Raw genomic sequence first — 95,131 nt, 5'->3', positions numbered from 1 at the left:
AAATAAAGGGTTACATCTGAGGTATCAGGCTAACAGCCTTAAGTCACGACGGGTTATATCTTATCTGACATTAGCGGAGAATATCTTGCGACACTCTCCGCTAATTTTAACGCGAACAGCACTGGATGCAGTTCTTAATCACCTCGCCAAAACCTACCGAAGTATGGTGTTGGTTTATTAGCGCTGAATTAGTGGGGATCCCTCAGCGCTCTGGCGGGGTTTTTTACTTTCAGGGGGCATAAATGTCACTGATTAGCAGTGCTCTTTCAAATTTGTTGGGGTCAAGCGGTGATAGCTGGCAATGGTCAGAACACTTGCACCCAGCATCATTCCGAGGTGTGCCCTTTGCGGTAATGACTGCCGAGGGCGTGTTTGGTCGCCGCCAGGCTATTCATGAATATCCGTATCGAGACACCGCCTGGGTCGAAGATTTGGGTCGCGCCACTCGTCGCCTGACCATCCGTGGCTTTCTTATTCAGAGTAGTGGTCTTTATAACGCTCCGGATGTCATGACCCAGCGTGACTCTTTGATCGCCGCTTGTGAAATGCCTGATGCCGGAACGTTAGTGCATCCCACTCTAGGGGAAATGACGGTAAGCATCCCCGAAAGCGGTCTTCGTCTGAACGAGGGGGCAGAGTCGGGACGTGTTTTTGAATTCACACTGACCATCATTGAGTCTGGCTTACGGGTTTTTTCTGTCACAAGTTCGGCAGATGCGGTTTCGTCGATTCAGTCGTCATGGTTTGGTCTGGCCACAAAAAACGTTGCTACGTTTATTGCTACGGTTAAAGGGGAGATCCGTTCCGTTACTCAGATGATTAAAACGTTGAAAAGCACGGCGGCATTCTGGGCCAATATGGTGAGTTCCACGACCAGCGAAGCGACGAATCTTGGGAATGTGCTCCGTTCAACTCTCGGACGTGATCGCTATGGCCGCTTTAACCACGGCACAGTTGGCGGGAGCGTCTCAGGGGCCACGGCATCGGTTAGCACACAGAGTGATACAACGGACCTTGCCGCACTGGTGGGCCAAAGAATGGCGGTTTCAGTCGAGGGACGCGCATCTGTCATTGCTGCTACAAATGCATTAGTTGCGGCAACTACTGTTGAGGGGCATGCAAACGCGGCGTTAGCCGTGGTTAACGCCATATTATCCAGCGGCGCAAGCACACTGGACGTGATCCGTATGATGCAAGAATTAACGGTCATTAATGATGACACTTTTCGGCCCGTAGCCGGCGACCGCAATATTGCCGCCGCCAGTTATCAACTCATTGTTGTGTTATGCGCCGGCGCGCTGGTTTTTGCTGCCTCTCAATATCAACCAGAAAGTTATGACGATGCGGTCGATATACTGACGCGGGTTTGTGATGTAGTTGATAGTGCGGCTCTTTCTGCCGCTGATAGCGGCAATGATGAGGTGTACCAGGCATTAACAGAGTTACGGGGTTCTATTGTTACTTTGTTACAACAGACGGGGGCGAACTTATCCCGCGTCGGGGTCGTCAGCTTTAACAGGTCATTACCTGCGCTTAATCTGGCTAATCGAATTTATCAGGATGCGCGTCGCGGCGATGCCCTGGTGAAAATGGCAAAACCAGTTCATCCGGCATTTATGCCCATTCGATTTAAGGCGTTGAACTCATGAGTGATGATTTGACGCTGCGTATTAACAATAAACTGATTTCCGGCTGGGACAATATCCGTGTCACTCGCAGCATTGAGCGGTTGCCCAGTGATTTCAGTCTGTCTTTGATGGATATGTATCCGGGCAGTGACAATCAGCAGTGGGTCAATCCGGGCGACCCTTGTGTGGTTAATCTGGGTGATGACGTTGTTCTAACCGGATATATCGACCGCTGGGCACCGATGATCAGCCGTAATCGCCGCGAAGTCAGGGCGACGGGGCGGAGCAAGTGCCAGGACTTGGTTGATTGCTCCGCCGAGTGGCCAAACAATGTTATCAGCCAATCGACCGCGCTACAGATAGCCCAACGGTTGGCGCAGCCCTACGGCATTACTGTTTCTACTGATATCACTGAGTTGGATATTGTCCCTCAATTCACATTGAATTGGGGTGAATCATCTCAGGAAATTATTGACCGGATCACGCGCTGGGCGGCGCTACTGTATTACGACCAGCCGGATGGAAACTTATATCTGACCCGCGTGGGAACGCGCAAAGCCGCCAGCGGCGTGGCACAAGGCATCAATATAGAAGACGCCGCTTATAACTCGGGAATGGATCAGCGATTTTCTGATTACATTGGCGTTTCGATGTCTGTTAGTCAGCTTCAGGAACAAGTACAGGACGCCGGATATGGATCTGTTACGTTGGCCCGGAGTCGCGACCCAGAAGCCGCCAAAATGCGTTATCGCAACCGCATTATCATTGTTGAAAGCACCATGAAAGCGCTAAAACTGGCACAGCAGTGCATCGACTGGGAAATGAACCGCCGGTTCGGGCGTTCAAAAGAACTGCTGGTCACGGTCGATAGTTGGCGTGATAAAGACGGGAAACTATGGGAACCCAATACGTTGATCCCGATTGATTTGCCTATTTTTGGTCTAAAAGATGAACTCTGGCTGTTGTCAGAAGTGACGTATCTCAAAGACGACCACGGCACCGCCGCCCAAATGGTTCTCATGCCTCCCGAAGCCTTTACCGTTCAACCGTATCAGTTTTATTCCAATCTTATGGAGATGAATCAGTGATGAGTGAATTGGGGCAACTGGCCAAGTTATACCGGCAAATAAAAATGATGATCGGGGTGGGGCGGGTGACAGGCAGTAATGATGGTGGTTCAGTTCAAACCATTCAATATCAAACTCCGCTGGAAGTTCGTGATGACACCCCGAGACTGGCCGAGTTCGGTTTTTCGTCCGGGTTACCCGCTGGCACTGATGTGGTGATTGGTTTTCTGGGCGGCGACCGGTCAAGCGCGGTCATTATTGGCTCAAACCATCAGTCATTCCGTCATGTCGGGCTAAATTCGGGTGAGACGGTGATTTACTCGCAGTGGGGACAATACATCAAGCTAACGGAAACCGGCATTATTATTGAAGCCAATGGCCAGCCGGTCACGGTCAATAATGCCACAGAGGTGACGGTTAACGCCGCAGTAAAAGTACGGCTAAATACGCCGTTACTGGAGGTCAGCGGCGATATCGTTGATAACGCGGGCAGCAATAGCACCACACTGAAAAACTTGCGTGAAGCTTATAACGCCCATAATCATCAGCTTAAAAATGTGCAGGGTGGTAGCGCGACATTAACCAGTGAAGTGACGGGTAAGGTGGTGAAATGACGACCGATATTAAAACCGTTTGGGAGGTTGATAAATTACTGGGCGACTGGCAAACCGGCGGCGGTGGGCTACTTGATGGCAATGATTTAGAAACCGCTATTTTGATTAGTTTATTCACTGACCGGCTGGCCCGCTCTGATGATGCCATTGATAGTGATGACCGCCGGGGCTGGTGGGGTGATACCGGATCGGAATATCCGATCGGTAGCCGGTTGTGGTTGCTTCGCCGGGAAAAACTCACGACGAAAGTTGCGTTAAAGGCTGAAGACTATGCCGCTGAAGCGTTAGCCTGGTTAATTAATGATGGTGTAGTGACTGCCATCAGTGCCAATGCTCAGATAATTTACCCTAACCGCCTCAATCTGCTCATCAGTTACCAACAACCGGCCAAAACACAGGCTTCTGTTAAATTTTCATGGGTATGGGAGGCTTAATTCATGCCATTTAATCGACCCACATTAAGCGAATTGCGACAGCGTAATCTCTCGTATATCCAGTCAGAACTGAAAACGGGCGGTAATCTATTACGGTTTTCAAATATCGGGGTGATCAGTGATGCTGATGCCGGTATGGCGCATTTGCATTACGGCTATCTGGATTATATTGCTCAGCAAGCCACCCCTTATAATGCCACTGATGAATATCTTGCCGCGTGGGCCGCGTTGAAAGATGTGTTTCGCAAGCCAGCCAATCCCGCCACCTGTCCTACCGTCGAATTTAGTGGCACTACAGGTCGTGTGATTGCCGCTGGGAGCCTTTTAAATCGGGCCGATGGTTATCAATATCGCCTCGATCATGAGGTCACTCTGGGCGCTGGTGGTCCCGCCACTGGCTCAATCACGGCGGTTCTGCCAAGCGTATTGGATGACACCACAGGGGGCGGTATTGCGGGGAATGCCGATGCAGGAACGTCTCTGACATTGGATGTAGCCATTGATGGGGTTGTGTCGATGGCCACCGCAATAGTTAAGATATCTGGCGGTGCTGATATTGAATCTGAAGATGCTTTTCGTTCTCGCATGCTGCTGGCTTATCAAAATACTCCGCAAGGTGGCAATGATACCGATTATCGCGGTTGGGCCTTGTCAGTCCCCGGCATTACTCGCGTGTGGGTAAAGCGCCGTTTACAGGGGGTGGGCACGGTCGGTATTTATATCATGTGCGATGGCAATAATTCCGGGGGTTTTCCGGTTGGGACAGACGGAATCTCTCAGTTTGAAGAATGGGGCGCGGTGAAAGCGACCGGCGACCAGGGGCGAGTGGCTGATTTTGTTTATCCCTTACAACCCATTATCGCCATTATCTATGTCTGTGCGCCCGTTGCCGCGCCGGTCAATTTTGTTATCAGCGGTATTTCTACGGCGAACAGCGAAACAACAGCGGCAATAAATGCCGCAATCGATGAGGTGTTTTTTACTGAGGGTGAGCCTGGCGGCAAAATCTTACTGTCATCACTGCTGCTGGCCATCGGAGATGTTGCCAATACCAGTGGTTTTATTCTGACGTCTCCCACAACAAATATTCAGCTTGAAACCGGAAAATTACCTATCCGGGGATCGGTGACCTACTTATGAGTCGATATTCTGTTAATGAATATACTGCTGCTCTTCAATCACTGATGCCGGGGGGTTTAGTTTGGCCCAAAATATCAAGTGGGGTTCAAACCAGCACGTTACGGGCATTGGCAAGGTCTTATCAGCGCAGTGATGAGGATGCCCGTGATCTGCTCGATGCGGCTTTTCCCTCAACAGCGACCGCAATGTTACTCGAGTGGGAGGCAACGCTTGGGTTACCTGATCTCTGTGCTATCGGTGAAATCGACAGCATGATCCAGCGCCAGCGGGCAGTGGTTTCAAAATTGTTTGGCATTGGTGGACAGTCTGTTGACTATTTTATACGAGTGGCGGCTGCTCTGGGTTATACCATCTCAATAACTCAATACCGGCAAGCTTGTACGGGCATGGCGGTTTGTGGTGACGCTATAAACGGTGAGGAATGGCCTTTTACCTGGCTGATTACTTCCCCCGAAACCACCATTAATTATGCGCAGAGTGGCTTAACTTATTGCCGCGACCCGCTGAGGACATGGGGTAATAAACAACTTGAATGCCGATTAACAGTATTAAACCCATCTCATACCATTCTTAAATTCGGCTACGTTAGTTAGTTAATAACCCTTTAATCATTTTTAAGCGCCTCACCGGCGAGGATTTTCTATGCAAAAAATTGGAAGTATTCCCAATACACGCGCCGACAGTAACGGTGAGTTTACCGACGGTAATGTCGCAGGTGGTGTGCCGCCGACAATATTACCGGCCGAATGGTTTAATACTATTCAGCGTGAGTTAATTAATATTTTGGTTGCCGCAGGCATTACACCTGATAGTGAGAAGTTCGATCAGGTAGCAAAGGCGATATCGACATTGGTCGATAAAGGCGAGTTTCTAAAGATAAAAAACAATCTGAGTGAAATCAAAGCCGCCGGGCCAAGCGCAGTAGCAGCTGCAATTGCCAACCTCGGGTTAACAGATACCGCCGCCACTGCTGCTGGTGCGCTACAGAAAACGGAAAATCTAAATGATGTTGCGAATAAAACAACAGCGTTAACAAATCTTGGGGCGTTACCGGCAAATGGCACCGCCGCTGCTGCGACAAAGCTTGCTACACCACGCACTATTGCGGGTAAGTCATTTGACGGCACAGCAAACATATCTATTGGGGCGGGGGATGTTGGAGCATTGCCGTCTAATGGCACCGCTGTTTCTGCAACAAAGCTGGCTAATGCGCGAATGATAGCGGGTAAGTCATTCGATGGAACCGCGAATATATCAATTGGCGCGACGGATGTTGGGGCGCTGCCAACCTCGGGCGGAACACTGACCAATGCGCTCAGTATTAATACGGGCGGGCGAGGTTTGGCACTGATAGCACCAGATGACAGCGAAACGCTTTATATACAAGGCATTTCTGGAGTGTCGCCAACAATCCCTCGATGGTATCTAGGAAACGCGCTTAGTGATAATTCAAGAGTAGACCTTAATAACTATAAAACGGGAGTTAGCTTTCAGCTCGGTGATGATGCTTATATTACAAAATCACTCAGAGTTAATGGGTCAGTAACGCCCAGCGATTACGCAAATTTTGACGCCAGATATTCTAAATTTGGCGTCAGTCAGGCATGGACAGATGTCCTGTCTGGTCGCGTGTCCGGCACTTGGTACACGAACAATACCGGTAAGCCGATCATGATATCTGTCACAACAGACTACGGGCCAAATTCAGCGTTAAATTGTCAGACTGGGTCTGCTGGCACAATTGCTTATCCACGCGGTGGGGGTTCTGAGTACATACAGCACAATGCAACATTTATCGTTGTGCCGGGCGATACATACCGTGTCACTGCTGCCGGAACCATTGGGATTTGGAAGGAGCTGAGATAATGAAATACTACAAAGACCGGAAAAATGATGTGTACGCGTATGAAGATGATTGCGCAGATGAGTTTATTAAAAAGGGCCTGACATCTATTACAGAAGAAGAGGCGATGCTGATTACCAACCCACCGCCAACGCCCGAGGAGCTTATTTTGTTGGCTCAGCATAAAAAGGCAGAGCTTATTGCACATGCATCTGAGGTCATTGATCCGATGCGTGATGCAAAAGACGGTGGTTATATTGATGATGAAGATATTCCGCGGTTAACTGCGTGGCAAAAATATCGTTATGAGCTGACTAAAGTTGATGCTTCAAAACCTGAGTGGCCTGAACCACCGCATGAGTAAAATACAGACCGGGCTTAATTGCCCGGTCTATTCTCATCGTTCTTGAGCTAAAACGTCGCTAATCGTGCTAAGTTGGGTGAAATTCAGATGGGAGCTGCTATGAGCACAAAAGATTCAGACTCGCTATATAACGAAATGTGCCGAGTAGTAGGAAAGGTGGTGCTTGAGATGCGTGATCTTGGTCAGGAGCCAAAGCATGTGGTCATTGCGGGAGTATTGAGGACATCATTAGCTAATAAAAAGATAAAGCGCTCAGAGATTACAGAAGAGGCGATGAAGGCTGTGGTGGAAGCATTGGCTAGGAAGTAATAAAACCCGGCAGCGGGGCCGGGTTAGGTATTATTTTTTAGGCCTAGACCAAGGAAGTTCAATTGATTTTATTGAAGTATGTTTTAGAGTTGATTCAACAGTTAACTTCGTGGCTATTGATACGAAATTATCGAAGAACCAAGAATTTTTAGAGCACTCATCCTCAGTCATGTCTCTATCTGATTCAAAGTCAAAATACAACCGAAGGGCTATTTTAACTTTGAATGCCAAATCGTCTTCATCTTCCCCGTCTTCACTGTAGCCATTTATTGAGGGCGCTGCTTCTATTATAATTTCCCTGTTACCATCATCATCTGCATCTTGCAGTAACTTATAATGGTCGAATAAAACCCTAAACTTCCCACCCTCAGCATCTTTATACTCATTATATTCTGATGAGGTAACCTCGAAGCCTTTGAATATGATTTTATCAAGCATTAGTGATGCGTCCCTTTTTCTACTGTGCCAACCCATTTGGCTGATTCACTTGATCTTTTAACATAGCCAAATGCATCTCTAGACTCTTCAGAGCGTCGCTCAATATGAAAATGAAATTCTTTCTTACCAACCAACTTCTCTTCTATTGAGTTTTTAACTATTTCATTCAGCGAAATACCCGCATCTTTAGCCGCTAGATATGCTTTTTTATGAAGATCTTCACCAATTCTTATATTAAAAGAACCACTCATTGGCTTTTCTGGGGTTTTTCCCACAATAGCGCAAGTTTCAATGTAATCATCCACAGCCTCCTCAAAAGCAGATTTCAACCCAGGCAAATCAGCAGCTTCATATGTTACTAAGTCATTGATACATTCAATCTTTCCATAAAGAACCATATCTTCAATGGAAAATTCAACGCTACCATAGAATCCTTTATATTTCAGCATGTTACTCATGAGCTTCTAACTCTTCTAGCAAAATTTTAACTTCTTTGAGGACATAGGCCTTCACAATGTTACCTGGATGTGGACAGTGAAGAGCCACTATGCGTTTATTTTCATTTATAAATTTTCTTTTTGAACCAGAGCCATTTAGTGTGCTGAACCCATACTGTTTCATTAGGGTGACTAACTCATCCCACGTAAAGTCTTTAGGTAGAGAGAAAAGCCTATCCCTAAGTTTTTTGCTCCTACTCATGCAAAGTATATCCTTCAGACACAGTATAGCAACTGGAAAACAGGTGCAATATGTTAAACATTTTATATACGACGATCAAATTTATTTATCGCTGTATATAACTATTTGTATTAAATTAATTATTTACTTACTTTTACCCACCCCTCTATGGGCTAGCAGTGTGCTAGCTGAAATATAAAGTCATATCGCCAATCTTCACACCATCACCAAATAACGCGATGGTAAATACCACCATCCCTGAAAGAGCAGCAATTGCGGCTAATGTTAATATTATGGGAACTATATACTCTTTCATTACCACTCCGAGATCCTTGTTAGGGTAGGGCTAGATCTGGGTCAGGCGAACAATTAAATATTCCGGATACAACCCCTTAATTTTCCTTAAGCATCATAGATCGAATAAGTTGTAACATAAATACTGGGGATATATCAGGGGAGTATAGCCGGTATGTCACCGGCCAGATGGGAGATCACGGCTGAAACCAATCGTCAGCGCTTTCCCACGTTTCTTGCAAAATCTCTTCCACTGTCTTTTTATCCTCGCTAGCCCCGCCAAGAACTGTTAGTCCATCGGCACCCGCAAATCTGACTTTCACATCGACATCGCCAAACTTCCTACTGAGTCGTTTATCCAGTTCTTCCGTTAGAGCATCAGAGTACCCAACGGGGAATTTTTTAATATTCAGCTTATCTATGGTCACTTCAACACGTAGCATATTTTTTTCCTCAGCTGTGATAGCGGGTTTTGGTATTAACATCCTCAATACCAGACTCGATATAGTCCACTCGCTTCTGTAGTTCTCTAATCAGCTTTTTGGCGGCATCCAAACGAATCATGACTTGTTGGTCTGGGTAATGCTCTGGTTCAATCTGTCTGAATCCGGTGAGAGTATCAGTGAATGACGAACGCATGATAATGAACTCACCAAAGGCGCTGTGAGCTGTATCAAAAGAAGTCAGCTCCCGCATCCCGGTAAACTCATCTTTATGATTTATTGCCATGGTATCACCTCGCTATTTTACTGTTTAAATGTACAGTAAAATGAAAAGAGAATTCAATCTGTTTTTACGGACACCGATCGATAAGATACTAAATATTTACTTCTTCACTTCAATCCCCATCCTTTTATAATGATTTGCACTGGTGGATACACTCAAACTCTAGCAGTGAAAAATAAACCGGATAACCAACCGGATAAAAAGTATAATTTATAATTATAAATAACATAAAATTCAATAGGTTGATTATATATATGGCTATTCTGAGCGAGTATGAGTGGCAGGCCATCATTCTGAGCCTGAAGGTGTCTGGTGTTGCCGTGGTGTTCAGTTTGCCATTAGGTATTTTAATGGCATGGATTTTAGTGCGCTGCCGCTTTCCCGGTAAGTCCTTGTTAGACAGCGTGATTCACTTGCCACTGGTGCTACCGCCAGTGGTGATTGGTTATTTGCTGTTGATAAGCATGGGTCGGCGCGGTTTTATTGGCGAATGGCTCTATAGCTGGTTTGGCATCAATTTCAGTTTCAGTTGGCGCGGTGCGGCGTTGGCCTCGGCGGTGGTCGCTTTCCCGTTGATGGTCAGGGCCATCCGACTGGCGCTGGAAGCGGTCGATACCCGCCTGGAGCTGGCTGCACGTACCCTCGGGGCAAATCCGTGGCGGGTGTTTTTCACCATTACACTGCCGCTATCTTTACCGGGCGTCATTGCTGGCACAGTATTGTCTTTTGCCCGTTCACTGGGGGAGTTTGGCGCGACCATCACCTTTGTTTCCAATATCCCCGGCGAAACCCGCACCATTCCATTGGCAATGTACACCTTAATTGAAACACCCGGTGCTGAAGCTGCGGCTGCGCGGCTGTGTATTATCGCCATTATTCTGTCGCTGGTTTCTCTGTTGCTGTCGGAATGGTTGGCTCGTTGGGGTAAAAAACGCATGGGGGCACCATGCTAGAACTGGATTTCACTCAACAATTGGGTGATTTGAATCTGCAAGTTTCCACTAATTTACCGGCGCAAGGGATTACGGCTATTTTTGGTTTGTCGGGAGCCGGCAAAACCTCATTGATCAATGTGATTGGCGGTCTAACCCGCCCGCAGCAAGGCAAAGTTGTGCTCAATGGCCGGGTATTAGTGGATACAGAACAGCGGATTTATCTGCCGCCGGAAAAACGCCGTGTGGGGTATGTCTTTCAGGATGCCCGCTTATTCCCCCATTATCGCGTGATGGGCAATTTGCAATACGGCATGAGCCCGTCCATGCGCGGGCAGTTTGATACCATTGTCGGTTTGCTGGGGATCGAGGCGTTATTAGGCCGCTTCCCACTCACCCTGTCTGGTGGCGAAAAACAGCGGGTGGCCATTGGCCGTGCATTACTGACCGCCCCTGAGCTACTGCTGATGGATGAACCCTTGGCTTCGCTGGATTTGCCGCGTAAACGTGAGCTATTGCCGTATTTGGAGCGCTTGGCGCAAGACGTCAATACGCCGATATTGTATGTCAGCCATAGTATGGATGAGATTTTGCGTCTGGCGGATCAAGTGGTGGTGATGGATGCCGGTAAAGTTCGGGCGGTAGGTGGATTGGAGGAAGTGTGGGCCAGTAGCGCACTGCGCCCATGGCTGCAACGGGAAGAGCCGAGCAGCATATTGCGGGTGAGTGTCATTGGTCATCATGACCGCTATGCAATGACGGCATTGGCATTAGGCGACCAGCGGTTGTGGGTCGGCAAGCTGGAGGCGCAAGAGGGCGACTCAATGCGTATCCGGATTAATGCGGCCGATGTTTCATTAGTCTTGCAGCCACCGCAAAACAGCAGTATTCGTAATATCTTGCCGGTAAAAATAGCCGAGTGTCTTGAAGTTGATGGGCAGATTGATGTCAAACTGGCCGTTAGCGACCAATGGTTATGGGCCAGAATTACACCATGGGCGCGGGATGAGCTGGGGCTGAAGCCCGGTCAGTGGGTTTACGCACAGATAAAAAGTGTGTCGTTTAATCGCAAAAATTAAGCTCAACATACTGATAATGAAAGAAATAAAAAAGCGCCCATCATCAAGGCGCTTTTTTAGTCTTTAGACTTAATGATTAAGCCAATACATGCTGGCGGATAACGGCAGCAATACCCGGCTGTTCGTTATCGGCAATCACCAAATCAGCCCGTTGTTTGATGGCATCGGCGCTATTGCCCATCGCCACACCCAAACCGGCGGTCTCAAGCATGCTTAAATCATTAAAGTTATCGCCAAAAGCCACCACATCTTTCATGCTCAAACCTTGAGATTCAACCCATTGTTGCAGGCGCATCCCTTTGCTATTACCGGCTTGCGCAATATCCACCTGGTCATGCCACGACCATTCACACGCCAGCCCCATGTCATTTTCTACTTTGTTGGCGAATGCTTTTAATTGCTCAATATCGGCATGGGAAGTGGCAAATTTCCAGATAGCATTGGCGCTATGGGCAGCATCTAATAAGCTCTCGACATGCAGCAGTGTTGGGCGCTGGGCAACCGGCAATGACTCGGCCCAACTCAGGGAACGAACCACATGCCCGCTGGTTTGCTGATAGAGCATAGCGTCATCGACATACATCAACCCGTGGATATCACTTTGTTCCAGCAATTGTAATACCTGAACCGCCTGCTGGGGTTGTAATGGATTGGAATCCAAAACTTTTTTGGCTTTATAATCATAAATATAGGTGCCATTACAGCAAATTGCGGGGGTGTCTAGTGCTAAAGCCTGATAAAACGGGTGAATCGCCACATGATGGCGGCCAGTGACCACCACCACTTTCACACCTTCAGCCCGTGCTTGGGCCAGTGCGGATAAAGATTCTGGCAAAATGCGTTTCTTGCTGTCGAGAAGTGTTCCATCCAGATCCAATGCAATAATACGGTATGTCATGGCAGTCCCGGTTTTATTAAAAAGTATATAAATAATATGTTTGGATAGTATTTTCTGATGGTACACCGGATAGCAGGCTGATTAAACCTGGCTTGGGAGTGGGGGGCATAATCGGTTAAAAATAAGCGGGATAAGTTTTGAGCCGCGCGACGGCGGACTGTTGTATTATCTAGGATATAAATAATATGTTAATAGCATTGCCCAACAGGTTCGACTAAGGAGTAAAGATGAAGCAAGTGGTTTACGTGGCAAGCCCAGACAGTCAGCAGATTCATGTCTGGCAATTAGATTCCTCCGGTGCACTCACTTTACTGCAAACGGTGGAAGTACCGGGCCAGGTGCAGCCGATGACAATCAACCCCAACCAGCGCCATCTGTATGTTGGAGTTCGCCCTGACTTTGGTATTGTTAGCTACAATATTGGCGACGATGGCACCTTGACCGCCGCCGGTATGGCGCCACTGCCGGGCAGCCCAACTCATATTGGTACGGATTTACAAGGCCGTTTCTTGTTCTCTGCTTCTTACAGTTTCAACTGTGTCAGTATCAGCCCCATTGATGAGCATGGTGTGGTACAGGCACCCATTCAGCAGCTTGATGACTTACCTGCGCCGCACTCGGCAAATATTGACCCGACCAATCAAATCCTGCTGGTGCCTTGTCTGAAAGAAGACAAAGTGCGTTTATTTGATTTGAGTGCTGCGGGCAAATTGACACCACACGCACAGGCGAGTGTGACAGTTACCGCTGGTGCTGGCCCGCGTCACATGGCTTTCCACCCTAATCAGCAGGTGGCTTATTGTGTGAATGAGCTGAATAGCTCGGTTGATGTATACCAAATAAGTAATAACGGACAAGAATATAAGATTATTCAAACACTGGATGCCATGCCGGTTGGTTTTAGTGATACCCGTTGGGCAGCTGATATTCATATCACGCCAAATGGCCGTCATTTGTATATTAGTGACCGTACCGCCAGTTTGTTGGGGATTTTCAGTGTTTCTGAAGATGGGCGAGAAATTGCCTTGGTCGGGCATCATCCGACTGAAGCACAGCCGCGCGGTTTCAATATTGACCACAGCGGCCAGTTCTTGATCTCTTCTGGTCAGAAATCTGATCATATTGCCGTGTATCGTATTGACCAGAACAGCGGCGAGCTGACCACGCTAAATCGCTATCCGGTCGGGAAAGGCCCGATGTGGGTCAGTATTTTGGCGAAATAGGCTATTTTACTTGCCATTTTGAATTTGGGCAGTGCTCGTAATCCTCACGTACTTTTTGTACGCTCCGGTTACTGTGCGCTGTCCGCATCCAAACTGACTGCGACAATGACGCCAATAAGGCCATTTTTCTAATTGGCACTGTCCACCGCAGAAGCCACTGCATCAGTCAGTTGAGATAATGCCTCCGACGAAATAATATAAGGCGGCATCAGGTAAATCAGCTTGCCAAAGGGCCGGATCCACACGCCGTGTTTGACAAAGCCGCGTTGTAGGTGGGCGACGTTAACCGGTTGTTTCATTTCCACTACCCCGATGGCCCCTAATACCCGCACATCAGCCACTGTTTTATGCTCTGCTAATGGTGAAAGTGCTTGTTTCAATTGTATTTCTATGGCGGAAACTTGCTGTTGCCAGTGATTTTCAGCCAATAAATTCAAACTAGCCGAGGCCACCGCGCAAGCCAGCGGGTTTGCCATAAATGTCGGCCCATGCATAAAGCACCCGGCATCACCATTACTGATGGTTTCTGCCACTTTACGGGTGGTTAGTGTGGCCGATAAAGTCAAATATCCGCCTGTAAGCGCCTTACCCAGACAGAGAATGTCCGGCACGATTTGTGCGTGTTCACAGGCAAAAAGCTTACCGGTGCGGCCAAAACCGGTGGCGATTTCATCAGCAATTAACAAAATTTTATGCTGATCGCACAATGCTCTCACTTCGCGCAGGTAGCTGGGGTGGTAAATCCGCATCCCGCCCGCGCCTTGCACTATTGGCTCTAAAATCACCGCCGCAATCTCACCAGAGTGTTTTGCTATCATCGCAGCAAAATCCGTGATGTCTTCTGGGTTCCACTCCTCATCAAAGCGGCATTGTGGCGCGGTCGCGAACAGATTTTCAGCTAAATAACCTTGATATAAACTGTGCATGGAATTCTGCGGGTCACACACTGACATCGCGCCGAAAGTATCGCCATGATAACCATGGCGTAGGGTCAAAATCCGCTGCCGCCGCTCCCCTTTTGCTTGCCAGTATTGCAATGCCATTTTCAGGGCAACCTCGACCGCCACCGAACCCGAATCGGCCAAAAACACACATTCCAGCGCCGATGGTGTCATGGCGACCAGTTGTTGGCAGAGTTTCACTGCTGGTGGATGGGTGATACCGCCAAACATCACATGCGACATTTTATCCAACTGTTGGTGTGCCGCCTGATTCAGTGCCGGGTGGTTGTATCCATGAATAGCTGCCCACCATGACGACATACCATCAATCAGCCGCCGACCATCAGCCAGTTGTAGCTCAACGCCCTCAGCCGCCACCACTGGATAGCAAGGGAGCGGGTCGGTCATTGAGGTGTAGGGGTGCCAAATATGGCGTTGGTCAAAAGCCAGGTCAGAAGGTGTCATGAGGATTTGTTGTAAACCAAATTGATGTAAGAATGGTTGACAGTATATCGAGTTTATTTACACTGACGACACTTTTTTCTCTTCCTTAGAGAGGCCGTAATGGCAAATTATATTCGCTGGACAGTCGGGCAAGCCCAAGCCCTGTTTGAAAAACCTTTGTTGGATTTATTGTTTGAAGCACAGCAAATTCATCGTCAGCATTTTGATCCGCGCCAGGTTCAGGTCAGTACCTTGTTGTCGATTAAAACCGGTGCTTGCCCGGAAGATTGCAAATATTGCCCACAAAGTTCGCGCTACAAAACCGGGCTGGAAAGTGAGCGATTAATGCAGGTCGAGCAAGTGCTGGAGTCCGCAAAAAAAGCCAAAGCTGCTGGTTCAACCCGTTTCTGTATGGGGGCGGCCTGGAAAAATCCACATGAGCGCGATATGCCTTATTTGGAAAAAATGGTCGAAGGTGTTAAGGCGATGGGGATGGAAACCTGTATGACTCTGGGTTCTTTGGACAAGCAGCAAGCCCATCGGCTGGCCAATGCCGGGCTGGATTATTACAATCACAATCTGGATACCTCGCCGGAATTCTACGGCAGCATTATCACCACCCGCAGTTATCAGGAGCGGCTCGATACTCTTAGTGAAGTGCGCGATGCCGGCATCAAGGTTTGCTCCGGCGGGATTGTCGGGCTGGGGGAAACGGTGCGTGACCGGGCAGGGCTGTTAGTGCAACTGGCGAATTTGCCGAAACCGCCGGAAAGTGTGCCGATCAACATGCTGGTCAAAGTGAAAGGCACGCCAATGGAAAACAACGAAGATGTGGATGCGTTCGACTTCATTCGCACTATCGCGATTGCCCGCATCATGATGCCCACCTCCTATGTGCGGCTCTCTGCTGGTCGTGAGCAGATGAATGAGCAGACCCAGGCCATGTGCTTTATGGCGGGTGCTAACTCCATTTTCTACGGCTGCAAACTACTCACCACACCGAACCCGGAAGAAGATAAAGATTTGCAGTTATTCCGTAAGTTGGGGCTAAACCCACAGCAGACGGCAACTCATCACGGCGATCGTGAGCAGCAGCAGGCCTTGACCGAGCAATTGTTATCAGATAAATCATTGCACGGCGACTCATCGCCCGAAGACTCAGTTCAATTTTATAACGCGGCTGTCTGATGAGCTGGCAGGACAAAATAGAGCAGGGTTTGCAGCAACGGCGCGATGCAGCCGCTTATCGCAGTCGCCAAATGAATGACGGCGCTAATGGGCGCTGGTTGCAGACCGGCGCACGGCAATATCTTAACTTTTCCAGTAATGATTATTTGGGATTGAGTCAGGATGCCGCGGTGATTGCGGCCTGGCAGCAAGGGGCGCAGCGCTATGGCGTGGGTAGCGGTGGCTCCGGCCATGTGACGGGCTACAGCTTGCCTCATGCCCAATTGGAACAGCAATTGGCTGACTGGCTGGGTTACCCGCGCGCGTTGTTATTTATCTCCGGTTATGCGGCTAATCAGGCGGTATTGGCGGCGATAACTGCCGCCGATGACCGAATTTTGGCGGATAAACTCAGTCACGCCTCTTTGCTGGAGGCCGCTGCACACTCGCCAGCTCAACTGCGGCGTTTTGCTCATAATCACCCCGATTCCCTGCAAAAACTGCTCAATAAGCCGTGTTCAGGGCAAACTTTGGTGGTGACGGAAGGCGTTTTTAGCATGGATGGCGACAGCGCGCCATTGGCGGCTATACACCAACACACTGCGGCGGCAGGGGGCTGGTTATTAGTGGATGATGCCCACGGTATCGGCGTGCGGGGTGACGCGGGGCGGGGCAGTTGCCAGTTACAAGGGGTGAAACCCGAGCTATTGGTGGTCACTTTTGGCAAGGCGTTTGGGTTAAGCGGCGCGGCAGTATTGTGTCAGGAACCTGTCGCCGAATATTTGCTGCAATATGCGCGTCACCTGATTTACAGCACCGCAATGCCGCCAGCACAGGCCTGTGCGTTACAAGCCGCATTACTGCGTATTCAGCAAGGTGATGATTTGCGGCAACAGCTTCAGCTGCGTATTGCGCAATTTCGCCACGGTGCGGCAAATTTACCGCTGCCATTAGGGGCATCTGAAACTGCCATCCAGCCGCTCTTGGTGGGCGATAATCAGCAGACCCTGGCATTGGCGGAACAGCTACGCGCAGCGGGGTTGTGGGTCACGGCTATTCGCCCGCCGACAGTTCCCCCTGGTGGTGCCCGATTGCGCATTACCCTGAGTGCGGCTCATCAAAGTGAAGATATCGACCAGCTGCTGGAGGTGCTATATGGCGTTTGCCACTGAGAATGCACCGCCCGTATGGGGTAAGAAGCGGGCAGTGAATCAGCCGACAGTGAATAAATCAAAAGTGAATAAACCGGCGATTGCCGCAGCTTTTAGTCGGGCGGCTGGCAGCTACGACACCGCTGCCGATTTACAGCGGGAAACCGGCCATACCTTGCTGGCCCTCGGCGCGCAGCATCCGGGGCAAAGGGTATTGGATGCGGGCTGCGGCACCGGGCATTTTTCTCGCCTGTGGCGCGAGCGCGGTAAGCGGGTTATTGCATTGGATTTGGCGGCTGGGATGCTGGAGCACGCCCGCCAACACCAGGCCGCCGATGACTATCTTCTCGCCGATATTGAAAATATTCCGCTAGCAGATCAATCAGTTGATATCAGTTTTAGCAACTTGGCGGTGCAGTGGTGTGCCGATTTACCGGTGGCGCTGGCTGAACTTTATCGGGTTACACGCCGTGGGGGAATCATTCTGTTTTCAACACTGGCGAGTGGCTCGCTTGATGAGTTGGGGCGGGCATGGCAACAGGTTGATGGCAAGCGGCATGTGAATGATTTCCTGCCATTTCAACATATTAGTGCGGCTTGCCAAGATTACCGACACACTCTGACACCGCAGTTATATCAGCAACAATTTCCGAATGTCATTGCGCTTATGCGTTCGCTACAGGGCATTGGTGCCACACATGTGCATCAGGGGCGTGAGGCTGGGTTGAGTGGCCGCCAACGCCTAATGGCCTTAGAGTGCGCTTATAACAGGCAATCCAGTTATTTCCCGCTGAGTTACCATTTAGTTTATGGGGTTATTTATCGTGACTAAACGTTGGTTTATCACCGGCACAGATACTGATGTCGGTAAGACAGTTGCCAGCTGTGCATTATTACAAGCTGCTGCACTTGAGGGATATCGCACTGCCGGTTATAAACCGGTGGCCTCGGGCAGCCAGATGACGGCTGATGGTTTGCGTAACAGTGATGCGCTGGCATTACAGGCCAACAGCACTCAAGTATTGTCTTATGCACAGGTGAACCCGCTGACATTGCTGGAGGCGACCTCGCCACATATTGCCAGTGTAAGTGAAGGGCAAGAGATTCATTTGTCTGTGTTATCTGAAGGGTTGCGCCAGCTTGAGCAATCCGCTGACTGGATACTGGTCGAGGGGGCGGGTGGCTGGTTTACGCCACTTTCTTCACAAGCCACTTTTGCTGATTGGGTGCAACAAGAACAATTGCCGGTGATTATGGTTGTTGGGATAAAATTGGGGTGCATTAATCATGCATTGTTGACCGCTTTGGCTATTAAGCAGGCGGGGCTGAGTCTGGTGGGCTGGGTCGCTAATGAAGTGATCCCCGCGGGGCGGCGACAAGCTGAATACATGGCAACACTGACACAGATGATCAGCGCCCCCTTATTGGGCGTGATTCCTCATTTGGATGATCTGGCTGATAATCCTGCGACGACGCGCTCTGATCTGGGTGACTATCTGGATTTAAGTTTGCTGGCTGTGGCGCGGTAAATACGCATTTTTAGTTAGTTGGTATTGAAAAGGGCTAATACCGGTTATTAGCCCACTTTTTCTTTTGGCACCAATATGCTGCTGACGGAGCTTGCCTGCGCCATATCAACTGGCTAAATGCTCAATAATCATATTTTCATCCAACTGATCTAATGTCCCTTGTGCCACATTTCTGCCGTCCGCCATCAGACAGAATCTATCCGCAACATGTTGAATAAACGGCAATCTATGCTCGACTAACAATACTGTCATGCCAAAGCTGCTGCTGAGTTGGTGCAATATATTACTGATTTCTTCACGTAATGGCGGCAATACACCACTGCCCGGCTCATCAAGGATAAGCAACTCCGGCTCGGTCACCAGTGCACGAGCAATAGCCAACTGCTGCTGCTGATTGCGGCTCAGTTCGCCACCCCGCAGACTGCGTTTATCATATAGCTGGGGAAACAACTCAAAAACCCAGCCCGGAATATGGCGCGATGGATGGCGGCCAGCCAACACGGCTATCAACATATTCTCCTCGACACTCATTTGGGAAAATATCTGTTGCCCTTGAGGAACATAGCCGATACCCAGCGCGGTGCGCTCCTCGACAGGATGCTGTAGCAAATTCTGTGGTGGTTCATGGTTAGGCTGCCAGGTCATGGTGCCACTTTTAATTGGCAGATGGCCCATGATGCAATTAATTAACGTGGTTTTCCCTACGCCGTTGCGGCCAATTAGGCAGGTACATTGGCCGCGAGGAATCTCCAGATTGATATCCCAAAGGATATGATTCTGCCCATAGTATTGATTTACAGCGGTTAAACTCAGCATCAGTGCTTCTCCTTAGTCAGTCTCAGTTGTTCACAGGTATCCCGGTGTTCTGTAACGGCTAGTGAGGATTAACCAGCAAATCTGCATACTGGGTAGCGGCAGCACAGCATAAAAACCATCTTTTTGACGAGTGGTTGTGAGTATCTCTCTATCAAGATCAAGCAACTCTTGGGCCAAGTTGCGCTGAAGCGAGCTAAAATATGTATGTTAATGGGCTGTAAATAGTTTTGGCGCGCGAAGATATACTCAAATAGCCCAAACCGTGGGAGGGATCGGAGGGGAGTGGCATTTTTTTGCACTTAAGCAGTGCTATCAAGCATAACATGGTGCAAAAAATATAGTCACGCAGGTGATTGTTAAGTTTGTACACGTAGAATGCTGAAATTATAGAATTAGCAAATAGATTTATTAGCACTAATTGAAATATGCGGTGAAATAAATATGTAAAAAAAACACTAAAAAAGCCAGTTTGTCACAATTAAATCGCTAAGCTTTGCTTTTCGCCAACACGCGGCCCTTATGGGCTTGAATGAGTTATCCACCATTCCTGTGGATAACCTTGTGCATTAGCCATAGAAAACTGATGGCAAGCGAGAGCGGACGCGGCTTACGCTCATGTTGTCCGGATTCTCGGCTTTTTGGTAATTTATTTAAATTTCAATTGGTTAATTAAAATCAAGCACTCAAAAATATAACTAATACATATGGATGAACTTTAATCAATTGACTATCAATAATGTATTTATGTGAACGGCTGGGGATAAAATACGTTTAGGGTGCAAATGTTAGCAACATGTCACTGTAACAATGCAAAGGATATCGCATTGAGAGCTATTTCGGCATTTTGCTGCTTGAAGCTGGTTTTATATCCAGTATCATAGCAGTGGAAAAAATCTATGGGGCTTTCATAATTAGCCTCCTGACAGTGTGTATTTCTCCGGCGGGTAGCAAATTCATGAGTAAATTATTCAAACTACATTCTGAGTTTAAGCCAGCGGGTGATCAGCCTGAGGCCATCCGTAAACTGGAGGAGGGGTTGGAAAATGGTCTGGCCCATCAGACGCTGTTGGGGGTGACGGGGTCGGGCAAAACCTTTACGGTTGCCAATGTTATTGCTGATTTGAATCGGCCCACTATGGTATTAGCGCCCAACAAAACCTTGGCGGCACAGCTTTATGGCGAGATGAAAGAGTTTTTCCCCGATAATGCGGTGGAATATTTCGTCTCCTACTATGACTATTATCAGCCCGAAGCCTATGTCCCAAGCTCTGATACCTTTATTGAGAAAGATGCCTCGGTAAACGAGCATATTGAGCAAATGCGGCTGTCAGCGACTAAAGCCCTGCTGGAGCGACGCGATGTGGTGGTGGTGGCCTCGGTCTCCGCCATTTATGGTTTGGGTGATCCCGACTTATACCTGAAAATGATGCTGCATTTAACCAAGGGCATGATAATTGATCAGCGCGCAATTTTACGGCGCTTGTCAGAATTGCAATATAGCCGCAATGACCAAGTGTTTCAGCGCGGCACTTTCCGGGTGCGTGGCGAGGTTATTGACATCTTCCCAGCGGAATCTGATGAGTGGGCGGTGCGGGTTGAATTATTTGATGAAGAAGTTGAGCGACTGTCCATTTTTGATCCGCTCACCGGCCAACTACAGCATGAAGTTCCCCGTTTTACTGTCTATCCTAAAACGCACTACGTTACCCCGAGGGAGCGTATTTTACAGGCGATGGAAGACATCAAAATTGAGCTAGCTGAGCGGCGTCAGGTGTTATTAGCCAACAATAAATTGGTTGAAGAACAGCGGATTACACAGCGAACTCAGTTTGATCTCGAAATGATGAATGAACTGGGCTACTGCTCCGGCATTGAAAACTATTCCCGCTATCTTTCTGGTCGTGGCCCGGGTGAAGCGCCGCCAACCCTCTTTGATTACCTCCCGGCGGATGGTTTGCTGATTGTGGATGAATCCCACGTTACCATCCCGCAAATCGGCGGCATGTACAAAGGTGACCGTTCGCGGAAAGAAACCTTGGTGGAATATGGCTTCCGGCTGCCATCGGCGCTGGATAACCGCCCAATGCGCTTTGAAGAGTTTGAGGCGCTGGCGCCGCAAACCATTTATGTCTCTGCCACTCCCGGCAAATACGAACTGGAGAAATCCGGTGGCGATATTATTGAACAGGTGGTGCGCCCAACCGGCTTGCTCGATCCATTGATTGAAGTGCGCCCGGTGGCAACACAAGTGGATGATTTGCTGTCAGAGATCCGCATCCGCGCGGCGATTAATGAGCGGGTACTGGTGACCACGCTGACTAAGCGGATGGCCGAAGACTTAACGGAGTATCTGGTAGAACATGGTGCGCGGGTGCGTTACTTGCATTCGGATATTGACACCGTTGAGCGCGTAGAGATTATTCGCGATTTGCGTCTGGGCGAGTTTGATGTGCTGGTGGGGATCAACTTACTGCGAGAAGGGCTGGATATGCCGGAGGTTTCTCTTGTCGCTATCCTTGATGCTGATAAAGAGGGGTTCCTGCGCTCCGAGCGCTCCTTAATCCAGACCATTGGCCGTGCAGCACGTAACCTCAATGGTAAAGCAATTCTTTATGGTGACAGAATTACGGCCTCGATGGAAAAAGCCATTGGTGAAACGCAGCGCCGCCGGGCTAAGCAGCAAACTTACAATGAAGAGCGCGGCATTATTCCACAGGGACTTAACAAGAAGGTCGGCGATATTTTGCAATTGGGCCAACCTTCACTGCGCGGTAAAGGGAAAGGGCGGGGCGGTAAAGTGGCTGATACCCACGATTACCAATCTCTGGCACCGAAAGCGCTTGACCAAAAAATCCGGGAGTTGGAAGCGAAAATGTACACACACGCGCAAAATCTGGAGTTCGAACAGGCGGCAGAATTACGCGATCAAGTACACCAGTTGCGCCAGCAATTCATCGCTATATCTTAATATCTTGCGGCATACCTCGATTCCTCGTAAGGTGTGCCGCTAAATTTAGGGTTAATAGATAAATAAACAGGGCAAATGATGAGCGACCATGTATCAAAAGATCCGTTACACGGCATTACCCTTGAACAACTGTTGACCAAACTGGTCGAGCACTATGGCTGGGAAGAGTTAGCACACCGCATTCGGATCAACTGTTTCATCAGCTCACCGAGTATTAAATCTAGTTTGAAGTTTTTGCGGCGAACTCCGTGGGCGCGCACTAAAGTGGAAGAGCTATATATCCACATGAATGATACTGCGGCTTTGGAAGAAAAATTTCGTCACTCACAGGACTAGCCCACTGACACAGAATTAGCCCCACCCAATTGCTGTAAGGTGGTTTCTAGTGCTTGGCGCAGTAGCTCCCGATCATGACGATAAGGGATATCTTTGGCTTCCAAGGGCTGTTGTACAATGATTCTGTCCCTAACGCCATTGATATCAATGCGTGGGCTGACAATTGCGGCATCAATGATTTTTCTGCCAATCTTACTTTCCATTATTGTCAGCTTTTCGTGCAAAGACAACTCAGCGGCGGCAACACTTAGCTCGCGCCCCAGATTGCCAATATAAATCATACTGGCAGAGCTGCGCCGTAGAGCTTGAGTGAGATCATCGAGCAATAACAGTGGCATTAAGCTCGTCAAAAAACTGCCCGGCCCGATTAAGATAACATCCGCCTGGCTGATAGCTTCAATTGCTTCCTTCGTCGCATGGACATGGGGTGATAGCAGCAAATCTTTCGGCATATGTGCAAGTTGGTCAATGTTGACTTCACCGTAAATCGGGTGCCCTTCAGCATCGATGGCCATCAAGTCGACGGGCTGTTCTGACATTGGGATCAACCAGGCATCGATTTTCAGCAAGCTACGCACCAGATTAATGGCTTCAAGAGGGCGGATACTAAGATGGTCCAGCGATTTGAGCATTAAATTGCCCAGATTATGGCCCGCTAGCTCACCATTGCCAGTAAAACGGTATTCGAACATTGCGGAAGCTACACTGGGTTCAGTGATCAATTGATTCAGGCAATTACGAGTATCCCCCCAGGCAATTCCACCCTCGGATCGGCGTATGCGGCCGGTCGAACCCCCATTATCAGTGGTGGTAACAATACCGGTCAGGCGTGAACCTAAAGAAGAAAGAGCTGACATCACCCGCCCCAGCCCATGGCCTCCACCTAATGCAACTACCCGGTCGAGATCCGCTAATGTGCGATTTCGCATATTTTTCCTGCCTAAATATTGTAATAAGCATAGCTAATGGGGAAATTGCTGCATAAGTTAACGGATTTGCTGCCAAAACGCGATAAAAGCCATGGTTTTCGTGATTTTAAACAAAGTATTAGCTTCGGAATAAAATAAGCTCAATAACCTTGGGTTTTGTATTGTAAGTCGTTGTATATAAAAATATATAACGTAAAACAGCGATTGGCTATCTTGCCGTTTTAGCGTTAGAATCTGTAAAGAAAGTAAGGTTTTTAGCCGCTAGCCGCTGTAACGAATTTTGCTTTTTAACCATGGTTCAGTTAGCTGTGAGCAAGCAGCACCTGAGCGCAAACTCCTAGCCTTGGTGTCTACGTTGTTGCTTTTATGGACAATATGATGCTCTGGCCGTGGCTTTATGCCACCAGGGTGCGAGGTAGAAATGCCTGCATCTCCCGTATTTGGAAAGGTGTTATGGTACAACTTACAGACGCATTTGCGCGCAAATTCTATTATTTGCGCCTATCGATTACTGATGTGTGCAATTTTCGCTGCACATATTGCCTGCCCGATGGCTATCGCCCGGACGGATTAAAAAGTTTCCTGAGCCTTGACGAAATAAGTCGCGTCAGCCGTGCATTTGCCATGCTAGGAACTGAAAAGATCCGTTTAACCGGCGGCGAGCCGTCCATGCGCCGCGATTTCACCGATATTATCGCCACCATTCGTCAAAATTCCGCAATCCGCACTTTGGCGGTGACCACCAATGGTTATCGTTTAGCGCGTGATGCCACTCAGTGGCGCGAGGCGGGGTTGACGGCGATTAATGTCAGTGTTGATAGCCTCGACCCTCGGCAATTTCATGCCATCACCGGGCAAGATAAATTCCATCAAGTGATGCAAGGTATTGATGCGGCTTTTGATGCGGGTTTTGAGAAAGTCAAAATCAATGCGGTGTTGATGCGGGATGTTAATGACAAGAATCTTGGGGCATTCCTTAACTGGATAAAATCTCGCCCCATTCAACTGCGATTTATTGAATTGATGGAGACCGGTGAGGGCGGCAATGTGTTCCGCAAACACCATGTTTCCGGTGATGTCATTCGTCAGCAATTACTCCTGCAAGGCTGGCAACAGCAAGAACGTGCGCGCAGTGATGGCCCAGCTCAAGTCTTCCATCATCCGGACTACTTAGGGGAGATTGGGCTTATCATGCCGTATGAGAAAGACTTCTGTGCCAGTTGCAACCGTCTGCGTGTTTCTGCACTGGGAAACCTGCATTTATGCTTATTTGGCGAGCAGGGTATTTCGCTGCGTGATTTGCTAGGCAGTGATGACCAGCAATATGAATTAATGGCGCGCATTCAAAGTGCATTGCAAACCAAGAAGCAAACTCATTTCTTGCATCAAGGGAATAGCGGCATTACGCAAAATTTATCATTTATTGGTGGCTGATCGGCTGCAACATTAAGAACAGAGGTTATATATGACCCAATTGACTCACATTAATGCCGCCGGCGAAGCCCATATGGTGGATGTCTCTGCCAAAGCGGAAACTGTGCGTGAAGCACGTGCGGAAGCTTTTGTTGAAATGCATGCCGCGACATTGGCGATGATTATTGATGGTAGCCATCATAAAGGTGATGTGTTTGCCACCGCACGGATCGCCGGTATTCAAGCCGCAAAAAAAACGTGGGAATTGATTCCCCTGTGCCACCCACTATTGCTGACCAAAGTCGAAGTTCAGTTGGAAGCACAGCCGGAACACAATCGGGTTCGCATTGAGTCCTGCTGCCGCCTGACGGGTAAAACTGGGGTGGAAATGGAAGCTTTGACAGCGGCATCCGTCGCAGCACTGACCATTTACGACATGTGTAAAGCCGTACAAAAGGACATGATAATTGGCCCGGTTCGCTTGTTGGCGAAAAGTGGCGGGAAATCCGGTGATTTTAAGGTGAAGCCATGATTCAGATTCTATTTTTTGCTCAGGTGCGTGAGCTGGTGGGGGTTGATCGCTTGGAAGTGGCGGCGGAGTTTTCAACCGTCGACGCTTTGCGCCAATCCTTGTGTCAACGAGGTGACCGCTGGCAGTTGGCTCTTGAAGAAGGGAAATTGCTCACGGCAGTGAATCAATCGCTGGTCAATGCTCAACACCCCTTAGCCGCAGGGGATGAAGTGGCTTTCTTCCCACCGGTGACGGGAGGTTAATGATGGACAACACGCGCATTCGTGTCGGGCCAGCAGCATTTAATGTCGGCGAAGAATACACTTGGTTGTCGCAGTGTGATGAAGACGGGGCGGTGGTGACCTTTACCGGCAAAGTCCGTAATCATAATTTGGGTAGCAATGTCAGTGCGTTGACACTAGAACATTACCCTGGCATGACAGAAAAAGCGCTGGCTGAAATTATTGCTCAAGCACGTAGCCGCTGGCCCTTACAGCGCGTGTCAGTGATTCATCGGGTTGGGCCATTGTTCCCCGGAGATGAAATCGTCTTTGTTGGCGTGACCAGCGCTCATCGCAGCATGGCGTTTGAGTCTGCTGAGTTTATTATGGACTATCTGAAAACACGGGCACCATTTTGGAAACGCGAAGCAACCACTGATGGCGAACGTTGGGTTGAATCACGCGACAGTGATCATGCCGCAGCTAAGCGCTGGTAAACTGTAAGTAAACCCGTGTAAAGATTGGCCCTAAATACCTATTTTTACTCCCTTGTTTGCCCTATTTCTGTGGTACCCTAAAAGAGTCGGTGGGCTGTCAGTTGATGGCCTGTATCATTATTTATATGCATAAGGTAACTACCATGGATCGCTATCCACGCTCTAATGGTTCAATTGTCGAACGTGCCAACTCTGGCATTCAGGCATATATGGCGCAGGTATACGGCTGGATGACCTGTGGTCTGTTATTAACAGCGGTAGTCGCATGGTACGCAGCGAACACCCCTTCAATTATTTTTGCTTTGCAGTCAAATCAAATCCTGTTCTTCGGGTTGATTATTGCTCAGCTTGGTTTGGTTTTTGTTATCTCCGGCATGATTAATCGCCTGAGTGGATCAGCCGCAACCTCACTGTTTATGCTGTACTCTGCACTAACGGGGCTGACACTCTCCAGCATCTTGATACTGTACACTGGCGCATCCATCGCCAGCACTTTTGTCATTTGTGCTGGGATGTTTGGTGCTATGAGCCTTTATGGCTACACCACTAAACGTGATTTGAGTGGTATGGGCAGCATCCTGTTTATGGGCCTGATCGGTATCATTCTGGCGTCTTTGGTTAACATTTGGCTAAAAAGCCCGGCGTTGATGTGGGCTGTGACTTACATCGGTGTTTTGGTGTTTGTTGGCCTGACGGCTTACGATACCCAGAAATTGAAAAACATGGGCGCGCAGTTAGATGCCAATGATAAAGATGGTTTCCGTAAGTATGCCATCGTCGGCGCATTGACCCTGTATCTTGATTTCATCAACCTGTTCCTGATGCTGTTGCGGATTTTCGGCAACCGCCGCTAAGTTGGTTGATTAAGGGCTGCGGCGCGGCAAACTTGCCCGGCGTACGCAACTCTAAATTTGAAAGGACACCGTATTGGTGTCCTTTTTGTTTTTCGTGAGTACCGAAAATGGCGGTGTTACGCGATTTTTCGTCTAAACATCCCGTAGGCTGCGCTCCCCGTGGTAGCGGTTATTACCAACAGCGGCCATAAACTGTGCCAAATGATGTCGAAGCTGGCATCCTTGAGGTAAATCTGTTTGGTGATATCAGTAAAGTGGCGGATAGGATTGATCCACGTGATATTTTGTAGCCAAATGGGCATGTTCTCTACCGGAGAGACATAACCAGAAAGCAATATTGCGGGCATCATAAAGACAAATACGCCAATAAAGGCTTGTTGCTGAGTTGAACATAGCGATGAAATTAATAAACCAAAACCGACCAGTGACAAGCCGTAGAGCAGCATAGTGCCATAAAACAGTGCCAGTGACCCTGCAAAGGGGATTTGGTAGAAAAATATGCCGATAAACAATACGATAGTGGCCTGGAAAGTGGCGACTATCAGGGCCGGAACGGCTTTGCCGATAAATATCTGCCAGGTTGTCAGTGGTGAAACCAAAAGCTGTTCCAGTGTCCCTTGTTCCCGCTCCCGTGCGACCGACAGTGACGTGACAATCAATACGCCAATAGTTGTAATCATCGCTATCAATGATGGCACCACAAACCATTTGTAATCCAAGTTCGGGTTATACCAATTTCGAATCACTAGCTCGCTGTTATTGGGTTTGATTTGCCCCTTGGTCAATTCTAATTGGTATTCTTGTACGATTTGCTGAATGTAATTTGCTGCTATTTGGGCGCTGTTGGAATTGCGACCATCCAGAACCAACTGTAACTGAGTGGTTTTGCCATTGGCCAAATCCGCACTGAATTGCGCAGGAAAACGAATTAACAGCAAGGCTTTCTGGTTATCAATCACCGGCTGAATTTCTTGTGGGCTGTGCAGCAGCAACACATGAGAAAATGCTTCGGCTTTAGCAAAGCGCTGAGTGAGTTCTATTGACGCCTTACCGCTGTCTTCGCTGTAAATGGCGATAGTGGCATTGGTCACTTCTAATGTGGCGGCGAATGGGAATAAAATCACCTGCAATATCACCGGCATGATTAATATCGCCCGGGTTTGCGGTTCGCGCAGCAGCGACTGCAACTCTTTAATAATCAATGTGTAAAGGCGATGAAACATCGTTAACTCCCTTCCGTTAATCTGGCCGACGACCTAATCTAATCGACGATTTGTTTTCCATGCCGTCAGGCCGATAAACACGGTTGCTGATGCAACCAAAAACAACAGGTTAATCACCAAAACGGTACCGATATCTCCCGCCAGGAAGAGTGTTTGCAAGCTGCTGACAAAATAGCGGGCAGGAATAATATAGGTGACGGCGCGGACCACGGCGGGCATGCTGTCGATTTGGAAAATAAATCCTGACAACATAACCGCGGGTAGAAATGCGGCGTTCAGTGCCACCATGGCCGCATTAAACTGGTTGCGCGTGATAGTCGAAATCAGCAGCCCCATGCCCAGTGTGCTGGCTAAGAATAAGCTGGTCATGACAAATAATATCCACAATGAGCCGCGATAAGGCACCCCGAGGATAAACACTGCGACCACCATACATAGCGTCATGGCGACCATCCCGAGCACATAATAGGGGATAAGTTTTGACAGTAATAACTCACTGCGCGTGACCTGAGTAGAAAGTAGCGCCTCCATGGTGCCGCGCTCCCATTCGCGCGCGATGACCAGTGATGTCAAGATCGCGCCAATCACTGTCATGATAATGGTAATTGCGCCCGGAATGATGAAATGTCGGCTGATGGCGGCGGGGTTAAACCAATAGCGCACCTGAATTTCTATCAGCGGATCATTCTTTTGCCCCAGATTTTGCGCTTGCTGTTGTTGCCAGATTTGCCATACACCTTGGGCATAACCTTGCACAAAGTTGGCGGTGTTCGGCTCACTGCCGTCAGTAATCACCTGAATCGGTGCTTTACTCTCTGGCCGTGCGAGTTGCTCGGCAAAATCATTCGGAATAACAATAAGCCCGCGAATTTTACCGGCTTGCATAGCTTGAATCAGCGCCTGACGGTTATCACTGATTTGCGGGGAGATATAGGGCGAACTGGCGAACGCGTTAGCCAAATCTTGCGCCGGTTGACTCTGTTGCTCCATTAGAATGCCGACATGCAGTTTGCTGGAGTCCAGGTTGATGCCGTAGCCAAAAATAAACAGCAATAACAATGGGATAACAAAGGCGATCAGCCCGCTGCTGGGGTCGCGCAGAATTTGCCGGGTTTCTTTACGACATAGCGCCCGCAGGCGACGCCAAGAAAATCCGGTGTCTTGATAAGTTTCACTCTCATTTACCGGCGATTTATTTACATGGGAATCATATGGCTCGGTCATGATTGCTGCTCCTTATCGTTTTGCTGGTCATAGCGCAGAACCAACCCGATAAATGCTTCTTCCATTGATGGATTAGGTTTTTCATCCGTGGCAACTTGCTGCTTTAGCTCATCTGGCGTGCCCGCAGCAATAATTTTGCCACGATAAACCAGCCCGATGCGGTCGCAATATTCGGCCTCATCCATAAAGTGGGTAGTGACCATGACGGTCACCCCTTTATCTACCATCCCATTGATATGCAGCCAAAATTCACGGCGGGTGAGGGGGTCAACACCGGAGGTCGGCTCGTCCAGAAACAGAATGTCTGGCTCATGCATCAGGGCGCAAGCTAGCGCCAGGCGCTGTTTAAACCCAAGAGGCAGTGAGTCGGGCGTTTGCTTGAGAATGGGTGTGAAATTAAACGCCGATGTCATATCGGCTATTTTTTCGCGTTGAGTTTTCCCTTGCAGGCCATAAACACCGGAGAAAAATTTCAGATTTTGCTCCACCGTCAGATTGCCATACAGTGAGAATTTCTGCGCCATATACCCCAAATGCTGGCGCGCTTTACCGGAGCTGGTTTTCAGATCCATACCCAGCACCAAAGCCTTGCCGCTACTGGGAACCAGCAAACCACACATCATTTTAAATGTGGTCGATTTACCGGCACCGTTCGGCCCGAGCAAACCAAATATTTCCCCGCGTTTGACCTGAAAATTCACATGGTCGGTGGCGGCAAAGTCACCAAATTTCTTGGTTAATTCTTGGGCCTCAATCACAGTTTCATCATGGTTGCCCTCGACTTTGGGCATGATTTTCGCCAGTGCGGATTCACTGGCCGGGCCGCCGCCCAGCAAGTCGATAAAGGCATCCTCAAAGCGTGGTTCAGCCTCAAAAATCTCGCCATTAGATTGATTTAACAGGGATAATATCTGGCCATGGTCTACGCCCGGTTTGAGGATTAGCCGCACATATTTGCCTTGAATAACGCCATCACTGACCTGAGGTAGCGCCAAAGCGTGTTGTAGTAATTTGCGATTAGTGCCGGTTTGGGCTGCGACAAGAATAGTCCGGCCACTCATGCGCTGTGTCAGTTCTTGCGGTGCGCCGCTGTAGAGCAATTTACCTTCATTGAGCAGCAAGACCTCGCGGCATTGTTCAGCTTCATCCAGATATGATGTGCTCCAGAGAATGAGCATACCGTCACTCGCCAGTTCATGAACCATGCGCCATAGCTCGCGGCGTGAGATGGGGTCGACACCGACGCCTGGCTCATCCAGCAACAAAACTTTGGGCTGCCCGACCAAAGTACAGGCCAAGCCCAATTTTTGTTTCATGCCACCGGAAAGTTTGCCCGCCAACCGCTCTGTAAAGCGGGTTAAATCAGTAAAAGTTAGCAGACGCTCGAAGGTCTGACGGCGCTGTTCACCGGTAACGCCCCGTAAATCGGCATACAGCGTCAGGTTTTCCATCACTGTCAAATCTTCATACAAACCAAATTTTTGCGGCATATAGCCGAGGATGGAATGTAACTGGCGATCATTTTCAACAGGGTCAAGGCCGATGACCGTCAGTTTGCCTTGGCTGGGTTTAAACAGCCCGGCTAACATCCGTAACAGCGTGGTTTTACCTGCGCCGTCTGGCCCGACCAAACCGGTGACTGCCCCGCTGCGGATTTCAGTAGTTAGGCTGGCAACCGCCGGACTTTCTAGTCCGGGGAAAGATTTTTCGACACCTTCCAGAGTAATAAGATGCTGAATGCCATTCATAACTTATGCCGCCTTAAGGTTGTGCAAAACTGATGGTGACCGGCATACCTTGGCGTAGTGACTCATCAGCATCGGTAATAATAATTCGCAAGCGATAAACCAGGTCGGTTCGCAAGTCCGGTGTTTCCACACTCTTAGGGGTAAATTCGGCGGTCGGTGAAACAAAGCCAATTTTGCCGTGATAAGGTTTACCTGGGCGGCTATCGGTAAAGATTTTGACCTCAGTCCCCGGTATGGCTTGTCCCAAGTGGCGTTCACTGACATAGGCCCGCACCCAAACCGGATCCGTCAGTGAGAGTGTAAAGACGGTATTACTGGCAGACAAAATAGTGCCCGGCTCCACTGCGCGCGTCAGCACGGTTCCGCCAGAAGGCGAAAGCAAGGTGGCGTCTTGCAAGTTGAGTTGGGCTTGCGCCAATTCAGCTTCACTTTGCGCCAGATTCGCTTCGGCCTGCGCGATTTCTTGCGGGCGGTTACCGCTCAAGTATTGGGCGAGTTTATCTTTTGATGCTTGCAGATTAGCCAGGGCCTGACTGCGCGCGGTACGGGCATTTTCCAGCTCATTGGCTGATACGGCCTTGCTTGCCCACAGCCCTTGTTGGCGTTTTAAGAAGCTGTCGGCATAACTGAATGCGGCCTCGCGCTGAGAGACTTCAGACCGCACTTGGGCAATTTCTTCTTCCCGGTAGCCCGCTTTCAGTAAATCCAACTGGGCTTGCGCACTTTGCACATTGGCCTGGGCCTGTTTGAGAGCATTGAGATACGGGCCGTCATCCAGTTTGCCCAAGACTTCGCCCGGCTGAACTTTATCCCCCTCATCAACCGCCAGAGAAGCCAGCCGACCACCGACCCTAAAGCCAAGATTCACGGTGCGAATATCGACATTGCCATATAATGTCAATGTCGCGTCCTGTTGTTGACGATAATAATTCCATCCGTAACCGATGGTCGCCAGCAAAGCGACGATGACGACGGCCACTATAATCTTCTTGCGATTCATAATGCTCCCTATCTATTACCGATTTTTATACCCTTCGCCCTTGAAGCAGCAGGGTTGTTAGCTGTCTTAGCTACTCGGCCCGTCCATGGGCCTCGCCTCTGCGAGGCTGCTGCAAGCAGTGTTCAAATCTGCTCCGGGCAAATTTGTCACCCGAATCATTTACTGGTTGTTGACCTTAAATGAATAGACTCATCGGGATTTATTCGCTTGCTGCCTACCTGCAACTCCAATTTCTTTGGATATAACTACAACTTTTATAGTTACAATTTTTATAACGACCTACTTAAGATACTCATTGTGCCGATTTAGCCCGCAGCCCATAAAGCAGCAGGTCAATATGTTCGATAAGCACTTGATTAATCATCTCGCTTTCAGATTTACCAATCTCCAGCCAACCCACTTGCTGGCGGATAGTTTCCCGCGCCATGCGGAAAGCCAGAACCTCGCCAATCAATGCATGAGTATGAAGAATGGTTTTCGTCGCACTTGCATCAGCACCAATGAATGCCGCCAGCAACAAATTCAGTTTTTGGTGTAAGGGCGCAATAGCCTGAGCATGGATAAGCAGATATGCATCACTGGGAGAGAGTTGCTCACGCGCCATGATTTTGCTGATATTTAGCGTTTCCGGCTGTGTCATTAAATGGCTGAATTCCAGCAAACCACGGCGAATAAAATGTAACTGCTGCTCTGGACTTTGCTCCTGGCTCGGCAGACGCAGAAACTGGTCAATATCCAATGCCAGTGGTGCAAATGTCTGCCGGATAAAATCCGCAATTTGTTGTGCTACCGCCAGATACAAACCTTCTTTAGAATTGAAGTAGTAGGTAATCGCGGCAATATTCTGTCCTGCCCGTTGTGCAATCTCGCGGGTGGTTGCCCCTTTCAAACCCAGTTCGCCGAACAGTTCGGTCGCAGCCTGTATCAGTTGTTGGCGCGCTTGTTCACCGCGGGTTGTCATCGGTATTGATGGTGTTAAATAGTGAGGTGTGGAATGAGACATAGGCTCCATACTCAATATACCCAGCGTACTTGAAGCCGCAGGGTTGTTAGCTACACTCACTCACCCGAATCACTTACCTGTGTAAGCTCATCGGGATTCATTCGCTTGCTGCCTACCTGCAACTCCAATTACTTTGGGTAAAAATGGATAAGATTTGCGCTAATAATAATGATAGCCAAATAGCAAATCAATCGTATGATTAACTTTAGGTCTCTACTGAGAATATGTAAAGTTATGGCCGCAATTCGCCCTGTTTTTGTGATCCTGAACGGGTTAATCGATGCTAATAAATCAATTCTGTTGATGTTTGAGTTAATAAAATTCTTAAGAAATGCGTAAATCTCCCTTTTCTTGCCAACATCTGCTATAATCAGCCGCAATGGTGCACTGCAGTTTGTGCCAATCCTCGTGGTAATGCCTCAATTCATGCCTCGTCTGATAATCTTCCCTTGAAACTGCACCTGACGTTATCGCCAGGATTGGGAAGATCTGGAGCTTCTCGTAATATGTCATTTGATTCTCTCGGCCTAAACGCCGACATCCTGCGTGCTGTTGAAGAGCAGGGCTACCTTGTGCCGACACCGATTCAACGTCAGGCAATCCCTGTGGTACTGGAAGGTCGTGATTTAATGGCCAGTGCACAAACCGGTACGGGTAAAACCGCTGGTTTCACCTTGCCGTTGTTGCAACTGCTGAGTCAGGATCAACAGCCAATTAAAGGCCGTCGTCCGGTGCGTGCGTTGATTTTGACGCCAACCCGCGAACTGGCTGCGCAGATTGACGAAAACGTACAGAGTTACAGCAAATACCTGAAGCTGCGTTCGCTGGTGGTATTTGGTGGCGTTAGCATTAACCCACAGATGATGAAATTGCGCGGTGGTGTGGATATTTTGGTCGCCACCCCTGGCCGTTTACTGGATCTGGAACATCAGAACGCTGTTGATTTGTCCAAAATTGAAATTTTGGTATTGGACGAAGCTGACCGCATGCTGGATATGGGCTTTATTCACGATATCCGTCGTGTCTTGGCCAAACTGCCAGCCAAACGCCAAAACTTGCTGTTCTCTGCTACTTTCTCTGATGAGATTAAAGGGTTAGCCAGCAAGTTGTTGCATAACCCTGCTTCTGTTGAAGTCGCGCGCCGTAACACAGCGTCTGAACAAATTGCACAAAGCGTTCATTTTGTTGATAAAAACCGCAAGCGTGAGTTGCTGTCTCAGATGATTGGCGAAGGCAACTGGCAACAAGTATTGGTGTTCAACCGCACCAAACACGGCGCTAACCATTTAGCCGAGCAATTGAATAAAGACGGTATTACAGCCGCCGCAATTCACGGCAACAAGAGCCAAGGTGCGCGTACCCGTGCGCTGGCTGATTTTAAAGATGGTAAAATCCGTGTATTGGTAGCGACTGATATCGCCGCGCGTGGTTTGGATATTGATCAGTTACCTCATGTAGTTAACTATGAGTTGCCAAACGTACCGGAAGATTACGTGCACCGCATTGGCCGTACAGGCCGCGCGGAACGCACTGGCGAGGCGATTTCACTGGTTTGTGTTGATGAACATAAACTGTTGCGTGATATTGAGCGCTTACTGAAACGTGAAATCCCGCGTATTGCACTTGATGGCTATGAGCCGGACCCAAGCATTAAAGCGGATCCGATTCAAAATGGTCGTCAGGGCCGTGGTGCGCAGCGCCCTGGAATGGGCCGTGGTAGCAGTGCGGGTCGTCCACAAAATGGTGGTGGTGCAGCAGGTCGCGGTGATAGCCGTACCAGCCGTCCACGCAGCCAGGCTGATGGTCAACGCCGCCCGGCAGGCCCGTCTTCACGTGGTCGTAGCCGCAATCCAGGCGAATAAGCTAGAAAGTATTCGCTGATAAAACCGCTTCTTCGGAGGCGGTTTTTTTTCATCTGAATTCATGTCATTACTGGGTTATCCCTTGTTTTATTCCCTGCTTCCCCCGTATCATTGCCGGTCTTTTTTACTATTATACTATGTTGGTTTTATAGGCACTGGGCAGGGCTTATTCATGGCGTGGATAGAGGGGTGGGGTCATTAGCATGCGGGTAATACTGGCGCCGATGGAGGGTGTATTAGACTCACTGGTGCGCGAGCTTCTTAGTGAAGTCAATGATTACGACCTTTGTATCACCGAGTTTTTACGGGTGGTCGATCAGCTATTGCCAGCAAAATCTTTCTATCGTCTGTGCCCTGAACTGCATCATCAGAGCCGCACTTCCTCTGGCACTCAGGTTCGTATCCAATTGTTAGGCCAATACCCAGAATGGCTGGCGGAAAACGCCGCTCGTGCGGTTGATTTGGGGTCTTACGGGGTCGATTTGAACTGTGGTTGCCCGTCAAAACTGGTTAATGGCAGTGGTGGTGGGGCTACCTTGCTGAAAGATCCCGAGCTGATTTATCGGGGGGCCAAAGCCATGCGTGAGGCTGTTCCGGCTCATTTACCGGTAACAGTAAAAATTCGTCTAGGCTGGGATTCGGGCGATCGTCAGTTTGAAATTGCCGATGCGGTACAACAAGCGGGTGCAACAGAACTGGCGGTACATGGCCGTACCAAAGAAGATGGTTATCAAGCTGAACGCATTAACTGGCAGGCGATCGGTGAGATCCGCCAGCGGCTCACTATTCCGGTGATCGCCAACGGTGAAATTTGGGATTATCAGAGCGCACAAGAGTGTATGAAAGTGACGGGCTGTGATGCCGTAATGTTAGGCCGAGGGGCGCTGAATGTGCCAAACTTGAGCCGAGTCGTGAAGTATAACGAACCGCGAATGCCGTGGCCGGAAGTGGTCAAACTGTTGAAAAAATATGTTCAGCTAGAAAAGCAGGGCGATACGGGCTTATATCATGTTGCCCGTATCAAACAGTGGCTAGGATATTTGCGTAAAGAATATGCTGAAGCCACGGATTTATTTGGCGAAATCCGCGCATTAAAAACCTCAAAAGATATTGCGCTCGCTATTCAACGTATTTAGCTTTAGGCATTTCAAGCACTGACTCAGGAACTAATTGAAAGTGTTTGCCAGGGTGCCGTTTTTGCTGCTATTCGTTGTTGGCTTATTTCTTACCATCCTGCATTTGTTTAAGTATCTTACCGAAACTGACTGTTTTTCTACCCACCTTTTTCATTCCATCCTCCGGTAGATAGCTAAACTTGACATAAAGAAGTCTTCCATCACTTTTATCTTTATTTTTCAATATCTTAATTACATCATACATTTCGTTTAGATCTGAAGGAATACCGGCTGCATCAGTCAGAATAGTACCTACCGGCACGAATTTTAGTGCTTGCTCAACACTTTTGGTTAATAAGTCATGCAATGGAAATAACCCGGTAAAACGTTTATGGGGCACATAATTCGTGATGCCCATATAGATATCTGGTAGTTCTTTGATATGGTTTTCGATACCACGAGTTTCGTTTTTAAGCAAAAACTCTGAAATCTCAAGAGGAGAGCCAATTAACACTAACGGCTTAATACCGTTCCCTTTTTCAGAAAAAAGATAATCATTATTGGTATTCTTGACTGCTTTTTGTAGTTGCCCCCGATCGACGATAAGGCTGTAATATTTTCCTTCTTTCACAATAGGAGCGGGTTCTCGCCATAAGATTATTTCATTAGCGGATACAGACCCCGCTCCTACGACAGAACACATAAATAATATAGATGTATTAACTAAGGTTCGCATCAATAAGTTCCTTCTTATTCTGGTGATGTTATATAGATGATAGCTATACCATAATGGCATTTTTGCTGGGATTTAAAGGAATATAACCTAAGTGGATATACTCGTACAGTCGGAATAATGACCATCTCAGGAGTTATTTCAAATTGATTAAATAGCAATAAAACATTAATAAATATTAATTATTATTTTAAGCGAAAACTAAATACACCTTAAACGAGAATGGTTATTTTTTTGATTTGTTTTAAGTATCACGCTTATAGTGTGCGGGCATTTTAAATGCAGTATCTCGTTAGGCGAGGCTCCTATACAAACACAGGTTACTGATCTGACGACGTCCAGAGACGCCCAAGGTTAGGACAGGCTATATCGGATTAAGGTATAGCCCAAAGTAACTTCTGAGAAATCAGATACGTTGTATAGTGCTAAAACTTAGACACGGAGATAGCCATAGAGCACTCTCTAATCTGGTTACGCCCCTATGTGAGGACTGTTTAATTAATTAATAACAGTAATAGGGTCTTTTATGAGTTCACATCTCGATTTAGCCTTGCAAAAGCAAGGACAGCTCCATTCAGGCGAAGATAAGGAATCGACTTTAGGCGCTTATATGAGTGATGCCTATATTACGGTGTCTGCTGATATGTCAGTCGCTGAGGCTAAAACTTATTTCTTGCAGAATATCTCTGATGATGAAATACCGACACAATTATTGGTCACTAATGATAATCGGCATTTGCTTGGTTTACTCTCAGTTAAAAAATTATTGACGGAAGAACAGCAAGATATAAAAGTTTTTCAAATTATAAATCAAAATTACTTCTCAGTATCGCCAGACCAGAAGCGTCATGAGGCGGTCAGTCTATTGTCAAAAAACGGTTTAGATATCGTTCCAGTATTAAGTCACGGCAAATTAATGGGAGTATTAAGGGCTCAAGATATTGCTGAGTTGATTGAAGATGAAAATACCGATGATGCCCAAAGACAAGGCGCTAGTTTTCCTCTTGATGAGCCATACTTACAAACCAGCCCAGTAACATTATGGCGCAAACGGGTTGTTTGGTTATTACTACTATTTGTCGCAGAGGCTTATACTGGAACGGTATTAAAAGCGTTTGAGGAACAACTCGAAGCCGCTATTGCCTTGGCATTTTTTATCCCATTATTAATTGGTACGGGTGGGAACAGTGGAACACAAATTACCTCCACTTTAGTACGAGCGATGGCATTAGGTGAAGTTAGTTTACGCAATATCGGCGCAGTATTGCGTAAAGAGGTTTCTACTTCTCTAATGGTCGCGGCAACTATTGGTTTAGCTGCTTGGATCCGCGCCTGGTTCCTTGGGGTAGGAATGGAAGTCACTATCGTCGTGAGCTTAACTGTCGTTGCTATCACAGTATGGAGCGCTATTATCTCTTCCATTATTCCGATGGTATTAAAGCGCTTATCGATAGATCCTGCGGTGGTGTCGGCCCCCTTTATTGCGACCTTTATTGATGGCACTGGCCTGATTATTTACTTTGAAATTGCTCAACGGGTGATGACAGATTTGGCGTAAGGTAAACGCAAATAAAAGGCGCTTTAAGCGCCTTTTTTGATAAAGAACTGGAGGTTACTTTTTCTTGCGGCCGATAAATTTAGCAATACCTAATAGGAATACTGCCCCAACAAAAATCAGCAACGCATCAACCCAAAATGTCAAAGATGCCAAGTTTTCATCATGAATGTCAGCAAGGCCCGCTGCGATTAAAAATACTCCGAAGAGAATGCCAAAAATTGTTGTTCCCATATAAGCACCTAAAAATTAGATTTATCTAAAAATTTATGTTGGCAAGTATAGGGTGATATTTAATCTAATACATATTTTTTTTCTCATTATTGATACACCGTTGAGATTATTTTGATTAATTAAAATGTCCGGTGATACATTTACTAAGATTTAATGTTGACAGCAGAAGCTAGCCTACCGTTTCATGTTGATTATTTTATAAACAAAAACTATCTTTCAAAATAGTCATTATCATAATTTCGGCTTTGTTTTCTTTCTGAAATGTTTACTGTTGAGCAGTGATTAGGCAGTTTTAATCTTTGTAACAATCATTTTAAGAATGTGTGGTGCGTAGGGCATTACTGTAATTTATAATGCGCCGGATCAACCATAATGTCTCCACACAACCTATTTAAGCTGACTAACATGCATGTGAAAATCCGTTTTGCACTATTAAGTTTCTTGCTTTTATCTACTTCTATCAGTGTCGTCCCTGCCGCGATAGCGAGTGGCGGAGGCAATGAAGTTAAAGGAAAGGCCCCTCTTGAATTGGCTTCGGGGAGCGCAATGGTTGTTGATTTACAAACAAATAAAGTCATTTATGCCAACAATGCAGATGAAGTTGTGCCGATTGCTTCAATCACCAAACTGATGACAGCAATGGTGGTATTAGATGCCAAGTTGCCGCTTGATGAGATTATTTCGGTTGATATCCATCAAACCAAAGAAATGAAAGGGGTATTTTCTCGGGTTCGAGTGAACAGTGAAATTAGCCGAAAAGATATGCTGTTGCTGGCACTCATGTCGTCGGAAAACCGCGCAGCAGCCAGTTTGGCTCATCATTACCCCGGTGGATATAACGCCTTTATTAAGGCGATGAATGCAAAAGCTAAATCGCTAGGAATGACGAAAACTCGCTATGTCGAGCCGACCGGTCTGTCGATCAATAATGTGTCGACGGCGCGTGACCTCACTAAATTATTGATAGCGTCCAAACAATACCCACTTATTGGTCAATTAAGTACCACGACCGAGAAAATGGCTACGTTCCGTGACCCCAATTATACGTTGCCTTTCCGCAATACTAACCATCTGGTTTATAACGATAAATGGAGTATTCAGCTGACTAAAACCGGTTTTACCAATCAGGCCGGGCATTGTCTGGCAATGCGTACTGTTATTGGTAATCGCCCTGTTGCATTGGTTATTTTGGATGCTTTTGGCAAATATACTCATTTTGCGGATGCGAACCGTCTGCGCAGTTGGATGGAAACTGGCAAGGCTGCACCCATTCCTGGGGCCGCAAAAAGTTATCGTCAGCAAAAAGATGCTCAAGGGCGTTTAGCTCAAGTGACTGAATAAATACAGTAATAGTCACTGAAAGGCAGAGTTTGCAACCAGCCTGCAACTCTGCCTATAGTATTGGATTAATAGCTATTGCCTTACTGATAACAATTAGAAAATCAGTTTAAATACACCAGTAATGGTCAATAAACCGACAATAAAAATGATCGCAATAATCCACAGTATTATTTTCATTTGTTCTCCCAGACTCCGTATCAAAACCAACATGTGATAGCCACACCAACTTTCGTTGGTGTCAGACTATGACTATAGTTTGTCTGGAAGAATTCATACGGTATGTTGCAGGAATTCGGATAATGCTTAAGTTATTTTAATTTGTCAGATATCCGTCCTCAACACAGTTATTTTGTCTGCCAATATCTAAGTTTCGAGGTTTTGCCGATCCCTGGATTAAAACTATTAGTAGGATCGATCTGCTGGTAAAACGCCTTCAATGCCGGCTTGGCTATGTAGAGGTGCCCGACATTATGTTCAGCTGGGTATTCCGCCCCTTTGTCATTCAGAAGCGCCAACATTTTTTGTTTTAGGGCGTGCGTATCGACCCCTTTCTTCACGATGTAATCCTGATGGAAAACGTGGCAAAAAAAATGACCATAATAGAGTTTGGCGACCAGACATTGATCTATTTCGGGTGGTAGCGTCTCAAACCACTGTTCCTCATTACGCGGCAAAGCAATATCCAGTGCCAGTATATCTTCTACTTTATCGGCATGAACTGCGTGATAACGAATAGCCGCTCCTGCCGCGGCAAAACGATGTAAAAAAGCTTTTTTACCTTCATCAGCAGTACAGGTAATAAAATTACCTTCGGCCGTGGCAAAAAAATCTTTTAAAAATTGCTGTGCTTCAGCTATCCCTTCACCTGACATTTTCAGCATCAAGTGATGCTCATATTTACTACGGTAACTCTTAAGACGCTTGGGTAAATGATTGGGGAGTACCTGGCTGAAACCTTGCATAATACGGTCAGTTAAATGATCTATTAGAAAGGGAACCTTATTAAGGCGGGCATCAATTTTACCTTTTAAGGTGAAAAAACGCGGCATGCTATTGGTGCCCATTTTGTTGATCATCACAAATGTATCTTTGCCATACACTTCTGCAATATCAAAAATATCGCGATGCATATATTCGCCAGCAACGGGTAAATGTTTGAAGTCACGTAAAATAGCACGCCGTAACTCAGTTAAGACCTGAGTCTGATTGGTACCGATATAGAAAACTTGCTGCTGTTTGTCACTGGGGAATGTATCTAACCGAACAGCAAATACAGCTAATTTACCTGCGCATCCAGAGGCCTCAAAGAGACGCCGTGGATCGGCATTAAAACGTGACGGTGTTGACGCATCAATATCTCTCACTCGCGTCGCATATTCATGATCGGATGCTTGTTGGGTACCCTGATCAATATCACTGACAGGGTAATTGCCTCGCTCCAAGCATTGTAAAATCTCTTCTGGTGTATCGCCTAAATAAATTCCTAAGTGGTTAATTAATTGCAATTCACCTTGTGCATCAATCTGTGCGAATAGCGCCATTTCCGTGTATGCAGGGCCTCTTTGAACCAATGAACCACCTGAATTATTGCAAATACCTCCGATGACGGAAGCACCAATACAGGAAGAGCCAATGACGGAATGAGGCTCTCTATTATAAGGTTTTAAGCGTTTTTCCAATTGATTCAATGTGCTACCAGGAAAACCAATGACTTGTTTACCATCATTGAGTAGCTGAATTTGATTAAGGCGCAATGTATTTAATATAACAATGGGGCGGTCGTAATCATCACCACTAGGGGTCGACCCCTCAGTCAGCCCTGTATTAGCCGCTTGCATTATAACGATAGTATCGGCTGCAACACAGGCTTGCAGCAACTGCCATTGCTGTAACAATGTAGAGGGGAACACAACAGCGAGGGCAGAACCTGCCCCTGACCTAAAGCCCGAACGATAGCGTTCAGTTTGTCGTTTGCCAGTCAATAAGTAGCGCGCGCCTACGATATGTTGTAATTGAGTCAGTAAGGTTTGCGTTTTTTCATCATAAGAGTGATTCATTCGTGCGGCTCCCTGTAATGACATTTACTTTTTATAGCGTTGGACCTCACACCCGCGTTCAGTCCGATATGAAACAGCTATTTTGGTGCAATGAAGTAAACATGAGGGGCGGCATGCTTTCCTGATAAAACGTGTACTTTGTGAGTTTACTCACATTTTTTTTGCTTAAAAAGCATTCAGTATTCACATTACTGTGTTTTAAACATTACTAACTCTGATGATTAATTGAGAGGGCAAGACAGAGGATAGTGATGGATTCGCCCTTTAATATCTTGATAAGAGTTTTGATCATTACGCGATGAGGTATAGGATCGGATACAAGAACTACGCTAATTAATAAGGTATTTTATGAGTGAGCATTTTGTGGGTAAATATGAAGTTGAGTTGAAGTTTCAAGTATCGAACCTCACTCAATTACATGAACAGTTAGCAATACATAAAGCAGTGCCATTTACTGTCAATAATCATGAAAAAGATATCTATCTGGAAGCTAATGGTGGCGATTTAGCGGCTAAACAGATCAGTATGCTTTTACGCGAAATGAATCCATCAGGTATTCGTTTATGGATAGTCAAGGGGCCGGGTACGGAACGCTGTGAAGCGAGCAATATTGAAGATATCGATAAAGTGAAGAGCATGTTGTCAACGCTAGGGTATCAACCCGCGTTTACACTAGAAAAACAACGTAGCATCTATTTTATTGGGAAGTTCCACGTTACGGTTGATAGTTTGGCGGAGTTAGGTAATTTTGCTGAAATAGCCATCATGACTGATGATTTTGCTGCTCTTGATAATCTTAAGGCAGAATGCCGAGAGTTAGCTAACGGATTGGGATTATTAGTAGAACAACAAGAAAACCGTTCATACCGGCAATTGCTCGGTTTCTAACTATTGTATGATTTGTCATTATAAAGTCTTGGCCGCTCTGCGTATCACGGCCAAATAGGTTTATTTCTTCATCAAAGACTTCAAATTGGCGAATGGATTATGGGTGGCAACACCCTGATCATTCTGCGCATCATCCCCGGCAATCACCGTCGAGCCATACAGGTCTGCTTCTGTATATTTAGAGTGTTCATGGTCATGACAAAAAAGACATAGCATCTCCCAATTGCTACCATCTTCTGGGTTATTACTATGGTCATGGTCAATATGGTGAACTGTTAGTTCTCGCAGGTTGGAATAAACAAATTCTCGTGAGCATTTACCGCAAACCCACGGAAAAATCTTTAATGCTTTCTCCCTATACCCACTTTCTAGACGCGCGTAGTTCTTCGGTATATATGCCATATCAGCCTTCAATTCTACGAGAAACAATGTTTGCATTTTAGCGTGAAAACAGACGGTAGACTATCAACTATTGGCTATTAATCTTTAGGCCATACTTCCTCATTAGAGTCTGCTTCTGTAGGAACATATTGAATCAGTTATAAAAATATGTGTTTAGATACTCATGTTGATACTGATAATTTTTGAGACTTTTGCTGATGATTTAAAGGGATAAGTCGTTTTACACTATCACTGAGTTTTTATGATCACCTTTTTATATTATTCAGTATAGAGTTATTGGCATAAGATTATGTGTACTCCCGCTAATAGACTTATTTTACGGCATGCAATACAGCGTGTTTAGCCTGAAATCCTTTGCCGATAGAGTTGAGGCGATATGAAAGAATCTGAGGTACTGGCCGAAGTCAGTAATGAAAACCAGACATTAGTAGCTGTGGTGCAACAAGACCAACGGGTTGTCTACTTCTATATTTATCCGCAAGAAGCATTTGAAGAACGTTTCCCCGTCCGCGCTTGCTGGGTGAGAAATTTGGTCGCAGCTCCAATATCGGCTGATAATACCGCCCTTGAACAAGGACTAGCTCCGCGTTTGGCGGCAGAGTTTTGCCGTAATGTAGCTGGCGAGGCTGAACTTGATGCACAGTTTATTTCGATTATCTGGTCAGAAAGTGATGATGGCGCAGCATTATGGTATCAGGGGCAATTACTGGCGATTATTCCCGGGTGGAGCTTATATATTGATCACTCTGTTTGTTATTCTGCCAGTTGCATTAAAGACAATCCGCTAACATTACCTTTGGGGTCTGCTTCTACTAACCCCCAATATACTCATGCACAAAATACTCGCCAATTTTGGCGGGTTTGGCAGCAGGAGGAAGGGAATCCATGGCCTGCATTGCAGGCTGAGTATATTCAGTGCTATGAACAACACTTTGGTCCATCGGTTAAATATTATGCCATCGATCAAGGTAAGTGGCCGCCTATGGCTATCTCACAGCACGAAAAAGAGGGAATATATTACTTTCTGACGTTGGGGGTTAGTATTCGTCCCCAACCATGGGTCGAAATATTATTTAATGACGATGCTGCTAAATATCGGCGTTTCGAAATGGCTATAGCGATTGATAGCCAATTTGTTAATGAGGACAATGCTATCCATATGGCTAGTGCGTTGGCAGGTTTTGCTCATGTACCTTGGAGTAAAATAACTTGGCTGGGGGAGGGGCATACATTGGAATCAGAAGTCGCCCCTCAAGGGTATGAGGGTTATGTCTTGTCATCAAAGCTTTATGCTAATGCAGACAGCCTAATATTGCCTCTCCAGCAAGATGACCCGGTTAATATATATTGGGCCAGCCCCATTTTTGCCAGCGAAAGAGAATTTGCCCATAGTGTGCCGAATGGCGGGTATGATTTACTGAAAAAGCTACAGCAACAGGGGGTTAATCATATTTTTTCACCCCGTGAGTCCATTATTTAATTTCAACTGGACATGACAGATCTGATTTGCAGATTTTGTTATTTGGGTCTTAACTTAACTATGACGATAGTGGTTTAAGGCCGTAATGTTAAGTTTGTAATAAGTGAGATAGGCAAGCCAGCTATCAGTGAAAATTAATTTTATGGAGGTGTTTATGGGCATACTATCTTGGATTATTTTTGGTCTTATCGCTGGGATTTTAGCTAAATGGATTATGCCAGGAGAGGATGGCGGTGGTTTTATTATGACTATAATCCTTGGTGTGGTAGGTGCGTTAGTTGGTGGCTATATTAGTACTTTCTTTGGGATGGGTAAGGTTGATGGATTTAACCTTGGTAGCTTTGTGGTGGCGGTTATTGGCTCACTGGTTGTGCTGCTTGTCTATCGAAAATTAAGAAGTTAGCAACTTTTCAGGTGCTTATTATAGTGATTTTAAATAATTATTTTTTGACTAAATAAGCATTAAACAAGAAAATGCTCGCTCATCAAGAATATAAGAAAGGTGGCTAAATTTTGTCACCTTTCTCTCATAAAAATATCATCAATATGTAATAGAAATATTCGTTAATGGCACATGACTAAAGGCAATATGAGAAATATGACATGGGCCAGGCATTATGCAAACTCACTGTGGCTGATTACCCAGCTGCGGTGTCAGAACCGCGTAAAAAGGTACTTGCTGTTAAAGGTTTGGTTAAGGCGTATAAGTCACAACACCGAGTTCTGGATGATATTAATTTTGAGCTTCATGCGGGTGAATTCGTCGCAATAATTGGTCGTTCTGGTGCTGGTAAATCTACGTTACTACATGTTTTAAATGGCACTATTCCCAGTAGTGCTGGTGAAATTATTAATTACCATGATAATAACGAAACACAAAATATAGCCGCCCTGACGACAAAGCAGATGCGTAAATGGCGAGCTAAATGTGGTATGATTTTTCAGGATTTCTGTTTGGTTCCTCGCCTTGATGTTATAACTAACGTTTTATTAGGTCGCCTCAGTTACACCTCCACGCTAAAATCATTTTTTAAGATATTTGCGGACCAGGATCGCGCCAGAGCCATCGAATTATTACAGTGGCTTAATATGCTGCCGCATGCTTTGCAACGCGCAGAAAACCTTTCGGGTGGACAAATGCAGCGTGTTGCTATTTGCCGCGCCATGATGCAAAACCCAAAAATATTATTGGCTGATGAGCCTGTCGCTTCTTTGGACCCTAAGAATACGACTCGTATTATGAATACATTACAGAAAATAAGTGAAAATGATATTGCGGTGGTTGTTAATTTACACTCTGTCGATTTAGTGAAAGATTATTGTACTAGAGTTATTGGTATTGCTCATGGGCGAATTATTTTTGACGGTCATCCCTCTATGCTAAATGACACCATTATTCAGGATATATATAGTGACGAATCACCTGAGCTTTTGCATTAACTCCCACTTATCCCTTTATCAGAATAGGTTATTTTAATGAAGAAAGTACTTTGTCTTACCTCATTAGTGGCAAGTGTAATGATATTTAATGCCACAGCAGCGGATGCACCAAAAGAAATTAATCTGGGTATCCTTGGCGGGCAGAATGCAACACAGCAAATTGGCGATAATATATGTGTTAAGGAATTCTTAGAGAAGGAATTAAATGTTAAAACAAATTTGCATAACGCATCTGATTACTCCGGCGTTATTCAAGGTTTGTTAGGTGGAAAGATTGACCTGGTATTAAGTATGTCTCCTTCCTCTTTTGCTTCTGTTTATATCAAAGATCCTAAAGCTGTTGATATTGTAGGTATTGCTATTGATGATACTGACCAATCTCGCGGCTATCACTCTGTCGTCGTCGTAAAAGCAGATAGCCCTTATCAGAAGATTGAAGACTTAAAGGGTAAAGCATTTGGCTTTGCTGACCCAGATTCAACCTCTGGTTTCTTGATCCCCAATCAGATATTTAAACAGAAATTAGGCGGGACACCAGATAACAAATATAACAATTTTTTCTCTAGTGTGACATTCTCTGGCGGGCATGAGCAAGATATTCTTGGGGTCATTAATGGCCAATTTGACGGTGCAGTAACTTGGGCATCGATGATCGGTGATTATAATACTGGATATACTAGCGGCGCATTTACCCGCATGATTCGTATGGATCACCCAGATTTAATGAAGCAGCTCCGTATTATCTGGGAATCTCCCCTTATTCCTAATGGCCCGATTTTAGTCCGCGGTGCTTTGCCACCTGAGTTTAAAGCGCAGCTAGTGGCTGCGGTTAAAAAACTGGATAAAGAAGATCATGGTTGTTTCATCAAAGCGATGGGTGGCAAACAGCATATTGGTGAAACATCACTCAGCGAGTATCAAACTATTATTGATATGAAGCGCGAATTAACCAAAGGCGACCGTTAAGTCGGTCCTGCGGATAAAATATGATAGCTCTGGTTTATCTGGGCTATCATTTTTAGGTGGTAGCTAATTTTGAATACAGACTTTAACTATTACTATCAAAAGGTTCGCGCTAAACAACAACGTGAAACGTTGATTTGGTCATTGATGCTGGCAATTATCTATCTTGGTGCAGGAAATATTGCTGAGTTTAATTTACATACTATTTTTATTTCTATTCCGCATTTTTTTGATTATCTAGTTGAAACTATTCCCGTACTCCATTGGCATAAATTATTTGCAGATGGTCATACGGAAGGCTCCTTGGCTTATTGGGGTTATCGTCTGCCAATTCAGTTACCGCTAATCTGGGAAACTCTACAACTGGCGGTGGCATCGACGATTTTGTCGGTTATGGTTGCTATTATTTTTGCCTTTTTAGCAGCGAATAATACTCATAGTCCATCGTGGTTGAGATTATCTATTCGCACCTTTGTTGCCTTTTTACGCACTATGCCAGAATTGGCATGGGCGGTGATGTTTGTCATGGCTTTTGGTATTGGGGCTATTCCCGGTTTTTTGGCGTTGGCATTACATACTATTGGTAGCTTAACTAAGTTGTTTTACGAGTCATTGGAAACTGCATCAGATAAACCTGTTCGCGGTCTTGCTGCTTGTGGTGCCGGTAAATTACAACGGATGCGTTTTGCGCTTTGGCCACAAGTAAAACCCATATTTCTTTCCTATAGTTTTATGCGGTTGGAAATTAATTTTCGCCAATCGACCATTTTGGGTTTGGTGGGGGCGGGGGGAATCGGTCAGGAGTTGATGACCTCAATAAAACTGGATCGTTATGATCAGGTGAGTATGACATTATTACTGATTATTATTGTAGTTTCGTTACTGGATTATACATCCGGTAAATTACGCAAACGAGTTGTAGAGGGCGTGTCATAATGTTGACAGACCACTTGAGCGCCGAGCAGCTGGCAATAGTGAAACAACAGCATCCGCAGATTTTCTTACAGCAAAAACGGTATATAAAATCGGTCACGATAATTGCTGTAGGCATTTTTTTATATTATCTTTTTTTCTTCAAAACCTTTGGTATTCCCTGGCAGACATTTGTTAATGGTAGCCAGCAAATAAGCCGGTATTTTTTACGGATGTTTGTCTGGCATGATTTTGTTAATTGGCCATTTAGATATTACTTCGGTCAGATTTTTATTACCTTAGCAATTGTTTTTGCCGGAACAATCACTGCAACCTTGATTGCTTTGCCTCTTTCATTTTTGGCTGCGCGAAATGTGATGTCGACGCCGGGTTTACGCCTTATTTCATTTGTCGTGCGCCGTTTCTTGGATATTTTCCGTGGTATTGATATGGCGATCTGGGGGCTGATTTTTGTCCGTGCTGTCGGGATGGGGCCACTTGCTGGGGTGCTGGCGATTATTATGCAAGATATGGGCTTACTCGGTAAACTCTATGCAGAAGGGCATGAAGCGGTAGATAAATCACCTAATCGCGGTTTAACTGCTCTGGGAGCTAATGCATTACAAAAACAGCGTTTTGGCATTTTCACTCAATCTTTTCCCACCTTTTTAGCTCTCAGCCTCTATCAGATTGAATCCAATACCCGTTCGGCCGCAGTATTAGGTTTTGTGGGCGCTGGCGGTATAGGCTTAGTTTATGCTGAGAATATGAGACTATGGAATTGGGATGTTGTTATGTTTATTACTTTAATAATGGTTGTCATTGTAATGATCATGGATAAAGTTTCTTCCACTTTACGGAAGAAATATATTATTGGTGAGGAAATTCTACTTTATCAACCAACTAATAATATTAAAGCTAAGACTTAATATGTATTTTAATGGTTAAGTTTATTGTTTGTTTATCTCTTACCCTTATTAGTTATTTATTAGAAATAACTAATAAATAATTATATGTCATGGTTTTCAATTTTTGCTATATGTGTATTTTTATTATCAGCCAGATTTACATTGAGAAAATCGGTGTTGATCTATACAATACTGCCCGCTAGGCGTTAAAGACGATTTTTTTCTTGCGATATTCGCGCGCGCCTAATCTAAATAATAGGAATAGGGCAGTAATATGATCAACAACGATGTGCTCCGTAGTGTTCGCTATATGCTTAACGTAAACGATACCAAGATAACAGAGATCATTAAGCTGGCTGATTTTGACGTGGACAATGCGGATGTCGTTAATTTTCTTAAAAAAGAAGACGAAGCTGGATATCAGGATTGTCCTGACCTGGTGATGGCACATTTCCTCAATGGCCTGATTTTCTTTAGACGTGGTAAGGATGACAAGTTCCCTGCGCCAGCGGTAGAGCCAGTCATTACGAACAATATAGTGCTAAAAAAACTACGTGTGGCATTTGAATTGAAAGATACCGATATGCACGATGTTTTCAACGCGGTCGAATTCCCAGTATCTAAGCCTGAGTTAAATGCATTGTTCCGTAAAGAAGGCAGCAAAAACTTCCGCCCTTGTGGTGATCAGGTATTGCGTTATTTCCTGAAAGGTTTGACATTGCGTATCCGTGGCCCTAAAAAATAAAAGTAATTATTTTGATATAAAAGGCCAATGTTAATTGCAAGTAAGAAAGGAGTGGTATTATGCTATTCCTTTTTTATTTAAATATATTTTTTATAGTTTAATGCATTTAAAATATCAATTTCTCTGCCTTTTTTAATTAAATGTAATCCTCGTTCCTGTTGATGAATATCTATTTTTCGAGAGTCGTGGGACGGTAAAGTATTTCACACTATATATTGACTTGCATACGGCTAATGAGAGGTTACGAGATTATTTTCATAGTAATAATATTTGGAATAGAAATATCTAGGAATTCAAACTTTGTTCGATTTTTATTTAGAGTAGGAGGACAGGGCACTAATATCGAGCTTGATAGTATCCGTGTCCTGTCTACTATTTAAGTGACTTTATGGTAGTCGAGTGTTATCGATTGGTAGAGAATCTGATGATCCCCATTCGGCCCAAGAGCCATCATATAAAGATACCGATGTTGCATTTACTGCAGCTAATCCCAGGACAATCACCGCAGCCGTAACCCCTGAGCCACAGCTGGTAATAATAGGTTTGGCCAAGTCCACACCTTGGGTGGCAAAAATACTCTTCAGTTCTTGTGGTGATTTCAGATTGCCATTTTCAATCAGGCTTCCCCAAGGCACATTAATACTACCGGGAATACGGCCCAACTGCAGGCCGGGACGCGGCTCTGGATCTTGTGCTTTAAATCGACCAGCCGGGCGAGCATCTATAATTTGTATTTCATTGTTTTCTAGTGCGGCTAAAACTTCATCAACACTTTTGACTGCGGCGCCATTGAATATTGCTTTGAAGGTTTGAGGTGTTGGGTGTGTCGGGCCGCTCTCTAATGTAAAACCTGCTTGCTGCCACCCACTAAAGCCACCAGCCAATATATATACTTTTTTGGCACCAAATATACGGAATGTCCACCAAACTCGCGGTGCTGAAAACAAATTGCCATCATCATAAATGACTAGGGTTTGCTGCTCATTGATCCCTAGTTGACCAGCCATCTCACTGAATACTTGTGGGGATGGCAACATATGAGGTAAACCGGTGCTGTTATCTGCAACTGCATCAATATCAAAGTAAACAGCCCCAGGAATATGCCCTTGTTCAAACTCGGCCTGAATATTTCTTTTAGGGGTCAGTCCCGGAGGTGACATTCTGGCATCCAGAATAGTGATATCGATATCATTAATATGATCTGCCAGCCATCGTGGTGTTACCAGAAAAGGTGAGTTCATCGCAAATTTCCTGTCGAAGTTATACAGAAGCAGCTTAGTTAAATGCTTCATTGCAGTGCTTACTATATAACGAAATGACGGTATTGAAACCTTGAGTTATCAGTGATGCGTAGTGCCTCTAAAATTGAGGTTTTCTTTCATTTTTATAATGAAAGAAAATTAATAATTCATTTTTTGTTTTTTATACTTTAGTTTTGTGAGCTAGATGGTGAGATTTAATACTTATTAATGCAAGTTTTCATTGGATTTTACCGATTAATTGTACTGGCTCGCAAAAAGGATTTTTAATTTCATTTTACACTTGAAGGTGAAATTTTAATTTCGTATAACCTTTAACATGCAAAGTTTTTTGGTGTGGAGTTAATCTTAACCAGACGAGGAAATAAAATGCAAAAGGTTCGAATTGGCCTTATCGGCACCGGATATATTGGTCGTTGCCATGCCATTGCTTATGCACAGGTTGCGACTGTTTTTCCTTTAAAGGGGGTACCGATATTAGAAATGCTGGCAGAAGTCACGCCAGAATTGGCCCGGCAACGTGCTGCTGAGTTTGGTTTCTCCCGATCGACTGCAAATTGGCAAGAATTGGTAGCCGACCCAGCTATTGATGTAGTAGATATTTGTGCACCAAATTTCTTACACAAGGAAATTGCTCTCGCGGCTATAAGCCATGGCAAGCATGTTTATTCCGAAAAACCTCTGGCTCTTAATGCAGCAGATGCCAAAGAAATGACTGAAGCGGCACGTGAAAAAGGTGTGAAAACGCTGGTGGGATTTAACTATATAAAGAATCCCACCAGTCAGTTAGCACGGGAGATTATTGCCAATGGCGAGATTGGCGAGATCGTGCATTTTTACGGCACTCATAATGAAGATTATCTGGCAGACCCGCAGACACCGTTAGATTGGCATTGTACTAAGGCGCAGGCAGGGTTAGGAGCATTGGGCGATTTAGCCGCCCATATAGTCAATATGGCCCATTATCTGGTAGGTGATATCACAAGTGTATGTGGGGATATGCAGACAGTCATTAAACAGCGGCCCGACCCGAAAAATCCCTCTTTGTTACGGACGGTAGAAAATGAAGATCAGGCAGGAGCACTCGTGCGTTTTGCTAATGGAGTAATGGGGACCATAGAGACATCACGTATTGCATGTGGCCGTAAAATGGGTTTGACCTATGTGGTCACGGGAACTAAGGGCACAATTAGTTATTCCCAAGAGCGCATGGCGGAATTACAACTCTATCGTCATGATGAACCTCAGTCCAGGCAAGGATTTAAAACATTGCTTACAGGGCCATTACATCCGGACTACGCAGCATTTTGTGTGAGTTCTGGGCATGGTATTGGATTTAACGACCAAAAAACGGTCGAAATCCGTGATTTGATTAACGGAATTGCTGCTGGAGATCGTATGTGGCCAGATTTCGAAGAAGGTTGGAAAGTCTCCAAAGTGCTAGATGCTATTGCTATTTCAGCAGAAGAGTTGTGCTGGGTTAATGTAGTAGAAGACTGATATGGTTGACAATAGCTCAATGTTTTTCGACCTCTGTTACATCATTATATAGGATGATTATCTCATTCTCAGATTTACATAGTATTTTAAGTTAGTTAGCAGCAGAGATTATTAAGTTAATACTGGCTAGAATTATGCCAAGTATGAGCCTTTAATATGTCTTCTGCTGATACCAAATTGAATCACCGTGAAGCCGGAGTCGCTTATTACCTTAACGAGCAGCAACGAGCGCGGATAAAATTGTTATTTCGTTCTTGGATATGGCGATTGGAATTGCCTACCTGGATATTGATTGGGATTATTTATACTGGCTGGTTTGCCTGCGTTATCTATTGGCAGCAATTAGGCTTGGTGCTTGGTAGTACATTGCTAATATTATTAAGCGCGTGGTATATGTCGCTACAACATGAACTGATCCACGGTCATCCAACTCGCTGGCGACGGTTTAATCAACTATTAGGCACTTTGCCATTAGCAGTTTGGTATCCCTATGGTCTTTATCGTGATTCCCATATTCAGCACCACAACGACGAAGACTTGACTCACCCAGAAAAAGATCCAGAGTGCTATTATTACACTGCAGAACAATGGCAGCGTTTGCCGCCATTATTCAAAAGCATTGTGCGTATTAGCAATACTTTTATTGGCCGATTAATTCTAGGGCCAGCACTGGATATCATTGATACTATTCGCAGCGCAATCAGTGCATTTATTACTGGCGATCGCCCTGCCATTACGATGTGGTTGGTTCATTTTGGTTTACTTGGCTTATTGTTTCACTGGATGGCTGGTTATGGTATTTCGGCTATTTTCTATATTTTGGTGATTAGCTATCCAGCACTTAGCCTGACCAAAGTTAGATCCTTTTTTGAGCATCGTGCAGCTGAAAATAGCGCAGCACGTTCTACCTTAAATGAGGCGGCATGGCCGTGGCGTCTACTATTTTTAAACCTCAACTATCATTTGGTCCATCATGATTTACCTGCTTTACCTTGGTATGGGTTACGCCAGATTTATCTGGAAAGTCGAGTCCAATATCAGCATCGCAGCGAGCAATTCGTGGTGAACGGCTATACTGAATGGTTCGAAGCATTTGTTTTTACAGCTTTGGAGATAGAAATCCATCCCTTTTACGATAGTGAAAATAAAGCTCTGACTGAGAGTATACGAGACACTGTGATTGACAGTGGAGATAGGCGGCCCGAGTCAGTCTAAAGCGCCGCTCAAAGTGAAAGCGAGGACGCTGGGATACCTATAAAACCATAGGACTTGTTTTCATCGACCCGTATTTTACTGTTGTTATATACAGCCATTTGTGTAATCTTAACGGTTAATCTTATCAGCAAAATTCTTTTAAATACTTAGCTATCATACTGTTATGCATAAGATAGATTAGCCTTCTAGCCTAGTGTGGCTTGAATAATATATTTAATATCAATTGGTTATTTGGTTTGTTTTTGACTAAATCTAATATGATTGCTGATTTGTTAATGGTTTTGGTTTTATGCCTTGTTAGTATCGGCGTTTTACAGACATTAACGAGATAACTTTCATTAACCCTTGAGCACATAGAGGTAAAGCATGGCAAAGACCCTAACCCGTAGCCGGATTTTTGCGTTAGCCACAGTAATATTGGCTGTGTCAGGCGGAGCATCACAGGCTGCTGATACTGTCCGTGTTGGCTCAAAAATTGATACTGAAGGCTCATTGCTGGGCAATATTATAGTGCAGGTTCTTGATGCTAATGGAATTAAAACAACCAATAAATCCCAGTTGGGCACTACCAAAGTGGTGCGTGGAGCTATCACCGCTGGTGAGATTGATATTTACCCTGAATACACGGGTAACGGTGCTTTTTTCTTCTCTGATGAAAAAGACCCTGCGTGGAAAGATGCAAAAGCAGGCTATGAAAAAGTAAAAAAATTGGATTATGAGAAGAATAAGTTGGTGTGGCTTTCACCTGCGCCAGCGAACAATACTTGGACCATTGCTGTTCGTCAGGATCTAGCTGATGCGAATAATTTGAAAACATTAGATGATTTAGGTAAATGGATAAATGCGGGGGGCAAATTCAAATTGGCTGCCTCAGCTGAATTTATTGAAAGGCCTGATGCCCTGCCAGCTTTCCAACAAGCATACGGTTTCACATTAAATCAAGACCAACTGCTGTCATTGGCTGGTGGTGACACGGCGGTAACAATTAAAGCGGCTGCTGAGCAAACCTCTGGAGTTAACGCCGCCATGGCGTATGGAACTGATGGTCCGGTCGCTGCATTAGGGCTACGAACATTGGAAGATACTAAAGGTGTACAACCTATCTATGCACCAACCCCAATAATTCGTGAAGCCACATTGAAAGCGCATCCTAATATTCCTGCTTTGCTTGATCCCGTATTTGCCACACTTGATAGTGCAACCCTACAAAAACTGAATGCTCGCATTGCAGTAGAAGGTCAGGATGCGAAGAAAGTTGCTGCTAATTATCTGAAAGAAAAAGGGTTTGTTAAAGGATAGTGATGTATATCTGGGATGGTGCTATAGGTATTTATTTTATCGCCTATAGCGCCATCGAATAAACAGGTAATCTATTGTTATAAAAAGATTACCTGTCAGGGAGATGGGGTTTATGGTTGTAAAAAACCGAGTTCTGCTGGCGCTGGTTCTTTTAATGATTTTATCGGGGGTAGGCTTTTCTTTTGTGAGCCATGCACCGAATCGGTTGATCTCTGGTCAGGGTATTTCATTAATATCATTGATAGCAGGGCCTGTTTGGTGGCTGTTAGTGCCGATACTGATGCTATCTGCTTTTGCATTCTTTAAACAAAATATTGTGGTGTTTTGGTCAACAGTTTTGATAGCCGAAATACTGTTGTTCAGCCTGTTGTTACTGGCTGGAACAACAGCTACACAACTTGCTGGTAGCGAAGAAAGCCTCGCGCGCACGTCACTCGGTAGTGGATTTTGGTTGATGAGTGGGATGAGCATATTGATTGCTGTTGATAGCTTGGCCCGTGCGGTTGTGAATCCTGTTTGGCGTAGTTTGGCGAGTGTTTTGTTAGTTCTGCCAGTGGTAATATTGTTGGCAACCGGGCAACTTGATCAATTGTCATTAATGAAAGAGTACGTTAATCGCCAAGATGTGTTTGATGATGCATTATGGCGACACTTTCAAATCCTGTTGGCAACACTGATACCTGCCGTATTCTTGGGCATTCCCCTTGGTCTATTCTGCTTTCGCTCTCATCGCTTTCAAGGCACCATTTTTTCAACATTGAATATTATTCAAACTATTCCATCCATTGCTTTGTTTGGCATGCTGATAGCCCCTTTAGCTGGGTTGGCTGCGGCTATTCCTTGGTTAGCGGAGCATGGGGTGAGTGGTATCGGGTTAGCTCCTGCTATCGTTGCACTGGTGCTTTATGCTTTATTGCCATTAGTACGCAATGTAGTTGCTGGGTTAGAGGCCGTACCTGACAGTGTTGTTGAATCGGCGCGAGGGATGGGAATGACCCGCACTCAGCTGTTCTTTCAGGTTCAGATACCGATTGCAATGCCATTTATTTTATCCGGAGTTCGTATTATTGCTGTGCAAACCGTCGGGTTGGCTGTTGTCGCTGCGTTGATTGGGGCGGGGGGATTGGGCGCGATTGTATTTCAAGGTTTACTGAGCAGTGCATTGGATTTGGTGCTGTTGGGCGTAATCCCCGTGATAGTGATGGCGGTATTAGTTGATTCGCTGTTTAAATTCATCATTATTTTTATGGATACTTCGCATCGATGATTCATTTCCATCAGGTAACTAAATATTTTGCCGGCAAACGGGCAGTAGATAACCTAACGTTACAGATTGCTAAAGGGGAATTTACTGTGCTGATTGGAACCTCGGGTTCCGGTAAGTCGACCACATTAAAAATGATTAACCGACTTATTGAACATGATGAGGGGGAGATCCATTTTGCTGGTGAGGAGATTCGTAATTATAAGTCCGAAGATATACGACGTCGCATGGGCTATGCAATCCAATCCATAGGGCTCTTCCCCCATTGGACTGTGGAACGCAATATTGGCACCGTACCGCAATTGCTCAAATGGCCTCAGGAGCGAATCCGTCAACGGGTTATTGAATTGCTTGAGTTATTGCACCTGGATCCCGAACAGTTTCTTCGTCGCTATCCTCATCAATTATCAGGAGGGCAGCAACAACGGGTAGGTGTTGCCCGAGCTTTGGCGGCAGATCCAGAAGTATTGTTGATGGACGAGCCATTTGGTGCATTAGACCCAGTGACACGTTCAGCATTGCAGTTCGAAATTACCCGTATTCACCAGTTATCGGGTCGGACTATTGTTTTGGTCACTCATGACATTGATGAAGCTTTGAGTTTGGCTGATCGTATAGTGTTGATGGATGGCGGGCGAGTTATTCAGCAAGGGACACCTCTTGAAATGTTAATTCAACCCGCTAATGACTTTGTTCGTGATTTCTTTGGTCGCAGTGATCTTGGTATCAAGCTGTTATCACTTGGACGGGCTGAACAACGAGTCAGGCGTGGTGAAACTTTGGTTGGACAACCAATACTCGGTACGACTAGCTTGCGTGAAGCACTCTCCCTGTTTGTGTCGCGTCAGACAGATAAATTACTGGTTGCTGACGAATATGGGCAATCATTGGGGGTGCTTTATTTTGCTGATCTGATAGCTGATGCGGATAAGGGGGGATCATGAAACCGACTGTTGTCAAAACAGGTGATGTGAAAGAGATCCCTCTGGAAAAACTCAAGTCAGGATTATTGTATTGTTTAAAAGACCCTCTCTGTTGGGCATTACTCTTACTGGCAGGCTTAGTTTTTGGTATGACGTCTCTGGGCGGTTTTTTTTCGGCGCTATTCCCTGATCTCGACAGACCTATTTATATGCAGGATACATTTTGGTCACTGGTGGTTGCCCATGTTTTTTTAGTACTGATTTCCAGTATTATCGCTGTTTTCATTGGGGTTAGCGCAGGTATTGGAGTGACTCGCCCGGCAGGGAAAGAGTTTCGTTCGGTGGTAGAAACTATTGTCGCGATGGGGCAGACATTTCCACCTGTTGCGGTACTCGCTATTGCCGTCCCTGTGATGGGCTTTAGCGAAAAACCTGCCATTATTGCCTTAGTGCTTTATGGTTTATTACCTATTTTACAAGGGACTATTACGGGTATTGAGTCTGTTTCCAGGGATATCCGTGAGGTAGCCGAAGGGGTGGGGATGAGCGCCCGACAGATTTTATGGCGTGTGGAATTGCCTTTGGCAGCACCGGTTATTGTCGCGGGCATCCGAACGTCAGTCATTATCAATATTGGTACTGCTGCTATCGCTTCAACTGTCGGGACGAAAACTCTAGGTTCTCCAATTATTATCGGACTAAGCGGTTTTAATACTGCTTATGTTATCCAGGGTGCGATTGTAGTCGCCTTATTGGCAATTATTACGGATATGATTTTTACCCGTTGGAACCGGCGTTTGTCTCGTTGGCGGGAATTACAATCTCTCTCTGTCGTAAAACATAACTGATCCTCCAGTCTGCGGCTCTTCTTAAGTAGGTGCCTATCATGATTTCACTGCCCATGTATGGGGTTCGGCTGGAACAAGATGTCCAGCCTCTTTGGCAATTGTTGTTGCAACAATTGCGCGGCCATGGTGTCTCTGGAGTAAGTGAACAGTTACTCTGGCCTTTAGATTTATTGCAACATTGGCGTGACCCTACACTGCTTTTGAGTCAGACCTGTGGTTTTCCTCTGGTGACTCAGCTGCAACAACAGGTACGGTTGGTTGGGGTATTCAGTTATCAATCACCTTATTGTTCTGGTGAATATTATCGCAGTTTAGTGGTTGTTCGTGACGACGAACAAGGCGAGCAATTGTCTGACTTTCGTCATCGGACAGTTGTCTACAACAGCACAAACTCCCAATCAGGGTATAATGCGTTACGTGTTTTGATTGCCCCATTGGCGGTTAATGGGCGTTTCTTTTCGCGTCGTGTAGCCTCGGGTAGCCACTATCGTTCAATTGAAATGATTCAACAACGGCAAGCAGATATTGCCGCGATAGATTGTGTTAGCTTCGCATTATTACAGCGTGATAATCCAGCGGCCGTTGCCGGGTTAAAGATTATCGCGAAAACTGACGTTGCACCTGGGTTACCACTTATTACTTCGGTGACAACATCTGAAAAAGAGCTTATCCAGATACGTCAGGCCATCAGAGCTACAGTCAATTCGCCAGCGGCGACTTCAGCTAAGGCTATATTATTGATCAATGGATTTAGCGTATTACCCTGGTCGGCCTATAACGTTATTAAACAGATGCAAGAAAAGGCTGCTGCATTAGGCGTAATAACCCTTTAAAACAGGCAATAAGGAAGCCTTGATTCTCGATGAGATAGGCTAAGGCAGAGGTATAAAGACAATAGTAAAACAGCCATCCTAAATTTCAATCACGCAGCCAGTCATGAAGAACTTCTCAGCAAAAAAAATAGTATAAATATCAATTTGTTAAATTATTTTTTCACTAACAGTGAAATACTCACCTGTGCAAATATGGTCTGGTATTGTGTATTGTTCATGCTGTCATAGGCTTTTATTTCTGTTACGCCAGCTTATCTCGTCCTGATGATCATGATAACCAATGGATAAGGCCATATTCAGGGGGCACTATATGACTGGCAAATATATCAGTGATGATGGTGAAATTGCCGGGCATTGGGCATTGAGCATTGGTAGGGGGAAGTTTTATCCTTAAATCTACTATGCCCCCACAGTTCATTAGTGTCTGAACGGGTCAGGGGCTTGCAGATTTTTTTGCAGCAGAAATACCGCTATTGGATGGGCGCTTACGGTGATTCCTGACCATTGTTGGACAAGCCCGCAGGGCCAATATCAGACAATGGACTGGATTCCGTGGTTTCAGTTTCATGTGGAGTTGTTGAACGGGTATAAATGTTCAACCCAGCCAGAAAAACGCCACCTAAAGAACTCAGAGCCATAACTGCAATCAGAATAATGAGTGCTTTTCTCAGCATAATTATTTTCACTTTTTATCTAAATAGCGTGAATTATATCCTGTTTACTAAATGAAACAACCATGTTGCATTCTTGCTGTATATGCTCGTGATGTTTCAAGCTGCGATTCGAGTTATTTAGAGCATAGAGATTAACGAGATTTAAACAGAAATTTCCCCAAAGTGACCAAAACCACCGCAGAAACAATGACGGCTAATGCCCACCACTCTCGGGTAGAGAGACTTTCACCGGCAAAACTAATACCCAACAATACTGCAACGACTGGGTTTACATAGGCATAGCTGGTTGCCACCGCTGGGCGGACATTTTTCAGTAGGAACATATAAGCACTGATGGCAAGCATTGAGCCAAAAACAATCAAGTAAAGTAGTGACAGAATGCCCGCCATCGAGGGAGTTTGGGTCAGTTCTTCGCCACTTAGCGTACTGGCAAGCAGCAAAACAACGCCAGCGACCAGCATTTGCGCTGCACCGGACATCGGCCCATTAGGTAACGCGATTCGTGAGCTCCAGACCGAGCCAAAAGCCCAACTAGCAGAAGCCAGTAATATCAGCAGCGCGCCCAGTGGATTGCCTAATAAGTTGCTGCCGGTATTGAGCAATATAATACCTACCAGCCCAAGAGCAATGCCTGACCATTCCAGTTTAGTATTCCGCATCCCCCATAACATACTGAAACACAAAGTGAAGAGTGGAACAGTTGCCACCATCACGGCGGCAATGCCGGAGGGAACATGCTGGTGTTCTGCAATGGTGACTAACCCATTACCGATAGCCAATAATAAAATACCAATCGTGCTGGCACCCATCCATTGGCGCAAAGTGGGGAGGGCATGACCACGAATAGCCAGGAAGCTGAACAATAATACCCCGGCAATCAGGTAGCGTAATCCTGCCATCATCAACGGTGGCCAGCTTTCGACCCCGATTCGAATGACCAAATAAGTAGAACCCCAGACGAAGTATAAGGTGAAAAGTGAACCGACCAGCAACCACAGATTACGGCTATTTTGCTTCAGCATAGTTATTCAATAGGAAAGGAACAATAAAATAGAGATGTACCAGTAAACATGAGAATAGCTATCGTTAGCAAAGGTTTTTATCATTTATTTACGTTTTAATTTTTCGTCTAAAATTTTCGTTAAAACAGATAGTTATTCTTATAATCAATACCACTTGGCTTAATAAGCAGTGACAAAACCTACTTTTGTCAAGAAAGCAAAAATTGCTTCAGGGATGATGCATAAAATCAGGGTACACAACTGAGCCTATATGACAATTATCGAATAAGGTGAGTGGGTTATGGGGCAATACGTTTGCTGATGGGGGGCCAGATTAGGATGCGTATTATTAATCTGACACGTTCTTATTTCGGCCTGGCGACACTGTTGGCACTGCTTTTTATGCCCATCGCTGAGGCAGCACAGAGTGAATACATTTTTTTATCTACCCGTGCGCTGCAACATAATCAACGGGTTATCGCGGAAGATAAAGAGAAAGATCGATTGCAGAAAGGGATTGAACAGGCTGATTTTTCCGATACAGCGAGTCAAATGTACAAAACTGAAGCGCTGCGTGACGTCGGGTTATTATCTGTTCCTATTAATAAATAAATTATTAATAAGTAATAAAAAACCGGGAGTGACCTCCCGGCAAAATGTGATGACTGCTAATAAAATAAATTCACAAAACACGATGAAACATTCAAACAATAAAGCAATGAGGATAATGCTAAATCACCAGATTAGAATTGATAGACCAGGCCAACCGCAGCAACGTTATCTGTATTCAGTTTCAGTTTATTATCATTGTTCAACTGGTTTATTTTATAATCTACATAGGTTGACATGTTTTTATTGAAGTAATATATAGCACCGATGTCAATGTATTTGACCAGGTCAGCATCGCCAACACCTTCGATATCTTTTCCTTTAGATTGAATATAAGCCAAAGAAGGTTTTAAACCGAAATCGAACTGATATTGTGCGACCAATTCAATATTCTGAGTTTTATTAGCAAAACCACTAACGCCAGTTGAAACATTATTAATAACCGCAGTACCAGAAATAGGTGTCATATTGCGGGTTTCAGCGTAAGTTGCACCTAAGTAAACACCGTTATCATCATATTTCAGGCCAGTTGTCCAGGCATCAGCTTTATCGCCTTTACCAAATCGACCTTCTTTCTGGGCTGTGGTGCGGTTAGATGAAGAATAAGCTGCACCCACACTGACACCCGCACCAATTGCGTAGCTGGAAGACATGCCGAAGCCGTCGCCATTCTGTTTGGTGGCATCTGCACGGCCATTGGTGTTGTCGGATTCGTTGCCATTTTTACCCTGATATTGCAGGGAGAATTTCAGTCCATCAACCAGACCGAAGAAATCTGTATTACGGTAAGTTGCCACGCCAGTCGTACGGCCAGTCAAGAAGTTATCGGTTCTGGTGTAGCTGTCATTACCAAATTCCGGCAGCATATCGGTCCAGGCCGCGATGTCATATAATACGCCATAGTTACGACCATAATCGATTGAACCTAATTTACCGTAACGTAAACCCGCAAATGCTAAGCGTGTTTTGTTGTCTTTTGTTTCCTGGCTTTCAGCGTAGTTAGCGGCGAAGTTATATTCCCACTGACCATAACCAGTTAATTGGTCGGTGATTTGGGTGGCACCTTTAAAACCAAGGCGAACATAAGATTTGTCACCATCACTTTTACTATTATCAGAGAAATAATGCAGAGCTTTTACTTTCCCGTATAAATCCAGTTTATTACCATCTTTATTGTAGATTTCTGCTGCGTGTGAAGAAGTGGCAACTAATAAAGCCGGTATTAGGATTGCCAGAATATTACGTTTCATATTTATGCCCTGTTTCTCTTATTTGAAAAGACGCGAATAGTAGAATTTTTTGCTGTATTCAATATCTGTCTGAATTCATCCAGCGCAGAATTTTTACCGCATCTGTGTGATATATTTATGACAAAATATAAATAACTACGATTTTGCGTAAATATTATGCATTTTCAGCTGCACTAAACTGACACTTATCTATACCCTAAATAATTCGAGTTGCAGGAAAGCGGCAAGAGAGAGAACCCCGATGAGCTTACTGTTGTAAGTGATTCGGGTGATTGAGCGTAGCCAACGCACATGCAGCTTGAAGTATGACGGGTATAGTGCTTTCGGGCTGACGTGAGCGCTACGGTGTGGGACAATAGGGCAACATTCAGTTTAGATAAGATATGCATGGCGTTGTCCCCAGCAGTAAAAGAACAAATTAGTCAGTGGTATAAGGCTCTTTCGCAGCAGATCCCGGACTTTATTTCTCGTGCTCCACAGCGCCAGATGATCGCCGAAGTGGCAAAAACACTGGCCGGCGACGCAGGCCGTCACTTGGCTATTGAGGCCCCGACGGGTGTTGGCAAAACACTGTCTTATCTGATCCCCGGCATTGCCGTCAGCCGGGCAGAAAGCAAGCCGCTGGTGGTCAGTACCGCAAATGTGGCGTTGCAGGATCAGATTTACAGTAAAGATTTGCCGCTGTTGAAGAAGATTATTCCTGACCTCAAGTTCACCGGTGCCTTTGGGCGCGGGCGGTATGTTTGTCCACGTAATCTTGCGGCGATGTGCACGGATGTGTCCGGACAAGGGGATTTATCACTTTTTCTCGGTGATGAATTAGCTCCTGCTAATGGTGAGGAACAGGCTACGTGCCTGGCACTGTCTAATTCTTTGAATAGTCATGTTTGGGATGGCCTGCGTGACCATCATCAGTTATCACTTAGTGACAGTCTGTGGGCCAAATTAAGTACCGATAAGGCCAACTGCCTCGGGCGTAATTGCCATTATTTTCGTGAATGCCCATTTTTTATTGCCCGCAAAGAAATCGAAAATGCTGATGTGGTGGTCGCCAACCATGCATTAGTCATGGCGGCATTGGAAACTGAATCCGTATTGCCCAATCCCAAAGAGCTGCTGCTGGTATTGGATGAGGGCCATCATCTGCCCGATGTAGCACGGGATGCGCTAGAAATTGAGGGTGAAATCACTGCTGTTTTTGCCAATATGCAGTTGGATATGATTGCCCGGCTGGTAGATCAATGCATGGTGCAATACCGGCCGAAAAACCCGCCGGGTCTGGCGAATCCTGAGCGTTTGAAGGATCACTGCGAGCAGTTGCGTGAGCTGATGTTGAGTGTAGAACAGCAAGTTAGTCAACTTTTACCCGCCGATGGTAGCCCGGCAGTATATCGCTTCGAAATGGGCGAGTTACCGGGCAGTTTGACGGAAGATTGCGCCAAATTATTCAAGTTGACGGATGCCCTACGTGGTCTGGCTGAGTTTGTTCTTAATGATTTGAGCGAACAAACTGGTAAGCACGATATTGTGCGGTTACATCGTGCCATTTTGCAAATGAGCCGGACATTGGGTTATCTCGAGGCCATGAGTAAGCTCTGGCGCTTGGCTGCCATGGAAAAAGCGTCGAATGCGCCGATTTCCAAGTGGGTTACTCGGGATTATCGCGAGAACCAAACTCATCTCTATTTTCATTGCGTGGGAATTCGTGTTAGTGATCAACTAGATAAAATGCTGTGGCGCAAAGTGCCCCATGTAATAGTCACTTCAGCCACATTGCGATCACTCAATAGTTTTGCGCGTTTGCAGGAATTGAGCGGTTTGAGCGAAAAGGCCGGAGACCGGTTTGAAACCTTGTCATCACCCTTTAATCATATTGAGCAAGGGAAGCTGATTATTCCCAAAATGCGCTTTGAGCCGACTATGGCTCATGAAGCTGAGCATTTGGCAGAAATGGCGCATTTCTTCCGCGCGCAGCAAGCCAGTGGGCGACATAAAGGTATGTTGGTCCTGTTTAGCAGCCATCGGGCGATGCAAACTTTTCTCAGTCATGTTACCGATTTGCGTTTAATGCTGTTAGTCCAAGGTGATCAACCGCGCTATCGGCTGGTTGAAGAACACCGTAAGCGGGTGAAGAATGGCACCGCCAGTGTGTTGATTGGCTTGCAATCTTTTGCCGAGGGGCTGGATTTGAAAGGGGACTTATTGACTCAGGTTCATATTCACAAAATTTCATTTCCACCTATCGACAGCCCGGTTATTTTGACCGAGGGTGAATGGCTTAAGTCATTGAAACGCTATCCATTTGAAGTGCAGAGCTTGCCAAGTGCTTCATTTAACTTGATACAGCAGGTCGGGCGCTTGATTCGAAGTCATCAATGTCACGGTGAAATTGTTATTTATGACCGGCGTTTGTTAACCAAGGGCTATGGCTCGCGGTTATTGGCGGCGTTGCCGATTTTCCCCATTGAGCAGCCAGATATGCCCGAGGGAAAAAGTATTCCTGCACTGCCGGTGAAAGTGGCCGCTAAGGCGGGTAAGAGAGTGCGGAAGAAACGGGCGTCTTTATAATAGGATTCGGTTATCAGAGCGGGGCGAGTGATTATTTATAGTCGAGGTTGCCTTTCTGATAAGCGAATTCCACTCGCATCTAACCTCAAATCACAGCAAAACTCATTGCCTTTATTAATTATTTTTTAAAAAATAATTTGATCTGAAATCTTTTCTGATAGACATAAATTCAGTGACTAAGCTTATACCAGCCGCGGGTAAGCAGACACTAACACGTCAAGCGGTACCTCCGGTGTACATTGCTGCTATTGATTCACGGCAATGCTAACTGCTATCAATATATTTAGCGGACTGAGGTCGATCAATATGAAACAGCTAATGGCTGAATTTATTGGCACTTTCTGGTTGGTATTAGGCGGATGTGGCAGTGCAGTATTGTCTGCAATGTTCCCGGAGGCGGGGATTGGGTTTCTCGGTGTGGCGTTGGCATTTGGGCTGGCGCTGGTCACGATGTCCTATGCATTAGGGCATATCTCTGGTGCGCATTTTAATCCTGCGGTATCACTCGGTTTATGGGTGGGTGGCCGTTTCTCTGGCGCGCAATTACTGCCTTATATCCTCTCGCAAGTGCTTGGGGGATTAGCGGGTGCCGCCGTTTTATATTTAATCGCCAGCGGCAAAGTCGGTTTTGATGTCAGTGCCGGGTTTGCCAGTAACGGTTTTGGCGGGCGCTCCCCCGGAGGTTACAGTTTACCCTCGGTATTGCTGGCCGAGGTGATTTTAACCATGGGTTTCGTCATGGTGATTATGGGGGTGACGGATGCAGCGACCCCCGCAGTAGTCGGCCCTTTAGTCATTGGCCTGTTTTATACATTGATTCATTTAATCAGTATTCCAGTGGATAACACCTCGGTAAATCCTGCTCGTAGCACCGGTGTGGCTATTTTTGCCGGTGGAATTGCCTTGCAACAATTATGGGTATTTTGGCTGTCCCCTTTGGTGGGCGGAGCTTTGGGCGGCGCTATTTATCAAGTGCTATTCAGCCGGCCCGAAGAGCTGGACAATCCATAGAGACATTCAGCTCATTGCTTTGGATTACTCACTTTGGCCGATCAATATCCCGCACTGGAGATTGAAGCGCTGGTCGGGGCCTTTACTACATATTCACCGCAGTAACAATTTCGGGCACATTCATCACTATTGGTGATAAAGTTTCAGAAGTATTCAACTTATTTATATTCTGAATAATTCGAGTTGCAGCGGCTGTGTAATAAAGAAAGCCAACACAGGCAACTTGCAGGATGACGGGTATAGAGTTACGGAACATTGAGAGGCGAAATACCGCACCATGGATTACAGCAAAATTATCAAAGAGATTGGGCGCGGTAAAAATCATGCCCGGGATCTGGATCAGACGACCGCATATGAACTATATAAAGCCATGTTGGCCGGGCAAGTACCGGAGCTGGAACTGGGTGGCATTCTGATTGCATTTCGTATTAAAGGTGAATCTGAACAGGAGATTTTGGGGTTTTATCAGGCGATGCAGGAACAGGTGATGTCACTGCGGGCACCGCAAAATCGCCCATTACCAGTGGTTATTCCGAGTTATAACGGCGCGCGTAAACAAGCTAATCTCACCCCATTATTGGCGTTATTGCTAGCCCGCCTTGGGCTACCGGTGGTGGTACACGGCGTGACAGAAGACAGTAGCCGGGTGACCAGCGCCGAGATTTTCCAACACCTGAATATCCCTTGGTCACACAGTGCCACAGAGGCTCAACAGCGTCTGGATGATGGGCTGCCGGTGTTTATTCCTGTTTCAGCATTGTCCGCTCAATTAGACGATCAATTACAGCAACGCTGGCGTATGGGGGTGCGAAATAGCAGCCATACATTGGCAAAATTGGCAACGCCATTTGTTCGCGACCAAGCACTGCGCCTTGCCAGTGTTTCTCATCCAGAATATATGCAAAAAGTCGGCGGTTTCTTCCAGGCGATCAGTGCTCCGGCCCTGTTACAGCAAGGGACTGAAGGGGAGGTTTATGCCAACCCATTACGTTGCCCACCCATCCATTATATCGATAATGGTGAGCAGCAAATTTTGTTGGAACGCCAACCCGAGCCGGCCGAACTGGCATTACCCTCGTCGAAAGAGGCTGCCATTACCGCCCGCTGGATTGAAGATTGTTTGGCCAGTGTTGTACCCATTCCAGATTCTATTCAAAAGCAGCTTGCTTGCTGTTTGGTAGCCGTTGGGCGGGCGGAGACTATCGAACAGGCACGGCAACAAATTAATGACTTATAAGGCATTACTATCATTCGGTAGATGGCTATAGTTAATGTGTATTTTTAGTAGATAATTTAAATATTACATCCGTGATGTTTTTTTTGTATTTGTCTTTTTATTACTATTTGATTTTAATGGTTTTACTGATTTAATTTAATCATGTTTTGTTGTCTTTTTTTGAGGGTGATAAACTCACTATTATTTGGTTTTTACTGACTTAAATTGATATTAATGAATAATTGCTGAAAAGGAACACTATGCGACAAGCTTTAGACTACTTTACTGCTCTGAATAAGGATTACCTGGCTGTCCATCAGGCTAAAGAAGATCTTTTTTGGCAGAATTATATGGGGCTAGGTGGGGAGGATATTGCTCAGCAATTCTCTACAGCCGAGAGTGTTTATAAGCGTTTTATCGCACAGAGCCACCGCTTGAAAGAACTGCGTGGCTTGATTGCCCAGTTGGAAAACGAGCCATCCACCGTGGATCGCGATGCACTATTGCACGGGTTGCAAGGGTGGTACCGTTTTTTTGATTGTAATGCTATTGAAGACCTCAACACACAAGCCCTACTTGATGAAATTATTGCCGCAGAATCATCCCTTTACCAACGGCGCAAAAGCTTCACTCTAACCCATTTAAATGCTGCCGGTGAGCGGGTTTCCGCCTCTCTGGGTGAGTTATTGACGAACCAGGGCACTAATGAAAATGCAGAATGTCGGCACAGTTCGCACTTGGCATTGCGGGAGTTGGAACAATGGCTATTGCACAATGGTTTGCCAGAATTAATTAGTTTGCGTAATCGTTTTGCGCGGAAATTGGGTTATCGCAATTACTTTGATTACAAAGTGAATAAAACCGAGCAGATGACGCCGGAACAGTTATTTGCCATTTTGGATCGTTTTGAAGAACAAACTCGCGAGGCTAATTTGCGTAGTTTGCAGCAACTCGTTGAGGAAAAAGGCCTTGAAACGCTGGAGCCGTGGAATATTCGCTTTGCCAGCGGGGGAGATGTCACCCGCCTACTAGATCCTTATTTTCCCTTTGCCGAGTCACTTGACCGCTGGGTTAATAGTTTTAAGCGGCTACATGTTGGTTTTCGCGGCGCACAGATGAATTTGGATCTGCTGGTGCGTAAAGGGAAATATGAAAATGGTTTTATGCATGGGCCGGTGCCGCCTTTTGTTGACCAAGGTCACTGGGTTCCGGCGCGCATCAATTTCACCAGTTTGGCCAAGCCCGATCAGGTTGGAAGTGGGGCGTCGGGGCTAAATACCTTATTTCATGAAGGTGGGCATGCGGCCCATTTTTCTAATATTGTGCAAAATGCTCCCTGTTTTTCACAAGAATTCCCTCCAACCTCAATGGCCTACGCCGAAACGCAATCTATGTTCTGCGATAGCTTGCTTGATGATGCCGATTGGTTAAAACGTTATGCTAAGAACAGTCAGGGCGAATCGATTCCCGACGCATTGATTCAGGAAAGCATTCAGGCGCGACAACCCATGCGAGCTTTTAATGATCGGCATATTTTATTAGTGCCCTATTTTGAATGGCAACTTTATCAGTGGGATGATGCACAACGCACACCAGAAGCGATAACTCAACTGGCCCGAGACATTGAATTAAAAATTCTGGGTGTCAGTGGCAGCCCACGCCCGACACTGGCTATTCCGCATTTATTATCAATGGAGTCTGCTTGCTCCTATCAAGGTTATTTATTGGCATTGATGGCGGTAGAACAAACACGAGCATTCTTCCTCAACCGCGATGGTTATCTGACGGACAACCCCGCTATCGGCCCCGATCTTGCAGAACATTATTGGCGGCCCGGCAACAGTGTCACTCACGATGAAACATTGCGCAGCCTGACAGGGGAAGGCTTCAATCCAGATTATCTGGCGAAGGTTTGTAATCAAACCGTTGAAGAAGCTTGGGATGAAGCCCTGAAAACAATTAAACTGGCGGCAATACGCCCACAACCGGTAGCAGATTTTGACTTAAACGTGACTATGCGGGTGGTTGATGGAGATGAGCAACTGGCTGACAATCAGCAAGGTGATGAGGCCATGTGTCGCACATTTGCCAGTGCAATAAATGCCCGACTCCTATCAATGTGATTCGGTGTTTTGTCGACATAAAAAAGCCCATCAGGTTGGCTGATGGGCTTTTTCTCTTTCAGAAATGCTATGGCTCAATAAGGGCAGCGAGCATTGCTAAAATATAATATAAATATCAATTAGTTATAAATGGTCGCAGTACCGTGCATCAAGTTATTACCGGTTGTTGAGGTAATAGTAAAAGCTTTAGCACCGGCGGCATCTGCTTTTTCGGCCAGTTGTGCTTTCAAGCTGCTCAGGTCAGTGACGTTACTAACGGAGATAACACCGACTTGTTCTAATTTAGCCGCATCTTGGCTGTTGATGTGTTCTGCGGCAAAGCTAGCGAAAGACAGAGTAGACAGGGCGATAACTGCAACGAAATTTTTGATGTTTTTCATGATGTATTCCTATTCGATTTTAAGGTTGAAAGGGCGTTCCCTTTCGATGGAAGCTATATTACGCCCTTGCAGAGATTTTAAAACCGGATACAATTGAGTTAATTATTCAAAATATTTGATTAATAATTGTCTGGGTTCATATCCTCAGGATATAAAAAATCAAAGTGAGAACCATCGGCAATCTTTGAGATAAATCGGCAGATAGCGAGCTGTCTCTTGCGCTGCTGGCCCGTTCGCCGCGAATTTATGCTATCTTACGCGCCAGAAAATGCTTATCAGAGAGTCAGTACGATGGAAAACAAAAAAATATTCCCTAAAGAAAAAAGTGGATTGCACCCGCGCAACCGTCATCGCTCGCGTTATGACTTTGATGCGCTTTCAGTCAGTTGCCCTGAATTAATCCCTTTTTTGGCCCCGAATGCCTACGGTGATATTTCTATCGATTTTGCCTCCCCGCTGGCAGTCAAAATGCTGAACAAGGCATTGTTAAAACATTTCTATGGCATTGAGTATTGGGATATTCCAGCAGACTTTTTGTGCCCACCTATTCCTGGTCGTGCGGATTATGTGCATCATCTGGCCGATTTATTAGCCAGCTGCAATGACGGTGTTATCCCGCAAGGTAAGAATATTGCGGTGTTGGATATTGGCGTCGGTGCCAATTGCATTTACCCCATTATTGGTCAACGGGAATACGGCTGGCGTTTCACCGGCACTGACATTGACTCGCAAGCTCTCAGTGCGGCGAAAATGGTGGTCTCCATGAATCCAACACTGAAAAATACTCTGCGACTTAAGCAACAAAAAGATCCGCAGGCGATTTTCGAAGGTATTCTGGCGGTGAATGAACGTTACGATGCCACATTGTGTAACCCGCCATTCCATGGTTCAGCAGAAGAAGCGGCTGCAACCACTCGCCGGAAATTGCACAAATTGGGTAAAGGTGAAGTTGCCGCTAAACCGGTGCAAAACTTTGGCGGAAAAAATAGCGAGCTGTGGTGTGAGGGCGGGGAAGAAGGTTTTGTCAGCCGCATGGTGGCAGAGAGCGCGACGAAAGCGCAAAATTGCTTCTGGTTTACTTCACTTATTTCGAAAAAAACCACATTACCGGCGATTTATCATGCTCTGCGTTATGCCAATGCAGTTGAAGTTCGTACCATTGATATGGCACAGGGGCAGAAAGTCAGCCGGTTTGTGGCATGGACTTTCCTGACGCCGGAGCAGCAGGTCGCCTGGAAAGCTGAGCGCTGGTAATCCCCGTCGCCCTAGGCGCCGCAGGGGTGTTGGCTGCATGCACTTACCCGAATCACTGACCTTTGTCAGCTCATCGGGATGCGTTTACTTGCCGCCTACCTGCAACACCAATGACTTTGGGGATACTTTTCTTAGCCCTAGGCGTCGCAGGGGTGTTGGCTGAATGCACTTACCCGAATCACTGACCTTTGTCAGCTCATCGGGATGCGTTTACTTGCCGCCTATAGGCAATATTTAATTATCTGGATACAGCCCTATTTTCTACTGTTTTATTTCAATATTACTCAATTGGCTGTCAATCTAAATACTTTCGACTATGCTAATTAAGATAATTCTTAGTCAGGCAAAATAGCCGACAAGACAAGTGTAGGTTTTATTTTTATTTTTTTTCTGTATTTATTTTTACTAACCAACTACCTCATCGTCCAGGGTGAAGAATAAAACGTAAAGAAAATTCTATTCTGATTTTCTGGTTTTTTGTCGTGCAAACATGTTGATAGTCACATGACTTATTTGCAGCTCAATCTTTCACCATAAGGACGCGACTTATGTTGTTCAATTTCAGCTCATCTCATGCATCGAAGCGCGCCGAACTGACCTCGATTGACAATGCAATCCCCATGATTATTTTCAAGCCGGATGGCACAGTAAAACACGCTAATACCTTATTTTTACAATCAATGGGATACCAACGGGAGGAGGTCCTCGGGAAGCATCATAGATTGTTTTGTGACCCACATTATGTGCAAAGTGATGCTTATCGTCGTCACTGGCAATTACTCAATGAAGGGCGGCCTATTACCGATAATATTAAGCGCATTCGTAAAGATGGCTCTATTATCTGGCTGCAAGGAACCTATACGCCGGTGCTCGATAATAAAGGGCGAGTGGTGGAAATTATTAAAATTGCCAGTGATGTGACTGAGCGTATTGTGCAATCTCAGGAACACCAGAGTTTATTGGCAGCGCTTAATCGTTCAATGGGAATGATTACTTTCACGCCGCAGGGTATTATTTTAGATGCCAATGATAATTTGCTGCATGTTATTGGTTATTCACTGGCCGATATTCGGCATCAGTCTCATCAGATTTTGTGTCTCCCTGAATTTGCGCACTCAGACGAATATCGTCAGCATTGGCAGCGGCTAGCTCAAGGTGAGTTTATTGTCGGGCGCTTTGAACGCGTGAACAGCCGCGGCGAGCGGGTCTGGCTGGAGGCGAGTTATAACCCGATTATGGATAAAGAGGGGCAAGTGCTAAAAGTGGTGAAGATTGCTCAGGATATTACACAATTGATGTTGCAGCAGGAACATAAAGAAAACCTGATTCGCGATGTACACCATTTATCATTAACCACTGACCGCTCGGCATCACAAGGGGCGGAGATTGTTCAACAGGCGGTGCGCGGCATGCAGGAAGTGGAATCTGTGGCGCGCGAAACCTCGGCGGTTATCAGTGAGTTAGGGCGTTGCTCGAAAGAGATCGGCACCATTGTGGAAGCCATTCGCAAAATTTCCTCGCAAACTAATTTATTGGCAATCAATGCTTCAATAGAAGCTGCCCATGCGGGTGAACACGGCAAAGGTTTTTCTGTGGTGGCCAGTGAGGTGCGAATTCTGGCAGAAAGTTCACGTAAGGCCGCTACTGAAATCGAGCAGATGACCAAGACTATTCAAAATGGTGCTATGGCGGCCATCAAGGGGATGGGCGTTTGTGTTGAGCAGGCCGGAGGTGGGGTCACGCTGACTCAAGATGCCGGTGAAGTCATTCATCAAGTGAATATAGGTATGCAGGATGTGGTGAAGTTGATGACAGCGTTTTCTCAGGTCAAGAATCAGCAAACTCATGTATAACCGGCTGTCAGCATAAAAAATGGCGGATATCAGTGAAGATACCCGCCATCATCTATTTTAACGTCGTCATTTTAACGTGATAATAAAATACACATCAGGAAACGTGTTGCAGGAATTCCTGTAAACGTTCACTGGGTGGATTTGAAATCAAGCTATCTGGGTCACCGTCCTGTGCTACCCGGCCTTTATCAATAAAGATCAGGCGCGATGCTACTTTTTGCGCGAAGCCCACTTCGTGGGTGACGATGACCATGGTCATGCCTTCTTCGGCCAAATCTTTCATTACGGTCAAAACTTCATGACGCAACTCAGGGTCCAGTGCCGAGGTCGGCTCATCAAACAGCATCAGCTTAGGTTTTACCGCCAATGCACGGGCGATAGCCACACGCTGTTGTTGGCCACCGGATAGCTCTGCCGGATAATGATGGGCGCGTTCTTCCAACCCAACTTTGGTCAATAACTCCATCGCGAGCTTATTGGCGGCTTCCTTAGAAGCACCGCGCACACGAACCGGGCCAAATGCCACGTTTTCTAGCGCAGTCAGATGTGGGAACAGATAAAACTGTTGGAACACCATTCCCGCTTCCTGGCGAATCAGGCGTTCATCCACTTTGGGATCATTGACATCAAGGCCATCAACAATTAACTGACCACTGGTAATGACTTCCAGTTTATTGATACAACGCAGCAAGGTGGATTTACCCGAGCCGGAAGGACCAATAATCACCACCACTTCTCCCTTGGTGATATTCAGATTGATGTCGTGGAGCACCTGGGTTTTACCAAAGTGTTTGGAGACGTTTTTGAATTCAATCATATTATTTTCAGCTTTCTTTCTAACCGGCGCAGAACAAAGCTCAGAGCCAAGGTGATTATCAGGTAGATAACCGCAACCGCACTCCAAATTTCCATGGCGCGGAAGTTACCGGCAATAATTTCCTGACCCTGGCGAGTCAGTTCGGCTACGCCAATCACGATAAACAGTGAGGTGTCTTTGATGCTGACGATCCATTGGTTACCTAATGGCGGTAGCATGCGGCGCAGAGCCAAAGGTGCAATAACATAGCGCAAGGTATCGCGTTTGGACAAACCTAACGCCAGACCAGCTTCACGGAACCCATTGTGGATTGACAGCACTGCACCACGGGTAATTTCCGCAATATAGGCACCTGAGTTAATCATGATCGTCACAACGGCTGCTGAGAAGGGATCGATGCGCACGGGCATCATCATCGGCAGTGCAAAGTAGATGAACATCACCTGCACCACAATCGGCGTGCCACGGATCAATTCAATAAATACTAATGCGATATTTCTACTCAGCCAACCGCCATAGGCGCGGGCAAAACCTGCTATAACCCCAATAATCAGGCCGCCAAGCAACCCCAGGACCGAAATCCATAGGGTTAACTTGGCGCCTTCAAGCAGGATTGGGATGGCGGGCCAAATAGCGCTCCATTCAAACTGCATGGATATTCTCCTGGTCTATACTCGTCATACTTCGAACTTTCAGAGTATAAAAATTTCAAAAAATGAATTACTTAGGTTCTACGCCGAACCATTTTTTATAAATTGCAGCGTAAGTGCCGTCTTCTTTCAGGGATTTCAGCGCGGCGTTAACTTTTTCGCGCAGGTCACTGCCTTGTGGGAATGCTACACCATACTGTTGAGCTTTAATGGAGTCGCCCACCGCTTTGAACTGGCCATTACCGGCAGTTTTGATGAAGTAAAGGATGTTTGGTGTGTCATGCAATACGGCGTCAGCATTACCAGTACCTAACTCCAAATACGCATTATCGATATTTGGGAATTGGCGCAAGTCTTTGGTTTTGATGTTGGCTTTAGCATAATCGACAGAGCCGGTGCCGCTTTTCACTGCCAGCACTTTGCCTGCCAGGTCAGCTTCGCCTTTGATGTCGTTGTTATTCGCTTTGACCATCACCAGCAGACCGCTGTTGTAATAACCATCAGAGAAATCGACGGCTTTTTTACGTTCGTCGGTGATGGTGATCCCAGCCAGTGCCAGATCCACGTTTTTGGTTTGCAACGCAGGAATGATGCCACTGAAATCCATTGGCTTCAGGGTGTATTTCAGATCCAGTTTTTTCGCGATGGCATCCCATAAGTCGATATCGAAACCGACGTATTTATCCCCTTGTTTGAATTCAAAAGGAACGAAAGCAGTGTCTGTGGCAACAATCAGTTCTTTTTCTGCGGCGTGGGAGCTAACGGCAAAGGCCAGCGCGAGAGCGGCCAATGAAACTTTGACAAGTGACTTCATAAGTGGGAGTTCCTTTGTGCTTTGGTGGATATACCCTTTGTTGTCGATATTGCAGCCAAACTGCAACCTCAATGGCGTGGGGCATGGGGATCCATTTTTATGTTTCAGTGTGCAATATGAAAAAAACGTGCCAGAAATGCAAGTTATTTAAAAATAGAGACATTTCTCTAAGTAATTAGTAGGCGAATACTTAGTCTGCGATTTTTGCACCAAATTGACGCCCTTAAATGGTGCAAAAATATCATTTTGGTGCAACCATTCAATTGTTTACTTATTATTAACTATATAGTCAATAATAAACAATCTATAGCTTACGCTTATGTAACAATATTGTTAGCTGCATCGGGTTTTGGTTTGAAAATCGGGCAGGAAGGGAAGTGGAAGTGAGGGACATCTTCGTGAACAGAGCCGGATAACCGGCCCTGTCTCAATTGCTTCAAATGACAGGAATGTTGACTGTTCTCAGTTAATGTTTTCCTGCGCTTTGAAATCTATCGGCGATATTAGCGCTGATCTTCAAGATTGGCTTCGAGGAACCACAAGAACTTATCAAGATCGCGTGAGGCGGCAGTAAACATGTCTGCGCTATCTTCATCTTTGACTTCAGTGATGGCTTTACGCACAAAGTTAGCCACCACACCATATCGGTCGGCTAACTCTTTCAGGTGATCTTGCACGCTATGAATACGAGTCGGATAGCTCTTCAATGGGGTTTTTTCAGTCACTAGCTGTGCAGTGCCAAGTGCAATCCCCCCTAATTGTACCGCGCGTTCTGCAAAAGTATCGAGATGGTCGTTAATGGTGGTGCGGAAGCCATCCAGCATTTCGTGGACCGCAATAAAATTAGCTCCGCGCATATTCCAGTGGGCTTGTTTGGTGATAAGTGACAGATCAATAAACTGAATAACCAGCTCATTTAATAGCTTAATCGTAAGCTCTTTAGTATGTTCATCAACGTCATTTCGTGTATAGATGAGTTCGGAAGATTTTGCTTTTACCAGTTTTGCTGTACTCATAATAGGTATCCCTTTATTGAGTTGATTACCAATTTCTTCACCGGGATAAGTATAACAAAGATATTTAATTTTGTGGGGCAGATAGTGCCTATCAATTAAATAGCTTATTGCTAAGTGTGTTTTAAAGTATCATTTAATGTTTCATTGCTAAAATATTATCATTCTTATTATTGTGCTCAATTGATAATATTTATCACTATGATTTATATGTATTTTTATATTTTAAATATAGATTATTTTCTTCATTGACTATTTTTCTGCGTTATATCATTCCAGTATGCCGGAAAATTAATTTAACCGGCATACTCAAAGGGTTATTACCGTGATCGGGCAACAATAAATAAGCGCGGGAACGCGAGTAAGCGCCGACCATCAACTTGTTGTAAATATGCCGCATCAATAATAGTCAGGTAATCTTGCAGGAAATCCAATCGCATAGATTCAGAGAGCGGCTCAAGGAAAGGGCGTAAACCGGTTGCGCGTAGCCAATCGACAATCGCCTGTGCGGAGGGCATCGGGTGATAATAGGTGGTGCGCCAAATATCGACTTGTTCAGCATGAGGAGCCAGCAAATCATAATACTGATTGGCGGTGAGCACCTTTACCCGCTCAGCGCCAGCCTCCTGTAGCGTTTGCTGCCATGGGCCGTTTGCGGCGACCTCTCGCATTGCCCTGTGGCTAGGCTCATCAAGATTATCCGGCATCTGGACGGCAAGTATTCCGTTGGCAGCTAGTTTAGAAAATAGGTAAGGGAAGAGTTGCTGGTGGTCAGTGAGCCACTGTAGCGATGCATTGGCATAAATCAGGTCTTGCGGCTCTGAAGGTTGCCATTGGCGGATATCGGCTTCGAGAAAAGCGCAATCGGGCAAGCGCTGTTGCGCACTGAGCAACATGGCGCGGGAATTATCAATGCCGACCAGTTGGGCATCAGGAAAATGCTCGCGCAGCAATTGCGTGGAATTACCCGGCCCACAACCTAAGTCACTGATACGCTGCGGTGTTGCTGCTTGAATATGTGCTAGCAGGTCGTGAGCGGGGCGGGTGCGTTCTGCTTCAAATTGGCGATATAAATCAGGATCCCAGTCTTGCATGTATGGCCTCCGAGAGAAAAATCACAGATTTTGTAGTGGTCCACTGAACAATACGGCCCCGGTGGGCTGGCCAGTGGGCGACCCGCCGTGAGGTTCCAAACTGATTGCCAGTAATGAATCGCCGGTTAACTGGTTTTCAGCCAGTGTCAGGTGTGTCGGCCCCTGAGTATTTAATAACCCCAATGAATGTGGTTTTTCTCCGGCGGGAATACGCCATAATTCAAGACTATTACTGTCACTGATGGCGACCAGATTCAAGGGTGTTAAGGTCAAACTGCGGGTCGATTTTTCCAGAGTGACCACCCATTGACTAGTTTGCTGACTATTTGACAAGACCGCTACCGGCAAGGTGGTGGGTGGGGACACCAATAAACGTGGAATCAGCAAAAATACGGCCAATGCGGCGGCCACCGCCCAGCCCAGATAAGGCCAGCGATTGTTATTAACCAGCCGGATATTAATTGGCGGCAATTGCAATTCCAGTCGTTTCCAGACCCGTTCAGGCGGGGCCAAAGGAGCTAATTGATTATCCAACTGCGTAAACAGACTTTGCCAACTGGCAACATCGGCCGCCAGTTGAGGATCGCGGCGAATTCTTCGGGTAAAACGCATTCTGGCCAGCCCTCGTAGGGTGCCCAGCGCATATTCTGCGGCCAGTGCTGAGTCATATTCGCGTCTATTTTTCATAATCCTACGCAATCCTTCAGATGATCCAGCGCACGACGAATCCAGCTCTTTATCGTGCCAAGAGGTTGTTGCAGATGAGTTGAAATCTCCCCGTGTGACAGCCCTTGGTAGTAAGCCAGCATAAGGCTTTGTCGCTGTTCGGTGGGCAGATGTGTCAAACATTCAGCCAGCTTTTTGGCTTCGCTGTCTTGCTGCAATTGCGCCAGTGGCGTGAGCGCATTATCAGCCAGCGCATCGGTTTGTTCATCATCCAGCACTTGCAAACTATTATCACAGCCGCGCATCAGGTCAATGGCACGGTTACGGACAATATGCGTCAGCCAGGTTAATGGCGAGCTTAACTTCGCGTTGTAATTTCCCGCCCGATTCCAGACGCTGAGGAAACTGTCATGTAAAACTTCTTCTGCCCGGGCATGATTACGCAGGATTCGTAATGCGACGGCGAATAATCGGGGGGAGGTCAGACGATAAAGCTGTTCAAAAGCGGACTGATCGCCTTGAGCAATAGCATCGATCAGTCCAATCTGTTGTTCTACAGAACATTCATTCATGCGCCTATCCCTAAAAAACCCGTAAGGTGCAAGTATAGACGGGTTTTATTTAGGCATCAGAACAGTATCAATAACGTCGATCACACCATTTTTCTGTTGTACATCATAGATGCTGATATTGGCGACATTCCCTTTAGCATCTTTCAACTGAATGTTATGCGGCCCATTGTTCATGATCCACAATGATTCGCCATTTGCAGTTTTCAGCTCAGCCTTCCCGCCGCCCGCTTTAATTTTGCTTGCTAACTGCTGCATATCGTATTTCCCCGGCACCACGTGATAGGTCAGGATTTGGGTAAGCATGGCTTTATTTTCTGGTTTGACCAGATTTTCAACCGTACCTGCGGGCAATTTTGCAAACGCGGCATCGGTGGGCGCAAATACGGTAAATGGCCCGGGGCCTTCTAGGGTATCCACCAGCCCGGCCGCTTTAACGGCGGCCACCAAGGTGGTGTGATCTTTGGAATTCATCGCATTTTCGACGATGTTTTTGCTTGGCAACATTGAAGCCCCGCCCACCATGACATCTTCGGAGTTCATAGCGGCCATAGAAATACTGCTGAACACTAAGGACGCGAGCACAGTGGTACGAATAAGCGTTTTCATAATGTATTCCTTCTATGCTCGTCATACTTCAAGCTGCATCTGCGTTGGCGGCGTTCGTTACTCGGCCTGTCCATGGGCCTCACCTTGGTGAGGCCGCTGCAAGCAGCGTTCAAATCTGCTCCAGACCGATTTATCACCCGAATCAATTACTTATGTAATTTTATCGGAGTTCTCTCTCTTGCCGCCTTCCCGCAACTCGAATTATTTAGAGCGTGGGTGGATTGAGGTGAAGTCGTGCCTCACCTCTACCTATACGAATCAGCTAGGTGTTTTGGATGCAAAAAATGAGAAATAATCAATAAAAAACGCCAGCTCGCGGAATGACTGGGCTGGCGTACTCGATAAAGTTTCTCTGGGGGAACTGAGCGTCAGCTCTGATGAGGAACCAGTGCTCGATGCATAACATAGGCATCCACATAACCCAATTGGCTGTGGTTAAACGCGCCTGGCAGTGTGGCGAGAATTTCAAAACCTAGCTTTTGCCACAGAGCAACCGCGAGGGTATTGGTGCTGACCACAAAGTTGAATTGTATGGCGCGATAACCGAGGGCTGTTGCCTGTTCAATACAATGGATTCCAAGTGCTTTGCCAATGCCCAGACCGCGTGCATTTCCATCGACCATAAAAGACGCATTCGCAACATGATTACCCAGGCCGCGCTGGTTATCGATTAATTTATACATACCGACAACTCGTCCCTCATGCAGCGCCACCCAGCACCGCACTCCGATACCAAACCAGTAATCATAAGCATCTTGTTCGGGGGTGTCTGGGGTGAACACATAGGTGTCGCCGCTACGGATTACCGCCTGAAAAAGTGGCCAAATTTCAGCAAAATCGGCTGTTGTTGCAATTCTGATTTTCATCTGTGGCTCCTGTTCAAGCAATTTCGTCAATCTGCGGTTTAGGTTTGATGGTCAGGGTAGCGCCGATGGAGGCGCTGATAATAGATGCCAGTGCCAGCCATTGAATCAGTGTCAGATGTTCATTTAAGAATACCAGCCCTGAAATCGCTGCTAATGCTGGCTCTAAACTCATCAATGTGCCGAATGTGCGGGTGGGCAAGCGGGTTAGTGCGACCATTTCAAGTGAGTAAGGTAATGCCGTTGACAGAATAGCTACAGCCAATGCCACTGGCAGAATTGCCGGGCTGAACAGTGCCATACCGCTATAAGCTACACCAATTGGACAGAAAATTATCGCGGCAATCAGAGAGCCAATCGCTACGGTACCCGGCCCATGATCACCACCGGCTTTTTGCCCCGAAACAATATAAAGCGCCCAGCAGACACCTGCGCCCAGAGCACAGGCCGCTCCAAATAGATCAATGGTTCCGATGCTGTTTCCCAGCGGTAACAGGAACCATAGGCCCAAAATCGCCAACCCGACCCAGATAAAATCGACCGGGCGGCGTGAAGAGAGCATAGCGACTGCCAGTGGGCCGGTGAATTCCAACGCGACGGCAATACCTAATGGCACTGTTTTCAATGACAGGTAAAAAAGGAAATTCATGCCACCCAAGGCAATTCCATAAATCAATAAGGGCAACCGACTACCGGCTTCAAACCGCATCCGCCAGGGTTTAAAAATAACAAACAGAATCAGCGTGCCGATACCCAGTCGCAATGAGGTTATCCCCTGTGCGCCGACCAGCGGGAACAGACTCTTCGCCAACGATGCGCCACTTTGTATTGAGATCATGGCGATCACGAGCAAGAGAATCGGGAGTAACGGGAGTGAATTTTTGGAAGAAGGAGACAAGGACATCCTTTTGAACCTCAAAGAAAAATAGTAGATATCAATCCTTGCCAGTGTAAATGAAATGTCTGTTAAGTGTTTAAAAATTACCAATTGACATAAAAATGGCGAAGAAAAAGCGGAAATAAAAAAATATTTTCTAATGCTGCTTATTTTTAATACTTTTCTTGGTGTTTTATTGAACTGAATAATTAAGATTAGTCTGGAATAGGTTTTGGTGATGAGTGTCACAAAATGGCGTAGAATACCCAAAATTCGTAAACGTATTAGTAAGATAGAATATACTTGAAACTCTTTGTTACACCAAATAAATAATTAGACAATAATTCATGGGCAGAGTTTCATACTATTTTTTGTTATAATTTCATCGTTTTCAAGTTTCATCTAATAATTTGCGTTTTTCGAGGTGGTTATGAATAAAATTGCATGTCTTTCAGCTGTAGCAGCTTGTGTATTAGCAGTGACCGCAGGGTCAGCCTTTGCAGGTCAAAGCACCGTTTCTGGTGGTTATGCCCAGAGCGATTACCAAGGTGTTGCTAACAAATCTTCAGGCTTCAACCTGAAGTACCGTTACGAGTGGAGCGATTCCCAACTGGGTTACATTACCTCTTTCACTCACACTGAAAAAAGCAGCTTCGGCGACAGCGCATCTGTATACAATAAAGCACAATACAACGCGATCACTGGTGGCCCAGCTTACCGTATCAACGATTGGGCTAGTGTTTATGGCTTGGTAGGTGTGGGTTATGGCCGTTTCAGCCAGAACTACCCAACGTCTCCTAGCGACAAAAACAGCACCAGCGATTACGGCTTCACTTATGGTGCAGGCCTGCAGTTCAACCCAATGCAAAATGTTGCCTTTGACGTTTCTTACGAGCAAAGCCGCATTCGTAGCGTTGACGTCGGCACTTGGGTTGCTGGCGTAGGTTACACTTTCTAAGCAACGGCTTAGGATAATCAGCATTCATCTCTAACGGTGAATTCTGTATTGAGAAAATCCGCTTTCGAGCGGATTTTTTTCGTCTGTAATAGCTGTATTTCTTGAAAAGAAACGGCAGATTATCTGTCTAAGTTTGCCTTATCTATAATGACATCAATAAGTTGTTGCTGGCATGAAATATGGGCAGCATGGCTGGAAGGCAATTCCATCCTCCATGTACTAATAGAATATTAAGTTTTGTCGCTATATATCCTAATGTAGAAATACTATATTGATGAATAGTCATTTTCTTTCATTAACGCTATCCCTCCCTTATAACAAAAAATATCTTATTTTAAATATGTAAAAACAAGACATTAACCCGCTTACTGTTCCGGCGTGACAACGTAATTTACTGGTAAAAAGGGAATAATATGACACACTATTGTTGGCCTGATTAACTTTCATTGTTTCTGTCGAGATTTACACGTCAAGTTGGGTGGGTGGTGATATATGATTATAAAACAGTAGGTTACTGTAAAGTAGATAATTATAAAATAGGTTGTAATCATGACGACATATAGTGGACAAGCAGCACCGATGCTGCACGATACTAAACTTGAACAGCAGATTTTACGACGTTCGATTTTTTGTACTTTATTCATTGCTATCATGGGGATTGTTTTTGGTATTGTCTGTGGGTCTATGTCGATTATTTTCGATGGTATGTTCTCTGCTTTAGACGCAGGGATGTGCAGTTTATCTCTATTAGTATCCCGATTGTTGGGTCAACCGAACAGCCGGCGTTTTCAATATGGTTTTTGGCATGTAGAGCCGCTAGTCTTGGCTTTTAATGGTAGTTTACTGGCCTTCCTCTGTTTGTATGCTTTTGTTAACGCGATTAAAGGCATTATTGATGGCGGGCGTGAATTAGAGCTAGGTTGGGCGATTGTGTATGCTCTGGTAGTCAGCATTTTCTGTTTTACTATCTTCCTAAAGCAACGTCGTTTAAATAAACGCGTTAAGTCTGAGTTAATCGCATTGGATACCAAAAGTTGGCTGATGTCGGCGTGTATCAGCTCGGCTTTATTAGTGGCCTTTTTGCTTTCCTGGAGTATGGAAGGCACCCGCTATGAGCATTTGATCGTTTATACTGACCCTAGTGTATTGGCGCTGTTAACACTGATATTGATAACCGTTCCGATAAAAACCGTCATTGCCGCCGTCCGTGAAGTATTACAAATGACACCGGATACGCTGGATGCTTCCATGGAAAATATAATGGATAAGCTAATGGCGAAATATCAATTTATAGATTATTCACATTACGCTACTCGCATTGGTCGAGGTTTATTTGTTGAGATTCATGTGGTTATTCCACCTGAAATGGAGAATAGCGGTGTATCTTATTTTGACCAAATACGCGATGAGATATCCCGCGCAATTGGTGAATCTGGGCCGCATCGCTGGCTAACCATCTCGTTTACCCGAAATCCGAAGTGGTTATAGGGTAGTAGGTTATGTGGGAGTCAGGGCGGAGGGCTATATTGTATTGGTCGTGCAATATAGCCTCTTTTATTTATCAAATTCAGGATAAGATGAGTTAGCGATAAGATTTCATATGCTTACTCAGCAAATGGCACATTGATATAAAACGCTGCGGTTAAACTGTACCCCAGCTTTTAGCCTTAATCTCACCCGCTTTTCCACTCTTGCTGAGATTTCATGCAAACTGGAGGCGATACTCTTGCCATCTTGTGGCATAATGCGCGCCGAATCACATTTTCTATAATTCTTGAATATCCCTATTCAGTAATCCAATCGAGAGCGAGCTCTGTGCTAAGTACTAACAATATCACCATGCAATTCGGCAGCAAGCCGCTGTTTGAAAACATCTCAGTAAAATTCGGTGGCGGTAATCGCTATGGCCTAATCGGTGCTAATGGTTGTGGTAAATCCACTTTCATGAAAATCCTTGGCGGTGATTTAGTACCCAGCGGTGGTAACGTATTCCTTGACCCGAATGAGCGCCTGGGTAAGTTACGTCAGGACCAATTCGCCTTTGAAAACAACACAGTGCTCGACACCGTTATTATGGGTCACGGCGAACTGTGGGAAGTAAAAGAAGAGCGCGATCGTATTTACGCTATGGCCGAAATGAGCGAAGCAGACGGCTATAAAGTCGCTGATCTAGAAGTGGCTTATGGTGAAATGGATGGTTACAGTGCAGAAGCCCGTGCTGGTGAATTGTTGCTCGGTGTCGGTATTCCGGTTGAACAACATTATGGTCTGATGAGCGAAATCGCTCCCGGCTTCAAATTGCGTGTATTGCTGGCGCAGGCCTTGTTCTCCGATCCGGAAATTTTGTTACTCGACGAACCTACCAACAACTTGGATATCGATACTATCCGTTGGTTGGAACAAATTCTAAACGAACGTAACAGCACCATGATCATTATTTCCCATGACCGCCACTTCCTGAATATGGTGTGTACTCACATGGCGGATTTAGATTACGGCGAACTGCGCGTTTATCCGGGTAACTATGATGAATACATGACGGCGGCGACTCAAGCTCGCGATCGTCTGCTCTCTGATAACGCCAAGAAAAAGGCCCAGATCTCTGAGTTACAATCTTTCGTTAGCCGCTTTAGTGCCAACGCTTCGAAATCCAAACAGGCAACTTCACGCGCTCGTCAAATTGATAAAATTCAGCTTGATGAAGTGAAAGCCTCCAGCCGCCAGAACCCGTTTATCCGCTTTGATCAGGATAAAAAGCTGTTCCGTAATGCACTGGAAGTTGAATTGCTAACCAAAGGTTTTGATAACGGCCCACTGTTTAAAAAGCTGGATCTGCGGCTGGAAGTGGGTGAGAAAGTGGCGATCCTCGGGCCGAACGGTATCGGTAAATCTACTTTGCTGAAAACGTTGGTAGGGGATTATGAGCCGGATGCAGGTACCGTAAAATGGTCTGAAAACAGTAAGATCGGCTACTATGCGCAGGATCACGCCAGCGATTTTGAAATCGATCTGACGGTATTTGACTGGATGAGCCAGTGGAAACAGGAAAAAGATGACGAGCAGGCTGTGCGCAGTGTGCTGGGCCGTTTGCTGTTTAGCCAGGACGATATCAAGAAAAAAGTACAGGTCTTGTCTGGTGGTGAGAAAGGACGGATGCTGTTTGGTAAGCTGATGATGCAGCGCCCTAACATTCTGGTAATGGATGAGCCAACCAACCATTTGGATATGGAATCGATTGAAGCTCTTAACATGGCATTGGAAATGTACGAAGGCACGTTAATCTTCGTTTCTCATGACCGTGAGTTTGTGAGTTCATTGGCGACCAGAGTGATTGAAATGACACCAAGCAAGCTGATCGACTTTACCGGTAACTACGAAGATTATCTGCGTAGCCAAGGTATTCAGTCCTGATTATTTGATTGAGTGTTGATAAGAAAGCTGATGCAATGCATCAGCTTTTTTTATGCCCATATCTCATCAGTTTTGACCGCAAACCTCACATTTGGCATCTTTTACCAGCTTTAAACTGCGAAACTCTGCCGTCATGGCGTCATACATTAATATGCGGCCTGAAATCACCTGACCATAATCAGCCAGTAGTTTTATCGTTTCCATCGCCTGCAAATTACCAATAATACCCACCAATGGAGCCATTACTCCGGCCTCAACACAGGTCAGAGCGTTATCACCAAACAAGCGGCTGAGACAGCGATAGCAAGGTTTATCCTCTTGATATGTAAAGACACTCACTTGCCCTTCCATGCGAATTGCCGCACCAGAAATCAGTGGCTTACGTTGGGTATGGCATAGACGATTAAGTTGCTCACGGCTGGCGACATTATCGGTACAATCCAGCACCAATTGATGTTCAGCTATGGCAATAGCAAGCTGTTCATCATCTAACTGAATATCAATTGTTTTAAGTGTCAGGTCAGGATTCATCTCCGCTAAAGTTATTGCTGCTGAGGCGACCTTAGACACACCGATACGGTCATCACGATGCAGAACTTGCCGTTGCAAGTTGGACAGAGAAACTGTGTCAAAATCCAGTAATGTCAGGTGGCCTACACCGGCTACTGCCAGATATTGTGCTGCTGCACACCCGAGACCGCCTAATCCAACAATTAATACTTTGGCTGCATTGAGTTTTTCCTGTCCGTCAAAATCAAAACCCCGCAAAACGATTTGCCGGTTATAACGCAGAGTTTGTGCATCGGAAAGTTCAGGCAACATATCAGTATCCTAGTAATTTTTTGTTAAAATAATTCACTAAATCAATAATCCATTAAATAGTTCTATTTCAACAAATTCGCCAACGTTTACTGAACCACGTTCCCGCTCAAGGACGATAAAACAGTTAGCTTGGCTAAATGAGCTAAATACATGTGAACCTTGATGGCCCGTCGTGCGAACTTCCAACTCACCTTGGGCATTAGTTGAGAAAACGCCACGTTGGAAATCTAGCCGGCCCGGTGTTTTTTTCAATTTTGTTATTGTTTTTGCTTTCAAACGTAACGGTGGTTGCCAATCAGAGTGACCGGAGAGTTTAGCAATGAGAGGTTGTACCAATTGATAAAATGTCAGTGCCGCAGAGACGGGGTTACCTGGTAGGCCACAGAACCAGGCATTTTCTAATTTGCCGAAAGCAAAAGGTTTACCGGGTTTTATCGCTAATTTCCAGAAACCAACATCACCCAGTTCTTCCAACATTTGTTTGGTATAGTCCGCTTCGCCGACGGAAACCCCACCGCTACTAATGACAAAATCAGCAGATGCATTGGCTTGTTCAAATGCATTTCGTAATGCTTGTTGGTTATCACGGATGACGCCAAGATCAATGATTTGGCAACCTAATTGCTGCAGCATTAAACGTACCGCAAAGCGATTGGTATCGTAAATTTCCCCCTCTCCCAAGGGCTGACCGACTGGCTTCAATTCATCACCGGTAGAGAAAATAGCCACTTTCAATGTACGGAACACGGTAAGTTCGGCAATCCCTAATGATGCCAATAGCGGTAACTGTGCAGCACCGAGTTTAACGCCGGCAGGAAAAACAGCCGCCCCTTGCTGAATATCTTCACCTGCCAGCCGGATATTTTGCCCAGCACGTATATTGCCGCTAAATGTAATACCTTGTTCACCCACAATCGCTTGTTCTTGCATGACGACAGCATCGGCACCTTCGGGAATTGGGGCACCGGTCATGATCCGAATACAGCTATTTGCTGGCCATTTATCTTTAAAGGGGGCGCCGGCGAAAGCTTTACCTGCCACTGGTAATGGCAGGGTGCTGCTAAGCTCATTACAGCGCACAGCATAACCGTCCATAGCTGAATTAGCGAAAGGTGGCACGGCAATCGGTGATGTAATTGCATTAGCTGTGATACGTCCCGCAGCATCAGTGAGCGCGATGGTTTCGGTGGCCTGTAATGGCGTGACCTGTGACAGCATTTTAGTCAGTGCTTGTTCCAGAGAGATTAAATCCGAGGTATTACAGTGATCCATGCTGAACTCCGTGATCTGAGGGCACCGTTACAAGAAACTAGCGGGTGCTGGGCAATCTATCAATTTAGAGGGCCATTATGGCAGAGATTGTTATGCGGGTGAATTGATGGCGGCAAAGAGGCTACCGCCTGATACTGTCTTTTACCGAACGACTCTTTTTCTTAGCATTTGCTTTCATCAGGCAAACTGGGGGTAATATGGACTATCAAAAAATTCTTAGATTCTGGTTTAGTGAGATGGATCCGGCATTGTGGTTCAAAAAAGACGAAGATTTTGATACCTATTTACGTCAGCATTTCGGTGCCTTTTGGCAGGCTGCTTCTAAGGGGGAGCTGGCGCATTGGCAGCAGAATATTGAGGGGCGCCGGCGGAAATACTCATATTAGATCAGTTTAGCCGAAACTTATTCCGTGATTTACCGACTTCTTTTTCCTGTGATGGCATAGCGTTAGTGTTGGCACAGGAGGCGGTCAGCAGTGGTCAAACTAGCCAACTGTCTGATACTCAACGTGGTTTTCTCTATTTGCCTTTTATGCATTCTGAGTCCGCATTAATCCATCAGCAAGCATTGAAGCTATATATCGAACTAGGTAATGAGACTCAGCTCGATTATGAATTGCGCCATAAAGCCATTATTGATCGCTTCGGCCGCTACCCACACCGCAATCATATTCTTGGGCGAGTATCCAGTGCCGAGGAGCAGGCTTTTCTGTTACAACCCGGATCTGCTTTTTAGTTCCAAAGGGGTGAACAATAAGTCGTCAGAGCTACACCAATACTGGCGGCTTATTGCTGTCTTGGCTATTACTGATCTTGCGGTCATGCTCACAAAAAAACACTCTCCCTAAAGTCGAATCGACATTTTTATCCATTTGACCTCACAGGATAATTTGAGGTTTTTCCTAAACTGCCGTCCACTCCATAATGCTCATTGAAACTATATTGTTACCAATATATAACAATCTAGCAATATATAGATGAGAACTCAGTCTCTACGGTTTTTCATTTCTGAGTTTATGTTGGCATGGAAGTTTAACAATATGGTAGATGGATCAATATGGTTGAAACAACATCATTAGAGACGAGCGCAGCATCACAATCAGCACGTTTGACAGAGAAAGCGGATACCCGGCAGAGAATTCGAGCTATCGTCGGTGCTTCCTCGGGTAATTTGGTTGAATGGTTCGACTTTTATATTTATTCGTTTTGTGCCCTTTACTTTGCACCGCTTTTTTTCCCTAGCGATAATCCGACCACTCAGTTAGTGCAAACTGCGGGTGTTTTTGCCGCAGGTTTTTTGATGCGCCCTATTGGTGGCTGGTTATTTGGTTATATTGCCGATAAACATGGTCGTAAGCTCTCCATGCTTATTTCTGTCTACATGATGTGTGCTGGCTCGTTAATGATTGCCTGCCTGCCAACATATGCTTCTATTGGTAGCCTCGCTCCTATTTTGTTATTAATTGCTCGCTTATTCCAAGGTCTATCAGTCGGTGGCGAATACGGCACCAGTGCTACCTATATGAGTGAAGTGGCAGTGAAAGGGCGCAAAGGTTTTTATGCTTCTTTCCAATATGTCACATTGATCGGCGGACAATTACTGGCATTATTAGTGCTGGTTTTGTTACAGCAAACTCTATCATCTGAAGTATTACATAGTTGGGGCTGGCGGATTCCTTTTGTGCTTGGGGCATTGCTGGCCGTGGTTGCACTTTATTTACGCCGTTCATTGAATGAAACTTCAGATGAAAAGACCCGTAACAAGAAAGATGCCGGTAGTTTGAAAGGGCTGTGGAAGCATCGGCGAGCCTTTATTATGGTATTAGGTTTCACTGCTGGCGGTTCACTGTCTTTTTATACTTATACGACTTATATGCAAAAATATTTAGTCAATACGGCTGGGATGGATGTGAAAACAGCCAGTCTGGTAATGACAGCGGCATTGTTTATTTTCATGATAATCCAACCCTTATTTGGTGCATTATCCGACCGTATTAGCCGGCGTACATCTATGCTGACTTTCGGTTTATTATCTATGCTACTCACAGTGCCTATTCTCCATGCGTTGAAAGGTGTCACCAGCCCTTATATCGCCTTTATGCTGATTGTCACCGCACTAATTATTCTCAGCTTCTATACTGCTATTGGTGGATTGCTGAAAGCCGAGATGTTCCCACCGGAGGTCAGAGCACTGGGGGTTGGCTTATCCTATGCGGTCGCCAATGCTATGTTTGGTGGTAGCGCTGAATATGTCGCGTTATCTCTCAAATCTTTTGATATGGAAAACAGTTTCTTCTGGTATGTCTCAGCCATGTGTTTCCTCACCTTCCTGGTTTCATTACGTTTACACCGCAAAGGGCAGGAGGTTGAACTATAAAGGGCTAATGTTGCGTACAACTGAAGCCACAATAAGATGGCTTCAGTAAGTATTGGCTAAATAACGTTGAATGGTCGCCAGTAATTTCCCTGTTCCACAACATGTATCATTATATCCTTCGGTATGTCGACGGTTAATAACCCGGTCATGGGGGCAGCCGCCATGACAAATAGAAAACCACTCGCAAAGTTGCATTTTTTCAGTCGCATTTTTTTCCTCATTGATGACTTGTTGATTATGCGATGAATGAGCTAAAAGATCCGCCAGGTCAGTATTTAACAAAGATCCATAGATGCTACCTTTATCACCCACATATTTGTCGCAGGGAGAGATGTCACCATTGGGTTCTAAGGTGATAATTTCTTGCGAGCAATTGCCAGACCAATAACATGCGGAAGGTTTATTTTTAGCATCTTTCAATACACGAATAAAATCATCAAAAACAGCAATATGTATTTTTCCCTGATAACCGTTTACCCAAATAGTAAACAGCTCTGATAGAAACTGGATAAATTCAGCATAACTGATAAATTCTTCGCCAACATACTGCCCTTTAACGAGTCTATTATCAGGAACTATATTAAGAAACTCAATGTGGGTTAATTCTATTGAGATAAAATAGTCCAACATCTCTTTCATGTCAGTTTTATAAACTTCTCGGTCAACAACAATAAGAGCACCATATGGAATATTATACTCGAGAAGTTTTTTTATTCCTTTGGCTATGCGATCAGATGTCTCTCTGCCTCGATAGTCTACCCGCCGTTTATCATTTACTGCTGGTACTCCATCAAGACTAATTCCGACGTTCATGCCAATACCTTTAATAAATATTAACCACTCATCTGAGATATTAACGACATTTGATTGCATGGTGTTGGTTATATATTGCTCTGGCCGCTTGAATTGTTGCTGCAACCAAATAAGTTTTTTAAAAAATGCTGGCTTTAGTAGTGTGATTTCACCGCCATGCCAGACAAACTCAAATCTATTTACATTAGGAATGGCCAGGATCTGCCGTACTGTCCGGACGAGGGTATGAAATAACACCGTCTGATTGGGGCCTTCTGCCCATGAGTGGCAGTAGGTACAACGAAGATTACATAAACGGGTTGCCTTTAACACAACAACCAGTTTTTTTGCTTTAATAGCTTTCACTGAAATACTTTTTTTTATCTCTTCGTTGAATGTATCTAGCTCATCACTATCGAGTAATTTTTTTGCTGGTATTTTACCAATAAGATAAGATGATAGTGTTCTGTATTCACATGTATCGAGCTTTTCCAGTTCTTTAAGACCTATATTATTTATCTTAGTGCAATCAATGAATTTTACCGGAATTATATTATCCATAGCATATTCCTATTTGTTCATGTAAGTTTTCCATCTCTCATGTTTATTATTCTGTTGCCATATGAAGAAGCTTCATCTGAATGTGTAACCATAATAATAGTTGTACCTTTTTGGTTTATATATTTTAATTGCTGTAATACAGAAAGGGCATTTTTACTGTCTAAATTGCCAGTAGGCTCATCAGCCAAGAGCAATGCAGGGTTAGATACCATCGCTCTGGCGATGGCGACTCGTTGTTGTTGACCGCCTGAGAGTTGCATTGGTTTATGATTTTTCCGGTTATCAATATCGAACAGGTTTAAAATTTGGTTAACTTGTTCGGTACGTTCCTTTTTACCAATGCCCCGATATTTAAGTGGTAAGGCAACGTTGTCAAAAATAGATAAGTGTGAAATGAGATTGAATGATTGAAATATATAACCTATTAATAATCGTCGTAATATTATTTTTTGTGAGTAGCTCATATCAATAATGTTTTTTTTCGCCAGTGTGAATGAACCATTATCAAGAGAGTCAAACAGACCGATGATATTAAGTAATGTGGATTTTCCTGAGCCTGATGGCCCCATAATAGAAACGAAATCACCTTTTTCAACGCTGAAGCTAAGATGATTAAGAACCTTGGTTTTAATTGTTTTGGTGGTATAACACTTTTCAGCATTTTGTATATTTAGCATGTTATTTGAACTCAATAATATCGTATTCACTATTGTTAGTTTCTGGGGGGGTGACAATGATTTCCCCAACCTTTATTCCTGCTATTATCTCTGTTTTCATCGGGCTTCGACGATCTATTTCTATTTTAGATTTAATAGCTAGATCATTTTCTGGCTGATATATATAGATGAAATTATTTCCATCATCATCGGAAATGATACTATCAGTTGGTACCATCAATGCAGAGCTGTTTTTTTCTTGTAGTGGGATTTGTATTTCAATAGATTGCCCTCTTTTAAGTAGGGAGGTAGTGTCATGTAGTGGGATTAGTTTTGCTTTGAATTTACCATTTTCAACAATAGTGGATACTGATTCAATAAGTAGTGGTGTATCTTGACCATTTATTACTGCCAATATTTGGCTTTGTGGCTTAATTTTATCGAGGTAATATTCACTGAAATAAACATTAAAATAATATGATTTAAGGTTGTCGATAATTGCAATTTTTTCGCCGGGTTTTATTTGTTGACCCAGTTCTACATCAAGGATAGATAAAACCCCATCAATTGGAGCTTTTATAACTAATTGTTCCATCCCGTTTTCGATGATATCCATCATTCTCTCCAGTAATAATATAGAATCATCTATCCTCTTGAATTGTAATGGGAATGATTCTTTATTTTTATTATCATGATCTTTTAAAATTTCACTTTTTATTTGCCAGTTTTTTAACATACCGACTTGGTTTTCCAGTTCGGATTTTGCAATCATTGATTTCATGTCGAGGACTTGATGCCTGGCTAAATCTCTCGACATAGTCGTTATTTGATGCTGAGCCTCTTGTAAATTAAGTTTTGTCTCTCTATTATCTTGTTCCAATTGTATTTTCATATTGCGTAGATTGCTTATTTGCTCGGTAATATTTACTATTCTGGATGTCGTTTCCAGCATAAAATCGTAGTTAGATAAACGAATAATGACATCGCCTTTCTCGACAGTATCGAAAGCCTGTTTGGCGACTTCAGTGACTTTTCCTCCTCGTTCACTTGATACAATCATACTTTCTTTAGGTACCGCGATAGCTCGGGTTGTCAGCACATCTTGATACACTTCTGCTTCAATAGTATGGAAAACAGCATTCTCTCGTGATATGAGTAAAGACCGCTGAGCGGTAGATAAACAATAAATATAATAAAGACAAGAAATAATAGCCAATAATACGAAAAAAATAATTAACTTAGCAGTCGTGTTTTTATTTTTTCTCTGCTCAATATTTATATCCATGATGTTATTTCTTCTTCTGACTATTTAGTGTATTACTATTGAAAATAAGTGTAGTAGTCATAACGATAATTACGCATAAAATAAAAGTAATAAATGAACCTGTCGCATAAACATAAGATAACCCTTTAATTACACTATATTGTGCCAGCCAATTATGCAATAACATAAAACCGAGAGGGAGTGATATTATTACTGCTATGACGATAGGTATAATGTTCTGCTGTATAAAGAAAATAATATGCGTATAAATTGATCCGCCAATAGACTCCATTATTGCTAGTGTTTTTTCGAGCCGTTTGGTCTCTGAGGTGCTGATTATTATTGTGCTTATTAATACTAATGTGACTGTAAATAATGTTACCGTGTTGATCGTATCATACATAAGTATATTATTACTGAAATATTCTTGGTGTAAGTTGCTGACTGATTTTATATGCTCAGTATTAACGTGATAGCGTTTTAATATTTTCTCTATTTTCCCGATGTCTTGAATGTTTTCAATTTTGACAGCACCATAGCGTTGGGGATTGTTTTGAATAAGCATAAGTAAGGGAGGCGCTGTCTCTTCTCTATCTGCCAGATAAAAGTCATCGATCACATTCAGTACCCTAACTGATTGTTGCGAGTTATTCTCATTAATATAAAAAATAGTATTCAGTATATGGTCATAGGACTGTTGTCCCATTAATGTCATAAACGATTTCGTGGCGATTGCATGGTAAATGTTGCTATTATCACTGGGTAATAATGGGCTTTTGTCCCCCGCTAGAATATTTACTCCCCAAGTATTAATAAAATGCTCATTTACCTTTAGGATGTTAACTGTGGCTAGTTTGTCTTTTTCTTGCTGATTACTATGGAATACAGAAGTATTCTGCCGAGACATGTCAAATGGCCGCCAGTTACTCAGCGAGATACTATTAACTCCAGCTGCATTCCTTAATTCATCTTGTAAATTGTTTATTGCGGTTTTTGATTTTAATTCGTCACTTAGTATAAATGTTATTACATTTTCTTTTTCATAACCAAAATTGTAATCTTTCATAAAATGAATCTGTGTCATTATACCCGCCCACAGGTATATGATGATACCTGCAATAATGATCTGCATGCAGAACATAATACGAGTCATATAGTGTGACTGAGATGATTGTGCAGCAATGCTGTTGCTATAGGTATTATTAGGCAAAGTCAGCGTCAGCAAAAAAAGGTAGTGGGCGAGTAAAATAGCTGCGTAAGTTAGCGCGGTAGTAATAGATAACGCGGTTGAGAAGTCATAATTGCCATGAGTAAAGATAAGCTCTCTGGCACTATCGGAAAATTGCACGAGTGACATCAAAATAAAAAGAGCAGCTAATAGTACAAATGCAGTTTGGAATGTAGCAATAAAAAATGCTTCTGTGATTAGCTGATAACGGGACGCACCAATGGCTTTTTTTATATAGAAACTGTTTCTCTTCTTTGTATTTATCACATTGTTAATATTGAAGAAATTCATTGTCGTAGCAAAAAAAACAAATACACCTGAGGCGTATAAAATATTTAAGTATGAGCTTGAAACTACTGTGCTAATTTCATCAGGCAATGCATTGTCATAATGGATATCAGCAATATTACGTGCTGAAAGCTGAATGAATTCTTCTGGACTAAAAGGGGCTCCTGGAAGCT

Annotated in this window: 93 protein-coding genes, 3 pseudogenes and 2 riboswitches (1 of these 98 cut by a window edge); of the genes and pseudogenes, 56 read left to right on the top strand and 40 right to left on the bottom strand. The window is 45.3% G+C overall.

The genetic code is table 11. The annotated features are described in order from the left end of the window. The 11 genes and pseudogenes from OVO64_RS11605 to fumD all read left to right on the top strand — a co-directional run. Nucleotides 1–181: pseudogene (locus OVO64_RS11605) on the top strand (IS4/IS5 family transposase); the annotation flags it as partial. 61 nt (nt 182–242) lie between these two features. Beyond that, nucleotides 243–1,649, top strand: a complete 1,407-nt coding sequence (locus tag OVO64_RS11600; protein ID WP_267248786.1) for a DNA circularization protein — start codon at nt 243–245, stop codon at nt 1,647–1,649. Continuing rightward, nucleotides 1,646–2,716: a phage baseplate assembly protein gene (locus tag OVO64_RS11595; RefSeq protein WP_267248785.1), complete on the top strand. Its 1,071-nt coding sequence runs from the start codon at nt 1,646–1,648 to the stop codon at nt 2,714–2,716. The genes OVO64_RS11600 and OVO64_RS11595 overlap by 4 nt, the downstream gene beginning before the upstream one ends. Continuing rightward, the gene (locus OVO64_RS11590; protein ID WP_267248789.1) at nt 2,716–3,309 is read left to right on the top strand and encodes a phage baseplate assembly protein domain-containing protein; all 594 of its coding nucleotides are present in this window, start codon (nt 2,716–2,718) and stop codon (nt 3,307–3,309) included. The genes OVO64_RS11595 and OVO64_RS11590 overlap by 1 nt, the downstream gene beginning before the upstream one ends. Further along, on the top strand, nt 3,306–3,743 hold the full coding sequence (locus OVO64_RS11585) for a phage GP46 family protein (RefSeq protein ID WP_267248784.1): 438 nt from the start codon (nt 3,306–3,308) through the stop codon (nt 3,741–3,743). Before OVO64_RS11590 ends, OVO64_RS11585 begins: the two co-directional genes overlap by 4 nt. Before the next feature lie 3 nt (nt 3,744–3,746). Beyond that, nucleotides 3,747–4,883 (top strand): baseplate J/gp47 family protein, encoded by a 1,137-nt coding sequence (locus tag OVO64_RS11580; RefSeq protein WP_267248783.1) that lies wholly within the window; start codon nt 3,747–3,749, stop codon nt 4,881–4,883. Then, complete coding sequence (locus tag OVO64_RS11575) at nt 4,880–5,476, top strand: YmfQ family protein (RefSeq protein WP_267248782.1); 597 nt, start codon at nt 4,880–4,882, stop codon at nt 5,474–5,476. Before OVO64_RS11580 ends, OVO64_RS11575 begins: the two co-directional genes overlap by 4 nt. Nucleotides 5,477–5,525: 49 nt before the next feature. Next, nucleotides 5,526–5,861, top strand: a pseudogene (locus OVO64_RS20520) (phage tail protein); the annotation flags it as partial. Nucleotides 5,862–6,098: 237 nt separating this feature from the next. Beyond that, nucleotides 6,099–6,749, top strand: coding sequence for a hypothetical protein (locus tag OVO64_RS20515; RefSeq protein WP_323744684.1), 651 nt, complete (start codon nt 6,099–6,101; stop codon nt 6,747–6,749). Further along, entirely contained in the window at nt 6,749–7,090 is a 342-nt protein-coding gene (locus OVO64_RS11565) for a tail fiber assembly protein (protein WP_267248780.1), read from the top strand. The genes OVO64_RS20515 and OVO64_RS11565 overlap by 1 nt, the downstream gene beginning before the upstream one ends. Nucleotides 7,091–7,189: 99 nt before the next feature. After that, entirely contained in the window at nt 7,190–7,399 is a 210-nt protein-coding gene (fumD, locus tag OVO64_RS11560; protein WP_267248779.1) for a fumarate hydratase FumD, read from the top strand. Nucleotides 7,400–7,429: 30 nt separating this feature from the next. Here fumD and OVO64_RS11555 read toward each other — a convergent pair whose 3' ends face one another. The 6 genes from OVO64_RS11555 to OVO64_RS11530 all read right to left on the bottom strand — a co-directional run bounded on the left by OVO64_RS11555 (nt 7,430) and on the right by OVO64_RS11530 (nt 9,538). Further along, the gene (locus OVO64_RS11555; protein ID WP_057643885.1) at nt 7,430–7,837 is read right to left on the bottom strand and encodes a hypothetical protein; all 408 of its coding nucleotides are present in this window, start codon (nt 7,835–7,837) and stop codon (nt 7,430–7,432) included. Continuing rightward, entirely contained in the window at nt 7,837–8,295 is a 459-nt protein-coding gene (locus OVO64_RS11550) for a type II toxin-antitoxin system HicB family antitoxin (RefSeq protein WP_145601659.1), read from the bottom strand. The genes OVO64_RS11555 and OVO64_RS11550 overlap by 1 nt, the downstream gene beginning before the upstream one ends. Beyond that, nucleotides 8,288–8,536, bottom strand: coding sequence for a type II toxin-antitoxin system HicA family toxin (locus tag OVO64_RS11545; RefSeq protein ID WP_057643890.1), 249 nt, complete (start codon nt 8,534–8,536; stop codon nt 8,288–8,290). The genes OVO64_RS11550 and OVO64_RS11545 overlap by 8 nt, the downstream gene beginning before the upstream one ends. A gap of 163 nt (nt 8,537–8,699) precedes the next feature. Then, nucleotides 8,700–8,831: a hypothetical protein gene (locus OVO64_RS11540; RefSeq protein WP_267248778.1), complete on the bottom strand. Its 132-nt coding sequence runs from the start codon at nt 8,829–8,831 to the stop codon at nt 8,700–8,702. A 175-nt stretch (nt 8,832–9,006) separates the two neighbouring features. Beyond that, a complete protein-coding gene (locus OVO64_RS11535; protein WP_267248777.1) occupies nt 9,007–9,252 on the bottom strand; it encodes a DinI-like family protein in 246 nt (81 codons plus the stop codon). 10 nt (nt 9,253–9,262) lie between these two features. After that, nucleotides 9,263–9,538, bottom strand: a complete 276-nt coding sequence (locus tag OVO64_RS11530) for a hypothetical protein (RefSeq protein ID WP_267248776.1) — start codon at nt 9,536–9,538, stop codon at nt 9,263–9,265. 251 nt (nt 9,539–9,789) lie between these two features. On the opposite strand from OVO64_RS11530, the gene modB reads away from it, so the two are divergent. Further along, nucleotides 9,790–10,488 carry a molybdate ABC transporter permease subunit gene (gene modB / locus OVO64_RS11525; RefSeq protein ID WP_267248775.1) on the top strand — a complete coding sequence of 233 codons (699 nt, stop codon included), beginning with the start codon at nt 9,790–9,792 and terminating at the stop codon, nt 10,486–10,488. Continuing rightward, the gene (gene modC, locus OVO64_RS11520) at nt 10,482–11,546 is read left to right on the top strand and encodes a molybdenum ABC transporter ATP-binding protein ModC (protein WP_038634577.1); all 1,065 of its coding nucleotides are present in this window, start codon (nt 10,482–10,484) and stop codon (nt 11,544–11,546) included. The genes modB and modC overlap by 7 nt, the downstream gene beginning before the upstream one ends. A 76-nt stretch (nt 11,547–11,622) precedes the next feature. Here modC and OVO64_RS11515 read toward each other — a convergent pair whose 3' ends face one another. Next, complete coding sequence (locus tag OVO64_RS11515; protein ID WP_038634576.1) at nt 11,623–12,444, bottom strand: pyridoxal phosphatase; 822 nt, start codon at nt 12,442–12,444, stop codon at nt 11,623–11,625. A 227-nt stretch (nt 12,445–12,671) separates the two neighbouring features. Here OVO64_RS11515 and pgl point away from each other — a divergent pair, with 227 nt between their 5' ends. Beyond that, complete coding sequence (gene pgl, locus OVO64_RS11510) at nt 12,672–13,667, top strand: 6-phosphogluconolactonase (protein WP_038634574.1); 996 nt, start codon at nt 12,672–12,674, stop codon at nt 13,665–13,667. A gap of 128 nt (nt 13,668–13,795) precedes the next feature. Here pgl and bioA read toward each other — a convergent pair whose 3' ends face one another. Then, nucleotides 13,796–15,073: an adenosylmethionine--8-amino-7-oxononanoate transaminase gene (bioA, locus tag OVO64_RS11505; protein ID WP_038634572.1), complete on the bottom strand. Its 1,278-nt coding sequence runs from the start codon at nt 15,071–15,073 to the stop codon at nt 13,796–13,798. A gap of 99 nt (nt 15,074–15,172) precedes the next feature. On the opposite strand from bioA, the gene bioB reads away from it, so the two are divergent. From bioB to bioD, 4 genes are read left to right on the top strand one after another with little or no spacing between them, the layout of a single operon-like run. Next, entirely contained in the window at nt 15,173–16,240 is a 1,068-nt protein-coding gene (gene bioB, locus OVO64_RS11500; protein ID WP_267248774.1) for a biotin synthase BioB, read from the top strand. Then, on the top strand, nt 16,240–17,391 hold the full coding sequence (gene bioF, locus OVO64_RS11495) for an 8-amino-7-oxononanoate synthase (RefSeq protein WP_050291432.1): 1,152 nt from the start codon (nt 16,240–16,242) through the stop codon (nt 17,389–17,391). Before bioB ends, bioF begins: the two co-directional genes overlap by 1 nt. Beyond that, nucleotides 17,375–18,202, top strand: coding sequence for a malonyl-ACP O-methyltransferase BioC (bioC, locus tag OVO64_RS11490; protein WP_038634563.1), 828 nt, complete (start codon nt 17,375–17,377; stop codon nt 18,200–18,202). Before bioF ends, bioC begins: the two co-directional genes overlap by 17 nt. Then, entirely contained in the window at nt 18,195–18,899 is a 705-nt protein-coding gene (bioD, locus tag OVO64_RS11485; RefSeq protein ID WP_050291431.1) for a dethiobiotin synthase, read from the top strand. The genes bioC and bioD overlap by 8 nt, the downstream gene beginning before the upstream one ends. A gap of 105 nt (nt 18,900–19,004) precedes the next feature. Here the strand turns inward: bioD and OVO64_RS11480 are convergent, their stop codons facing one another. After that, nucleotides 19,005–19,715 carry an ABC transporter ATP-binding protein gene (locus tag OVO64_RS11480; RefSeq protein ID WP_038634556.1) on the bottom strand — a complete coding sequence of 237 codons (711 nt, stop codon included), beginning with the start codon at nt 19,713–19,715 and terminating at the stop codon, nt 19,005–19,007. Between the two features lie 955 nt (nt 19,716–20,670). Between OVO64_RS11480 and uvrB the strand changes: the two genes are divergently transcribed. Next, the gene (uvrB, locus tag OVO64_RS11475; RefSeq protein ID WP_050291521.1) at nt 20,671–22,683 is read left to right on the top strand and encodes an excinuclease ABC subunit UvrB; all 2,013 of its coding nucleotides are present in this window, start codon (nt 20,671–20,673) and stop codon (nt 22,681–22,683) included. 78 nt (nt 22,684–22,761) lie between these two features. Then, nucleotides 22,762–23,019: a VF530 family DNA-binding protein gene (locus tag OVO64_RS11470; RefSeq protein ID WP_038634553.1), complete on the top strand. Its 258-nt coding sequence runs from the start codon at nt 22,762–22,764 to the stop codon at nt 23,017–23,019. Here the strand turns inward: OVO64_RS11470 and yvcK are convergent. Next, nucleotides 23,016–23,948: a uridine diphosphate-N-acetylglucosamine-binding protein YvcK gene (gene yvcK, locus OVO64_RS11465; protein ID WP_038634551.1), complete on the bottom strand. Its 933-nt coding sequence runs from the start codon at nt 23,946–23,948 to the stop codon at nt 23,016–23,018. The two genes, OVO64_RS11470 and yvcK, sit on opposite strands and share 4 nt — an antisense overlap. A 322-nt stretch (nt 23,949–24,270) precedes the next feature. Continuing rightward, a riboswitch (molybdenum cofactor riboswitch) is annotated at nt 24,271–24,415 on the top strand. Here yvcK and moaA point away from each other — a divergent pair. The 5 genes from moaA (at nt 24,402) to OVO64_RS11440 (ending at nt 27,444) form a co-directional block, all read left to right on the top strand. After that, entirely contained in the window at nt 24,402–25,382 is a 981-nt protein-coding gene (moaA, locus tag OVO64_RS11460) for a GTP 3',8-cyclase MoaA (RefSeq protein ID WP_038634548.1), read from the top strand. Its footprint overlaps the riboswitch before it by 14 nt. 31 nt (nt 25,383–25,413) lie before the next feature. After that, a complete protein-coding gene (gene moaC, locus OVO64_RS11455) occupies nt 25,414–25,893 on the top strand; it encodes a cyclic pyranopterin monophosphate synthase MoaC (RefSeq protein WP_038634545.1) in 480 nt (159 codons plus the stop codon). Then, nucleotides 25,890–26,135, top strand: coding sequence for a molybdopterin synthase sulfur carrier subunit (gene moaD / locus OVO64_RS11450; RefSeq protein WP_038634541.1), 246 nt, complete (start codon nt 25,890–25,892; stop codon nt 26,133–26,135). The genes moaC and moaD overlap by 4 nt, the downstream gene beginning before the upstream one ends. Nucleotides 26,136–26,137: 2 nt before the next feature. After that, nucleotides 26,138–26,590: a molybdopterin synthase catalytic subunit MoaE gene (gene moaE / locus OVO64_RS11445; protein ID WP_038639641.1), complete on the top strand. Its 453-nt coding sequence runs from the start codon at nt 26,138–26,140 to the stop codon at nt 26,588–26,590. A 143-nt stretch (nt 26,591–26,733) separates the two neighbouring features. Beyond that, nucleotides 26,734–27,444: a Bax inhibitor-1 family protein gene (locus OVO64_RS11440; RefSeq protein ID WP_038639638.1), complete on the top strand. Its 711-nt coding sequence runs from the start codon at nt 26,734–26,736 to the stop codon at nt 27,442–27,444. A 116-nt stretch (nt 27,445–27,560) separates the two neighbouring features. Here OVO64_RS11440 and OVO64_RS11435 read toward each other — a convergent pair whose 3' ends face one another. From OVO64_RS11435 to cecR, 5 genes are all read right to left on the bottom strand, one after another. Next, nucleotides 27,561–28,667, bottom strand: coding sequence for an ABC transporter permease (locus tag OVO64_RS11435; protein ID WP_038634538.1), 1,107 nt, complete (start codon nt 28,665–28,667; stop codon nt 27,561–27,563). 33 nt (nt 28,668–28,700) lie between these two features. Next, nucleotides 28,701–29,891, bottom strand: coding sequence for an ABC transporter permease (locus OVO64_RS11430; protein ID WP_267248773.1), 1,191 nt, complete (start codon nt 29,889–29,891; stop codon nt 28,701–28,703). Beyond that, nucleotides 29,888–31,639, bottom strand: a complete 1,752-nt coding sequence (locus OVO64_RS11425) for an ATP-binding cassette domain-containing protein (protein ID WP_267248772.1) — start codon at nt 31,637–31,639, stop codon at nt 29,888–29,890. The genes OVO64_RS11430 and OVO64_RS11425 overlap by 4 nt, the downstream gene beginning before the upstream one ends. 13 nt (nt 31,640–31,652) lie before the next feature. After that, on the bottom strand, nt 31,653–32,639 hold the full coding sequence (hlyD, locus tag OVO64_RS11420) for a secretion protein HlyD (protein ID WP_038634528.1): 987 nt from the start codon (nt 32,637–32,639) through the stop codon (nt 31,653–31,655). A gap of 292 nt (nt 32,640–32,931) precedes the next feature. Continuing rightward, nucleotides 32,932–33,642 carry a transcriptional regulator CecR gene (gene cecR / locus OVO64_RS11415; protein ID WP_050291429.1) on the bottom strand — a complete coding sequence of 237 codons (711 nt, stop codon included), beginning with the start codon at nt 33,640–33,642 and terminating at the stop codon, nt 32,932–32,934. 506 nt (nt 33,643–34,148) lie between these two features. On the opposite strand from cecR, the gene rhlE reads away from it, so the two are divergent. Beyond that, a complete protein-coding gene (rhlE, locus tag OVO64_RS11410; protein WP_038634522.1) occupies nt 34,149–35,504 on the top strand; it encodes an ATP-dependent RNA helicase RhlE in 1,356 nt (451 codons plus the stop codon). Between the two features lie 203 nt (nt 35,505–35,707). Further along, a complete protein-coding gene (gene dusC, locus OVO64_RS11405; RefSeq protein WP_038634519.1) occupies nt 35,708–36,640 on the top strand; it encodes a tRNA dihydrouridine(16) synthase DusC in 933 nt (310 codons plus the stop codon). Between the two features lie 82 nt (nt 36,641–36,722). On the opposite strand, the gene OVO64_RS11400 is transcribed toward dusC, so the two are convergent. After that, on the bottom strand, nt 36,723–37,355 hold the full coding sequence (locus tag OVO64_RS11400; RefSeq protein WP_038634516.1) for a hypothetical protein: 633 nt from the start codon (nt 37,353–37,355) through the stop codon (nt 36,723–36,725). Nucleotides 37,356–37,633: 278 nt separating this feature from the next. Beyond that, nucleotides 37,634–37,803: riboswitch (M-box (ykoK) riboswitch) on the top strand. Between the two features lie 75 nt (nt 37,804–37,878). On the opposite strand from OVO64_RS11400, the gene OVO64_RS11395 reads away from it, so the two are divergent. Beyond that, a complete protein-coding gene (locus OVO64_RS11395; protein WP_120011178.1) occupies nt 37,879–38,910 on the top strand; it encodes a magnesium transporter in 1,032 nt (343 codons plus the stop codon). A gap of 54 nt (nt 38,911–38,964) precedes the next feature. Here the strand turns inward: OVO64_RS11395 and OVO64_RS11390 are convergent, their stop codons facing one another. Beyond that, on the bottom strand, nt 38,965–39,141 hold the full coding sequence (locus OVO64_RS11390) for a hypothetical protein (protein ID WP_004391528.1): 177 nt from the start codon (nt 39,139–39,141) through the stop codon (nt 38,965–38,967). Between the two features lie 405 nt (nt 39,142–39,546). On the opposite strand from OVO64_RS11390, the gene pbpG reads away from it, so the two are divergent. Further along, entirely contained in the window at nt 39,547–40,482 is a 936-nt protein-coding gene (gene pbpG / locus OVO64_RS11385; RefSeq protein WP_038639635.1) for a D-alanyl-D-alanine endopeptidase, read from the top strand. A gap of 344 nt (nt 40,483–40,826) precedes the next feature. Here the strand turns inward: pbpG and dld are convergent, their stop codons facing one another. Beyond that, complete coding sequence (gene dld / locus OVO64_RS11380; RefSeq protein WP_050291427.1) at nt 40,827–42,539, bottom strand: D-lactate dehydrogenase; 1,713 nt, start codon at nt 42,537–42,539, stop codon at nt 40,827–40,829. Nucleotides 42,540–42,887: 348 nt separating this feature from the next. On the opposite strand from dld, the gene OVO64_RS11375 reads away from it, so the two are divergent. Beyond that, nucleotides 42,888–43,427, top strand: coding sequence for a class IV adenylate cyclase (locus OVO64_RS11375; protein ID WP_038634506.1), 540 nt, complete (start codon nt 42,888–42,890; stop codon nt 43,425–43,427). A gap of 60 nt (nt 43,428–43,487) precedes the next feature. On the opposite strand, the gene yajD is transcribed toward OVO64_RS11375, so the two are convergent. Continuing rightward, nucleotides 43,488–43,829, bottom strand: coding sequence for an HNH nuclease YajD (gene yajD / locus OVO64_RS11370; protein WP_005158894.1), 342 nt, complete (start codon nt 43,827–43,829; stop codon nt 43,488–43,490). Between the two features lie 376 nt (nt 43,830–44,205). On the opposite strand from yajD, the gene OVO64_RS11365 reads away from it, so the two are divergent. The 7 genes from OVO64_RS11365 to OVO64_RS11335 all read left to right on the top strand — a co-directional run bounded on the left by OVO64_RS11365 (nt 44,206) and on the right by OVO64_RS11335 (nt 50,277). Continuing rightward, complete coding sequence (locus OVO64_RS11365; RefSeq protein ID WP_050291426.1) at nt 44,206–45,309, top strand: suppressor of fused domain protein; 1,104 nt, start codon at nt 44,206–44,208, stop codon at nt 45,307–45,309. A gap of 154 nt (nt 45,310–45,463) precedes the next feature. Beyond that, nucleotides 45,464–45,712: a GlsB/YeaQ/YmgE family stress response membrane protein gene (locus OVO64_RS11360; protein ID WP_004391521.1), complete on the top strand. Its 249-nt coding sequence runs from the start codon at nt 45,464–45,466 to the stop codon at nt 45,710–45,712. 200 nt (nt 45,713–45,912) lie between these two features. Continuing rightward, nucleotides 45,913–46,749 carry a phosphonate ABC transporter ATP-binding protein gene (phnC, locus tag OVO64_RS11355; RefSeq protein WP_145587003.1) on the top strand — a complete coding sequence of 279 codons (837 nt, stop codon included), beginning with the start codon at nt 45,913–45,915 and terminating at the stop codon, nt 46,747–46,749. Between the two features lie 36 nt (nt 46,750–46,785). Then, the gene (gene phnD / locus OVO64_RS11350; RefSeq protein WP_038634495.1) at nt 46,786–47,715 is read left to right on the top strand and encodes a phosphonate ABC transporter substrate-binding protein; all 930 of its coding nucleotides are present in this window, start codon (nt 46,786–46,788) and stop codon (nt 47,713–47,715) included. 69 nt (nt 47,716–47,784) lie between these two features. Continuing rightward, nucleotides 47,785–48,648 carry a phosphonate ABC transporter, permease protein PhnE gene (phnE, locus tag OVO64_RS11345; RefSeq protein WP_267248771.1) on the top strand — a complete coding sequence of 288 codons (864 nt, stop codon included), beginning with the start codon at nt 47,785–47,787 and terminating at the stop codon, nt 48,646–48,648. Continuing rightward, complete coding sequence (gene phnE / locus OVO64_RS11340) at nt 48,648–49,553, top strand: phosphonate ABC transporter, permease protein PhnE (protein ID WP_038634490.1); 906 nt, start codon at nt 48,648–48,650, stop codon at nt 49,551–49,553. Before phnE (OVO64_RS11345) ends, phnE (OVO64_RS11340) begins: the two co-directional genes overlap by 1 nt. 253 nt (nt 49,554–49,806) lie before the next feature. Then, nucleotides 49,807–50,277: a DUF1456 family protein gene (locus OVO64_RS11335; RefSeq protein WP_032820273.1), complete on the top strand. Its 471-nt coding sequence runs from the start codon at nt 49,807–49,809 to the stop codon at nt 50,275–50,277. Nucleotides 50,278–50,663: 386 nt separating this feature from the next. On the opposite strand, the gene sseA is transcribed toward OVO64_RS11335, so the two are convergent. After that, a complete protein-coding gene (gene sseA / locus OVO64_RS11330) occupies nt 50,664–51,518 on the bottom strand; it encodes a 3-mercaptopyruvate sulfurtransferase (protein WP_038634486.1) in 855 nt (284 codons plus the stop codon). Nucleotides 51,519–51,905: 387 nt separating this feature from the next. Here sseA and OVO64_RS11325 point away from each other — a divergent pair, with 387 nt between their 5' ends. From OVO64_RS11325 to OVO64_RS11295, 7 genes are all read left to right on the top strand, one after another. Further along, the gene (locus OVO64_RS11325) at nt 51,906–53,036 is read left to right on the top strand and encodes a Gfo/Idh/MocA family protein (RefSeq protein ID WP_038634483.1); all 1,131 of its coding nucleotides are present in this window, start codon (nt 51,906–51,908) and stop codon (nt 53,034–53,036) included. A gap of 156 nt (nt 53,037–53,192) precedes the next feature. Further along, nucleotides 53,193–54,251: a fatty acid desaturase gene (locus OVO64_RS11320; RefSeq protein ID WP_145585815.1), complete on the top strand. Its 1,059-nt coding sequence runs from the start codon at nt 53,193–53,195 to the stop codon at nt 54,249–54,251. Nucleotides 54,252–54,617: 366 nt separating this feature from the next. Further along, on the top strand, nt 54,618–55,550 hold the full coding sequence (locus tag OVO64_RS11315) for an ABC transporter substrate-binding protein (RefSeq protein ID WP_038634478.1): 933 nt from the start codon (nt 54,618–54,620) through the stop codon (nt 55,548–55,550). A gap of 112 nt (nt 55,551–55,662) precedes the next feature. Continuing rightward, complete coding sequence (locus OVO64_RS11310; protein WP_038634474.1) at nt 55,663–56,817, top strand: ABC transporter permease; 1,155 nt, start codon at nt 55,663–55,665, stop codon at nt 56,815–56,817. After that, nucleotides 56,814–57,758 carry an ABC transporter ATP-binding protein gene (locus OVO64_RS11305; protein WP_038634470.1) on the top strand — a complete coding sequence of 315 codons (945 nt, stop codon included), beginning with the start codon at nt 56,814–56,816 and terminating at the stop codon, nt 57,756–57,758. Before OVO64_RS11310 ends, OVO64_RS11305 begins: the two co-directional genes overlap by 4 nt. Nucleotides 57,759–57,886: 128 nt before the next feature. Then, nucleotides 57,887–58,585 carry an ABC transporter permease gene (locus tag OVO64_RS11300; protein WP_145509534.1) on the top strand — a complete coding sequence of 233 codons (699 nt, stop codon included), beginning with the start codon at nt 57,887–57,889 and terminating at the stop codon, nt 58,583–58,585. A gap of 38 nt (nt 58,586–58,623) precedes the next feature. Further along, nucleotides 58,624–59,418 carry a phosphate/phosphite/phosphonate ABC transporter substrate-binding protein gene (locus OVO64_RS11295; protein WP_186377398.1) on the top strand — a complete coding sequence of 265 codons (795 nt, stop codon included), beginning with the start codon at nt 58,624–58,626 and terminating at the stop codon, nt 59,416–59,418. Nucleotides 59,419–59,903: 485 nt separating this feature from the next. On the opposite strand, the gene OVO64_RS11290 is transcribed toward OVO64_RS11295, so the two are convergent. Both OVO64_RS11290 and yedA read right to left on the bottom strand, forming a co-directional pair. Further along, entirely contained in the window at nt 59,904–60,092 is a 189-nt protein-coding gene (locus tag OVO64_RS11290) for a hypothetical protein (protein WP_025377722.1), read from the bottom strand. A 131-nt stretch (nt 60,093–60,223) separates the two neighbouring features. After that, nucleotides 60,224–61,114 (bottom strand): drug/metabolite exporter YedA, encoded by an 891-nt coding sequence (gene yedA / locus OVO64_RS11285; protein WP_050291424.1) that lies wholly within the window; start codon nt 61,112–61,114, stop codon nt 60,224–60,226. Between the two features lie 318 nt (nt 61,115–61,432). On the opposite strand from yedA, the gene OVO64_RS11280 reads away from it, so the two are divergent. Next, entirely contained in the window at nt 61,433–61,705 is a 273-nt protein-coding gene (locus tag OVO64_RS11280; RefSeq protein ID WP_186379508.1) for a hypothetical protein, read from the top strand. Nucleotides 61,706–61,836: 131 nt separating this feature from the next. Here OVO64_RS11280 and ompF2 read toward each other — a convergent pair whose 3' ends face one another. Continuing rightward, a complete protein-coding gene (ompF2, locus tag OVO64_RS11275) occupies nt 61,837–62,952 on the bottom strand; it encodes a porin OmpF2 (protein ID WP_038634454.1) in 1,116 nt (371 codons plus the stop codon). Between the two features lie 387 nt (nt 62,953–63,339). Between ompF2 and dinG the strand changes: the two genes are divergently transcribed. The 4 genes from dinG (at nt 63,340) to OVO64_RS11255 (ending at nt 69,870) form a co-directional block, all read left to right on the top strand. Then, entirely contained in the window at nt 63,340–65,520 is a 2,181-nt protein-coding gene (gene dinG / locus OVO64_RS11270; RefSeq protein ID WP_050291422.1) for an ATP-dependent DNA helicase DinG, read from the top strand. 306 nt (nt 65,521–65,826) lie between these two features. Then, nucleotides 65,827–66,531: an aquaporin Z gene (aqpZ, locus tag OVO64_RS11265; RefSeq protein ID WP_038634449.1), complete on the top strand. Its 705-nt coding sequence runs from the start codon at nt 65,827–65,829 to the stop codon at nt 66,529–66,531. A 277-nt stretch (nt 66,532–66,808) separates the two neighbouring features. Continuing rightward, nucleotides 66,809–67,768 carry a DNA-binding protein YbiB gene (gene ybiB / locus OVO64_RS11260; RefSeq protein ID WP_038634447.1) on the top strand — a complete coding sequence of 320 codons (960 nt, stop codon included), beginning with the start codon at nt 66,809–66,811 and terminating at the stop codon, nt 67,766–67,768. A gap of 239 nt (nt 67,769–68,007) precedes the next feature. Next, nucleotides 68,008–69,870, top strand: coding sequence for a M3 family metallopeptidase (locus tag OVO64_RS11255; protein ID WP_050291419.1), 1,863 nt, complete (start codon nt 68,008–68,010; stop codon nt 69,868–69,870). A 119-nt stretch (nt 69,871–69,989) separates the two neighbouring features. Here the strand turns inward: OVO64_RS11255 and bhsA are convergent, their stop codons facing one another. Continuing rightward, nucleotides 69,990–70,250 carry a multiple stress resistance protein BhsA gene (gene bhsA, locus OVO64_RS11250; RefSeq protein ID WP_038634441.1) on the bottom strand — a complete coding sequence of 87 codons (261 nt, stop codon included), beginning with the start codon at nt 70,248–70,250 and terminating at the stop codon, nt 69,990–69,992. Between the two features lie 291 nt (nt 70,251–70,541). Here bhsA and rlmF point away from each other — a divergent pair, with 291 nt between their 5' ends. Beyond that, the gene (gene rlmF / locus OVO64_RS11245) at nt 70,542–71,504 is read left to right on the top strand and encodes a 23S rRNA (adenine(1618)-N(6))-methyltransferase RlmF (RefSeq protein WP_172667603.1); all 963 of its coding nucleotides are present in this window, start codon (nt 70,542–70,544) and stop codon (nt 71,502–71,504) included. 548 nt (nt 71,505–72,052) lie between these two features. Continuing rightward, nucleotides 72,053–73,357 carry a methyl-accepting chemotaxis protein gene (locus tag OVO64_RS11240; protein WP_038634437.1) on the top strand — a complete coding sequence of 435 codons (1,305 nt, stop codon included), beginning with the start codon at nt 72,053–72,055 and terminating at the stop codon, nt 73,355–73,357. Nucleotides 73,358–73,451: 94 nt separating this feature from the next. On the opposite strand, the gene glnQ is transcribed toward OVO64_RS11240, so the two are convergent. From glnQ to rhtA, 10 genes are all read right to left on the bottom strand, one after another. After that, nucleotides 73,452–74,174: a glutamine ABC transporter ATP-binding protein GlnQ gene (glnQ, locus tag OVO64_RS11235; protein ID WP_038634434.1), complete on the bottom strand. Its 723-nt coding sequence runs from the start codon at nt 74,172–74,174 to the stop codon at nt 73,452–73,454. Then, on the bottom strand, nt 74,171–74,827 hold the full coding sequence (gene glnP / locus OVO64_RS11230; protein WP_005168189.1) for a glutamine ABC transporter permease GlnP: 657 nt from the start codon (nt 74,825–74,827) through the stop codon (nt 74,171–74,173). The genes glnQ and glnP overlap by 4 nt, the downstream gene beginning before the upstream one ends. Before the next feature lie 67 nt (nt 74,828–74,894). Continuing rightward, nucleotides 74,895–75,638: a glutamine ABC transporter substrate-binding protein GlnH gene (gene glnH / locus OVO64_RS11225; RefSeq protein ID WP_004388693.1), complete on the bottom strand. Its 744-nt coding sequence runs from the start codon at nt 75,636–75,638 to the stop codon at nt 74,895–74,897. A gap of 503 nt (nt 75,639–76,141) precedes the next feature. Then, entirely contained in the window at nt 76,142–76,654 is a 513-nt protein-coding gene (dps, locus tag OVO64_RS11220; RefSeq protein ID WP_038634431.1) for a DNA starvation/stationary phase protection protein Dps, read from the bottom strand. A gap of 317 nt (nt 76,655–76,971) precedes the next feature. Next, the gene (tam, locus tag OVO64_RS11215) at nt 76,972–77,745 is read right to left on the bottom strand and encodes a trans-aconitate 2-methyltransferase (protein ID WP_038634429.1); all 774 of its coding nucleotides are present in this window, start codon (nt 77,743–77,745) and stop codon (nt 76,972–76,974) included. A gap of 21 nt (nt 77,746–77,766) precedes the next feature. Beyond that, nucleotides 77,767–78,432, bottom strand: a complete 666-nt coding sequence (locus OVO64_RS11210; RefSeq protein ID WP_038634426.1) for an anti-sigma factor domain-containing protein — start codon at nt 78,430–78,432, stop codon at nt 77,767–77,769. Next, complete coding sequence (locus OVO64_RS11205) at nt 78,429–78,983, bottom strand: RNA polymerase sigma factor (RefSeq protein ID WP_038634424.1); 555 nt, start codon at nt 78,981–78,983, stop codon at nt 78,429–78,431. The genes OVO64_RS11210 and OVO64_RS11205 overlap by 4 nt, the downstream gene beginning before the upstream one ends. A gap of 45 nt (nt 78,984–79,028) precedes the next feature. Beyond that, nucleotides 79,029–79,589 (bottom strand): fasciclin domain-containing protein, encoded by a 561-nt coding sequence (locus OVO64_RS11200; protein WP_038634421.1) that lies wholly within the window; start codon nt 79,587–79,589, stop codon nt 79,029–79,031. A gap of 368 nt (nt 79,590–79,957) precedes the next feature. Continuing rightward, the gene (locus tag OVO64_RS11195) at nt 79,958–80,455 is read right to left on the bottom strand and encodes a GNAT family N-acetyltransferase (RefSeq protein WP_038634417.1); all 498 of its coding nucleotides are present in this window, start codon (nt 80,453–80,455) and stop codon (nt 79,958–79,960) included. A gap of 13 nt (nt 80,456–80,468) precedes the next feature. After that, a complete protein-coding gene (gene rhtA, locus OVO64_RS11190) occupies nt 80,469–81,356 on the bottom strand; it encodes a threonine/homoserine exporter RhtA (RefSeq protein WP_145510245.1) in 888 nt (295 codons plus the stop codon). Between the two features lie 403 nt (nt 81,357–81,759). Here rhtA and ompX point away from each other — a divergent pair, with 403 nt between their 5' ends. From ompX to OVO64_RS11175, 3 genes are all read left to right on the top strand, one after another. Beyond that, nucleotides 81,760–82,287: an outer membrane protein OmpX gene (ompX, locus tag OVO64_RS11185; protein WP_004388702.1), complete on the top strand. Its 528-nt coding sequence runs from the start codon at nt 81,760–81,762 to the stop codon at nt 82,285–82,287. 549 nt (nt 82,288–82,836) lie between these two features. Next, the gene (locus tag OVO64_RS11180) at nt 82,837–83,775 is read left to right on the top strand and encodes a cation diffusion facilitator family transporter (protein ID WP_038634409.1); all 939 of its coding nucleotides are present in this window, start codon (nt 82,837–82,839) and stop codon (nt 83,773–83,775) included. Nucleotides 83,776–84,102: 327 nt separating this feature from the next. After that, nucleotides 84,103–85,698, top strand: a complete 1,596-nt coding sequence (locus OVO64_RS11175; RefSeq protein WP_071841807.1) for an ABC-F family ATPase — start codon at nt 84,103–84,105, stop codon at nt 85,696–85,698. Between the two features lie 66 nt (nt 85,699–85,764). Here OVO64_RS11175 and moeB read toward each other — a convergent pair whose 3' ends face one another. Together moeB and moeA are read right to left on the bottom strand one after the other, a co-directional pair. Then, nucleotides 85,765–86,520, bottom strand: a complete 756-nt coding sequence (gene moeB / locus OVO64_RS11170) for a molybdopterin-synthase adenylyltransferase MoeB (RefSeq protein WP_186368479.1) — start codon at nt 86,518–86,520, stop codon at nt 85,765–85,767. Nucleotides 86,521–86,556: 36 nt separating this feature from the next. Beyond that, a complete protein-coding gene (moeA, locus tag OVO64_RS11165; protein WP_145509967.1) occupies nt 86,557–87,792 on the bottom strand; it encodes a molybdopterin molybdotransferase MoeA in 1,236 nt (411 codons plus the stop codon). A 197-nt stretch (nt 87,793–87,989) separates the two neighbouring features. Between moeA and OVO64_RS11160 the strand changes: the two are divergent. Both OVO64_RS11160 and OVO64_RS11155 read left to right on the top strand, forming a co-directional pair. Then, a pseudogene (locus OVO64_RS11160) lies at nt 87,990–88,528 on the top strand (DUF924 family protein). Between the two features lie 321 nt (nt 88,529–88,849). Next, entirely contained in the window at nt 88,850–90,169 is a 1,320-nt protein-coding gene (locus tag OVO64_RS11155) for an MFS family transporter (protein ID WP_038634396.1), read from the top strand. Between the two features lie 42 nt (nt 90,170–90,211). Here OVO64_RS11155 and darE read toward each other — a convergent pair whose 3' ends face one another. The 4 genes in view from darE to darB are tightly spaced (at most 17 nt apart) and all read right to left on the bottom strand, a layout consistent with a single transcriptional unit that may run on beyond the window. After that, entirely contained in the window at nt 90,212–91,522 is a 1,311-nt protein-coding gene (gene darE, locus OVO64_RS11150; RefSeq protein ID WP_267248770.1) for a darobactin maturation radical SAM/SPASM protein DarE, read from the bottom strand. Between the two features lie 17 nt (nt 91,523–91,539). Then, a complete protein-coding gene (gene darD / locus OVO64_RS11145) occupies nt 91,540–92,199 on the bottom strand; it encodes a darobactin export ABC transporter ATP-binding protein (protein ID WP_004388717.1) in 660 nt (219 codons plus the stop codon). 1 nt (nt 92,200) lies between these two features. Then, complete coding sequence (darC, locus tag OVO64_RS11140; protein WP_098081209.1) at nt 92,201–93,463, bottom strand: darobactin export ABC transporter periplasmic adaptor subunit; 1,263 nt, start codon at nt 93,461–93,463, stop codon at nt 92,201–92,203. Between the two features lie 4 nt (nt 93,464–93,467). Further along, a protein-coding gene (darB, locus tag OVO64_RS11135; protein ID WP_038634383.1) for a darobactin export ABC transporter permease subunit crosses the window boundary here: on the bottom strand, nt 93,468–95,131 show its 3' portion. It continues 709 nt past the right edge of the window; only the last 1,664 of its 2,373 coding nucleotides appear in the window; the start codon falls outside the window, past its right edge; its stop codon occupies nt 93,468–93,470.

This window comes from Yersinia sp. Marseille-Q5920, from assembly GCF_946902935.1.
Classification (GTDB): Bacteria; Pseudomonadota; Gammaproteobacteria; order Enterobacterales; family Enterobacteriaceae; genus Yersinia; species Yersinia rochesterensis.
This window is presented reverse-complemented; position numbering and strand designations above follow the sequence as displayed.

Bases quoted from the DNA above. Each gene is read 5' to 3' on its own strand.
- OVO64_RS11600 (WP_267248786.1), top strand. From the start codon at position 243: ATGTCACTGATTAGCAGTGCTCTTTCAAATTTGTTGGGGTCAAGCGGT.
- OVO64_RS11595 (WP_267248785.1), top strand. From the start codon at position 1,646: ATGAGTGATGATTTGACGCTGCGTATTAACAATAAACTGATTTCCGGC.
- OVO64_RS11590 (WP_267248789.1), top strand. From the start codon at position 2,716: ATGAGTGAATTGGGGCAACTGGCCAAGTTATACCGGCAAATAAAAATG.
- OVO64_RS11585 (WP_267248784.1), top strand. From the start codon at position 3,306: ATGACGACCGATATTAAAACCGTTTGGGAGGTTGATAAATTACTGGGC.
- OVO64_RS11580 (WP_267248783.1), top strand. From the start codon at position 3,747: ATGCCATTTAATCGACCCACATTAAGCGAATTGCGACAGCGTAATCTC.
- OVO64_RS11575 (WP_267248782.1), top strand. From the start codon at position 4,880: ATGAGTCGATATTCTGTTAATGAATATACTGCTGCTCTTCAATCACTG.
- OVO64_RS20515 (WP_323744684.1), top strand. From the start codon at position 6,099: ATGATAGCGGGTAAGTCATTCGATGGAACCGCGAATATATCAATTGGC.
- OVO64_RS11565 (WP_267248780.1), top strand. From the start codon at position 6,749: ATGAAATACTACAAAGACCGGAAAAATGATGTGTACGCGTATGAAGAT.
- fumD (WP_267248779.1), top strand. From the start codon at position 7,190: ATGAGCACAAAAGATTCAGACTCGCTATATAACGAAATGTGCCGAGTA.
- OVO64_RS11555 (WP_057643885.1), bottom strand. From the start codon at position 7,837: ATGCTTGATAAAATCATATTCAAAGGCTTCGAGGTTACCTCATCAGAA.
- OVO64_RS11550 (WP_145601659.1), bottom strand. From the start codon at position 8,295: ATGAGTAACATGCTGAAATATAAAGGATTCTATGGTAGCGTTGAATTT.
- OVO64_RS11545 (WP_057643890.1), bottom strand. From the start codon at position 8,536: ATGAGTAGGAGCAAAAAACTTAGGGATAGGCTTTTCTCTCTACCTAAA.
- OVO64_RS11540 (WP_267248778.1), bottom strand. From the start codon at position 8,831: ATGAAAGAGTATATAGTTCCCATAATATTAACATTAGCCGCAATTGCT.
- OVO64_RS11535 (WP_267248777.1), bottom strand. From the start codon at position 9,252: ATGCTACGTGTTGAAGTGACCATAGATAAGCTGAATATTAAAAAATTC.
- OVO64_RS11530 (WP_267248776.1), bottom strand. From the start codon at position 9,538: ATGGCAATAAATCATAAAGATGAGTTTACCGGGATGCGGGAGCTGACT.
- modB (WP_267248775.1), top strand. From the start codon at position 9,790: ATGGCTATTCTGAGCGAGTATGAGTGGCAGGCCATCATTCTGAGCCTG.
- modC (WP_038634577.1), top strand. From the start codon at position 10,482: ATGCTAGAACTGGATTTCACTCAACAATTGGGTGATTTGAATCTGCAA.
- OVO64_RS11515 (WP_038634576.1), bottom strand. From the start codon at position 12,444: ATGACATACCGTATTATTGCATTGGATCTGGATGGAACACTTCTCGAC.
- pgl (WP_038634574.1), top strand. From the start codon at position 12,672: ATGAAGCAAGTGGTTTACGTGGCAAGCCCAGACAGTCAGCAGATTCAT.
- bioA (WP_038634572.1), bottom strand. From the start codon at position 15,073: ATGACACCTTCTGACCTGGCTTTTGACCAACGCCATATTTGGCACCCC.
- bioB (WP_267248774.1), top strand. From the start codon at position 15,173: ATGGCAAATTATATTCGCTGGACAGTCGGGCAAGCCCAAGCCCTGTTT.
- bioF (WP_050291432.1), top strand. From the start codon at position 16,240: ATGAGCTGGCAGGACAAAATAGAGCAGGGTTTGCAGCAACGGCGCGAT.
- bioC (WP_038634563.1), top strand. From the start codon at position 17,375: ATGGCGTTTGCCACTGAGAATGCACCGCCCGTATGGGGTAAGAAGCGG.
- OVO64_RS11480 (WP_038634556.1), bottom strand. From the start codon at position 19,715: ATGCTGAGTTTAACCGCTGTAAATCAATACTATGGGCAGAATCATATC.
- uvrB (WP_050291521.1), top strand. From the start codon at position 20,671: ATGAGTAAATTATTCAAACTACATTCTGAGTTTAAGCCAGCGGGTGAT.
- OVO64_RS11470 (WP_038634553.1), top strand. From the start codon at position 22,762: ATGAGCGACCATGTATCAAAAGATCCGTTACACGGCATTACCCTTGAA.
- yvcK (WP_038634551.1), bottom strand. From the start codon at position 23,948: ATGCGAAATCGCACATTAGCGGATCTCGACCGGGTAGTTGCATTAGGT.
- moaA (WP_038634548.1), top strand. From the start codon at position 24,402: ATGGTACAACTTACAGACGCATTTGCGCGCAAATTCTATTATTTGCGC.
- moaC (WP_038634545.1), top strand. From the start codon at position 25,414: ATGACCCAATTGACTCACATTAATGCCGCCGGCGAAGCCCATATGGTG.
- moaD (WP_038634541.1), top strand. From the start codon at position 25,890: ATGATTCAGATTCTATTTTTTGCTCAGGTGCGTGAGCTGGTGGGGGTT.
- moaE (WP_038639641.1), top strand. From the start codon at position 26,138: ATGGACAACACGCGCATTCGTGTCGGGCCAGCAGCATTTAATGTCGGC.
- OVO64_RS11440 (WP_038639638.1), top strand. From the start codon at position 26,734: ATGGATCGCTATCCACGCTCTAATGGTTCAATTGTCGAACGTGCCAAC.
- OVO64_RS11435 (WP_038634538.1), bottom strand. From the start codon at position 28,667: ATGTTTCATCGCCTTTACACATTGATTATTAAAGAGTTGCAGTCGCTG.
- OVO64_RS11430 (WP_267248773.1), bottom strand. From the start codon at position 29,891: ATGACCGAGCCATATGATTCCCATGTAAATAAATCGCCGGTAAATGAG.
- OVO64_RS11425 (WP_267248772.1), bottom strand. From the start codon at position 31,639: ATGAATGGCATTCAGCATCTTATTACTCTGGAAGGTGTCGAAAAATCT.
- hlyD (WP_038634528.1), bottom strand. From the start codon at position 32,639: ATGAATCGCAAGAAGATTATAGTGGCCGTCGTCATCGTCGCTTTGCTG.
- cecR (WP_050291429.1), bottom strand. From the start codon at position 33,642: ATGTCTCATTCCACACCTCACTATTTAACACCATCAATACCGATGACA.
- rhlE (WP_038634522.1), top strand. From the start codon at position 34,149: ATGTCATTTGATTCTCTCGGCCTAAACGCCGACATCCTGCGTGCTGTT.
- dusC (WP_038634519.1), top strand. From the start codon at position 35,708: ATGCGGGTAATACTGGCGCCGATGGAGGGTGTATTAGACTCACTGGTG.
- OVO64_RS11400 (WP_038634516.1), bottom strand. From the start codon at position 37,355: ATGCGAACCTTAGTTAATACATCTATATTATTTATGTGTTCTGTCGTA.
- OVO64_RS11395 (WP_120011178.1), top strand. From the start codon at position 37,879: ATGAGTTCACATCTCGATTTAGCCTTGCAAAAGCAAGGACAGCTCCAT.
- OVO64_RS11390 (WP_004391528.1), bottom strand. From the start codon at position 39,141: ATGGGAACAACAATTTTTGGCATTCTCTTCGGAGTATTTTTAATCGCA.
- pbpG (WP_038639635.1), top strand. From the start codon at position 39,547: ATGCATGTGAAAATCCGTTTTGCACTATTAAGTTTCTTGCTTTTATCT.
- dld (WP_050291427.1), bottom strand. From the start codon at position 42,539: ATGAATCACTCTTATGATGAAAAAACGCAAACCTTACTGACTCAATTA.
- OVO64_RS11375 (WP_038634506.1), top strand. From the start codon at position 42,888: ATGAGTGAGCATTTTGTGGGTAAATATGAAGTTGAGTTGAAGTTTCAA.
- yajD (WP_005158894.1), bottom strand. From the start codon at position 43,829: ATGGCATATATACCGAAGAACTACGCGCGTCTAGAAAGTGGGTATAGG.
- OVO64_RS11365 (WP_050291426.1), top strand. From the start codon at position 44,206: ATGAAAGAATCTGAGGTACTGGCCGAAGTCAGTAATGAAAACCAGACA.
- OVO64_RS11360 (WP_004391521.1), top strand. From the start codon at position 45,464: ATGGGCATACTATCTTGGATTATTTTTGGTCTTATCGCTGGGATTTTA.
- phnC (WP_145587003.1), top strand. From the start codon at position 45,913: ATGGGCCAGGCATTATGCAAACTCACTGTGGCTGATTACCCAGCTGCG.
- phnD (WP_038634495.1), top strand. From the start codon at position 46,786: ATGAAGAAAGTACTTTGTCTTACCTCATTAGTGGCAAGTGTAATGATA.
- phnE (WP_038634490.1), top strand. From the start codon at position 48,648: ATGTTGACAGACCACTTGAGCGCCGAGCAGCTGGCAATAGTGAAACAA.
- OVO64_RS11335 (WP_032820273.1), top strand. From the start codon at position 49,807: ATGATCAACAACGATGTGCTCCGTAGTGTTCGCTATATGCTTAACGTA.
- sseA (WP_038634486.1), bottom strand. From the start codon at position 51,518: ATGAACTCACCTTTTCTGGTAACACCACGATGGCTGGCAGATCATATT.
- OVO64_RS11325 (WP_038634483.1), top strand. From the start codon at position 51,906: ATGCAAAAGGTTCGAATTGGCCTTATCGGCACCGGATATATTGGTCGT.
- OVO64_RS11320 (WP_145585815.1), top strand. From the start codon at position 53,193: ATGTCTTCTGCTGATACCAAATTGAATCACCGTGAAGCCGGAGTCGCT.
- OVO64_RS11315 (WP_038634478.1), top strand. From the start codon at position 54,618: ATGGCAAAGACCCTAACCCGTAGCCGGATTTTTGCGTTAGCCACAGTA.
- OVO64_RS11310 (WP_038634474.1), top strand. From the start codon at position 55,663: ATGGTTGTAAAAAACCGAGTTCTGCTGGCGCTGGTTCTTTTAATGATT.
- OVO64_RS11305 (WP_038634470.1), top strand. From the start codon at position 56,814: ATGATTCATTTCCATCAGGTAACTAAATATTTTGCCGGCAAACGGGCA.
- OVO64_RS11300 (WP_145509534.1), top strand. From the start codon at position 57,887: ATGACGTCTCTGGGCGGTTTTTTTTCGGCGCTATTCCCTGATCTCGAC.
- OVO64_RS11295 (WP_186377398.1), top strand. From the start codon at position 58,624: ATGATTTCACTGCCCATGTATGGGGTTCGGCTGGAACAAGATGTCCAG.
- OVO64_RS11290 (WP_025377722.1), bottom strand. From the start codon at position 60,092: ATGCTGAGAAAAGCACTCATTATTCTGATTGCAGTTATGGCTCTGAGT.
- yedA (WP_050291424.1), bottom strand. From the start codon at position 61,114: ATGCTGAAGCAAAATAGCCGTAATCTGTGGTTGCTGGTCGGTTCACTT.
- OVO64_RS11280 (WP_186379508.1), top strand. From the start codon at position 61,433: ATGCGTATTATTAATCTGACACGTTCTTATTTCGGCCTGGCGACACTG.
- ompF2 (WP_038634454.1), bottom strand. From the start codon at position 62,952: ATGAAACGTAATATTCTGGCAATCCTAATACCGGCTTTATTAGTTGCC.
- dinG (WP_050291422.1), top strand. From the start codon at position 63,340: ATGGCGTTGTCCCCAGCAGTAAAAGAACAAATTAGTCAGTGGTATAAG.
- aqpZ (WP_038634449.1), top strand. From the start codon at position 65,827: ATGAAACAGCTAATGGCTGAATTTATTGGCACTTTCTGGTTGGTATTA.
- ybiB (WP_038634447.1), top strand. From the start codon at position 66,809: ATGGATTACAGCAAAATTATCAAAGAGATTGGGCGCGGTAAAAATCAT.
- OVO64_RS11255 (WP_050291419.1), top strand. From the start codon at position 68,008: ATGCGACAAGCTTTAGACTACTTTACTGCTCTGAATAAGGATTACCTG.
- bhsA (WP_038634441.1), bottom strand. From the start codon at position 70,250: ATGAAAAACATCAAAAATTTCGTTGCAGTTATCGCCCTGTCTACTCTG.
- rlmF (WP_172667603.1), top strand. From the start codon at position 70,542: ATGGAAAACAAAAAAATATTCCCTAAAGAAAAAAGTGGATTGCACCCG.
- OVO64_RS11240 (WP_038634437.1), top strand. From the start codon at position 72,053: ATGTTGTTCAATTTCAGCTCATCTCATGCATCGAAGCGCGCCGAACTG.
- glnQ (WP_038634434.1), bottom strand. From the start codon at position 74,174: ATGATTGAATTCAAAAACGTCTCCAAACACTTTGGTAAAACCCAGGTG.
- glnP (WP_005168189.1), bottom strand. From the start codon at position 74,827: ATGCAGTTTGAATGGAGCGCTATTTGGCCCGCCATCCCAATCCTGCTT.
- glnH (WP_004388693.1), bottom strand. From the start codon at position 75,638: ATGAAGTCACTTGTCAAAGTTTCATTGGCCGCTCTCGCGCTGGCCTTT.
- dps (WP_038634431.1), bottom strand. From the start codon at position 76,654: ATGAGTACAGCAAAACTGGTAAAAGCAAAATCTTCCGAACTCATCTAT.
- tam (WP_038634429.1), bottom strand. From the start codon at position 77,745: ATGCAAGACTGGGATCCTGATTTATATCGCCAATTTGAAGCAGAACGC.
- OVO64_RS11210 (WP_038634426.1), bottom strand. From the start codon at position 78,432: ATGAAAAATAGACGCGAATATGACTCAGCACTGGCCGCAGAATATGCG.
- OVO64_RS11205 (WP_038634424.1), bottom strand. From the start codon at position 78,983: ATGAATGAATGTTCTGTAGAACAACAGATTGGACTGATCGATGCTATT.
- OVO64_RS11200 (WP_038634421.1), bottom strand. From the start codon at position 79,589: ATGAAAACGCTTATTCGTACCACTGTGCTCGCGTCCTTAGTGTTCAGC.
- OVO64_RS11195 (WP_038634417.1), bottom strand. From the start codon at position 80,455: ATGAAAATCAGAATTGCAACAACAGCCGATTTTGCTGAAATTTGGCCA.
- rhtA (WP_145510245.1), bottom strand. From the start codon at position 81,356: ATGTCCTTGTCTCCTTCTTCCAAAAATTCACTCCCGTTACTCCCGATT.
- ompX (WP_004388702.1), top strand. From the start codon at position 81,760: ATGAATAAAATTGCATGTCTTTCAGCTGTAGCAGCTTGTGTATTAGCA.
- OVO64_RS11180 (WP_038634409.1), top strand. From the start codon at position 82,837: ATGACGACATATAGTGGACAAGCAGCACCGATGCTGCACGATACTAAA.
- moeB (WP_186368479.1), bottom strand. From the start codon at position 86,520: ATGTTGCCTGAACTTTCCGATGCACAAACTCTGCGTTATAACCGGCAA.
- moeA (WP_145509967.1), bottom strand. From the start codon at position 87,792: ATGGATCACTGTAATACCTCGGATTTAATCTCTCTGGAACAAGCACTG.
- OVO64_RS11155 (WP_038634396.1), top strand. From the start codon at position 88,850: ATGGTTGAAACAACATCATTAGAGACGAGCGCAGCATCACAATCAGCA.
- darE (WP_267248770.1), bottom strand. From the start codon at position 91,522: ATGGATAATATAATTCCGGTAAAATTCATTGATTGCACTAAGATAAAT.
- darD (WP_004388717.1), bottom strand. From the start codon at position 92,199: ATGCTAAATATACAAAATGCTGAAAAGTGTTATACCACCAAAACAATT.
- darC (WP_098081209.1), bottom strand. From the start codon at position 93,463: ATGGATATAAATATTGAGCAGAGAAAAAATAAAAACACGACTGCTAAG.